The following is a 115,343-nucleotide window of genomic DNA, read 5'->3' on the forward strand; positions in this document are numbered from 1 at the left end:
AACCTGCCCCAGGCAGTCCCGGCGCACCCGATCCGGGACTCGATCCCTGTTGTGCTTTTCGCGTCCAGGGCGTCACTACGCCAGCTAGAGCGCCATCCCCCGCATCCCCTTCCACATCCCCGTCATCGACAGCCGGCTCCACACCGGCGTCCCACACCAATGGACTGGTCACGAATCCCCCTTCAACACCCGCTTGACCCGAACATCACCTCCGGTCGGCAGCACCTGTTCCACGACCTGCCCCGAATCCGGATCAACAGTGACGATCTGGGTGGCGTCGACGGCCACACCGACTCGGGTGGGGGCGTTGGATCGGTAGTCCCAGAAGACCAGATCCCCCGGCGAGACCGCAGCCGTATCGACGCGCTGACCGCAAACCCCCTGGGCGGCAACCGCACTCGGCAAAACGACGGCCGACCGAGCGGTGGTTGTCGAGCTCGACGGCCGCCCGCAGGCAACCTGAGTCGACTCCGCTCGCGGCATCGTGGCACCCGATGACGAGCCGACCGTGCCGTCCCCGGTGCCCGTGGCCGTCTGGAGACATTGACCCGTCATCGCCGCACCCGATGCCGCATCGATGACGACCTTGGTCAGTGTCGCGGCATCGACGGTGCCCGGCGAACCATTGCGGCCGGGCCCGAGCGTCGCCGGGTTGCGGGCCACAGCCAGCGCGAACTGTCGCGCACACTCCACAGCGAGCCCGGTATTGACCGTCTGCAGCGGCGGCAGCTGCCACGATGCCGATCGCATCACGGACGCGCAGGAACGCTGCCATTGCGAGGCATCGGTGTCATCGGGCGCGATGGTCCATTCGGCGTACGGGTTCGTGGTCGGCACCTCGGACTCGGGAATGGTGTCGGCTGCCCGGCGCGAGGTGGTAGCGCTCGATGTCGTTGTCGTGACGGCGGGATCCGGACCGACCGCACTATCGCATTGGTAGTGCAGATCCGCAGCCGCCGACGTCGAGGTGTTCCCCGCCAGCGTCATAAGCATCCCCCCGACCCCGCACACCCCAACCACAGAAAAGAGCAGAATCCAAGCCCACGCCGGGATCATCGCGAGGACCATCAGGCGACCGATCATCGAATACCCTCTCTGCCCAGAACCGGCAAATTCAACAGACGCAGACCTGATCAGTAATTAGGCCCCGGCTCCAGCAATCGGGCTACCTCCCGCATTCCCTGCTGCCAGTTCGGATTAGGCGGCGTACGCTGCCTCGTACCCGGTATATAACCGACCGGCGTCACATTGTTCGAAGGAACTCCAGTGCCACCGTTTGCGTAGTAATCAGTATTACCGGCCCGGTAGACCTCTTCCCTTAGATTACGAATCAACTCCGGATTGGTTACATCCGCCAAGAGCTCGTGGGTTCTTTCCTCTGCGCGCCTGGCGTGATCGTTCATAATCCATTGCTTCATACGCTCTGCAGTCTCCACGTCCAAGGGCGCGCCATGCGTGCTCATGTGCGCGTTTTGCAACGCTTGATATTCCGTGAGGGCCGCTGTACCTGCCGCTGGCGCCTCATTTGTTATTACCGCGTTCAGAGCTTGCATCTTCGCCTTCGCAGCCAAAGGGTTATCGTCCATGTATTGGTTGACAAATTCCAGCTGCGGGGCATTCAGCTGGAAGCCTTCATCCAGCGCAACACCGCCTCTCCGCACTCGGCGGAATTCCCGGGCCGCCTGCTCCAAGGTGGCGAAATCCGCAGCGGTCTCGAGGGAACTACCGCCTTCTCCGTTGACGAGCAGGCGTGCCGAATTCTGCGCTTGCCGTACCGCAGCAGCCAAGAAACCGAGGTCGTTATCCTTGAACGGTTCGTTGCGGCCGGCTTTGGCGATGACCTCACGCGAGCGAGCCGCGAGTTGCGCCCCTCTCTCGTTGCGCGCACCGGCACCGAGCAAAGCCCCGAACGAATCGGCCGCCATACCACCGGCATCGATTACGCCTTGCACGCCCGCTGCGTTGCCCCGGAACGTGTCCAAACCGCCGTAAGCCCCGGCTTCCCGTCTGGCTCTGTTGGAGTAGAGCTCGCGGTTCATATACGACTGGGAATACCAGCCATAACGCCCACCGAACCGCCCATCCTCGGCCCATACCCCGCCCTGCGCCTCGGTTATCGCCCTCTTCAGCCTGGACTGTGGATGGAACGATCCGGGCAATCCCAGCATCAACCATTCGGTCAGCGGCGAGTTGGCAATCGTGCTCGCGCCGCCCATCAGGGCCATCATTCCCATACCCGACATCTTGTGGCCCGCACCGAATTGGCCCATGCCGAGTGCGACTCCACCGCCTCCGGAACCCCCGCCCGCCCGCGAACCGCCATTCTGCACCGCCAGCGCGAAGCGGTTGGCAATCCATTCGTTGCCATGGTCGAGGTTGCGGGTAAAGCGTTTCGCCTGTAGGAAGGCGACGATCATCACCAGCGCGGTAATGAACAATACGGCGGTTTCGCGGCCTTTCGCCTGTTTCAGCATCTCGTTCTCGATCAATGCCACGACCGCGACGAAAATAATTTCGGCGGCCATCCGGAAGAACGAAAAGAAGCCATGCACAATACTGCGAATCGTGAATGTCTGCGTCGGGCCGTACACATAGCCACCCGCGGCAAACCCGAAGAGGCCCATGAATCCCCAATAAATCGCGTCGAGGCCGGACCATACGATCCTGATGCCCATATACCCGAAGAAGGGCATAATCCCCAACAACATCAAAAGCAGCAGCACCAGTCCGGCACCGATCTGCCCCATATCGGGATTGTCCGCAGCCGACGCCGCAGCAGAATCACCACAGGCCTTCAGGCCTTTCTTGACCTGATTAGAATTGCCAGCCGATGTACCGGACGACCACGCGGCAGCACACGCCGGCCGTTCATCGACAATATGACCGAAATTCCACACCTGCAGCGGATGGCGCACAAAATTGTCGACCATGTTCTGCTGCAAGGTGTCTGCAACCGCGGTGGGATTCGCGTTGCCGTCGCCGTTCAGTCCCGCCGCCACGGCAAGGCCGACGTCGCGGCCTTGGGCCATCATTCCGTGCTCGGACAACACCTCACCCAGCGGATCTCTGAGAAACAACGCACTCAGGCTCGCCAGTACGAGCAAAGTCGCGATTTGGAACGATGCCTTGGCGAAAAAACCGCGAGCCACGAAGTAGGCGACAAAGAACGCGCCGAGCGTGATAAATGTGAAGAACATCGCTGTCGTCGCGAGCTGCGCGGTGAGGCTTTGGGCAGCTCCGGACAAGGGTGCGCGGATCCAATCGAGCCAACTCAGGCTGATCGCAGCATTGAACCCCCAGATCGGCAGGATCACGACCAGGAGGAAGAACGCGGACATAATGCCGAGGACCGCCGCCATCACGGTCGTCAGCGGGTGGAACAGGCTTCCGTCACTTGTGATGTATGTATACCGCGACACCGGAACCCCGTAAGAATCCCGCATATTCGTAACGCCCAGCGCGCTGTTACCGCCTGACTGCGCGGTGTCGGTATCGGATTGCGCGCCTGCCACCGCGCCGAGCGCCACCGGCAGCACAACAAGCACGAAGAATGCGACCAGCGCCCAGAAAATCCAGCGTCGGCGCCGGGTCGCGTTGATCCACAGCCAACATCGGTGCGCGAGCACCCTCGGCTGCCAGTGGACCGGATCCCAAGACTCCAGTTCACGCGCTAGATCGGAGCCATGCCACGCGCGCGACCAAGTGGGCACGGTGGCCGGGAGTCTCATGCGATTTCCTGACGTTGCGGTAATGCGGAGCGCACGGCACCCTTCCCTGAGGGCGTGCTGCTGATCGCCTCGGCGCGATCCTCCCGCGCCGGACCGAGCACCTTGCCGCGGCCGATCCGGTTGAGCGCATCGCGCATGAACATCTCGCCGCGTCGCTCTTCCGGTACTTGCCGCCCCTGACCGACCGGGGGCGAGGTCTCTTCGCGCAGAATCTGCAACAGGAACGGCGCCTCCTCCAGGTCGACGCCGAGCCATTCCAGGCTGTTGCGGGCCAGCGTTTCATCCCGCTGCCGGAAGACGAACCGATTGGGAATCAGATTGTGCGCCGCACCCTGGAAGTCCGTCGCCGGATCGTGCGACGCCAATCCGATTGCGGCCAAATGCTTTCGACCGTCACGACTGAAGTCCGAAGTCACCGCCGAGCCGACCTGCGTCTGGGTGAAATGGTGCGCTTCGTCGCCGACCAGCAGACCGAATCTGCCGTTGTCGGTGAGGAACGCTTCCCTGGCGGCAACGCCGACCAGCTCATAGAGCGCGGTGCCGAGACGCTTCGTCAGCGGCAACCGGTTGTACAGGTGCGGGGTGGTGAGTTCCTCCGCCGTCGGCAAGGCCAGATTGTGGCTGCGGACCACCGTCGCCGCGGCATCGAGCCGCAGCGGCTTCAGCTTCGGATCGAACAGCACCGGAACCCGATCGACCACGGTCCCGAGCCGAGCGGCCAAATCGGTGTAGTCCTCACCCACCCCGGGTGTGTCCCGCATCCGCCGTACGACTTGCAGGAAGTCCAGCAGACTCCGTATGCCGTGCTCGGCAACCCCCCTCGCCGACAGCAGATTGCTGGCGGCCGCGCCGGGACCGGATGTCGGCGACAGGTCCAGCAGCGGCAGAATCGAATCCAATGCCCGCTCGCCCGCGATCCGTGGGTCGAACAGGCGCAGCGGATCCAAGGACACCGTCGGATTGGCCAGATCGATGACGACCGCATTGTCGATCGAGGACGCGAAATGCTCCCATTCACCGACCTGACTGCGATCGATGGCGAGGAATTGTCCGCCCATATCGTGGACGAGCACCGCCATGAGCTTCAAGAAATAGGACTTGCCGGATCCGAGCTCACCGGTGACCGCAAACGACGCGGACAGGTCGTGCAGCGCCGCTTCCATGATCCCGAAATGGATCGGCTCGAAATTTCCGGACAACAGATTGACCCCGATTACCGGCCCACTGTCATCGCCGACCTGGCTGGTGGTGAACGGTACGAAGCCCGCCCACATATCGGAGGGCACAATATGCGCGAAATCGTCGTATGCCCGCCGCGGGGGGCTGCCGGGGATGAGCATCGACCACAGATCCACCTGCGCGCCGACCGGCGCGGTCATCTCCACATTGAAGCGCCGGTACCGGCGTTTGAGCGTGTTCACCGCATCGGTCGTCGTATCGCGCGATGCTCCGCCGATCGCGATCACGGTTGTGAACGACACCTCGGATTCACCGCCGTTGACCTCGAAATGCTGGTTGTACTCGCCCAACATCTGCGCCTTCGACATCAGCGTGTTCTGCGCGAAGGAAACCTCCTGATCCCGCTGGTCCATCTGTTCACCCAGCCGCCGCAGACTCAGCTCATTATTCTTGAGCACCTGCTCCGCCGGTTTGGTCGATATCCGCATGCCCCAGTCGACCGTGACGTCCTGCATACCCTCGAGCACACTGAGGAATTCACTGCCACCCGGAAAGGACATGCCCGCATACGGGAATGAGCGCGGTGTCAGGACCGCCTGGTACGAGGGTTGGAAAACCAGATCCGGCTGTACCACCTTGATCACCGGCACGAAGGAGGGGCGGATGCGTCGATTGCTGTCGGCCTGTGCGCCCTCGTCCAGGGCAGCCGATCGGAAGACGGCCGATGTCGCATCGTCGAGCACTCCAGCCCGGGTCGGGGCGACCGGATCGCCCACCGCGCCGCGGCTCAGATAGTGCTCCCACAACCATTGGAACAGCGCGGCAGGTACGGGAACCGGGTCGAAATCGCCACCGATGCGCGAGAGGATCTCATTGGCCTTCTCGTCGTAGGCATCCAGGTCGGCACGCGACAGCGCGGCGGCATCGATTGTCGTCGTGGTGCCACGCCACATCCGCGACAATGCCGAAATACCCGAATTGCTGGCCCCGACCGGGATCGACAGCAAATATATCCGGGTCTGCGGCTGAATCGCGCGGACCCGCTCGAAGGAGGACACCACCTCGGTGGCGTAATCTTCGCACTCGTCCAGATCAACGCCCTCGACCATTTTACTCAGCACGTCGAGGGTATTGAGGCGAGCCTGGATACCGAGCAGCAGTGAGCCGTTCGGCAGACTATTGATCAGCGAATGATGGGCCGCTTTGACATCGAATTTGTCGCCTGCCTTGCGCAAGCCATAACCCAGCGGGTTGATGAAGTAGTTGGCAGTTACCAGACCGCCGTGCGTGAATTGCAGATGTCCGCGAATGGCGGCGGTCGGCTGCAGATCTCGTTCGAATGCCATCAGTTCCGCCCTCCGGGTAACGCGCCATTGCCCGTATCTGCAGCCTGCGGCAATGCCTTGCTCCATCTTTCGAGAATGTTGAGCGGACGCTCGCTCGCCAGTACTGCTACCGCTGCCCGGTCATCGATATCGGCGACCTTACGATCTGGCAACAGGATCACCACGCTCTCCTCGACGAAGAGGGTGTGCCGCCCGGACTCCTCACCAACCGGCATACCCGAGGCGGAGACCGGCCTGCGGATGACGATCAGCCGGCCGATCCACAGAATCCGCGATACCAATCGCACGCCCGTATACGGCACCAAGCCCAGTGCGACGACGGTGACTACGGTGAGCACCAGACCCACCACGAAGGTGATGGCCGGATTCGCGGGCAGTGTCATGGCCAGCACCGAGCTGATCACCATGAGCACCCCGGCACCGATCATCTGCGGCAAGGTGTACGGCCCGAACGGGAGCTTCTGCCCGTTCTGGGCCTTGCCGATCATGGTGGGAACCCGTTTGATCGGCGTGAACACCTTGACGACTTGGGTCACTAGCGGTACACCCCGCCGATCGGTTGATCCTGGACGATCCTGGTGTTGGTGTCGACACGTACGTAGTTGGCCAAGGTGGGCAACGTCCAGAACAGCACCACCGCCAGCAACGCCGAGAGAGTCACGCCGATGAGCCTGCCCGGCGACAGCTTCGACTTCACCCCCTCGGAGACGAGAATGATCAAGCCGGCACCGACGATGATGATCATCCCCGACCAACGGATGAAGATCAGCCCGTTGTACAGGATGATGCTCATTTGACTACCCATGGTGATGCCTTTCTGTTCAGTTCTGTGTCGCCGGTGGGATCGACACCGCGGAACTGGGTGCTGTGGTCGCTGTGCTGGTCGGGGCGCTGCCCGACCCTTGTTCGGCGGCGACTACCGTCATGGGTTCGCGCAGTTCGGGCATCGAATCCAGGTACTCCACCTGCCACTGCCCGCTGTTCTGAATCATCGTGAGGGGGTAAGCGAGAGTCGGCGCGGCACCGCTGGCGGTCTTCGGGTTGATCGTGACGAGTACGCGGGCGTTCGATCCGCCGACACCGCAGCCACCTTCGTCGGATGACACCGTGGTGGCCTCGATCGAAGTGAAAGGCGCGGGCCGTAGTGCCGCGATACCGGAGTTCGGCACGGTGTAGCGGGCGATATCGCCGGAGCCGGTGAGATATGCCGACAGAAATCCGGAGGACACCTGTGCCAGTGGCGATTCCGCGCCACAGGGATTCTGGTATCCCAGCACCAGATCGATGCCGCGTCCCGGCGGCTCGACCGCCGCGGGCACCGCCAACGCGCGACGTCTGCCGTCGGCTGCCACCGATACGGCTACGCGGTAATACTCGCGATTACCAGTCGCCGCCGCGCCAGCGCCCGCCTTGGCGGCCTTGACCGAAACCGTGACCGACCAGACGTCGAACGCGTCGGTGCTCACGTTGCGCGAGGTGAACACGACGATCGGATCGGATACCTGTCGCCCGGTCGCGGGCAGGGTGATCTGCTGTCCAGCACCGACGTACTCGCCGAGGCGTTCCTGCTGACCGGAGGCGGAGCTCAGGTAGGTGACCACGAACTCCTCGGCGAACGACTCCGCCAGCCGGGCATGGCCGATGATGGCGCTCGACATGGTATCCGGTGCCTTCGCGACCGGTTTATCGGCGAACCAACCGAGGATGGTACGTCCACCGCCGAGCACCGCGAGCACGGCAATGACCGCGACGATGGCATTGTCGCGGCGGCGACGTGCGGCCATCCGGCGAAGTAATTCTTCGCCCGAATCTGCCTGCCTGCCAGCCGTTGTCCGCACTCTCGAAATGGTAGAGAGCCGAACCGGTCCCAATTGCCCCGCTGTTCCCGTGCCTGGGAACAACGACAATCAGTTAGGCAGGGCTACGTTTCATGCGGTCGACCAGCCAATGACGCAGCTGATCGTCGTAACCGACCGGCGCGTGCGGCTCGACGGCCTGCTGGTGCGGCTCCAGCACGGGCACGTCATCGGCGACCCGCACCAACTGCGCGATCGCCAGCTGCCGAGTCGAATATCCGGGGTACGGATACAGCAGCAGCGACGTCGGCGTATAGCCGCCGCCATAGTTCAGAGCCCGCATCGTGACTCCGGCAGTTTCCCCCTGACGCAGCCGATCACTGATCTCGATCAACCGGACCCGATCGTCCGGATGAAATACGTCGATGGGTTGGAACAGATAATCCCAACGCACCCATGGCGCCGGATCGGTGAGCCAATGCGAAATGCTGGTGTGTTCGAGCTGGACAACCGCCAGGTGAGTTCCGGCCCGTCGATGCGCCTCACGCAACCCGACTCGCTCCAGCGTGGCCCACGAGGCGGGCTGATCATCGGAGGAGACGTCCTCGATCAGCCACCAGGCCCCTCGGGTCCGCTCGTCGTCACGGGCCCGGATCGTGATGCGCCAGCGCCCGGTTCGACCGGAGCTGTGCGCCACAGTGACATCGAACTGCAGCTTGTCCCCCGGCTTGGGGTCGTAGAGCAGATCGAGTACTTCCGCGTGACGATCGAACGCCGACATCCGATGGAACAGCTCCGCGATCGACATCCTCGGCACATATTCCTCCGGCGCACTGCCGGAGAGCCGGGTGACACCGATGGGCTGTTGAATGGTTTGCGAATTCAGATCCCAGATCGCGCCGACGGCGGCACACAACTCCGGGGTCTGCGCGGCCGTCGGTCCGAGCCAGAGTCGGATCGCGTGCACATCGCCCGCGGGCCCGAATATCGGCCGGATCTTCAGCTCGTGTATACCCGAACGGGTCGGGATCCGCAGATCCACATCCTCGGCCTGGTCGCGTGCCGCCTGCATGGCCGCGGCCAACCGCGCGGTTGTCAGACTGTCATAGACCGCAGGCATTTTCGCCAGTAGCCGTTGGAGAACCCGCGGCCAGCCCGCGAACTCACGCGGCGCTTCCCCCACCGAAGCCACGGACATCGCGTCCGGCGTCAACGTTTCGATGGTCACCCATGGGATTACTGCGTCGCTACGCATCTCGCTTGCCCGTACCAGCCGTTCCTCCGGAATCATGACTCCGCTGAGCCATGATCGTGACCTGTTCAATGTACCGTTGTTTAGCGGTCCAATCAACAGGTCAGGAACAGGTTCACCTGAACGAAGTCTTGTGATTCATACCGGACGGAGCAAACCGAATGCTGGTTTCTTAACCTAGTCCTAAGACAGAATGAACAGCGGCACAGGCATTCCCGGGCACACGCGCACCGCCGAGTGCCCCGAGAAACCCACCTGACCTGCTCCGACTCCGCCACGCAACGGCGTGCGAACGGCATGGAACGACGCGGCAGCCGAACCGGCGTGACGGCACGGATCGAACACCGCACCACCACGCCGGTTCGTAAGGCGAATCGCGCTGTTAGCCGCCAGTTTTCCAGGCGACCTTATCGACCCGGATTACTCGTCGCCGACCTCGTCGGCCGCCGCCTGGGCCATCATCGCGAGCAGACCCGCACCCGCCAGTACGCCGAATGGGTCCAACTCCGACGGAATCACGCGCAGTGCGGTCAGGAAGCCGAGTCGGGCGTGCGTCGCCACAGACGCGGCGAGCGGCTTCCACAGCGCCGGCCCAGATTTCGCAACGGTGCCGCCGATGACTACCAGATCGATGTCCAGCAGCGACGCCACCGAGGCGATCGCCCGGCCGAGGGCCGTGCCGGCCCGATGCAGCGCCGACACGGCGATCTCGTCGCCGGCCTCCGCTGCCTCGGCGAGGGCTTCCACGGAGTTTCCGATCCATCCCTGACTGTTGGCCCATCGCAATATCGAGCGTCCACTCGCGATGGCCTCCAGGCAACCGCGCCCCCCGCATTCGCAGAGGTCCTCGAAACCGGGGACCAGGACGTGGCCGAAATGCCCCGCATTACCGGTACGCCCCACCACGACGAACCCACCAACCATGACCCCGGCGGCGATCCGCTGCGAGATCACCACCGACAGGGAGTCCGCTGCCACATTGGTGGCGCCGAAATTCCGCTCGGCCAGGGCCAGACACACACCATCGAGTGCGAGTTGCACTGTCGCGACCGGAAAGATCTTCTGCACAGCGTCCACAAGAGCGAAACCGGCTCGCCACTCCGGGATCTCGGCCGGAGCCACCACCCCGGCCGCCATGTCGACCGGCCCCGTCGAACCGATCCCGACGGCCGTGACGTCGGTACCGTCGGCGCACTCGAGCAGCAGATCACGGCAGGCAGCCCACGCGGCACTGGAAGGTATCGGAAGCCTGCGAACCTCCTCGGGATCGACGTCTTCGCCGACGCGAGTCGCCGCGAACCCCTCGGGGCCGATCTCCAGAGCCAGAACTGTCATGAGCCACCCACCGCCACAAGAATTTCCACTTACTGCCCGGACGCCAATTCGGCACCACCGGTCCCGGCCGACCGTAGCCGATGCCCGAGCACGATACGCCGTCGCGGTGTCGCGGGCACAAGTTCAGCGCACACCGGCCGGGTGCTGTTGCGAATAATGCGAAGTGGCCGCTTGTGATCGATCGGGGCGGTGCGGTGCCGATCGAGATTTTCCACTACCCGGCCCGCGCTGTCGTAGGCCACTCCGGCCCAGATCATCGCTCGCGGGCCGTCGCCACGTTCGGAGAGCGTCTGCGCCAGCTGCTCACACTTGGCGAACAAGGGGCAGTGGTGGCAGGTCTGAATGGCAGCCCGCCAGGAATCCGGGGTGCCGACATCGAGGTCCCAATCGTCCGGACCATCCGCGCAGGGCGGTCGGTGCGCGGCCTTGGCCGCGGTGGGGATCGTCGAAATCTGTGTCGCCGTTTGCGATCCGATCGCTGGCCGACGTGCCTGCATGATGCTCATAGCCGTCTCCGAGACTGCCGAGGGGCACACGTCGCGCAAGACGTGTCCCAATATCGGGCGGGCATCAGGGCTGCTCAACAGTCCCCGGAATCCGGCAGTGAACTGCCGTATGACGCACGTTAACTTACGATCCGTTACCGGGCAACCGTTTCCGCCGCTATGTAACGGCACATTGACCAAGTAGTGATCCCGACGTATCGTTGAGTAACGGCACGTTCATCCACGGGCCGCGTCCTACGGGGTTAGTTGTGGTTTCCTGTGAGGTATGGCTGTGCAGTCGGAATACACGATCGATGAATTGGCCCGGGTAGCCGACACCACTGTGCGCAGCGTGCGCGTCTACCACGAGCGCGGACTCCTGCCCTCACCCGAGGTGCGGGGACGGATCGGTTACTACCGCTCCGACCATCTGGAGCGCCTGCAGACGATCAGCAGACTGCTCAGCCGCGGCATGAAGCTGAACGGGATCCGGGAACTGCTGGAGGCCTGGGATCGGGGCGATGGTCTGGCCGACGTGCTCGGTGTCGCGGCCGACCAGTCGACCTTCGATCCGCCCACCAACCCACAGCATGCGGGCGCCCGTGATGAGCAGTCGGCCGAACTGCCGGACTACGTGAAGCAGGCCCTCGCCTCGAGTGACGACCCGCTGGAGGCCTACCGCCTGACCAATCCGCGCTGCTGCGATCTGGCCACCCGGCTGGTAGATGTCGGCCTCCCGGCATCGGCCGCCTTCGAATTGGTCGAGCGGCTGCGCGCCGACAGCGATCGGATCGCCGATCGCTACGCCACCGAACTGTTCTACAGCCTGGCCGGGCGCGGTTACGAACAATCCGAGCGCACCCCGAAGGATCGCACCAAACTCGAGACCGATCTGGCCATAGCGCGACTGATAGTCACTCGCGCCACCTCGGAGTTGATCGATCAGGCCTTCGCCAGACACTCCGAACTGCCGCCGAGCCCTTAATATTTCATCCGTACGGAGCGGTATGAATATTTCGCTCCGCGAACGCGCATCGCTCTTCGGCGGGCGACCGCATTTCAACCATGTCGAACATGAAATGATGTGTCGCCGGTAACAGCTATTGAATTCTTTCCGGATTACTTACGAATCATCGTGAGTCCAAAGGGGTTTCAACACTCGACCGGCCATTATATTTGTACGAGTGTTCGGGCGATCAGATAATCTCGTTGACACGCGGCTCAGGTCGGGCAAGACAGACCGCCCAAATGCGTTGTCGGACTTGGAGTACTGGGATACGGCGCGGTGGCGGCCACGTGCGGTGTTCCGTCGATGCGGGCAATGGGTCGGCGCAACTCGACTGCGGCGGATAACGGCCCGGCTACTGCTCGGCGTATTCGTGCTATTTATTGTTCCGATGTCGATCGGCGCGGTAGCGACGGCGCAGACGGGAACCGCTACCACCGGGGCCTCGACCATCGATGCCGTCGGTTGGATGAATGTCCGGGATTCGCACGGAGTTCCGCTGGCCAATTATGTCTTCGCGACGAATCACGGCAGTATCCTGCATCCCGGGAACGCGGCGTTGTCGACCGCGCTCGATCTGGAATTCGCGGGGTTCATGGCCACCGAGGTCACCGGCATCTGGGCGATCGACTATGTGGTGAGCTTTCGCTGGCTCGACCTGGTCGCGGAGCCGCTGAGCGGGGTCGCCGACACCCTGGCCGGTCAAGTCGGCACGCCCCTCATCTTCGTGCTGGCGGTAACCATCGGTGGGGTACCGGTGGCCTGGTTCGTTGTGCGCGGATACTTCTCCAAGGCCACGCTGCAAGTACTGACGATGATCGGGGTCGCGATGTTCAGCGTGCCCTATCTGGCACATCCGCTGGCCGATGTGCTGTCCTCGGACGGCCTGCTCGCACAGGGCCGCGATGTCGGTGTCGCGGTAGCCGCCGGCCTCAACGGTGAATCGAATCCGAGCCCGAATGCGGTGGTGGACTCGATAGAGGGCACACTCGCCGACAACTTCGTGCGTTATCCACTGCAGGTATGGAACTTCGGCCATGTCGTCGACGATTCACCGGCCTGCCGCGCCGCCTGGTCGGACGGGGTGCTCGCCGGTAGCGATGACAAGGTCACCAGCGGCATGAAACGTTGCGGCGACGCCGCGGCGTACACCAAGATCCAGAATCCCAATGCGGGCCAGATCTGCACCGGCCTGCTGTTGCTGATCTTCGCCGCAGTCCTGCTGATGTTCGGCGTCTACTTGTCGGGCAAGATCGTCGTGGCCGCTGCGGAGGCGATTTATCACGCCTTTATGGCCATATTCGGCTTCGCCGCAGGCGGATACGTCTACGGACCGAGCCAGACCTTCCTGCTGCGCAATCTCGTCGATGCCTTCGTATCGTCTGGAAAAATGGTCGCGTTCACCGTCTATCTCGGCGTCTACGCCTTGGTGCTCGGCGATGTGTTCAAACAGGCGAAAGGCCACGGCATCGCGGTCATCTTCATCGGCGGATCGTTCATGATCGTCGGAATCGTATTGCTGCGTCGCATGAGCCACAGCCTTGCCGCCGGAACCGGGCGGGTAGCCAACCAGATCAGTGGCGTGCTCGCCAGCGGACATGCCAGCCAGTCCGGTGGCGGTGGCGGCGCCATGATGGGAGCGGGCGGCGGCATGTCCGGAACCCAGCAGCTCATAACCGGACTCGCGGCGCTCAACACACTGAACGCATCGCCGGTGACCGAATACCTCATGGGCCGTAAACGATCGCCGTTGAGTTCGCGCGCCGGGATGCGGCAGCAAGCGGAGCTGGCGAATATGCGGATGGCGGTCGAGGCGGACCGGTTCGGGTGGATCCGCAATTACTACCGTACGCGCGAGCAGATCATCGACTCCGCCAGGTCCGCCGCCGCGACGTATGGCCATACGCCGATGGGCGCCGCCGTCGCGATCGATCGCGTAGTCGACCGCGGCGCCAGCCTCGGCGATGCCGAAGCGGCTTTGTTCAGTGCCGGATTCACCGATAAGGAGATGCGAACCAACGCCATCAAGGCCTACAACTACCGCACGAGTTGGGGGCCGAATATGTGGGACGGGGACAAGCATGTCGGGCAGGCCATCGCCTCGCTCGGCGTACTCAAATTGGGCGAGACCCCGGCCAACGTCGCGCTGTTCAAGCGGACCGCGCATCGGCTGGCGGAACGTCGCTTCGCCGATCCCGATCTGCAGTTCAGCAGCTTCACCGCGCCGGAGCAGCAGTTCCTGCGCAACTACTTCAGCAGCCCCACCGAGCCGGTTATCCATGCCATTCGGGATGTTGTGTCGGGCACCGGGAATACGTTGCCCAACCTGACCGGCACCGTAACCCGAGACCGTGCCGCATTGATGAACAGATTCATCAATGTGCACCTCAGCCGGGAGTACCTGGCCGCCGCCGAAGCCGAGAACTTTGCCGGAGCCTCGGAAATCCTGCAGAAGATGGCACTGCCCGAGTACTGGACGGGGAGCAGCACCCTCACCCCGTCCAAGGCCATTCCAACGTTCTAGCCTCGGTCTTTCGCGCGCGAAGTGTGCTGGGGGTTGCGCCGTCGGTGGCTGTATTCGGCGGCGCGGGAGCCGGCATGTTCGTCGATCGCAGTCCACTCATCGGCCCGTGAAGGCGGGTGGTCTGCGATCCAGCATGGCCGCGACCGCCTCGCGGTGATCTTCGGTGTGATGTGCGGCCGCCTGCATCGCCGCGGACAGCTCGAGGTGGCTGTCCAGGCTCTGTTGTCGGCCCTCGCGCAGTAATCGCTTCGTCATCCGCAGGACATGCGGTGGGTTGGCGGATATCCGGGCGGCGAGGCGGTGGGCCGTGTCCAGGAGGGCGTCGGGTTCGACCACATCGGAGATCAGGCCCCACTCGAGCGCGATACGCGCATCGATCGGTTCACCGGTGAAGGCCATCTCGCACGCACGGGCCATGCCGATCGCCCTCGGCAGCAGCCACGAGCCACCGTCGCCGGGCACGAGTCCGACGCGGACGAAGCTCTCGGCGAATACCGCGGTGCGCGCGGCGATCCGCAGATCGCACAGCAGCGCCAGATCACAACCCGCACCGATGGCCGGACCATTGACGGCGGCGATGGTGGGGACCTCACAGTGGTACAACGCTTTTGCAATACGCTGGATGCCGTGCCGGTACCCCTGGCGCAGCTCCGCCGGTCCGCCACCGAACATTCCGGCACGATCGCGCATCTGCTTCAAGTCGCCGCCGGAGGAGAAGGCCGTCCCTGCCCCGGTGAGAATCGCCGCCCGCACGCTGTGGTCCCGATCGACCGCCGTCACCGCGTCCTCGAGGGCGGTAATCGTGTCGGCCGCGGATATCGGGTTGCGCGCCGCCGGGTGGTTCAGTGTCCAGACGACGACATGGCCGACACGGTCGATGCGGATCGGCTCAGTCATTGTCGTCTCCGGCCTTCTCGCGCAATACAATTCGAATATCGACCGGGACGATGCCGGAACCGGAAGCGATCACCGGATTGAGGTCGAGCTCGGATATCTCCGGGTGCGTGGCAACGAAATCGCCGACGCGGACCAGAAATCGGGCCAACGCGTGCCGGTCGACCGCCGGGAGATGGCGGTAGCCGTCGAGCATGCGGGCGGCGATCGTCTCGTCGACCATCTCGCGGGCCTCGAACTCGGTGAAGGGCGCGGCGCGAAATGTGACGTCTCGCAATGCCTCGACCATCACCCCACCGCTACCGAAGGCCACCACCGGCCCGAAAATCGAATCGTGAGTGGCGCCGACCAGCAGTTCGATTCCGGCATCGGCCATGGGGGCGACGATCATCCCGTCGATGCGGGCGTCGGGCACATGCGCATGGACAGAGTCGATGATCGACTGTGCGTGCTGGGCCGCCTCGGCGGTCAGCACACCGACCTTGACCCCGCCCACCTCGGATTTGTGGATGACCTGCGGGGAAACAACTTTCAGCGCGCACGGTCGCCGATAGTCGGCGACGGCCGCAGCCACATCCTCGACAGTGCGTGCAAAAGTCCATGCGCCGAGGTCGATTCCGGCGGCGGCGACCACCCGCCGTGCGGACGGTTCATCGAGGAGTCCCGATCCGGGGATGGCGGGGGCCGATGGCGGAAGTACGAGCGCGGAGCGTTGCGAGGCAGTCGCCAGCCGGCGACCACGCCCATCCAGCGCCGCCACGACCCGCACGGCGTGATCGATGGAGCTGAGCACCGGTATGCCGCCGGCCCGCAGCCGGTCGTGGTTGGCAATGTCGAGACCGGCGTAGCAGCTCTGGATCACCAGGGGGACACCGTGTTCGGCGGTGAGTGTGAGCAGCATTCCGGCGGCGGCATCCTCGATCGCGCGCAGCTTCGGGTCGAAGCGCAGGTGGTAGCCGCCATAGAGGCCGATGACCAACACGAGACCGACCTCGGGATCGGATATGAGGATCTCGGCAGCCTCGGCGAACACCAAGGGGTCGGTGTCGGTGGCACCGGCCACGTCGACCGGATCGGCCACGGCCGCGGTAGCGCCGAGTAGGTGCCGCAGCCGCTTCTGGGTCCGCTCGCCGAGCCGGGCCAGTTCGATGCCGCGGGCGGCGAGGGCGTCGGCGGCCAGCGTGGCGTGGCCACCACCGTCGCTGAGGATCGCGACCTTGCGCCCCGGGGCGATCGGGGCGCAGTCGGCAAGGGCGCCGGCGACGACCGCGAGCTCGTCGGAGCGCTCGACGAGCTCCACCCCGGCCTGCCGCAGCACAGCCGTCGCCACGGCGTCGGATCCGGCGATCGAGCCGGTGTGCGACCGCGCGGCGCGGCGCCCCACCTCAGAGCGCCCACCGCGCAGCACGGCAACCGGTTTATCCGGCACGGCACGAGCGGCGGCGACCAGGAACGACCGTCCGTCGACGAATCCCTCGAAATGAATGGCCACGACGCCTGTACCCGGATCACGGACGAATTCGGTGAGACATTCGTCGTACCGGATATCGGCCTGGTTACCCAGTCCCACGCAGACGTGGAAACCCGGACCTTTGGTCGCCTGATCATCGTTGACCAGCGACAGCAGCATATTCCCGCTCTGCGTGATCACACTGATCGGGCCGCACGGAACATCCTCGAGGCCAACGAGATTCGCGCCCGAGGCGACGTTGAGCAGGCCCGATGTGTTGGGCCCGATGACCCGAATGCCGGTCTCGGCGATCGCCGATGCGAGCGCGGCGGCGAATTCGGCGCCGGGTCCCCCGATCTCTCCGAAACCGTTGGCGAGGACGACAGCTCCGGCGAACCCCGCCGCGGCGCACTGGCGCAGCGTGTCGGGGACAGCAGCGGCGGGCAAGGCGATCAGCGCGACGTCGACGCCGCACGGGAGCCGATCGATCGAGGAGTACACATCGAGGCCGAGGATCCGCGGTGCCGTTGGGTGCACCGGGTAGATGAGATGGGCGTAGCCGGACTGCTGCAGGGCACGGATGGCCTGGAAGCCGCGCTTGGCCGGATTGGCGGACGCGCCGACGATGGCGATGGAATGTGGGTCGAACAGCCGCTCCAGCGCTGTGCGTGCGGGCGCGGCGAGGCTGGACGCGCGGTCGTCGATGGTGGTCATCGCTACTTTCCTTCGAAGACGGGGGTGCGGCGTTCGGCGAATGCGGCGACGCCCTCGGCCCAATCCCGGGTGGCCATCAGTGCCAGGAGGTCGCGCGGTTCAGCGGCGAGCGCGACGTCGAGAGGGTCATCGCGGTGCAGTGCCGCCTTCATCCGAGCCAGCGCGAGTGGCGCCTTCGCCGCGAGGGTTTCGGCTAACGCTCGAGCCGACCCGAGCAGCAGATCCCCGGGTACCGCGGAATGGGCCAGCCCCCAATCGAGTGCCTGCCGACCGGTAAATCGCTCTCCGAGGATCAGCATGTCCGTGGCCCTACGCAGGCCGACCAGACGCGGAAGCCGGTTGGTCACACCACCACCGACGAAGGTGCCGATGCTCACCTCGGGAAACCCCATCTGCGCGTCCTCGGCCATGACCAGGAAGTCCGCGCTGACGGCCAGCTCCGCACCCGCACCGAGGGCATATCCGTTGACTGCCGCCACCACCGGGGTGGACATCGTCTGGATCTGCTCGCAAGCGCGCTGGCCCAGCTCGACATAGCGCGCCTGCTCCGCGGGTGTCATGGTGCCGGACTTGTGCGCTTTCAGGTCGGCACCCACGCAGAACGCCCGTCCGGCACCGGCGAGGACGACACAGCGGATACCCGGATCGAAGTCGGCGACATTCAGTTCGTCGACCAGCGTCCGGTACAGCTCCGCGCTGACGGCGTTGAGCCGTTCGGGGCGGTTCAGAACGAGCGTCGCGATGGAACCGGATCTGCTCACCAGCACGGTGGACATGGGCCTCACTTCTTCCTCGGCGGGTTCAACACCCGCACTATGCCATATATTTTGCAGACAGTACATCTTCTGCAATTTCTATTGCGCAAGGCCGGTTGGGCATGTTTCATGTCACTACTTGCGATCGGGCAACGGCCCCACGGCTTATGGAAGAAGGCATCGTGCCTACCTCGGGAAATCTGAAGCACAGCATCAACACTCGGCAGCTGACGATGATCGGCATCGGTGGCGTGATCGGCGCCGGTTTGTTCGTCGGCAGCGGCAAAGCGATCTCCGCGGCAGGCCCGAGCATCGTCATCGTCTACCTACTCACCGGCCTGGTGATCATCCTGGTAATGCGCATGCTTGCGGAGCTGGCGACGGCCAGCCCCGAAACGGGATCGTTCTCGAGCTACGCCTCCCGCGAACTCGGTACCTGGGCCGGACTGTCGGTGGGCTGGGTCTACGCCTATCACTGGTGTGTCACAGTCGCTTTCGAGGCAATTGCCGGCGCGGCGGTCGCCGATCAGCTCCTACCGTCGGTGCCGACCTGGCTGTATTCCCTGATCTTCATGAGCGCCTTGACCGGCGTAAACCTCACGGCGGTAACATCTTTCGCGCGTTTCGAGTTCTGGTTCGCCATGATCAAGGTCGTCGCGATCGTCGCCTTCATCGGAATCGGCATCGCGGCCATCTGCGGCCTGCTTCCGCACTACCAGGCGCCGGGAACGACCAACTTGCTCGGGCACGGTGGCCTGTTTCCGAATGGCGCGACGCCCTTGCTCGTAGCGTCGTTGACGGTGTTCTTCTCCTACTTCGGCACCGAGCTGGTAACGATCGCCGCGGGCGAGGCGCAAGATCCGGTCAGCGCGGTGCGCGCGAGCATGCGCAGCGTCGCCGGACGCATCCTGATCTTCTACGTCGGCTCGATACTTGTCGTCGTCACGCTATTGCCCTGGAACGCAACAGAAGTTACGCAGAGCCCGTACACCGCGGTGCTGAGCCTGCTCGGCATTCCCGGTGCGCGGACCATCATGAATCTGGTCGTACTCACGGCGGTGTTGTCGTGCCTGAACTCGGGTCTCTATTCGTCATCGCGGATGCTGTTCTCGCTCTCGCACCGCGGTGAAGGCCCTCGCGTGCTGGGCAGGACCGCCCGCTCCGGGGTGCCTGTCGCCGGTGTTCTCGCCGCCTCCAGCGCCGGATTTCTGGCGGTCGTGGCGAACTACTTCCTGCCCACCGGAGCGGTTTTCACCTTCCTGCTCAGCTTCTCGGGTGCGGTCGCGGTCGTTGTCTACCTGTGCATCTGCGCCACCCAGATTGTCGGACGTCGCCGCAAGACCGCGGCGCAGATCACCGCACTGCCGGTGAAGATGTGGGGCGCTCCGTACCTGTCCTACGCGGTCGGAGTCGTCCTGCTGGCCATCGTCGGTGGAATGGCCATGAGCTCCGGTACCCGTACGCCGCTCGCGCTGACCCTCCTGGTCACCGCGACCGCGGTCACTGCCGGCCTGATTCATCAGCGCCGCGCCGGTGCGGCACAGCTGGCTACGGCGGAGTAGCCGACCGCCCCGGTGTCAATCGGGGGCGTAGACGCCGAACTCTTCCAGCAGCTTTTCCTCCTCGAGCAGTGTCGGGCGCACTTCGTGCCCCAGGGTTTGTGCGACGGCACCCGTCATTGCCTGGGCGAGGCAGGTGAAGGCGGTCATCGATCGCAGGATGCTGGCGCTGGACGCATCGACATAAAACGTGTCGTGCGCGGACGCCGCCAGCGGCGATACAGCGGTATCGGTCAATGCGATGACGTGGGTACCGCGCTGTCGAGCCCACTGCGCCGCACGCACGGTGTCGAGGCTGTATCGATGGATCGATATCGCCACGAAACAATCGCCGGCACGCACCCGACGCAGTTCATCGGTCAGCGTTCCCGCGGTGGCATCGATCGTCGACACATCCTCGCGCAGCATCCGCAGCAGGTAGGTGAGCAGATACGCCGGGGCGTGGCATTTGCGCAGACCCATCACATGCACCCGGGGAGCATGGGCCAGCCGATCTACTGCCGAATCCCACATCGCGTCGTCGATGCGCGCGAAGGTGCGGGCGATATTCGCTTGATCCAGCGCCACGGTCTGTTCGCGCACCCCGACACCTTCGGCCACGAGGTGCTCGAGATTGTCGAAGCGGCGTAACAGCTGCGCTTGCTCCTGCAACCGTTCGCGACACAATCGCGTCAGCCCCGGATACCCCTTCAGACCCAGACCATTGGCAAAGCGCACGACCGTGGCCTCATTGACATTGACCGCGGCGGCGAGCTCGGAGACAGTCATGAAGGCCACCGCTTCGGGATCCGACAGCACTCGCTGAGCCAGTTTCTTGTGCGCGGTGGACAGCGAATCCATCCGGCGGCGTATCTCGACTGCCAGCTCGTCGAAGCTCGCGGAACCGGTCGTCGTCTCCGCGTTCGTATCCACCGAACCTCCTCCGAAACCTCGCACCGCTTGCCCTGCACACGCGGTTGTCTGCCAAGTTAGCCGATTCCGCTGACCGTCCTCGAGGCCACGCTGCTACACCATCCGGAAAGTCCATGCCGCCAGCCGGTCGTCGGGACGCAAACCAGTGCCCAGTCCGCCGGTCTTGATCAAGACGGGCTGGTGCGGCCGGGGTCCAGACCTACCAGCGGTGGTCACGGCCGGGGCGGTTCACACAGGATGAGCTCGGTGCTGTTCTCGATGACAGGAGGAGGATTTCCGGTCGAGCACGACTTCAGGTCGCGCGCTACTCTCAGCCGACCTCGAACAACCGCGCCGCCATGCGACGACTTGGCTTTCCGCTCGGCAACTGGGGCAGCCGCTGCACGATGCGCAGCTGCCCCGGAATCTGGTGCTCGGCCAAATGCGCGTGGCAGTGGCGCATGATGTCGCGTTTGGTGGTCTGTGAACCCGCACGCAAATGGACGACGGCCGCGACGTCATCGCCGAGATGTGGATGCGGCACCCGCGTCGCGAGCGACGAGACGACGTCGGGATGTTCGTCCAGCGCGGCCTCTACGTCGACCGGCGCCACCGCATGGTCGCCGCGGTGCGCGATTTCACTGAGCCGCCCCAGGATTCGCAGGCGCCCGTCTTCTTCCTGGCGCGCCACGTCACGCGTCCGCAGCCAGCCGTCGGCGGTGAAGGCGGCAGCGGTGGCCGCAGGATTGCCCACATATCTGCTGAACAGTGCCGTGCCGCGGACTTCCAGTTCGCGCCCGCCCGCGATTTCGTCACCGGCCAAACGGAATTCGACACCGGTCGGTGTACCGACCGTCCCGGGCACCCGTTCCCACGACGGCGGATCGGCCGCCGCCTGATGGCTGGTTTCGGCGAGTTCCAGTGCCTCCACGACCGGGCAGTCGAGCAGACGTTCCGCGCGCTCGGCCGCGAGGCGGGACAGCGGGGCCGAGGCGGTGCGTAGAAAACGCATGCCGCGCGCCCGCTTTCGCGATGCCACCAGTCCCGCGGTGATGCCGGCCAGCTGCATCGGCATCACCGTGAGCCAGGTCGGTGCCGCCGCATCCAGCAGTCGGTGCGTTTGTCGCGCCTCACCCGCGGCGGGCAGCACCATGGTGCACCGGCTGCGCAGCGTTGCCATCAGATTCGCGAACAGGCCGTGGCTCTGCGCCCACGGCAGCAGCGCGATGGTCCGGTCGTCCGGTGTGAGTGCGAAATGGTCTGCGACAGCGGCGATTCCGGCCGCGATATTGGCTTCGGACAGTGCCACCGCCTTCGGCGCCCCGGTGGAGCCGGAGGTGAACAGGATCAGCCGGTCGTCCTCCTGCACCGTGGGTGCGGGCACCGTCGGCACCCAGCCGACGCGGCGCGCAGGCGGGGCCGGGATCCACTCCAGCTGCGCCGGGGGCTCGAACGGGTTGCGCCACAATAGCGTCGGCAACTCGATCGAAGCGAGGGTCGGCGCGACCACCACTCGGGGCCGAGCCAGTGTAAAAATCTGCTGTTTCTCCCGCGCGCTCAGCCGCGGATCCACCGGCGCGAATACCGCACCGATATTCCAGGCGGCCGACATTACGACGGCGAAGGCAGGCGAATTCGGTAGTTCGGCAACCACAACGTCACCCGCACCGACGCCATTCTTCTGCAAAGTCCATGCGACGGTCTCGGCCCATGCCTCCAGCTGACCGAATGATAAGAGCGGATCGGCATCGGCGGAAACAAGAAACAGCCGATCGCAGGCATCCATCAATTGTCCTTCCGATGGCACGGGGGTGTCCCACTCCCGTTGCGGAATTCGAGATTCCGCAATCGGGAGTGGGGTCACGAACGGCACCCATCGCAGGTCGCGGCGGCTTTCCCCGGCACCTCCCGGCAAGGGGGAACAAGAGGTGAGCAATGGAACCCGAAGGGCCGCGCGACCAACGCCTTTCCGCATCGTGACGCCTCCAGCACCACATCGAGGTCCAATTCTTAGCGGTGCCAGGGCAGAACAGTACCGCCGCAACACGGCCGCCCGCACAATCCCCGTTCCCATTTTTGGGAACGCGACTTACGCTGCACTGTCTGGGATCAACCGGAGGGTGCATGTCTGGTCAGTACGAGCCGATCGGCCGCAAAAGGGATGCGGCCGCAACGCGACTCGCCATTTTGGCGGCGGCACAACAACTGTTCGCCGAACGCGGCTACGAGCGCGCCACGGTACGCGAGATAGCCGCACGTGCCGGGGTGAATCAGGCGCTGTTGTTCCGGTACTTCGGCAATAAGGACGAACTGTTCCGTGCGTCGATAGCGGACCGGGGTCGGCGCGTGCTCGAGGAGGGACCTGCCGAAGCATTGCTCGGCCGCCTACTCGCACGCGCGCTCGAGCCGACCGGCTCTGCGGCACAGGCACATTGGCTACAGGCCGCGCTGCGCTCGAGCGGACATGACGAGGGTGCGGCCGCGGTGCGGCGGGAACTGGGCGACGAGTACGTGGGCGCGCTTTCCGCACTCACTGATGGAGCCGATGCCGAGTTGCGTGCCGATCTCCTGCTCGCCTGGCTGCTCGGCATCGGTTTGGTTCGCTCGGTACATCGCCGAGATCCGCTGGCCAGCGCCGATCCGGCGACGGTTGCCGAGCATGTGCTGCGTGCCGCGCGGGTGCTGCTGGAACGGGTGGATGTGAAATTTCCACCGTCATAACGGAATTCAACCGTTGACGGGCCACCACGCCCTCCCTAACATCAGTTGTAAGCATCCGCTTACATTGCTCGGGCGCCAACCGTCCGTGTCGCGGAGGGAGATCGCATGAGGGCAGCATCGCGCAGCGATTCGATGAGGGGTGGCAGCCGGGCGACGGGTGGGCCTGTCGACCACGAGGTGCGAAGCTTCCCCTTCGGCACTCCGGTCCGCCTGGATATGGATCCGCTCTACGCGCGGTTGCGCCGAGAGGAACCGATCAGCCGCGTGCGGCTCCCCTACGGCGGCGAGGGCTGGCTGGTCACCCGTTACGAGGACGTCAAACAGGTACTCGCCGACCCGAGATTCAGTCGTGCCGCGGCGGTCGAACGCGAGGATATTCCGCGCACCACGCCGGAGCCCGCGCGCCGCAATTCGCTGCTCAGCATGGATCCGCCGGAGCACACGCGACTTCGCAAACTCGTGGTCAAGGCGTTCACCGGCCGCCGGGTCCAGGCATTGCGCCCGCGCGCCCAGCAGATCGTGGACGAGCGGCTCGACGAAATCGAGCGATCCGGCCCACCGGCCGATCTGGTGCAACTGCTCGCATTGCCGCTGCCGGTCACCGTGATCTGCGAAATGCTCGGCGTCCCACCGCAAGACCAGCACCGCTTCCGGGATTTCTCCGATACGGTGCTGTCCACCACCGCATACAGTCGCGAACAGATCAGCACCGCACGCGCGGGCCTGGAGGCGTATCTCACCGAGCTCGTGGCACAGCGTCGCGAGCAGCCGACCGACGATCTGCTCGGCGCATTGGTCGCCGCGCGCGATGACGAGGACCGGCTCAGCGAGGCGGAGTTGGTCAACCTGGGTATCGGCTTGCTCATCGCGGGCCACGAGACCACCGCCAATCAGATCGCCAACTTCACCTATGTGCTGCTGACCGAGCCCGAACACTGGGAATTGCTCTGCGGCAGACCAGAACTCGTCCCGAGCGCGGTGGAGGAACTACTGCGCTACGTCCAATTGGGTGCGGGCGGTTCCTTTCCCAGAATCGCCACCGAGGACCTCGAGCTGGGTGGGGTCGGAATCCGGGCCGGTGAGTCGGTATTCGTCAATACCCAGGCCGCCAATCGCGACGAGGCGGTCTTCGACGATCCCGAAGACCTCGACCTGACCCGAGAACGCAACCCGCACATGGCCTTCGGACACGGCGCGCACCACTGCCTCGGCGCGCAACTGGCCAGGGTGGAACTGCAAGTCGCGCTCGGGTCACTGCTGCGACGGTTCCCGACCCTGCAGCTCACCGTCCCGGTCGACGAGGTGCCGTGGAAGAGCGGTCTGCTGGTGCGCGGACCGAAGGCCCTGCCGGTGGCCTGGTAGGAACGGGCAGCCGGTCGTTACTGCGACTCTGCGAGGGCGGCCGCGACGTCGTGGCACGACTCCCGGAGGATGTCGCAGTAGTCGTCGAGATCCGGGACGATCTCGGGATCACACGCCACCGATACGGTGAAGGTGTCGCCCGCGCCGACGAACGAATGCGCCAAACCGATTTCCGGATACACCGGCGGCAGCATGCCAGCGAAGCGAAACGGCTTGCCCGCCAGTGACCATTCGACGGTCGGCTCACAGCGAATGCTGGTCAGGATGGTGTGTGCATAGGCCGGGGCATCCGGGTCGGCGGGCGCGAGCGTACCGAATCGCGTCCGGTAGGTGCGACTGGGCAGCAGGTCGATGAGTCCGAGTCGATTGAGTTCCCGGCGACCCGACGGCGAATCGCGGCGCGCGCGAAGTGTGGCGTCGACCGCCCGTGCACGAGCGGCGAGGTCGGGTTCCGCAGCGGCCAGCTCGACCGCGGCGGCACCGACGCAATTGACACCCATCACCGGCGCGTCGGGCACCGCGACGGTCACCAATACCGCGAGATCGTCAGGACACGAGCCATCCCGCTTTTCGAGATAGCGCTGCATGGCGCGGGAAATCGCCGTCAGTCCGAGGGCCGTCACCGTGATCCCCGGCGCACGAACGACCCGCAGTTCCAACGGAATCGACCGCATGGCGCGTCCCGGACCGATCCGGCGATTGAGCACAGTAGCGGTGACCGGTGGCGTGTTCGGGCCGCTGTCGTCGTTTTCACGGGCGATCCGACGCATCTCACGCCGGACGCGGACATTGAACCGCAAGGCCTGCCACGGCCAGCGCAGCGCACCGACCATGGCGGCGAGCGCCGGGAGCGGGCGCCGTGTGGCCGGACCCTGCCCCTCGATCCGCAACGGCACCGAGGCGAACAACGCCTCCGACAACGATGCCATGGCCGGACCAGCCATCAGCGCATGACTGATATGCATCAGCACAACGGCACCCACGCCGCTCGGCGTCGCGATACCGGTCACGTTCGGAATTACGTGCAGCTGCCAGGCGCTGACCCGGGCATCCAGCGGCTGCGCCAGAATACGCCCGATCTCGTCCTGACACTGCGCCCAATCCAGTTGCGCCGCAGCATGCGTGACGATGTGGGCGTCGATCGGACTGTCGTCGACCACCCAGAACGGGTGCCCGAGCCCGCCGGGCACCTCCTGGATCCGACGGCGTAGCGGTTCGAGCAGATCGACCCGTTCCTCGAAGTGGTCGGCGATATCGGCAGCGGTCAGCGGTGCGTCGCCGTTATCGAATACCCACCACATCGGCCAGTCGGTGACCCGCCCCGAGCGGGCCAAGTAGTAGTAGGCGGCGTCATTGGCCACCAGCTGTGCTTCGTACATCATGCTGCTCTCGTCGATCCGATTGCTGCACTATGCCATCGGGTCAGGGGCTATCAGGTCAGGACCATCACGTCTGCCGGAATCGAAACCGGGTACCGATCCAACTCCCGGGTCCCCGGCGGCATCGCCAGGGGACCCGGCGCTTCCTCAGCTACGCGACACTTTCGGCAGCAGGGAACGCCAACCTCGTGCGCCCCCCGCGGACGGGGTGCTCACCGCGGACAGGGCGGCGAATTCGTCGTCGCTGAGGGTGATAGTGGCGGCGGCGGTGTTCTCCTCGAGATGCGCCACGCTGGAGGTGCCGGGAATGGGCAGGATGACCGGCGAGCGGCGCAGCAGCCAGGCGAGCGCGAGTTGGGACGGGCCGGCACCTTCGCGCACGAGGCTGTCCAGCGGACCACCCGGACGCGCGAGATCGCCGGTGGCCATGGGGAACCAGGGGATGAAGGCGATGTTGTTCGCCTCGGCGTATTCGAGTACGTCCTCCGCGCTGCGGTTGACGAGGTTGTACTGGTTCTGTACCGAGACGATATCGGCGACCTTGCGGGCCTTGTCGAGCTGAGCGACGGTCACCTCGGAAAGGCCGATATGGCGGATCTTGCCCTCTTGCTGCAGCGACGCCAGCTCGCCGAGCTGGTCGGCAAGCGGCACCTGCGGGTCGATCCGGTGCAGCTGGAAGAGATCGATGCGGTCGACGCCGAGATGACGCAGGCTCAATTCCAGCTGCTGGCGCAGATATTCGGGACGGCCGATCGGCACCCACTCACCGGGACGAGGCCGGGCCAGCCCGGCTTTGGTCGCGATAACCAGGTCATCCGGATACGGGTGCAGGGCCCGGCGGATGAGAGTTTCGCTGACGAACGGACCGTAGGAATCCGCGGTATCGATGAGGGTGATACCGAGCTCCACGGCACGACGCAGTACGCGCACGGCCTCATCCGGGTCCTTCGGGTCGCCCCACACACCGTCACCGGTCAGCTGCATTGCGCCATAGCCCAGGCGCGTGACCGGTAGATCACCACCGAGGGTGAAGGTGCCCGAGGAGGCGGCGGGACGGGACTGGGCTTCGGCGGTCATGCTTTCCTCTCTACAGCTGAACGTCGCTCGGGGCGGGAAAGAAACCCGCATCGATGAAGGACCTGACATAGGCGTCCAAGGCCGCGGCATCGATGGGCGGGCAGTGGATACCGTACTGCGCCAACTCGATTCGGGTGTCGGTGTCGTCGACGGCAGCCGCGGCCCCGCCGTAGTTGCCGCTGACCAAGGCGGCGCGCACCAGCGAATCGTCGCCGGTCGCATCGCGCGCCGCCGCCTCCTCGGCCAGTTTGGTCGCGATCTCCTCGATCGATGCGATCTCGATCGGAATCCCGTGCCTGCGCAGGGATTCGAAGATATCGCCGATCGCCACCGGAAGAGTGTTCACCAGGTGATAGGCCGCACCGACCGGCGGCTGATCCGCCAGCGCGACGATCGCGCCCACCACATAGTTCACCGGCACCAGCGACATGGTGGCGTCGCCGACATCCGGCGCGAGTCCGAGAATGGCGGCCGCCCGGATCATGTTCCAGAACGAGTCGTCGACGCTGTTCACCCCGAGCCGCGGATCGCCGGACACGGTTCCCGGACGATAGATGCTCACCGGCACACCGCGTGCACCGGCCTGGCGGATCAGTTGTTCGGCGACCCATTTACTTGCCACATAACCGTTTCCGGATACCTCGTCGACGTGCAATTGCACATCCTCACGGGCGATGAAATCCGGTGCGGGCGCATTCGGAATCACGGCATTGACCGTGGAGACGAAGTGCACCGGTTTGATCCGACCCGTGGTCGCCAACCGCAGCACCTCACGAGTGCCCGACACGTTGGCGGCGCGCAACCGCGCGTACGGCTCGATGTGATTGACGCGAGCTCCGTTGTGGTAGATCGTGTCGATCTGCTCAGCGAGCCGGGCCCAGTCGGACTGGTCGAGCCCGAGTCCGGGTGCGGCCAGATCACCTGCGACAGCGACGATTCGACCCTGATAGGCATCGTCCCAGATCCGGTACAGCTGCATGGCGTCACGAATCCGCTTGTAGGCCCGCTCGCTATCTTCGCCGCGCACCAGGCACCAGACCGTTGCCCCCGTGCTGGACAGCAGTTCCCGCAGCAGATGCACACCGACGAATCCGGTTGCGCCGGTGAGCAGTACGTCACGCGGGGCCTCGGCACGAGCCGGTGTACGACCCGCACCATCGATCTCCGGTTCGAGCACGGCGTCGGTGGTGATCGTCGCGGTGTCGGTGCCGGGGACCACGGCCGCGGGCTCGTCCGGATTGTCGAGACGAGTGGCCAGGCCACGTACGGTAGGCGCGATGAACAGCGCCGCCATCGGCACATCGATACCGAGCCGGGTGGCCAACGCGCGCTGCAGTGTGAAGGCGAGCAGCGAGGTGCCGCCGAGATCGAAGAAATCGTCCTCGGCTCCGGCCCGCGCGATCCCGAGCACCTCGGCGAATACCTCGGCGACGGCGCGCTCGGTATCGGTCGCCGGTGCGACGAACTCACGGGCGCGCAGGACCGGCCGCGGCAGCGCGGCCCGATCCAGTTTGCCGCTGCTGTTCACCGGGAAGGATTCCAGGACCATGATGGCCGAGGGCACCATATAGCCCGGAAGCACGTGTGACAGCGATTCGCGCAGGGTGTCTGCCTCTAGAGCGGACCCGGTGAGGTCGGTTACGGGCACCACATAGGCGACCAACTGATCGCCGGTCTCCGATTTCGCCACCACGACGACGGCCTGGGCGACGGACGGATCCGCGAGCAGCGCCGCCTCGATCTCGCCCAGCTCGACCCGGTGACCACGGATCTTTGCCTGGAAGTCCGTGCGCCCCAGATATTCCAGCACCCCGTCGGCGCGGCGACGCACCAGATCACCGGTCCGGTACATCCGGGCACCCGCGGGACCGTGCGGGTCGGCGACGAACCGATCCGAGGTCAGGTCGGCACGACTGAGGTAGCCGCGCGCCAATTGGCTTCCTGCCAAATACAGTTCGCCGACAACACCGGCGGGTACGAGATGCAGCCGGGAATCCAGCACATAGGTGCGGGTATTCCACAGCGCCACCCCGATCGGCACCGTCAACCGGTCGTCGATGGAGGCGGGCCGATACGTCACCGATACCGCCGCCTCGGTCGGACCGTACAGGTTGTGCAGTCCGGCATCCGACAGCGCGGCGAAATCGCCGACGGTGTTGGGCGGCAAGGCCTCACCGATAACGAAAACCGCACGCAGCGACGCCAATTGCTCCACCCGGGCGGCGGCCAGGAAGACCTGCAGTACCGACGGAACGAAATCGGTGACCGTGACCTGGTGGGTCGCGATCAGCTCGGCGATATAGCCGGGATCGCGCTGTCCGTGCGGTGCCGCGAGCACCAGCTGCGCGCCGACCCACAGCGGGGCGAAATAACCCCACAGCGATACGTCGAAGGTTGTCGCCGTCTTCTGCAGATAGACATCCTCGGCACCGAACTCGTACTCCGCCACCATCCATTCGATCTGGTTGGCGATCGCGCCGTGCGAGACCATGACGCCCTTGGGCCGACCGGTCGAGCCGGAGGTGAACAGCACATACGCCGGATGATCGGCGTGCAGCGGCGCACGCAGCTCGCCGAACTCGACCGGCGCGCCGGAGTATTCCGACAGGTCGAGGGAGTCGATATCGATGACGGGAACTCCCGTGACGGGTACCGAATTGCCGTCGGTCGTCAGCACACAGACAGGCTCGGCCGTCGCCACCATGTACCCGATCCGGTCGGCCGGATGGTCGAGGTCCAGCGGCAGATAGGCGCCGCCCGCGGTCAGCACCGCATACATCGCGGCGACCAGTTGCGGCGATCGCGGTATCCCCAGCGCCACAACGGATTCGGGACCCACGCCCTGCGCGATCAGGTGCCTGGCGAGGCGGTTGACGCGCTCGTCGAATTCCCGATAGGTCCAGGCGGTCTCGTCGTGCACGACGGCCACCGCATCCGGTGTCGTCGCCACGGCACGGCGGTAGCCGGTCAGCAGGAAATCCGCCGAAACCGGGTGCGCGGTATCGGCCGCATCCGACAGCAGTGCGGCGCGTTCGGTCGCATCGGTCAGCTCGATCTCGCCGAGCACCACATCGGGATCGGCGGCGATGGCGGTGAGCAGGCGCGCGAACCGGTCCACGAAACCCTGCACGGTGGCGGGCTCGAACATATCGGCGGCGTAGGTGACCATACCGCCGATACCCAGCGGCGTGCCCGCCTCGTCATAGGCATCGCCGATATACCAGTGCAGATCGAACTGCGATACCTCGACGCCGATATCCAGGCTCGCGACGGTCAGCCCCGGCAGTTCCAGTGCGACGCGCTCCAGGTTCTGGAACGACAGCCCCACCTGGTACAGCGGATGCCGCGATGGCGAGCGCACCGGGTTCAGCACATTGACCAGTCGCTCGAACGGCACATCCGAGTTCGCGAAGGCCTGCAGATCGGTCTCCCGCTGCCGTGCGAGCAATTCGGTGAAACGCGCGCCGCCGTCGTATCGGGTTCGGAATACCAGGGTATTGATGAACATGCCGATGAGGTCGTCGAGCGCGGCGTCGCCGCGTCCGGCGCTCGGCGTACCGATGGCGATGTCGTTGGTCCCGGACAAACGGGCCAGCAGCACGGCGAGTGCGGTGTGCACGACCATGAACACCGTCGCCCCTCGGGCGCGCGCCAATTCGGCCAGCGCGCTGTGGGTTTCGGCGTCTATCCGCACCGACACCTGGCCGCCCGCGAAGGACCGCACCAGCGGCCGGGGTCGATCCGAGGGCAGGTCGAGCTGCTCCGGCAATCCGGCCAATTCTTGCTGCCAGTACCCGATCTGTTTGGCCGCCAACGATTCCGGATCGTCCTCGGCGCCGAGCAGTTCGCGCTGCCAGATGCTGTAGTCGGCGTACTGCACCGGCAGCGGAGCCCAATTCGGGGCCTGTCCGGTGCTGCGTGCCACATACGCGATCATCAGATCGCGGGCCAGCGGGCCGATCGACGAACCGTCGCCCGCGATGTGGTGCACGACCATCGCCAGCACGTATTCGCGCCCGTTCGCGCCCTCGCCGAGGTCGAACAGGCTGACCCGGACCGGCACCTCGACGGTGAGGTCGAAGGCGGTCCTGGCCAACGTGGCCACCGCGTCCACGATTTCGGCCGGGTCGACGGCCTGCACCAGCATCGGCGGAATCGCCTGCGCCGCAGGCAGGATCACCTGCACCGGGCCGGCATCGATGGGCGGGTAGACCGTGCGCAGGATCTCGTGGCGGGTCACCAGATCCCCGATCGCCGCCCGCAGCGCCTGCGTATCGACGGCACCGGTCAAGCGCACCGCCATCGGCACGTTGTAGGCCAAAGAGTTCGTATCCAAGCGGTTGAGGAACCACATGCCCTGCTGCGCCGCCGACAACGGGATCCGCTCCGGCCGCGGACCGGCGATCAGCTCCGGACGGTCGCTCCCGGCCTCGTTCTCACTCAGCCTGGCCGCGAGCGCGGACACCGACGATGCCTCGAACAGCAGGCGCACCGGAACCCGGGTATCGGATGCGGCGCCCAGCCGCGCCGCCAGCCGGGTGGCGATCAGCGAGTTGCCGCCCAATTCGAAGAAGTCGTCATCGGCGCCGACCGGGGTCGCGGGCGCGAGCAATTCGATGAATACGCTCGCGACCAGCTCTTCCCATCGCCCGGACGGCGCACGGTATGCCCTGGTATGCAGCACCGGCGCGGGCAAGGCGGCACGGTCGAGTTTGCCGACCGGGGTCAGCGGAATCTCGTCGAGCACCATCACGGTGGTCGGCACCATATGCGCGGGCAGGCTGTTCGCCGCGAATGCGGTGAGTTCGTCGGCATCGGCCACCGCACCCGCGGCGGCATGCACATAGGAGACGAGAATGGTTGCACCGCTGGCGATTTCGTGTCCAATAGTGACCGCGAAGTCGACGGTTTCATGCGCCGCGAGGACGGCGTCGATCTCGCCGAGTTCGATGCGGAAGCCGCGGACCTTGACCTGGAAGTCGTTGCGGCCCAGATATTCCAGCGCACCGTCGACCGTCCTGCGGACCAGATCGCCGGTCCGATACAGCCTGGCGCCATCGCGATCGAACGGATTCGCCACGAACCGGGCGGCGGTCAGCGCGGGGCGCTCATGGTAGCCGCGGGCCACCTGCGCGCCGGTGATGTAGAGCTCGCCGACGGCGCGGTCCGGCACCGGCGACAGCCGATCGTCCAGTACATACTCGGTGATGGCGCGGATCGGCCCGCCGATGGTGACGGTCTCCCCCGGCACCAGCGGCGCGCTGATATTGGTCATGATCGTGGTCTCGGTCGGCCCGTACCCGTTGTAGAACTCGCGGGTACGCCGTCCAGCGATCGGAATCGTCCAGCGCCGCACCAGCTCCGGTGGGCAGGCCTCGCCACCGGCGATGACGACACGGAGCTTGTCCAGGCCCGCCGGGTCGACGGAAGCCAGCGCCGCGGGCGTGATGAACGCATGCGTGACCCGCTCCCGGCGCAGCAGCGCGGCCAGTTCCTCGCCGCCGTAGACCGACGGCGCGGCCACCACCATCGTCGCGGCGCCACCGATGGCCAGTAGCAGTTCCAGCACCGACGCGTCGAATGACGGCGATGCGAAATGCAGTGTGCGCGAACTGCTCGTCACCCGGTAGCGCTCGCGCTGTTCCGCGCAGAAACTCGACAAACCGGCCTGCGTGACGACCACGCCCTTGGGCTTACCGGTCGATCCGGAGGTGTAGATGACATAGGCCGGATGCGCGGCGCGCAACGGACGCAACCGATCCGCATCCGTCACCGGATCGGCGCTGTAGTCGTCGAGCCGCCGATCGATATCGTCGGCATCGATGGTCAGCCACTGCACCTCGTCGGGCAGGTCGGCACCGACCTCGGTGACCGTGAGTCCCAGTACCGCATGCGAATCGGCGATCATGTGCCGGACCCGCTCGGCGGGATAGTTGGGATCCACCGGGACGAATCCGGCGCCGGTTTTGGCGATCGCCCACACCGCGAGCACGGACTCCGCCGAGCGCGGAATGCCGATCGCGACCAGATCCTCCGGGCCGATGCCACGGTCGATCAGCAGTCGAGCCAGCCTGCTCGAGCGCTCATCGAGGTCGACGTACTCCCATTCGGCCAGCTGCCCGGTGGCATCGGCGAAGATCACCGCGACACCGTCCGGATTGGCGTCCACGGCATCGGCCAACAGCTGCGGCAGCAGCGTGACCTCTTCGGCCGGGACCAGTTCGGCGGTCCGGACGGGCGCGGCGAGCGCCCGGTCCCGTTCGGCGTCGTCGAGGATGTCGATGGCACCGACGATCACCTGCGCGTCGGCGGCGACCGCGGCGAGGATCCGCTCGAATCGGCGGCCGAGGCCCTGGATGGTCGCTTCCTCGAAAAGGTCTGTCGCATAGGCGAAGCCGATGACCAGCTCGTCCGGCGTACCATCGTCGCCGACTCGCGCCTCCACGATCACCTGCAGGTCGAATTTCGCGACGATCTCACCGGTATCGACGGCCGAAACCGTCAGACCGGGCAGCTCCAGCGTCGGCTGCTCGATGTTCTGGAACGACAGCATCACCTGGAACAACGGATTAGCCGAGACGGCCCGGGCGGGCAGCACCTCCTCGACCACCCGCTCGAACGGAATCTCCGCATTGGCGAAGGCGGACAGGTCGGTTTCGCGGACCTGCTGGACGAATGCCGCGAACGGGGCGTCGCGATCGACATCGGTGCGCAGGGTCAGCGTATTGACGAACATGCCGACCAGATCGTCCAGTTCGGCCGAACCGCGACCCGCGATCGGCGTGCCGATCGCGATATCCGAGCCACCCGACAGCCGCGCGAGCAGCGCGGCCAGCGCGGCGTGCACGACCATGAACAACGACGAATTGTGCTGGCGCGCAAGGTCGGCCAGCCCGGCATGCACCTGCGCGGGCACGGCGATTTCGGTCGCCGCACCGCGCATCGATGCCTGCGCCGGACGCGGACGGTCCAGCGGCAGCCGCGCGGTTTCGCTCACACCGGCCAGCTGTCGCCGCCAGTAAGCCAACTGCTGTGCGGCAATCGAGTTCTCGTCGTCTTCGGTGCCGATGACTTCGCGCTGCCAGAGCGCGAAATCGGCATACTGCACCGGCAGCGGAGCCCAACCCGGGGCGATCCCCGCGGTACGCGCGAGATAGGCGGTCGCCAGATCCCGCGCCAGCGGTGCCAGCGAGACGCCGTCCGCCGAAATGTGATGCGTGACGAGGACGAGCAGGTGCTCGTCGCGCGCCGGGTCGGAGAACAATCGGATGCGCACAGGCGGATGTTCGGTGACATCGAATCCGGCGGACAACAGCGCCGCGACCCGTTCCGGATCGGCGGTCGTTTCGACCTCCAGCCCGTTCGGCAGCGTCGCGGCTACGGACAGGATGTCCTGGCGCGGCGTCGCGTCCGGACCGTCGACCGGGAACCGCGTGCGCAGCGCCTCGTGCCGCTCCAAGACATCGGCGACGGCCGCGCGCAGTGCGGGTACGTCCAGAGTGCCCGTGAGCCGGATGGCGAACGGCAGGTTGTAGGACGGGGATTCGGTATCGACCTGGTTGAGCACCCACATCCGATGCTGTGCCAGCGAGAGCGGAATGCGCTCCGGGCGCACGGCCGGTGTCAACGGCGGCCGATCCGCATGCTCGGAATCCGGCACGATGCGCCCCGCCAGGTCGGCGACCACCGGTGCGTCGAACAGCGTGCGCACCGGCACCCGCGCACCCAACGCCGCACTCAGCCGGGCCACCACCTGGGTGGCGACCAGGGAGTTGCCGCCCAGGGTGAAGAAGTCGTCGTCGGCACCCACCCGATCGACACCGAGCACCTCGGCGAACACGCCGGCCACGATCTCCTCGAGCGGGGTGGACGGCGCGCGGAATTCCCGGCCCGCCAGTGTCGGTCGCGGCAGCGCCTTGCGGTCCAGCTTGCCCGCGGTACTGAGCGGGAACTCGGCCAGCTCCACGATCGTGGCCGGAACCATGTACGGGGGTAGCGTGCCCGCCAGCGCGGCACGCAGCGGCTCCACCTCGAGATGCGCGCCGGGCACCGGGACCGCGTAGGCCACCAGCTGGTCGCCGAGCTCGGTGGGCACCACCAGAACGGCCGCCTGATTCACCGACGGCTGCGCCAGCAGTGCCGCCTCGATATCGCCGAGTTCGATGCGCTGTCCGCGCAGTTTCACCTGGAAGTCGGTGCGGCCCAGGTATTTCAGGACACTCGGCCCGCTCCAGGCCACCAGGTCGCCGGTCCGGTACATCCGCTCGCCGGTTCCGAACGGGTTGGCCACGAACCGTTCCGCGGTCAGATCCGCGCGCCCGAGATAGCTACGGGCCAGCTGATCACCGGCGATGTAGAGCTCACCGGTGACCCCGGCGGGCACCGGCCGCAGACGCGAATCCAGCACGTACAGGCGGCTGTTCCAGACCGGCGATCCGATCGGCAGGCCGCCCTGATCGTCGACGGTCGCGAGCCAGGTGGTGACGGCGACCGCGGTCTCGGTCGGCCCGTACACGTTGAGCACCGACGCGTCGCAGACCGCGCGCACCGCGGCCACGGTCTCCGCGGGCAGCAGCTCGCCGCCCACGATGATGTGCCGCAGCGTCGGAAGCGTCCCGGCGGGCGTATGGGCGGCGAACACCGCGAGCATCGAAGGCACGAAGTCGGTGACAGTAACCTGCTGCGCCGCAATGGTTTCCGCGATGTACGTGGCGTCGCGATGGCCGTCGGGCGTGGCCATCAGCAGCTTGGCGCCGAGCCGCAGTGGAATGAAGTAGCCCCACATCGAGGCGTCGAAGGTGAAGGCGGCCTTCTGCAGGTACACATCGTCGGCATGCAGCGGATACCGGGACTGCATCCAGGCAAGATGGTTGCCGATCGCACGGTGCGAGACCGCGACGCCCTTGGGCCGTCCGGTGGAGCCGGAGGTGAACAGCACATACGCCAGGCTCTCCGGGCGCACCGGCCGCAGCAGCTCCCCGGCCGCCAGCGGGGTACCGGCGAATCCGTCCAGATCGGCGGTGTCGATATGCAGCAACGGAATTCCGTCCGGCACCGGCACGGCGTCCGCGGTCGTGGTGAGCACGCACACCGGCCGCGCCGCGGTCAGCACGTGCTCGACGCGCTCGGCCGGATGATCCGGGTCCACGGGCACGTACGCACCGCCCGCGGTGAGCACCGCGTACATGCCGACGACCAGATCCAGCGAGCGCCGGACCGCGAGGCCGACCAGCGATTCCGCACCGACACCCTGCGAGATCAGCAGGCGGGCAAGGCGATTCACCCGGTCGTCGAGTTCCCGATATGTCAGCGTCGCGGAGCGACTCATTGAGGGGTGGTGGTCGGGCGACGGGTGGGCCAGTTCGGCGCCCTCGTAGGCCACCGCGACCCGATCCGGATGCGCCAGCACCGCGCGCCGGTAGCCGTCCAGCAGCAGCTCGGGTTCGACCGCATGACCGGTATCGTTCCACTCCAGCAGGATTCGATCCCGCTCGACGTCGGACAGCATGATGTCGATATCGCCGACCTGGGCCGTGGGATCGCCGACCAGCGCGTCGAGCACCCGGCTCAGCCGCTCGGCAAGGGTTCCCACTTCATCGGCGGTGAACCCGCCACCGGCATACCGCCACGTCAGTTCTATCGTCGACGTCGCGATCGCCACCAGCGTCAGCGGGTAGTGCGCGCCGTCCTCCATACCAACGGCGGTCACCGACATGCCGTCGATGGAATCGGCGGCGGCGATCGCCTCCCGGTCGATCGGGTAGGACTCGAAGACCAGCAGCGTGTCGAATTGTGCTCCGGCACCAGCGATCCGCTGGATATCGGTGAGCCCCACATAGTGGTGGTCGAGCAGACCGGCCTGCTCGCGCTGCAGTGTCTGCAGGAACTCGCCGACCGCCAGCCGGCCGTCGACCCGCACGCGCACCGGCAGCGTATTGATGAACAAACCGACCATCGACTCCACGCCGGACAACTCGGCCGGACGGCCCGACACCGTGGTGCCGAACACCACGTCGTCGCGACCGGTGAACCGCCCGAGCAGGATGCCCAACGCCGCCTGCAGCACGGTGTTCACGGTGACGCCGAGTTCGGCCGCCAGCTCGGAGATCCGGCGGGTGCGCTCGGTGTCGATCTCGGTGACCACCTTGCCGCCGCCGTGGCCGTCGACTGTCCGCGATTGCGGGGCGAGCAGCGTCGGCTCCGCCACACCGGACAGCGCCTGTTCCCACACCCGCAGTGACGCCTCCCGATCCCGGCCGGCCAGCCAGCTGAGGAAGGTGCGGTAGGAGGGCACTCGCGGCAGCGCGGACCGATCGCCCCGGGTCGCGTAGAGCACCAGCACATCTCGCATCAACAGCGGCATCGACCAGCCGTCGAGCAGGATGTGGTGGGTGGTGATCACCAGATGCCACTGATCCGTGCGATACAGGGTGAACCGCATCAGCGGCGCGGCCGACATATCGAAGCCGGTCTCGCGCTCCGCGGCCACCTGCCGCCGCAGTTCCGCCAGTCGCTGCGATTCGGGCAGATGCGTCAGATCCACTGTCCGCCACGGCACTTCGACCCGATCCAGGACCACCTGTACGGCGTGGCCGTCGGCGCCGGCGACGAATGCGGTGCGCAGATTCGGATAGCGGTCCAAGATGGCCTGGGCCGCCGCCCGCAGTCGCTCGGCATCCACGGTGCCGCCCAGGTCGACCGTCGCCTGGGAGGTGTAGACGTCGATACTCGACTCGGCCAGTAGTGCATGGAACAGCAGACCGGACTGCAGCGGAGACAGCGGCCACACATCCGACAGCGCCGGGTAATTCCGTTCCCACACTTCGATATCCGACTGACCGACCGTGACCAACGGCAGGTCCGACGGCGTCAGCCCACCGGCATCCGGATGCCGCGCGTGGTCGGCCAGTGCGTGCAGCGCCGCGACCCACAGATCGGCGAACTCCTGCACCCGCTCCCGCGACAACAACCCGCGCGGGAAGGCGAGCGACGCACCCAGCTGTGGTCCGTCCGCACCGTCGGTGACGATCGCATTGATGTCGATCACGCCGTTCGCGGGCATATCCGGATCCATCTCGGCATCCAGCTGCCCCAGATCCGCGACCGGCACCCAACCCAATGCACCGAGCTGCGCCGGAATCTCTCCCGTCGACATCCGACCCAAGTAGTTGAAGCTGATCTGTGCGGCACCGCCCAGTTCGGCGGTGGTGCTCAGTTGTCCGGCCGTCTCGGGGTTCAGGTAGCGCAGCAGGCCGTAGCCGAGTCCCTTGTCGGGGACCGCGAGCAGCTGCTCCTTCACCGATTTCACGATGTCGCCCAAGGCTTTTCCGCCCGCGAACGCCTCGGCGAGGTCCGCGCCCCCGAGATCGAGCCGGACCGGGTACGCACTGGTGAACCAGCCGACGGTCCTGGACAGATCCGCGCCGGAGACGATCTCCTCTTCGCGGCCATGGCCTTCCAGCTTGACCAGCGCGGTGCCGCCCGCGCTTTCGCCACGCCACTTGCTCACCGCCAGCGCCAGCGCCGAGAGCAGGCCGTCGTTGACACCACCGCGATACCGGCCCGGGATCGCGGTCAGCAGCGCATCGGTCACCTCGACGGGCAGCGTCACCTCGACGCGATCGACGGTGCCGAAGGTGTCCACTGCCGGATCGAACGCACGCGCACCGAGCAGCGGGTCTGCTGTGCTCGAAACCTGTTGCCAGAAAGGCAGTTCCGCAAGCCGCGCCGGATCCTGTGCCGCGTCGCGCAGGGCGTGCGCCCAGCGCCGCATCGAGGTTCCGTTGGCGGGCAACGCCACCTGCTGCCCCGCCGCGAGCTGCGACCAGGCCATCGCCAGGTCCGGAATCAGAATCCGCCAGGACACCCCGTCGACCACAATGTGGTGCGCGACGACCAGCAAGACATCACGACGGCGACTGCCCTGCGGGAAAGCGAACCAGACGAACTGCACCATCAACGCGTTCGCCGGATCGAGGCGGCCCAGCGCCGCGTCGTATTCGACACTCGCCCGCCGCGACAACTCGGCATCGTCGATATCGGCGGGCACCTCTACCCGATGCACCAGCGCGTCGACGTCCACCGCGCCGCGTTCCAAGGCCTCGAAGGTCCGGGCGGTATCGGAGGTGGCTTCACGCAACCGAGCGCGCAGCATGTCGTGGTGATCGAAGACCGCGCCGATGGTCGCGACCAGGGTCTCCCGATCGATGCCGTCGGGCAGCCGCAGCGCCATCGTCTGCGAGAACCGCCGATACGACGAGTCGCTCGGCAGCATCGCCGCCATGATCGGCAGCAACGGCAGCTCACCCACTCCGCCGCCGGGCAGTTCAGCCAGCCGCTGCTGCTCCACCGCATCGGCCGATCTGGCGATCTCGGCCAATGCCTCGACCGTGCGATGTTCGAACACCTCCGCGGCGGTGAATACGACACCGCGCGCCTTCGCCCGCGAGACCAGCTGGATCGACAGGATCGAATCGCCACCCAGTGCGAAGAACGAGTCGTCCCGGCCGACGCGCTCGACACCGAGCAACCCGGCGAATACCTCGGCGATGATTTCCTCGACCGGCGTCTCGGCGGCACGGAACGCGCGCGGGGCGAAGACCGGCTCGGGTAGTGCCGCGCGGTCGAGCTTGCCGACCGGGGTCAACGGAATCTCATCCAGCACCACGAAGGCGGCTGGAATCATGTACGCGGGCAGCGACTCCCCGAGGAATTCGGCGAGCGCCTCGGTGTCCACAACGGCCCCGGCCCTCGGCAGCACATAGGCCACCAGCGCGGTCGCACCCGACGGCAGCGTCTTGCCGAGGGTCGCCGCGAAGTCGATATCGGGGTGGCCGGTGAGCGCGTTGTCGATCTCGCCGAGCTCGATCCGGAAGCCGCGAATCTTCACCTGGAAATCGGAGCGACCCAGGTACTCGATGACGCCGCCCTCTTCGCTGCGCCGCACCAGATCTCCGGTCCGGTACAGCCGCGCGCCCGGATTGCCGATATCGGCGCCGAACGGGCTGGCCACGAACCGTTCCGAGGTCAGCCCCGGACGCCCGAGATACCCCTGTGCCAGCGCGGGACCCGACAGGTACAGTTCGCCGATCACACCGGCGGGCACCGGGCGCAATCGCGTATCCAGGACGAACGCACCGACACCGGCAATGGCCGTGCCGATCGTGATGGGCTCGCCCGGCACCAGCGGCGGGGTGCCGGTGGCGAGAATCGTCGCCTCGGTGGGGCCGTAGCCGTTGTGGAACGCGCGCGCGGCAGCCCAGCGGCCGACCAGCTCGGGGCCGAACTTGTCACCGGCCACCACGACGACCCGCAGCTCGTCCAGCCCGTCCGGATCCACCGATTCCAGGGCGGCCGGGGTGATGAGCATGTGGCTGACTCGCTCGCGCCGCAGCAGATCCGCGAGTTCGGCCCCGCCGAACACCGACGGCGGCGCGATCACCAAGGTCGCACCCGCGGAGAAGGCCAGCAGGAGCTCGAGCACCGAAACGTCGAAGTTGGGCGAGCAGACATGCAGGACCCGTGAGTCCCCGGTCACCGCGTACTGCTCGCGCTGTGCGGCGACCAATCCGGCCAGGCCGCTGTGCGAGACCACGACGCCCTTGGGCCGTCCGGTCGATCCCGATGTGTAGATGACGTAGGCGGGGTGCCGCTCGTCCAGCCGACGGACCCGGTCTGCGTAGGAGATCGGATGGGCCGGGCGTTCGGCGATGCGCCCGGCGTGCGCCGGGTCGTCGAGTTCGATCCAGTCCACACTCGTGCCGAGCACCGAGCGGTGCGCCGTGGTGGTCAACCCGAGGACGGCGCCGGAATCGGTGAGGATGTGCGCGATCCGGTCGGACGGATATCCGGGGTCCACGGGCACGTACGCGGCGCCGGTTTTCGCGATCGCCCACACCGCAAGCACGGATTCGATGCTGCGCGCGATACCGATCGCCACCACATCACCCGCGCCCACACCGTGTTCGATGAGTTCGCGCGCCAACCGCGACGACGACTCGTCGAGTTCGCGATAGGTCAGCTGCCTGTCATCGGACGGATCGCCCGAAGGGTTGAACCGGATGGCGGCGGCGTCGGCGGCGGACTCCACAGCGGCCGCGAGCAAATTTCCGAAGAGTAGACCGACTCGGCGACGACTACCACGTGCGGAACGACGATCCCTTGCCATTTCCGGTACTACACCCTCTCACCTATTGCGCGCCTAAAGACCGCACCCGCATAATGGAACGCACGTACTTCACTAACTGACTGCCATACCGCCGCAAGCCAAGCGTTCGAGTTTACAAGAGCGAACTTGTCACTTATCCCCAAGAGCGGGAATCTGTTACGACATTCGCTCCCAGGAACGCGATCGGCCTCATAACGCGGCCTGTAACAGCCTAGGTGAAGGTCCGCCACGGCGTTCCCACGCTCGCGCGCAACCCTCGAATCAGTACGCTCTCGCTATCACAGCAATGACTCACAACCCGTCGGGTCCCCGCGTCCGAATCGGAGTCTCCGCAGTTGATCAGTACCCGCTGACAACTGCATTCGCACCACCAGTGCAGATAACCAGCCGATCACCGGCTATGCAATTCGTCGGGTAGCTCGACCTACGATCGGGCTGGTCGCCATCAGCAAACGTGATTTCCGCAACATTCTCGCGGAAGTGGCTGCGACGCCGGAAGTCGACGTGATTGCTGTCACAGCGCTCAGCCGAAATAGTAGAGCTCGAAGCCGACGGCGCGCGCGGCGGGGAATCCCGGCTTCGGGGCGGTCGCCATGTCGATCACCGCACGCACCTGATCCGCCACCGGTTCGGGGCTGAGCACCTCGAGATAGCGGCGGTGCTCGGCCAGCGAGGCGGCGGCTTGCTCGATGGTGTCGGTGACGTCGACGGCGTGGGTTGCGCTCGGGCCGACCACCGCGGCCAGCCGAGGCGACCACGGCGGTTCGGTGAGATCCGGAAAAATCCACTCGTTGCCCGCATCGGATATGGCATCGAGGGTGGCGCGGCCGACCGCGCGATGGTCGGCGCTGTTGGCATAGCCGGGAGCCCAGGTGTCGCCGAAATTGAACAGCACCACGAATTCCGGACGATGACGACGAATCACGGCGGCCAGATCGCGGCGCAGCGCAAGGGTTTCTTCGACGCGACCGTCCGGATAGCCGAGGAATTCCACCTCGTGCACCCCGACCACCTTGGCGGCGGCGATCTCCTCGGCCTCACGCAGCGGCCCGGCCTCCGCCGGCGGCATGCCCGCGATCCCGGCCTCGCCGGAGGTCACCAGCACGTAGCGAATGTCCTTGCCCTGCCCCGTCCAACGCGCCACCGCGGCGGCCGCACCGTATTCGATATCGTCCGGATGCGCCACGACGACGAGGCCGCGCTGCCAATCCTCGGGAACCTGCTCCACATGGGTCATTCAAGCAGACACCCGAACGCGGGTGGGCCGTGCGCTGCCCGCGGCGGACAGCGCACGGCCCACCTCTCGAAACCGCGGCGCCCGAAGTCCCGGCGGGCCCGCGGGCGGACGCTACAGCTTGCTGACGGAGTTGTCCGAGCCCGCGACCGCCTTGTACAGCAGGTACAGCCCGAAGACGACCGCGCTGATCACCAGAATCGGGAACAGCCCCTTGATCAACGCACCGATGATGGCGAGCGCGATCCAGACGACCGCTACGACACCGATGATTTTCCACAACATGCCAGCCTCCAGAAGGTCTCGGGCGAACCGCCATCCGACGATCCGACTCCTCCATGCTGGCAGCCGGATAGTGATAAATCACCAGCTCAGCACCGATATCCGGGTGAAGATCAGGGTTAACCCTGACACCGCTTCACCACCCGACCCGCCGCGCCGCAGCGCGCTCAATTCCCCGAATTCGAAAGTGCGACAACGGAAACCGTCGAAGTTGTGCGTTCTGGCGCACCTGCGACACTAAGGTCTGTCCGCTTGCATATATTCCAAACCTTAAGGGGCCACCCATGACCAGGTATGCACACTATGTCGGCAGTCTTCCGGCGGACCTGATGACAGGCGATCGCGCTGTCCTGCAATGGTTTGCCGACCGCACCACGGGCTCGCCGGTCACCGCTTTACCCTGCGATCTGGATCCCGATTGGATCATCGACTACCTGCGGACACGCAAGCAGCATTCCGATGTCTTCGAGATCGTCGAGGGAGGCGAGTACGCCGACTACAGCGACTTCCCCAGCTACGGCCTCCGGTCTGGCCGCAAGCTGGAAACACAGCATGTTTCGATGGACCGGGTCGAGCGCATCGATGCAGTAGTGGCGGCCTTCGAGTCATTGCAGCGCGAACGACCGGAATTGGCCGAGACGAGAGTGCAGATAAGCCTGCCGAATCCACTCGATCTCGCAATGTTCGTATTCGCGGGCGCGGCCGTATCCGGTGGGTTACCGGTTGGAAAGGCATTGCGGCACTCCGATCTCACAGTCGCCGCGTTGCGGCAACTGCCGGTGTTCACCGAAGCGATGGTGCAGGAGGTATCGGAAGTAGTCGCTCGTCACGGCGACCGGATCAGCTGGCAGCTGGAGTCCCCACTCGCACTGTTGAGCATGGTCAAAGCGACACAACTGGGTTCGCGGTGGGCGCTGGCCCCGCTGGTTGCGCGTCAGCTCGCCGGCGTCCTCGGACGGCTCCACGAGATCGGTGCGGAAACCACCGTGCACCTGTGCTACGGCGACTATCAGCACAAGAGCCTGCTGGCCCCACGCAGTCTGGCGCCCGCGGTAGCACTGCTCAATCGCACTGCGCGACTGCTGGATCGTCAAGGGGTACAACTACCCCCGGTGCATGTTCCGTGCGCCCACGGTGCCGAGCCCGCACCACTGGAACCTCGCTTCTACGCTCCCTTGCGCGGACTCGCCACCGACTGGCGCGTGATCGCGGGTGTGGTTTCCACCGATTCCGTCGAGACCAGCGACCGCGCGCGTGCGCTCTTCGAGGAGGCGTTGGGTCGCAATGCCTTCGGTGTCGCCACCGCGTGCGGACTCGGACGGTGCACCCCCGAGGTCGCCCGGCACGCCGCCGAAGCCACAGTCACGGTGGCGGGGGCCGTCGACCAGACACCCGAATAGGCGTCGTGATCAGGTAACGCGGGTGCACTTGACAGTTCGCGCCCGCGTTGCTGGCCGCCTGGCTGGGCAAATCACTTCCGCCGCAGCGGAATCCGCGCATTGATTGCGCCGCATCGGTCGCCAACCGCAGAAGTCAACTTTGCGAACGCCTCGCGCGGACCTGGTTTGGGCTTTACTCTGAATTTGCCGGAAGAGCGGGGTGATGCCAAACGACACCGAACGACCTCGCCTGTCACGCCCAGGCGATTCCCTCCGATCGCGGCGCACGGTCTCGACGAAAAGTGCTGCTCCGAACCGCATCCGCGGACTCGCGCCGCCGCATCCGACACCTGCCCAGGCGTGCTTTGTAAGGGCGGTTCGGCGAGCAGGTCCGATTCGGGGGTATCGGCTACCCTTCAGACACCGGTTACCACCAATTGACTGCCATCACCAAATCGACTCCGGCGGTTGATGATTCGATTGTTGCCGCTACAATCTGACGTGGGCGTCGCCATGGATGGCAAACTGACGGCGACGCTTGGTCCGGGTTGATCCACCACCGTGGGGCCGGAGTTGGTTCGGTTGCCGATGTGGACGCACAGTCCGGGTCGGTGCCCGCTGTTCCAAGGAGTGTGCAATGGCGAATGATCCGCATGTCCTCGTTGTCGGTGGCGGCCCCGCGGGGTCGACAACCGCGGCTCTGCTGGCTCGATCAGGGATACGGGTGACACTTCTGGAACGAGATACGTTCCCGCGGTATCACATCGGTGAATCGATGCTCGCATCGTGCCTGTCGACGCTGCGTCTTTCTGGCGCGTTCGAGAAGGTCGCGGCACACGGCTTCCAGATCAAGCGCGGCGGCTATTTCCAGTGGCAGAACGATAACTGGCTGTTGGACTGGTCCCAGCTCGTCGATGCCGAAGCCTGGTCATACCAGGTCGAGCGAGACGCGTTCGACGACATTCTGCTGCGCAACGCGGCCGAACAAGGCGCGCAGGTGATCGAGAACGCCAATGTCGAGAACGTGATTTTCGATGGTGACCGCCCGGTAGCCGTCGAATGGACCGGCCCCGGTGACAACGGCACTCAGACCACCGAATTCGATTTCCTCGTCGACGCCTCGGGACGATACGGCCTGCTGGCCAAGCGGCGCTTCAACATGCGGCGGCAGCATCCCGCGTTCCGCAATGTCGCGGTGTGGTCGTATTGGGAGGGCGCGCACCTGCACCCGGACAGCCCGGAAGGCGCGATCAATGTCGTGTCCACCCCCGAGGGCGGCTGGTTCTGGCATATCCCCCTGTCCAACGGCCGATTCAGCGTCGGCTACGTGGTTTCCGCGCGCAAGGCGGGCGAGCGACTACGTGAGCAAGGCCGAGATGCCTACTACCTCAACACGATTCGCGACAGCAAGGCCATGAGCGCATTGCTCGAAGGCGCGAAGCAGGTCGCCGAGGTCAAGGCCGAGCAGGACTATTCCTATGTGTCGGATCGGTTCAGCGGTCCGGGCTACGCCCTCGTCGGCGACTCCGCGGCCTTCCTCGATCCGCTGCTGTCCACCGGCGTGCATCTGGCGACGTATGGCGGGCTCGTCGCCGCGGCCGCGATCGCGACCACCCTGCGCGGCGAGATGAGCGAGGCCGATGCACTGGCCTTCTACGAGCACACTGCCCGACGGGCCTACTCACGCTTCCTCGTGTTGGTCTCGCGTATGTACGAGCAGTACATCGGTTCCGACGAATACTTCTCGCACGCAGACAAACTCACCGAGGCGCACGAAGGCGACACCCCAGAGGTGTCGTTCACCCGGATCATGGCCGGACTCACCGATGTGGACGAAACCTCGGGAGAGCAGGGGCGCACCCCGACCGACACCATCGCCTCCGCGCTCACCGAGACCGAAAAACTGCACGCGGACTCGGCCAACCTCGAGTACATGGGCCATCTGGATATGTCGGTCGTCTGGGACCACTGGCGTGACCCGCTGGCGGACACGGTGCTGAACGATGTGCGGATTACCACCGAACCGGTACTCGGCCTGACCACCCGGCCACGCGACGCCGCCGAGATCGAGGCCATAGCGCGGCCGGTGCTCCCCCCGAAGGCGGCCGACGTCCCCGTACTCTAGTTCCGGCCTTCGTGAAAACCACAGCGCGAAGCCGGTCACTATGACGATCACGCGCTCCGACCCCGAACCACCGGGCGATTCCTCGGTCGGTGGTTCGGGCACCCGGACAGCCATACAACAAATCGCGCGCTTCGGCCATCCGATCACCCGGCGGCTGCTGGCCAGCGACGACTTCACCCAGCCGAGACTCGAGGCCATACTCGGCACGGATCTGCAGGTGCGGGTGCTGCGCCAGGACGAACTCGCGGCCGAGCAGCTACCCGCCACCGTCTCCGACGCATTGCGGTTGGCCGGCCCCGACCGGGTCATCGTCCGTCGGTCATGTCTGATCAATGCCGATATGGTGACCGCATCGATGAACTATGTCGTCGCCGTGAGCGGGCCTGCGGCAGCGGCAGGCACCGACGATCTGCATGTGCCGATCGGACGCGGCTTGATTTCCCGTGGTGTATCCCAGCGGCGACATGTGCTGCGGGCGGGCGTCACGAGATGGCCCGATGGTCGCCTCTGCGCGGCAAAGGCGTACGTCATCATGCTCGGCGATCATCGGCCGCTGTGCTATATCCGCGAGATATTCAATCCCAGTGTCGTGCCACCTGAGCATGCCCCCATCTCGGATGAGGATCTGAGCTGGGCCGATGAGCCCGATTACACCCATTCGCAACCGCCCGCACACCGAGGTGGCTGCGATATCGAATCGGCGCGCACCAGTAAACCGTGTTCGCGAGCGCTGCCCGCACTGGTCCATCCGCGCGAATCCGACTCGCTCACCACCGATTTGGCGGCGGCAGCGCGCGGACAGGCATTCGTTGTCCATCTCGGTGCGCGCACCTCCGCTGCCCTCGATGTCGCGACACTGCCCGCCCGCCGTGCGCTGGCTATCGGTGCCGCCGCCGTGCTGAAGCACGGACTGGACACACCGATCGTGACCATCGGCCAACTGCGATATGACGGCAAATCATGCTGGGAACCAGCCGATTCCAGCGCTGCCGTGCGAGATCGGCTGCCGAAGGGATACCGCAGAGCGGCGGCGTTGCTCGAAAGCTGGCGCGTCTCGAACCCCCCTATCGCGCTCTGCGCGGACATGCTCCGCAGCGCTGCGGACCACTACCCGGCGTCGGTGGCACGCGATCTGCTGGTCGAGGTCGCCGCGATGCTCCCCATCGCGGCCAGCGCACCGGCGGCCTCCCGTGAGCTGTACAGTTCCATTGCGCCCCTGCATATCTCGCGCGCGGCCAAGCCCTGCGATTCGAATGCGACCAGACGTCGGCTGGAGCGGCCGGAGTGGGACCGTTCGACCCAACTGCTATGGATCGGCGACCGAAACCACGAATTCACCCACAGGCACCTGTCTTTCGCCGCCCGCGTCCGCAACCCACTGGCCGTAACCCTCGGCCCCACCGCAACGCCGGACGACGTCGAGTTCCTGTGCCGATATCTGAATCCCGAGCGTCGGCCCGGTCGGCTCACGCTCGTTCCCGCACTGTCGGGCACCCGTACCGCCGACGCACTTCCCGCGTTGTTCGAGGCAGCCGCCCGGTTTGCGACCCCGGTGGGCTGGGTGTGCGATCCGATGCACGCCGACGATCCCGCCGCCGCGATCCACACCTTCGTCAGCGCCTGCCGGACCACGGGCACCGCACCGGGCGGCCTGCACCTCGACTGCGACCCCGGAAGTCGCCTGGACACCAGACTCGATACCGGACGGGCGCTGCACTGTGTCATCACCACACTGAGCGCGATGTGGGCAAGCTGATCGGGCCGCAGCCCGTCGAATCGCGAGGGAGAAGTAAGTGCAAAGTAGTCAAATCGTCGTTGTCCTAATGGATCTCGCTCTCATCATGGCAGCAGCTCGGATCTTGGGGTGGCTGGCCGAGCGCGTCGGCCAGCCCGCGGTGATCGGGGAGATCACCGCGGGGATACTCGCGGGCCCGACCGTGTTGGGGCCGCATCTGTCGGACATGTTGTTTCCGCACGAGATCCGCTCGTATCTGACCCTGCTCGCCAATGTGGGCGTCGCTGTATTCATGTTCGTCGCCGGGCTGGAACTCGACCGCGGCGTATTCGCGGGCAGCCGACGGTCGATCCCGGCGGTATCGGTCGCCGCCTACGCCGTGCCGTTCCTCCTGGGCTGTGGCATCGCCGCGACCGCGCTGGCGCGCCACCGAACCGGTGACCTACCGAGCTTCACGCTGTTCATCGGCTGCGCCCTGGCGGTGACCGCATTTCCGGTGTTGGCCCGGATCCTGCACGATCGTGGGCTGACACGCACCGGAATCGGTCAGCTCAGCCTCGCCTGTGCGGCGCTGGTCGACATTTTGGCCTGGACGGCGCTGGCCGTCGTGCTGGCCGTCGCGCACCCTGGAACGGGCAGCCAGTGGCGACTGGCGCTGCTGGTACCGGTGGTGGCGGTGACGTGGTGGATCGTGCGTCCGGCATTGGTGCGGATCGCGGAGGCCGGGACCGAGCAGACGATGATCGTGGTCGGTGTCGGCGGCGCGCTGCTGCTCGGCGCGATTACCGAATGGATCGGACTGCATTTGATATTCGGTGCGTTCGCCTTCGGCGTGGTGTTCCCGCGAGCGCGACGCGAGGCGGTCGAATCCGGTGCCCGGATTCTGAGTCTGGTGCTGCTACCCGGGTTCTTCGTCGTGGCGGGGCTCGCGGTCGACCTCGGAGCGATCGACCGGGCCGCCGTCGGCGAGTTGGTGGTGATCATGGTGGTGGCCGTCGTGGGGAAGCTCGGAAGCGTCTATGCGGCCGGGCGACTGACCGGCCTGACATCGCGATCGGCGGCGGCGTTGGCGGCATTGCTGAACACTCGCGGATTGACCGAACTCGTCATACTCAACGTCGGGCTCAGCACGGGACTCATCGGCCCGCAACTATATTCGGTGCTGGTGGTGATGGCCTTGGTGACAACGGCCATGACGGCGCCGCTGCTGCGGCTGATCGGCGTCCACGGGACACCACCGGTCGATACAGCCACCCCGGTCAACCGGTTGTCCATCGGCGGTCCGGTGGATTAGTCGTCGACGACACGCTCGAATCAACCGGGTAGCAACCAGGTTCCCCGGGCATCGTCGTCTGCCCGTTGCTATGTTGCTAGCGTGGGCGAGTCGCCAGGTTCTGGAAAGGTCCTAGGAAGGGTGTGTCGTTTCGAATGCTCGACGACGCACCGATGACCTTGTTCGAGGAATCTGCCCGCGCTCATTGATTCAGTCTTTGTCGAATTCTGTTCCACCGTTTGGAGTAACGTCTTTGACCACACCGCATCCCCCCACGTCCGATCCGCACACCGGCACGACCGGAGTCTGCCCCGTTCCGCACGGAACATCGAGCACTACCGCTGAGCGGATTCCGCTGTACACACCGGAGTTCGTCGCCGATCCGCACCACGCCTATGACGAGATGCGGCGCAAGTACGGCACACTGGTTCCGATCGAGTTGGCGCCCGGCGTGCCGGCCACACTCGTGATCGGCTACGCGACCGCAGTGCGAATCCTCAACGACCCCACCCACTTTCCCGCCGACCCCCGCACCTGGCAGAAGTCCGTCCCCGAGGACTGCCCGGTGCGACCGATGATGGCCTGGCTCCCGGCCGCACGTAACAACGACGGACCTACCCACGCCCGCTATCGGGATGCCTCCGTCGTGAGCATCGACGGAATCGATGTGCACGGACTGCCTTCGACCATCGAGCAGATCGCCATCCCGCTGATCAACACCTTCTGCAAGGCCGGAAACGCCAATCTGGTTACCCAGTACGCGTTTCCGCTCGTCCTCGGTGTCCTGAACCAAATGGTCGGCTGCCCACCCGACATCGGGCAGCGCGTCGCCAGCGGTATGGCGGCACGCTTCGACACGGTCCGTAGCGCCCAGGGCATGGCAATGCTCAAAGAGGCACTACTGGAGCTGATCCAGCTCAAACGCGACCATCCCGGCGACGACGTCACCTCACGGCTGGCACACCACCCGGCCGCCATGGACGACATAGAAATCTTCGCCCAGTTGATGAGCTTCTACGGCGCCGGATTCGAAGCACAGCGCAACCTGATCACCAACGCGCTGCTGCTGATGATCACCGACGACCGGTTCAAGTGCGCGGATGTCCTCGGACGGAACCTGTCGACGATCACGGCGATCGACGAAGTTCTGTTCAACGACCCACCCATGGCGAACTTCTGCACCACCTACCCGCGCCAGCCGATCATGGTCGACGATATCTGGCTGCCCGCGGACCAACCGGTCGTCATCAGCCTCACCGGCTGCAATAACGACCCGGAGATCCGCGGCGACGACGACGCCGACGGTCGACGTCTCGGCAATCGCTCACACCTGGCGTGGAGCGCCGGACCACACACCTGCCCGGCCAAAGGCGTTGCGTACCTGACTGTTCAGTACGCCATCGATCAGCTCTTCGACGCACTGCCCGACATCCAACTCGGGGTGCACCCGGATCAGCTGATCTGGCGGCCCGGTCCCTTCCACCGTGCGATGGCGGCATTCCCGGTCATTTTCACACCGTCCGCACCGATGAAACTCATGTAGGTGTCGGCCACCGTAGCGGGGGCCGAGATCGTCGATGGTACGGCGATCTCGGCCCTCGGCTCGGCAGGGTTCTCAGGGAGGCGGGAACTCCGGGAACGGATCGGACTTCGGGAAGACGACCGGCAGCGCGGTCAACGCGCGATGGAACGGCCCGGTACGCCAACCGAGTTCGGCGGCCGGACCGGCCAACTCGATCTCGGGCAGGGCATCGAGCAGTTGGTCGATCGCGTCCTGAGCGATCAGATAGGCGGCGTCCTGTGCCGGGCACATGTGTGGTCCGGCGCTGAAGGCCAGGTGTGAACGGTTGCCATCGCGCTCGACGCCGTCGACAGCATTGACGGTGGGATCGCTGTTGCACGCCGCCATGCTGATGACGACGGGCTGGTGGGCGGGCAACCACACACCATTGAGCAGGACCGGTTGCCGGGGATAGGAAATGCAGTAGTTCGCCAACGGCGGGTCGGTGAACAGCACTTCGTCCAACGCATCCCGGGTCGACAGACTACCGCTGTGCATGCCCGCGGCGAATCGATCGTCGGTCAGCATCAGCCGCAACGCGTTGCCGATGAGGTGGACCAGCGGCTCGACCCCGATCGCGTAGTGCGTCACCAACTGCTGGATCACTTCCTCATCGGTCAGACCGCTCGGGTGACGCATCAATCGAGTCGTGATGTCGTCACCGGGCTCCTCCCGCTTACGTTCGGTGTGCAGCCGCAGCGCCTCGTGCAGCATGCGGTCGCCCGCACCGACCTCGGCGCCGGCATCGAACATGGCGTCCATCGCCGCCGCGACCCGCGCGCCGATATCGGCGTCGACTCCCAGCATGGTGTTCACCGCGGTGAACACCAGCGGAAAAACGTAGCATTGCAACACATCAGCGTGTCCGTCGGCACAAAACGTATTGATCAGCGGGATCGCGATCTGCTCGATTACCGCGTGCATGCCGAGCAGATCGACGTCATTGATCGCCGCGCTGGTGGACTCGCGATAGCGCTTATGTTCCTGCCCGTCGGTGCGCAGGGCATTCTCCCGTCGCTTCATCATGGCGAGTACCGGGCACTCGGCCGGAATGTTTCGCTCCCACGTCCGGGGATCCGCCGGGAAGTGGTCCGGATCGGTCAGGATGCGAATCGCGGTGTAGTAGCCGATCACCAAAGTGGCCGGTACGCCCGGGGCGAGATCCACCGGCACCAGCGATCCGAACTTCTTGCGCATCTGCCCGTAGGCCCGGTGCGGGTCGGCGGCGAATTCCGGGGTGTACATCACGATGCGCGGCCCGGCCCCGAAGCCCGGTGAGCCGCCGACCGAGGACCGTGATTCCGGTGGGTGATGCGTATGCGTTGTCACAGATGAACTCCGAACTTTTGAAGACTAAAGAACCTTGACAATCGAGCGGACCCAGCACTGACCTCAGTTACGTCACAGCGGCGAGCTTCGGCAGGTTGATGACAACGAACTACGAACAAACTGCTCGCACGACTTCAGTCGCGCCGATCTGCCCCATGTGGGCAGCACGTGTGGTGCGGGTCATGAGCTTCCTGCCGGTGCCCATGATCCAAATCCGTTGCCCCAGACCAGTTCTTGAGTGTCCGCCGTCATGATAGCCACCGCTCATGAGACGCGCAGCTCCAACCGCCGTACGAGCAAGCATTCGCCCGGGCTCAGCAGATCAGAGCTCTCCCGGCGGGCGTCATTCGGCTCGCCTGTTGCGACCGACAGCAATCTTGCGGACCACCGTCAGGACGGTGACCACCATGACCGTCACCAGCTCCAGCAGGTTCCAGGCGATCGGATCCTCCGGGTCGGATTCGGCAGCCAGGGCCGGTGGTCGGTGCGGGGTGGTGCGAATCGGTGTTTCCGGAACGATCGCGAGTGCCGGTGCGGCTGGGGGGAATTCCGGTGGGGCGATCAGCGCTGCCGGTGCGGGTATCGCCGGCACGGGCGGCGGGGCGAGTTGCAGGGGGATGCCAGGCGGTTCGGGTGTCGGGAGTAGGAGCAGACAGGTCAGCAGTGCACTGCCGGTCGTCGCGCTGCCGACGACGACGCTGCCGAGGCCGGATCCGCTCGATCCGACCGAACCGGTGCCGATCAAACCGGAGCCGGTTATGCCGCTGCCGGTTATGCCGCTGCCGGTCGCAAGTCCGAGCAGTATTGTCGCGCTACCGATTACGGCGCTGCCGGTGCAGGCGGTTTGGACGCTGCCCGGGTCGAGGCCAAGGGATTCGCCAGCTCCGGCCGTCGCATCCGCGTGCCCGCCGGCGGGCGGGTCATCGGTGCCGTTGTCGATGGAGCCTGTACCGGTCCCCGCGCCGCCCCGCTTCGCATTGCCCGACATCGCCGTCCCCGGGGCCGCGCTTCCGGTGGTGACACCCCTCGGTTCGAGATCCAAGGCGCCGCCGTAGAAGCTGCTCCCGGAATCCGCAGCCGCACTTCCGGTCCCAGTTGCGTCGACAGCAGCACTCCCGGTGGCGATATCACCGATGACCGGCCATTCGGGGCCCGTCGAATCCGCGGCCGCAGGCCCACCCGCGAACAACGGCACCACCGTCGCCGCCGCCAATCCGAGTGCGGCCCTTCGTCTTTGTACAAGAAACGCCATGTTGCCGATGTCCCATCCGTCGCAGCTCCGCAGGTCTCGGGTGGTCCGTCAGGTGATGTGCGCGTAGCGGGACATGGCGTATTCGAAGGCGTCCTTCGGGACACTGTTTCCGCCGGAGAACGGCCGGTCGAGGTTGTAGATCGCCAGCACCGTCGAGCCGACGACGATACCGAGCAGCGCGGTCATCAGCACACTGCGCTTGGTGACCTCCACACCCGAGAGCACGGCGGTGCACAGCAGCAGGATGGTGCCGAACCACAGCGCCGCATAAAGGAATACCGGCATTTCGTAACTCGCGTCCATGGCTCGGTCCTGGCGCGCCTCGGCAGCGGCGTCGAGGCTGGCCATGGCACTCGTGCGCAGGTCCGCGACGTCCGGATCCGTCGTATTCACCGACGCGACGGCATCGCGGAGGCTGTCGAACGTGTCCTGGGTGGGCTGACTCAACCGCCGGTCCGCCTGCATGACCGGCCACTCCCGCGTGAGCACCTGATCGGTGTAATCCCGCACCAGGTCCTGGATCTGGCGATGCTCGGGATCCGGCATGGAATGCGCGGTCGAATAGGTATCCACCAGCGCCTTCGCTTCGGCAATGGTGTGATTGTGCGCGTTGTCGTACTCCTGCCAGCAGATCACCACCACGAAGGCGACCACCGCCAGGAAGAGAGTGTTGATCAGTTCGAGTACGAGGGAACCGGCCGCTTCCTCGTCGGTCGACACCCAAGACTTCGGTCGCAGCCGATCTCCGATCATGAAGATGGCCACAGCGATAATCGCCGCAAGGACGGGCACGATGAATATCAGCAGCATGTAGCGACGCACCTCCTGGAACCCACCAACCAGATCTCCGCCGCATGATGCGGCCCGCCGAGGTCGAGCTCGGCGAACGTCAGCAACGTCGATCAACTGTTATTCGGAGCCGAGGCCCGGATGGATGGCGTCCCAACACATTCCGCGTGTCGCGGGACGGGAGGTCCATGGAAAGTGGTGCCACTCAGGGCATATCGATGATCTCGACCCAATTGGGATCACGGCCGAGATCGAGATGGTCGCCCGGGGTCAGCGTGCCGGAGTCCGGGTCGAGCGTGTAGCGGGTGATCGCATTGGACTTCTCGCCCGCGACGATCAGATAGTGGCCGCGCCGATCGATGGCGAACCCGCGGGGCTGCGCCTCGGTCGGCGTGGATCCGATCGGCGTCAATGCGGAGCACCGAAATTTCGGCGCTGTCGGCATTCGATACCTAGACGATCGTCGTGGCCGCGGCCGGATGGTCCGCGGTGCAACCCGCCAGGGCTGCCGCCAGCAGGATTCCGGTACTGCAGAACGCTCGGCGATATCTGATGGTCATGGGGCACTTCCGATTTCGGCTCAGGCGTCGAATTCGATACGTCGGATGGTGCCCATACCGATGAGGGCGACCACGGCCAGCAGCCCGTGTGCCGATACGAACCACAGTGCGGTATCGAACGAGCCGGTCGAGGAAACCAGATAGCCGATGACGATCGGGGTGACAATGCCCGCGATATTGCCGAAAGCATTCATGGTGGAACTCACGAAGCTGACCGCTTGCGCCGGTGCGATATCCGTGGTTATCGCCCAGCCGAGGGAACCGATGCCCTTGCCGAAGAAGGCCACGGTCAAGATCGCCACGATCACTGTGGTGCTGTCGCTGAAGTTGGACAGCGCGATGAGGGTGGCGAGCAACATGCCCACGGCCGCCGGGATTTTGCGCGCCGCCGTCAGTGATCGGCCGCGACGCAGTAGGGCATCGGACAGGATGCCGCCCACCAGGCCACCGATGAAGGCCGCGAGCGCGGGTAGTGCGGCGACGAATCCCACATGCACCAGCGACAGGCCGCGGCCCTTGTTCAAATAGATCGGGAACCAGGTGATGAAGAAGTAGGTCAGTGCGTTGACCGCGTACTGGAAGACGTAGACGCCCCACAGCGGCCGGGTGGAGAAGACGCGCACAAGCATGCGCCGATCGAGTCGCGTGCGTCGAGTCGCGTTCTCGCCCTTGGTCGTATCGAGATCGACCAGCGCACCACCGGAAACGATCGTGTCGAGTTCGGCCGGGGTGACGCGGCGGTGCGCACGCGGCGGATACAGCCAGCGCCACCAGAACACGGCCAAACTGAAGCCGAGCACACCGAGCAGCACGAATACCCAGCGCCAGCCGAATTGATTGGTGATCCAGGCCATTACCGGGGCGAACATTACGGTCGCGAAATACTGTGCCGAATTGAAAACCGCTGTCGCCCGGCCACGTTCGGCGGTCGGGAACCACATGGTCGACACCCGCGCATTGCCGGGAAAGGCCGGTGATTCGAATACGCCGAGCAGCAATCGCAGCCCGAATACGATCGACAATGCGACCAGCACCGGCGTGGTGATCAGGCCGACCAGGCTGGTCGCCGCGGTGACCAGCGTCCACAATGCCAGACTCGCCGCATAGACCCGCCGTGCGCCGAATCTGTCGAGCAGCATCCCACCGGGCAATTGCGCGACGACATAGGCCCAGCTGAATGCCGAGAAGATGTAGCCGAGCTGGACGGTGGAGAACCCGAGATCCGCCCGGACCGCACTGCCCGTGATAGACAGGCTGCTGCGGTCGGCGTAATTCACGGCGGTGATGATGAACAAGAGCCCGAGCACCAGATAGCGCGTGGGAATAGGACGACCGCGCCGCTGTTCGGGGGGTGCCACCACGGCGCGGGCGCCGCCGACGGCGGGCATATTCTCACGTTTCAACATCACTGTCCTCCTGTGACCGGCCGGTGTGCGCCGGATCACCCTGCAATGGGTGTGAAAGGAGGCTAAGGGTCGGAAGCGATACCCGTCGAACACCAATTCGGTATTGAGCGATACCCAAACGAGAGGGTGCCGGTCGGAGAGAGCATAGTCGGGTCCGATGCCATTCGAGTATCGGTTGATTTCAAAACAGTGTTGGACCGGCATCAGGTGCCGGACCTAATCTCCAGAGAAATCAGCAATTTCCGTCGCCAGGAGGATATTCGTGTCGCAGCTATCCGCCGAGGAATTGGGACCCGCGCTAGGGCGCGGATTGCTCTCGTTCCCGGTCACCCATTTCGACGCCGAACTGAACTTCGACGAGCGGGCCTATCGGGATCACATCGGTTGGCTGTCCCGATACGAGGTCGCGGGCCTGTTCGCGGCCGGTGGCACGGGCGAGGGCTTCGCCCTGACCAGTGCGGAGATCGATCGCGTGGTGCGCGCCGCGGTGGCCGAAACCGCCGGACGGGTTCCGGTGATCGCTCCCGCGACGGCGAGCACCAGGGTGGCGGTGGAGCAGGCGCGCGCGGCCGAGGCGGCGGGTGCGGACGGCATCCTGCTGCTGCCGCCGTATCTCGTGGAAGCGTCGCCGGACGGGCTGGTCGAACATGTGGCCCAGGTGTGCGCGGCGACCTCGCTCGGGGTGATCTTCTACAGCCGAGCCAATGCCGCCTGCGATGACGTGACGGTGGCCGAGATGGCCGAGCGCAGCCCGAACCTCATCGGGTTCAAGGACGGCGTCGGCAATATCGAGTCGATGACGCGGATCTACGCCCGGATGGGCGACCGACTGACCTACATCGGCGGCCTGCCCACCGCGGAAACATTCGCACTCCCCTACACCGAAATGGGTGTGACCACCTACTCCTCGGCGATCTTCAATTTCGCACCCGAATTCGCGCTCGATTTCTATCGCGCGGTCCGCGACCGCGATCGCGCGACCGTCTATACGCATCTGCGCGATTTCGTCATCCCCTACCTCGACATCCGCGACCGCCGCCCCGGCTACGCGGTATCGATCATCAAGGCCGGACTCACCGCGGTCGGCAGACCATCCAGCCGGGTGCGCCCGCCGCTCACCGACCTCACCGAGGACGAACTCGCCGAGCTCACCACCCTCGTGAAGACGATCGCCTGACCCAGAAGGACCCCCGCCATGGATTCACCCATCCTCGACCGGATCACCAACGTCAAGCTCTCCTCGGTCACCGTGCCCCTGCCCACCGGGATCAGCGACGCCAAGGTGCTGACCGGTCGACAGAAACCCATGACCGAAGTCGCGGTGCTCTTCGCGGAGATCACCACCGAGGCCGGGCTCGAAGGCATCGGCATCAGCTACTCGAAGCGCGCGGGCGGGCCGGGCCAGTTCGCACATGCCCGCGAGATAGCGCCCGTACTGCTCGGTGAGGATCCCAGCGATATCGCCAAGATCTGGGACAAGCTCATGTGGGCGGGCGCCTCGGTCGGTCGCAGCGGGCTGTCGGTGCAGGCGATCGCCGCTTTCGATGTCGCTCTGTGGGATCTCAAGGCCAAACGTGCCGGGTTGCCGCTGGCGAAACTGCTGGGCGCACACCGTGATTCGGTGCGCTGCTACAACACCTCCGGTGGATTCCTGCACGCACCCATCGAAGAAGTCCTCGACCGCGCCACGGCGTCGTTGGAACACGGCATCGGCGGCATCAAGATCAAGGTCGGACACCCCGACCACGCGGTGGATCTCGCGAGGCTCACCGCGGTGCGCGAGAAGCTCGGGGACCGAGTGCCGTTGATGGTCGATGCCAACCAGCAGTGGGACCGTCCCACCGCTCGCCGCATGTGCCGCGCTTTCGAGCCGTTCGGTTTGGTGTGGATCGAAGAACCCCTCGACGCCTACGACTTCGATGGCCATGCCCAACTCAGTGCCACCTTCGACACCGCCATCGCCACCGGTGAAATGCTCACCAGCGTCGCCGAACACACCCAACTCATCGCTGCCAACGGCGCGGACATCGTGCAACCAGACGCACCGCGTGTCGGCGGCATCACCCAATTCCTGAAGGTGATGGCCCTCGCCGACAGCCGAAATCTACAACTGGCACCGCATTTCGCGATGGAAATCCACATCCACCTCGCCGCCGCCTACCCCCGAGAGCCCTGGGTCGAACACTTCGAATGGTTCGACCCCCTCTTCAACGAACGCCTCGACATCGCCGACGGTCGCATGCACCTGTCATCCCGCCCCGGCCTCGGCGTAACCATCAGCGACCAAGCCCGCGCCTGGACCGTCGCCGAACACACCATCCACTCCTGACCCACTGGCTGGTCGGATGATCACCATGCGTTGTGGGCGGCAGCGGTCGAGAGACCCGACCCGTCAGCGCATGGTGATTGCCTGTCCGATTCGCAGGAAGGCCTACCGCGTCAGTTCCAGTTGTCGATCTTGACGTCGTGCGGATCCGGCGCGCCTTTTCCGGTCTCCACCAACGACTTCAGGCTCAGCAGGAATACCGCCCACTTGGTGCTGCAGTGGTGCATGAATTCCACCGGCTCCTTCCAGCCTTCATGCTTGAAGAGCACGACGGCGTAGTCGTCGACCTGGTCGAGGTTCCAGTCCACGTGGGTGCCGACCCATTCTTCGGGTCCCTCGACGACCTCCCAGCGCACGCGCTTGCCCGGGTCGAGCTCGAGGACCTTCATATCGAACCCACCGGCAACGAAACGGAATTGGAGCACGCCGCCGACGTCATTGCCTTTGCCCTGGGTGTCGGTCGCCCACCAGGCGGCCAGCCCCTCGGTGGTGGTCAAGGCGGTGTAGACCTCGGCCGCCGACGACTTGATTGCGACTCGGTGCAGGATATCTACCATTTTCGAATCCTCTTTCCAGTGTTGGTTTTTCACTGCTGCTGATCTTTCGTGCGCTGAATCGCCTCGGCGATCCGCTTGATGCGCCGGAGCCTGGCATCCCACGCCGCGCCGACCGAGGACAACTGCGCGACCGCGCGGGCAAGTTGTGCCTCATCCACCCGATACCTCCGTTCCCGCCCCGCGGGCGTGGCGTGCACCAGGCCGACGCGGTCGAGCACGCCCAGATGTTTCGCGATGGCCTGCCGTGTCACCGGCAACTGCTCACTGAGACTGGTGGCCGTGCCATCGCCGGTCGCCAGGAGCAGGTCGAGCATCCGCCGACGGGTCGGATCCCCGACCGCGGACCACAGGTCGTCGTCGACGGTAGCGGTCACGGGGTCGACACCAGCCGCGCGATGTACTCGCCGAGTTGCGGAACGAACCTGTCCCAGCCGCTGGCGTGGTCTTGGTATGTCTCCTCCAACTTCGCAGCCTCCCAACCCATCTCACGAAAGCCGGTCTCGGTGAGGCGAATCCTGGTGCCCGCGCCCGCCGGGGTGAGCTCGAAGGTGACCAGCAGCGAATCGGCGAGGTCGGCCGGGCCCTCCGGATAGCACCAGCGGAACGAGAACAGCCGTGGCCGTTCGACGGTCACCACGGTGATCGGCGCGACATGTTCCCGGTCGCCGAAGACCAGTTCGCCGACCGCGCCCGGTGTCGTCTCGAAATCGGCCGCGTCGGACCACCATTCCGAGATGTGTTCCGGGCTGCTGACCACCTCGAAGACAACTTCGGGTGAGGCGTCGACGTGGATCTCGCGTTCGATGCTGCCGTACTCCATACTCTTCCTCCATCTGCAACGTTTGGTTGCATGTCACGCTAGCCGACCATCCACCATCGCGCAACCATTGGTTGCGCATTGAATCCGGCCGCGACTTGAACGCACAAACCCCGGCGAGACCACCATGCGTGGTCAGCCGGGGTTTCGGCGGCGACTCAGACCTTCAGCCCGTGTTTGGTGACGTATGCGTAATGGAAGGCGAAGAGCCCACCGAGGACGACGAGCCACTGCAGCGCGCTCACCAGCGACACCGAATCGACGATCAGTTCGCCCACGCTATATCACCGCGGTCGCGAGCATCTGATCACTCGGTCTCTCGCCACGAACACATAGCGATCAGCCGCACTGCCGGTGAGGCCTATCGGCCGCATCGCCTCGCCCGGCAAAATCCGGGACGGGCTCGAAGGTTAATTGCCCTGCGGAGGAAGCGAAGTGGATGCGTGCCGGTCCGCGATCTCGGTGAGGGCCTGCGCCCACCCGTCCAGGCGGTCGGCCGCGTCACGCAGATCGGCGACGATGGTGTCGAAGTTGTGGCGCAGCAGCGCGCTTTCGGGGACCGCGAGAATCCGCCCCGCCGCGGCGACCACCTGTTCGTACTCGGCGACCCCGCTGTCCAGGCGGCCGAGTGCGAATTGCATATTCTCGGTGAGGCCAACGGCGGCAACGGATTTCGAGCGGCCCATGGCGCCGAGTGCCTGTTCCATCGCGGCGATGTCGGCGGCCAGTGCGTGCAGCGCGGCCGCGCCCGAACCCGCGGTTTCGATCATGTCGGCGAGCTCGTCCTCGGGTAGCCGATTCGAGCGGGCGATCTGCGTGCCGAGGCCGTGTAGCGCCTTCTCCGCCCGAACCAGGCGGGAAATCGGCCCGCGCGCGGATGACCACGGTGGTGGCTGTTTGCGCGGTACGAAGGCGGCCTGCGGCAGCGGCGCGCCGCGCAATTGGAGGTAGCGGCGGGCGCTCAGCGCGGTACCGGTGACCAGCGCCACCGCTCCCCCGCCGACCACGACCACGGCCCAGACCGGTGCCGAAAGCACCATCAGCCCAACGGTTCCCGCAGTGGTGAGACCACCGACCGTGCCCAGTTGGAAGCTGCGGCGGCGGGCCCGGCGGCGCTTGCGCAACTCCCGCTCGCGCGGATCCGCCCAGCGCCGCACCGCGACCAGCGCATGTTCGCCCACCTCGCGCAGACTGTCGGGCAGGCTCCCCGGCTGCGGTGCGAGTGCCGCCTGCGCGCGCACGAGCGCGGCACCGCGACGACGACCACCCTTACCTTGTTCGCGAGGTCCCTGCGGGCTCATCGGTCTCCTCCAGGGCACGCGTTCGGCGCGACCCGCGGTGGCCGGACAGGCAGGGCCCGAGCATGACCGACGGCCGATCCGCCAGGTACCCGTGCCTTGTCTTCCACCGAACCAGTCCTCGCCGAACTGTACTTATTTCGAACGCTGTGTCTACTTCGAACGACGGGCTATTGCTGCGCGGCCTGGCCCTTGTTCATCTGTGGCTGCGGCTGTGCCGGATTCGCCTGCGCGGCACCCGGATTGATCGCCGGTGCGGTCGCACCGCCGGCGGGCAGCGCATCACCACGCATCGAGGCGCGAATCTGCTCCAGCTTGCTGTGCCCGGCCATCTGAATGCTGGCCTGCTGCACCTCGAGCATCCGGCCCTGCACCGAATTGCCCGCGAGTTCGGCGGCACCCAGCGCATTCGCGTAGCGGCGCTCGATCTTCTCGCGCACGGCATCCAGGCTCGGCGTGGTACCGGGCGCGGACAGCGTCGAATCCATCCGCTGCAGCGATGCCGAGACCTGCTCCTGCATCTTGGCCTGCTCCAGCTGGCTGAGCAGCTTGGTGCGCTCGGCGACCTTCTGCTGCAACAGCATCGCGTTCTGCTCGACGGCCTTCTTGGCCTGCGCGGCCGCCTGCAGCGACTGGTCGTGCAGCACCTTGAGGTCCTCGACGGCTTGCTCGGCGGTGACCAACTGCGCGGCGAATGCCTCGGCGGCGTTGGTGTACTGGATCGCCTTCTCGGTATCGCCGGCCGCGGCGGCCTGATCGGCCAGCATGACGGCCTGGCGCGTATTGGCATTGAGCTTCTCGACATCGTCGAGCTGACGGTTCAGCTTCATCTCCAGCTGACGCTGGTTGCCGATGACCGATGCGGCCTGCTGCGAGAGGGCCTGATGCTGGCGCTGAGCTTCCTCGATAGCCTGCTGAATCTGGACCTTCGGATCCGCATGCTCCTCGATCTTCGAATCGAAGAGGGCCATCATGTACTTCCAGGCCTTGACGAACGGATTAGCCATCGATTGATCCCGCCTCCATAAGATGCGCCGCGCTTTTACCGCGACTCTAGTGCGCGACCGTCACGCACCCGATATGTGCCTATCCTCCACCATGTGGCACCCGGGCCGGGCGAACCCGGCCCAACTGACGCCTAGTACAGAATCTATCCGCTTTCGGCACCGGTTCGCAGCGTCGGCCGCGGACGCCACCTCTCGTCCAATGATCAGTTGCTTTTCACCAGGACCAGCATGTCGGCCCTCGGGGCCGGAATAACGATCCGGGTGTCCTCGGCGATCTGCGGCCGGGCACCGGCCACCGACATCGTGGCGGTCGCGGGCTCTGCCTCGGCCTCGGCGGGTTCGGCCGCAGCGGTCCGCTCCGTCTCGGGTGCATCGGCGGCCTGAGCGGGCGCGTCGGCAGGCAGGCCGTCAGCGCCTGCCATGATCGTGCTCACATCCCAGAGCACCCGCGACAGCGGCACATCCAGGGCCGCGCAGATGGCGGCGAGCAGTTCGCTGGAGGCCTCTTTTCGGCCCCGCTCGACCTCCGACAGATATCCCAGGCTCACGCGCGCCGAGGTGGAGACCTCACGCAGGGTCCGGCTCTGGGCGAGACGAGCACGCCGCAGACTGTCCCCGATCGCCTCTCGCAGCAGCGTCATGTCGTTCTCCTTAGCTCCCAGTAACCGGGTCCGCGGGCGCCTACCAGCGCTGCGCACGCCGTCCTTTCTGGCACAACGTCGAACAGGGTCCGGTTGGTTCCCACGGTGGCAAACCAGGTGCGGCAGCACCTAGTGGCCGCCTCCCACGATACGACGCAACTCCCGTACCGCGCTGTGCGTAGCGCCGATTCGGATCGCCCACCGGTCGCCGTCCAGTTTCAGCCGCATGACCTCGGTATGCCCGGGCCCGGCCAGTCCGAGGAAGACAGTGCCGACGGCATGCCCGCCCTGAGATTCGGGTCCGGCTACCCCGGTCAATCCGATACCCCAGTCGGCACCGCAGCGCAGCCGAGCACCGACGGCCAACTCTTCGGCGGTGCTCGCGGCGACCGGTCCTTCGGTCGCGAGCACTTCGTCACTGACACCTGCGAGGCTGTGCTTGAGTTCCGTCGCGTAGACGACCAGTCCGCCGCGCAGCACCGCGCTGGCACCGGGCACCCCGGCGATGGTCGCCGCGAGCAGGCCCGCGGTCAGCGATTCGGCGGTCGCCACGGTCTGCCGGGCGGCACCCAGCTCGCGCACCAATTCGACGACGGGCGCTCCGGTTGTCAGCGGATCGGTCATGCGCCGCGTGTCCGGCCCGGACCTCCCGCGAGCCACACCCGCGCCGCCTGCCCCACATAGTCGAGGCCGGTGATGACCGTCAGTGCGACGGCCACATACATCAATGTCATGCCGGCGGTGGCGAATCCGCCGTGCAGCGGCAACAGCAGTACCGCGATCGCGACGGACTGCACCAGCGTCTTCAACTTGCCGCCGCGTCCGGCCGGAATCACCCCGCGCCGCACCACCACCAGCCGCAGCAGCGTGATCCCGATCTCACGACCGCAGATGACCAGGGTGATCCACCACGCCAGATCGCCGAGCATCGACAGTCCGATCACCGCCGAACCGATCAGCGCCTTATCCGCGATCGGATCGGCGAGTTTGCCGAAATCGGTGACCAGACCGTATTTGCGCGCCAATTGCCCGTCGAAGCGATCGGTGATCGCGGCGATGCCGAACAGCGCGGCGGCCGCGATCCGCCAGCCGGTCTGGTGGCCGTCGCCCGCGAACAGCGCGAGCACGAACAGCGGCACCAGCGCGATGCGCAGCATGGTGAGCACATTCGCGATATTCATCAGCGGGACGACGGGATCGGCCTGGGCGGGCGCGAATCCGGCGCGAACCGGGGGTTCGACCCAGCGTCGATCGATCTCTTCGGGCTGCACGCTCACGCCTCCGCCTCGCTGGCGCTCGGCTCCGGCGCGTGCGTGCACGGCTGTGACACGGTTCGCTCGCTACGCTCCCTCACAGCCTCCGCCCCGCAGGCGCTCGGCTCCGGCGCGTGCGTGCACGGCTGTAACACGGTTCGCTCGCTACGCTCCCTCACAGCCTCCGCCCCGCAGGCGCTCGGCTCCGGCGCGTGCGTGCACGGCTGTAACACGGTTCGCTCGCTACGCTCCCTCACAGCCTCCGCCCCGCAGGCGCTCGGCTCCGGCGCGTGCGTGCACGGCTGTAACACGGTTCGCTCGCTACGCTCCCTCACGGCCTCCGCCCCGCAGGCGCTGAGCTCCCGCGCACAGGCCACAACACCCACCGCCACGAGGCTCGGACGCATGCCGACGCGATGCGGTGAGCGGAGCGGGTGGATGTGCGGCACACGTTCAGAGTATCGGTAACCGGGCCGACTACTGTGCACCCCATGACCTCTCGGGGACCATTAGGTGGTTCGACTAGCGACGCGTATCCGGGCGCGGCACCTGCCGCGAACAAATCTGTCCCTGCCGTGCGACGCGCCCGAACCTCCGATGTGCCCCAGATCAAGAGCCTCGTCGATGAATACGCCGGTCGGATCCTGCTGGAAAAGAACCTGGTCACGCTGTACGAGGCGGTACAGGAATTCTGGGTGGCCGAACTCGACGGCCGGGTGGTCGGCTGCGGTGCGCTGCATGTGCTGTGGGCCGACCTCGGCGAGGTGCGCACGGTCGCGGTGCATCCCGATGTCAAGGGGCATGGTGTCGGTCGGCTCATTGTGGAGCGGCTGGTCGCGGTGGCCAGGGAACTCGAGCTCGGACGGTTGTTCGTACTCACCTTCGAGGTGGACTTCTTCGGCAGGCACGGATTCGTGGAAATCGACGGCACACCGGTGACCGCCGAGGTGTACGCGGAGATGTGCCGGACCTTCGATCCCGGCGTCGCCGAATTCCTCGACCTCAGCTATGTGAAACCGAACACCCTCGGCAATACTCGAATGCTGCTGAACCTCTGACCAGAACGGATCGATTGTGCCCATCTTCGCCGTGCACTACACCTATTCCGATGCCACCATCGAGGCGCGCGACACCTTCCGCCCGGAACATCGGGCCTGGCTCAACGGCCTGATCGATGCGGGCTCACTGCTGACCAGCGGCCCCTACCCGGACGGTTCCGGCGCACTACTGCTGTTCCAGGTAGCGGACGAGGCAGCGATCAAGGAACTGCTGCCGCAGGATCCGTTCGCCCGCGAGAACCTCATCGACGATGTGCGGGCGGTCGAGTGGCTGCCGGTGATGGGCACATTCGCTTCCTGACCGTCCGGCTGACCGCCGCGTGTCGCCGCCCGACACTCGGCGGTCAGCAAACTTACGGCGACACGCCGCGCCAGGTGCGGAAAAAATCGCGCATGCCGACGCAGACTCCCCCGTATGCGCATATCCGTCGCGATTTTCGCGTCGATGTCGGTCGCAGGCCTCGCACTCACCATCTGCTCGACGGCCGCCGATTTCGACACCACGGCAAACTTGACGGTCGGGGATCGTCCATTGCTACGACCGGGTTCGGTCGACGAGTCGACATACCGCGCCGCCGACGGCTACTACTTCCGGACAGCGGACGGCGGCCTCGCGTGCGGCTTCCTCGATGAGCCGTTCGGACAGCCGAAACGACCGGTCGGCTGCCAGGGCACGACCCAGCCCGTCCCGTCGGCGATGCAGGCCTGCTGGGGTATCGACCCGAGTGCGGCCGCACTAGCCGTTGGCGAGAGCGCCGCATATCTCTGCGTGAACCGGGGCTACTTCGTCGGAACCACATCCGGAGCGGACGCCGACGCGCCGGTGCTGCCGGTCGGGTCGAGCCTGAGCGTGTCCGGCTTCACCTGCCTGGCCCAGCCCGTCGGGGTGACCTGCCGCAACGACACGACCGGGCGCGGCTTCGAGATCGCGCCCGAATACAACCGGGTCTTCTAATCGGCGACCCGGCTCTCGGCGGACCGGGCCGCGCCGCGGGTTTTGATCAAGCTCGCGACGGTGGCGATGAGCAGAATTCCGATGATCACGCTCAGCGAGACCGGCGTGGAAATCTCCGGTACTTTGACGTGCTGACCACCGTTGACGAAAGGCAGGGTGTTCTCGTGCAATGCGTGCAGCACCAGTTTGACGCCGATGAACGCGAGAATCGCCGAAAGGCCGTAGGACAGGTAGACCAGGCGATCCAGCAGGCCGCCGATGAGGAAATACAGCTGCCGTAAACCCATGAGCGCGAAGGCATTCGCGGTGAACACGATGTAGGGCTGCTCGGTCAGACCGTAGATGGCAGGGATGGAGTCCAACGCGAACAGCAGATCCGCGAAGCCGATTGCCAACAGCGCCAACAACAATGGGGTGACCACGCGCCGGCCATCGATCCGGGTGAGCAGTTTGTCGCCGTCGTATTCGTCGGTGGTCGGGAGCACCCGTTTGGCCAGCGCCACGATCCGGCTGTCGCGCTTCTCCTCCTGCTCGACCTCGTGTCCGCTCTCGCGCAACAGTTTCACGGCCGTATAGACCAGGAACAGGCCGAACAGATAGAACACCCAACTGAACGCGCTGATCGCCGCCGCACCGACGGCGATGAACACACCCCGCATGACCAGCGCCAGCACAATGCCGATCAGCAGCACCTTCTGCTGGTAGATCCGTGGCACCGCGAAGCTCGACATGATGATGACGAAGATGAACAGGTTGTCCACCGAGAGGGCCTTCTCGGTGACGAAGCCCGCGTAGTACTCGCCCGCGAAGGTCGAGCCCCACTTCCAGGCAACGAATCCACCGAAAACCAGGGCCAGGCCGATGTAGATCGCCGACCAGCTGCCGGATTCCTTGAAGGTCGGATCGTGTGGTGTGCGGACATGGGCGAAGAAGTCGAAGACGAACAGACCCAGGATCACCACGATCGTCAGGGTCCATTCGAGTGCGGTTACGTGCATGCGGGCTCCGGGGCGGAAACGCGTTTCATGACAGCAATCATGCCCGATTTGTCCGTTCTGTCGAGCTAGCGGAACAGTTGCTGACCATAATTTCACATGCGGATCCGGCGGCCGACGTGTCACCCTCGCGAGCATGACCGACGACTACCCCATCCTGAACAGGGCGAAGGTGGATCGCTGGGCACGAACCGTCGCGGGTTTGCTCCGGCCGGGCGGGCGGCTGTTCCTGAGCGAAGGACATCCGATGCCGACCCTTTCGAGCGACCTGCGAGCAGTCGCTAGCGAGGGCCATGGACGAAAACCACACAGACCGACCGACCGTCGGCTATCCCTACTTCGAAATGCCTGAGCCCACGGTGTTTTCGTCTGAAAACACTTATGTCGAGACCGAGACGAAATTCACACAGACCGTGACGCACGAGTGGAATCACGGACTCGGCGATGTGGTGACCGCACTTCTGGAGCACGGCATGACGATCACCGGACTGGTGGAGCACCGCAGCGTTCCCCGGGAGGCATTGCCCGGACAGATGACTCGCGAGGCGAATGGTGAGTGGCGACTCGACGAGCACCCGGAACGCCTTCCACTGACTTACACACTGCAGGCACGCCGACAACTCGCCGGTAGGGAATAAATGGGTTCCTCATCGCGTCTCCTGGTGTTAGCGTTATCCGGAACGTAATCGATCGGTAATCGGAACCACGAAAGGCAAAGGCAATGACCAGCACCCAGGACCAGGGACTACGCTCCCTCGCCGGTGCCTGGCAATTGCGTTCCGGCACCCGGCGGCCGATGTCGCAGCTGCGCCTGACCTGGCTGTTGATGTCGCAGCTGCGACAGGCGAGTATCCGGAGCCGCCCCTGAGGTCTCGATTCGAGAAGGCCTGAACAGGGGCCGCTCCAGGCGAAATACTCGCCACGGAGCGGCCCTTTTTCTGTCCAGCGGATGTAGCTCAACTGGAAGAGCAACGATCTCCAAAGTCGTCGGCCTGGGGGTTCGAGTCCCTCCATCCGCGCATAACTTCACAGTGAATATAGGGCGGTAGGCATTTCGTATTACAGGATATGAATAACCCTGCCGCATACCGGTTTTGAACCCGAGTAGCTCAGTGGACAGAGTTGACCTTTCGAGCGACCTACAAGCAGTCGCCAGCGGCGTCCTCCGACGGCGCGCAGGTCGGAGGTTCGATCGCACCCACGGGTACCAAAACCATTCCCTCGTAGCCCAATTGGCAGAGGCACCGGACTTAGAATCCGGTTGATGCGAGTTCGAATCTCGCCGAGGGAACCAGTCCGCGCGGTTTGCGCGGATCAGCGCTCGTAGCTCAACGGACGGAGCACCTGTTTACGAAGCAGGCGGATGAAGGTTCGAATCCTTCCGAGCGCACCGATGGAGTGTGGTGTAACGGCAGCATGGCGGACTTTTGACTCCGTGGGTTCAGGTTCGAATCCTGGCACTCCAGTACACACCGACCCAGGCTCATGCAGGTTCGCCCCGGGGCTCTCATAAGGCCCTGCCGTGTGGTTCGACTCCACGATGAGCTACCACGTCACACTCGTATGGCCCCAGTCTCGCGGGGCCGACCCGCGTTCGCGGGTGGTTTGCCGTGTCCGTGCCTGATCCGTGTACAGATACCCTTCGGACCAGATGTAGCGTGTGCCACCCCAGCGGGCCGCGGCGGCCACATCCGGAAAGAACCCGCACCCTTCGGAATTCGCACTCGTATTGCACAACACCGGTATGCCGCTGATGGCCTCGTATGCCGCCAGAATCCGCGCCGTCGGGCTCTTTGCCGATGCCTCGATGGTCTGCACCCGCGCGATACCGTCCACCTGCACGGCTGGAATACGGTTGGTCCACTCCGACCGGATGCGGTGCTCGAAGGTCAGGTACGGATCGCTGCCACCGCGCCCGAGCACCTCCGTCGCCCGTTCCGCCAGGCACACTGCCGCCACCGACCGGAGGACGGCCCGGTGCTTGATGCCGTTGAGCCGGTCCCGCATAGCCGAATCCGTTGCGGGAGCGAGGATGCTGCGGTTGCCGAGGGCACGCGGCCCGATCTCCGCGCGACCCGAAAGCACCACTACCGGCTCGCCTTTCCGGTGCAGCAACTCCGCCACCCCCCGCTCGTCACAGGGCTGTCTGCGCCAGTTGCCCGGCACCCCACATACCCTGACTCGTGGACCCGAGTACACATCCCATCGCAGCGCCGGATTGCGCCCCTTCCGGAACATCTCGCAGCACGCTGCACCGATGGCGGCGCCGGAGTCGTCGGGAAAGGGCGGAATCCAGATCTCCTCGACAATCCCCCGCAGCTGCGAGTTCCACTTGATATCGAGGGCGCTTTCCCCGGTTACCACGAGTTTCGACGGCAACGAAGCATCGTGGCGTACAAGCGAACTCAACGCCGACTGCTCGTTCGAATCGGCCCGGAACGTGGCGACCGAACGGATCTTTCGTCCCGCCGCCACGACATGGTAGAGCCGTCTGGCATCTCCACCGTCCCCCACCAGGACAAGCGCATCCTCCGCGCGCGCCGCGAACGGACTCGAACAGTACCCGCCCACGATGTGCTGGTCCACATGGTGGTAGCTGACGTATTCATCGGCGGCGGAACCGAATCCGTGACCACGAAAACGGTGCCGTGCCAGCGGTATGGTGCGTCCGGGCCGATCCTGATACGGCGCGATCGTGAGTTCGACCGGACGGCCGCCGGCTAGCGTCGCAATGCGCGCGGGCTCGGTCGAATCCGTCTCCGGCACAGAACCATCCACCACGAACCGGTCGATATCACCGGGCGTCAATCCCTCCGACCGCAATATCGCGGCGACCTGCTCTAGATCGCCCAGCGGGTGGTGGCGCCTGCCGTTGTCCAGCTTCTCCAGCTCGATGCCGAAAACCAGACGGCCGTCATCGATAACCGCGACCCCACCATCGTGCGTCACTCTGATTCCGCAGATCACCACGCCGAACCACTGTACCGACGCCGCGGCCGCCCACCGGCGGTGAGAATATCTGCCGCCGAAGCGTTTTCACTCCTCCGGGCTGTCGGGCTCCGCGTCCCCGCCGCCGCGGATCGTCCACAGCAGCCCCTCGAGCTCATCGGGCTTGATGAGCACATCGCGTGCCTTCGACCCCTCGCTGGGGCCGACGACACCGCGGGTTTCCATCAAATCCATCAGGCGACCGGCCTTGGCGAAGCCGACGCGCAGCTTGCGCTGCAGCATGGAGGTCGAGCCGAATTGTGAAGTGACGACCAGTTCCACGGCCTGGATGAAGACATCCAGATCGTCGCCGATGTCGGGATCGACATCCTTCTTCTCACCCGCCTTGGCGGCGGTGACGCCCTCCTGATACTCCGGTTCGGCCTGGTTCTTGGTGAAGTCGACGACCCCGTGGATCTCCTCATCGGAGATGAACGCGCCCTGCAGCCGGGTCGGCTTGTTCGCGCCCATCGGCAGGAACAGTCCGTCACCCATGCCGATCAGCTTCTCCGCGCCGGGCTGATCCAGGATGACTCGCGAATCCGTCAGTGACGAAGTGGCGAAGGCCAGGCGGGACGGCACATTGGTCTTGATCAGACCGGTGACCACGTCCACCGACGGACGCTGCGTCGCGAGCACCAGGTGAATGCCTGCGGCGCGGGCCTTTTGGGTGATGCGCACGATCGCGTCCTCGACATCGCGCGGCGCGGTCATCATGAGATCGGCGAGCTCGTCGACGATGGCGAGAATGTACGGATAGGGCCGATAGACCCGCTCGCTCCCCAGCGGCGCGGTAATGGCACCCGACTTGACCTTCTTGTTGAAGTCGTCGATGTGGCGCACCTTATTGGCCTGCATGTCCTGGTAGCGCTGTTCCATCTCCTCCACCAGCCAGGCCAGCGCGGCGGCGGCCTTCTTCGGCTGGGTGATGATGGGGGTGATGAGGTGCGGAATGCCCTCGTACGGTGTGAGTTCCACCATCTTGGGGTCGATGAGGATCATCCGGACCTCGTCCGGAGTCGAGCGCGCCAGCAGCGATACCAGCATCGAGTTCACGAAGCTCGACTTACCGGAACCGGTCGAACCGGCGACCAGCAGATGCGGCATTTTCGCGAGATTCGCCGAGACGAAATCGCCCTCGATATTCTTGCCGAGCCCGATCACCAATGGGTGGTGGTCATTTCGGGTCGAGGGCGCCTTGAGCACATCGGCCAGGCGCACCAGTTCACGATCAGCGTTGGGGACCTCGATACCAACGGCGGACTTACCCGGGATCGGGGCCAGCAGCCGAACATTCTCGGTGGCGACCGCGTAGGCGATATTGCGGGCCAGCGCGGTGATCTTCTCGACCTTCACCCCCGGACCGAGTTCCACCTCGTAGCGGGTGACCGTCGGGCCGCGCACGAAACCGGTGACCGCCGCGTCGATCTTGAACTGCACCAGCACCTCGGTGATCGCCTCGATCATCGATTCATTGGCGGCACTGCGCTTCTTGGGCGGATCGCCGTCGGTGAGCAGTGTCAGTGGTGGGAGGGTGTAGTCACCCTCGACCTCGCGGTCGGGGATGAATTCCAGCTGCTTCGGCGGCGGCGGGGTCTGGTCCTCGGCCTTGATCGGGGCGCGCTTCTTCGGCTTGGGCTTTTCTTCGGGCGCCGCCTCTACCGCAATCGGTTTCGCATCGCGCAGTGGCGGTTCGCCGATGATCTCGGTGACCGCATCGGAGCCGCCGAATTCATCGGGCGGGTAGTTCTCCTCTGGGGTGCGACCGCGCCGCTTCGACTTGGTATTGCGATGCAGCGGAAATCCGTCGGCATCGTAGTTGGCCGGATCGAAATCGGATTCGCCATCGTAATCACCGTATTCGTCGCCGCCACTGCCGGTGCCGAAGTACTCGCGCAACCGCTGTGGTACCTCGCGCACAGTGGTTCCGGTTACCAGTAGCACGCCGAAGACGATGGCCAGCAACAGAATCGGCACCGAAAGCCAGGCGGTGAGACCGTTGGTGAGCGGTCCGCCGACCACGAATCCGACGAAACCCGCTGCGCGCGAACGCCCATGCGCATCGGTCGGCGATCCGGCCGCGATATGCCACAGGCCCAGGACCGGCAATCCGATCAGCAATCCGCCGAGTACCAGCCGCGGCCTGATCTCCGGACGTGCCTCGGTCCGCATCAGGACAACGGCGATTCCGGTAGCCACGAACGGCAATCCGGCCGATGCCGACCCGGAGATCGCGCGTATCGCCTCCTCGACCCAGTGCCCGATCGGCCCGCCCGCCGAGAGCCATACCGCCGCCGCGATCACCGCGCTGAGGCCGATGAGGGCCAGCGCGATGCCGTCGCGACGATGCCCGTGTTCGATTTCGCCCGCCCGACTCACGGCCCTGGTGGTGGCGCCGAGTCCGCGCGCGAGCATATTCCAGCCGCTGCTTATACCGCGGCTGAGGACCGCGAGCGGTGCGGTATCGGACTTGCGGCGGACCGGGCGGCGCGCCGGTGTAGTGCGGGCGCGCGGTGCGGACGAGCGGCGTTGAGCGGTGGCGCGAGTCCGACCCGAACGAGATGCCGCCGTGGTCCTCCCCCGGGCCGATCCCGCCCGCGCACGAGTGGTCGTGGAGCTGCGGGACTTACCTGCCATGGACTCAGGCTAGCCGCAAACGCCCCATCCAGACCATCAACCACACACGTAACTGTCCCGCCTCCCCGGACCTTTTGCCGGTCGTGAGTGCCTCGGCAGGCTCGTACGGGGCCGCATGTGAAGTGCTAGGCGGCTTTTGGGCGTGCCCGACGTGTTACCCATGTGCGCACGAAATCAGTCGTCGCGAAATCAGCCATCCGTTTGGCGTGTCGACCGAGCAACCGCACCCCCGGACATGATTACACTGACCGATCCAGCTCCAGAACAGTCCGCACAGCGGCGGGATCACCCGCGGTTTCGATCCGGACCTCATCGCGGCCGAAGGCATGCAGCAGCAGTTCCGAGGGCTTGCCGGTCAGCGTCACCTGCGCCGTTCCGGACTTCGTATGCACCACGGCGCGCCTGCCGTCGAGGGTGGCCAGTTCGACGGTGACCGGCGCTTTGCGGTAGGCCATGCGGCCCATACGACGCAGCGTCGACCACAGCTTGTCCTCATCGGCAGCGGGCAGGTCACGCGGCTCCCAGCCGGGTTCGCCGCGACGCACATCCTCGTGATGGACGAACATTTCGGTCAGATTGACGACGGCATCCACCGGTTTGAGCGGCGACCACCACGGCGGGCCGGAGCGCACATCCGCCAGCAGTTCCGGGAATGGCCGCCGCGCCGCCTTGGCTTGTACCGACTCCAGATGGCCGGCGAGCGGCTTCAGCATGATGCCGGGGGACGCGTCCGGGCGGCGTTCCCGAACTACCAAGTGCGCGGCCAGATCTCGCACCGTCCAACTGCCGCACAGCGTAGGCGCGTCCGGCCCCGCCGCGGACATGATGTCCGCCAGTGCCCGACGTTCCCGTTGCGCCATGGTCATCTGCCGAACATATCGGATGCGGTGCCGGCGCGGCAGTCCGACTCGGATAGGCGCACCGGGTGTCCCCCGGAAGTCGGGGCGGTACAGCCTGCCGGCAGTAGCGCCGAACAACGCGAAAACCGCCGGATAGCAACGGCTTCCGGCGGTTTTCGGGTCGGCATCAGACGCCGATGACCGTCGGCACGATCATCGGGCGGCGGCGGTAGGTCTCGGCCACCCAGCGGCCGACCACCCGCCGCACACTCTGTGCGATGCGGTGGGTTTCGGTGACGCCCTCACCGGCCAGTCGCAGCAGTTCGGCCTCGACGAGCTCCGCGGCATCGACGAGTGCGGTCGGATCGTCGGAGAACCCGCGTCCGCTGACCTCGGGCGTGCTGACCGCCTTACCGGTGGTCGAGTCGACCGCGAGGGTGATCGAGATGAACCCGCCCTCACCGAGGACCAGCCGATCCGAGAGCGTCGATTCACCGACATCACCGACCGAGAGTCCGTCGACATACACATGTCCGACCGGCACGCGTCCGACGATCGAGGCGATCCCGTCGACCAGGTCCACCACCACGCCGTCCTCGGCGAGCACCACCCGATCCTCCGCCACACCGGTCGCCACGGCCAGCGCGGCATTGGCGCGCAGATGCCGCCATTCGCCGTGCACGGGCATGGCATTGGTGGGCCGCACCGCGTTGTACAGGTACAGCAATTCGCCCGCGGACGCGTGTCCGGAGACGTGCACCTTCGCATTCTGCTGGGTGATCACCGTGGCGCCGAGCCGCGACAGACCGTTCACCACCGCGAATACCGAATTCTCATTGCCCGGAATCAGCGAGGAGGCCAGCACCACGAGATCGTCGGCGCGGATATTGATCTGGCGGTGTTCACCGCGCGCCATCCGCGACAGCGCCGACAGCGGTTCGCCCTGCGAGCCGGTCGAGATGAGCACCAGCCGATCGCCCGGCAGGGTCGCGGCGACATCGAGATCGACTACCACCCCATCGGGCACCGTCAGGTAGCCCAATTCCTGCGCGATCTCCATATTGCGCACCATCGAGCGACCGACGAAGCACACTCGCCGCCCGTACTTCTGAGCGACATCGACCACCTGCTGGATGCGATGCACATGGCTGGCGAACGAGGCGACGATCACCCGGTGCCTGGCCTTGCCGATCACCGTATCCAGAACGCCGCCGATTTCGCGTTCCGGCGTGACGAAGCCCGGCACCTCGGCATTGGTGGAGTCCACCAGGAACAGGTCGACGCCCTCGTCACCGAGGCGGGAGAAACCGGCCAGATCGGTGAGGCGACCGTCCAGGGGCAGCTGATCGAGTTTGATATCGCCGGTGTGCAGCACGACACCGGCGGGCGTGCGGATGGCGACGGCAAGGGCATCGGGAATCGAGTGGTTGACCGCGAAGTACTCGCAGCCGAACGGGCCGTGCGTGGTGTGCTGGCCCTCGATCACCTCGACGAGCTTGGGACGCTGCCGGTGCTCGCGGCATTTCGCGGCCACCAGCGCGAGGGTGAATTTCGAACCGACGACCGGGATATCGGCCCGCAGGCGCAGCAGGAACGGCACCGCGCCGATGTGGTCCTCGTGGCCGTGGGTGAGCACGATGGCTTCGACATCGTCCATCCGGTCCTCGATGGGCCGGAAGTCGGGGAGGATCAGGTCGACGCCGGGCTGCTGATCCTCCGGGAACAGCACACCGCAGTCGACGATGAGCAGTTTGCCGCCGTATTCGAAAACGGTCATATTGCGGCCGATTTCGCCGATGCCGCCGAGGGCGAAGACGCGCAGACCGTTCTTGGGCAGCTTCGGCGGGGTACCGAGTCGGTCGGCCGCCGCGCGCTCGACGGGAGCCGCCACGGGTTGCTCACCGCGTCCGCGACCGCGCTGCTGACGGCCGCGCGCCGCTTTGCGGGGAGGCTCGGCCGGGGCCTTCAGCGCGGCCTTTTTCGCGGCGGGGGCCTGCTCCGGCGCGGTCTGTCTGGACGCGGTATCGGACTGCGCTAGCTCACCGACGTCGGATTGCGCTGTCCGATCGGACTTTTCGGTGCCGGCCGGTGGACGCTTCGCGGCGGGTTCCGGTGCGCCCGCGGGCCGGGCCGCGGTCCGGCGGGGGCGACGACCTGCTGGTTCAGTCATGACTGCACCTCACTACTGGTCGGTTCGATCATGTCTGACAATGCGGTGATTCTGATTCGCTCACTCCTTATGAAAGCACCCCTGCCAGCCGAAGGTCGGCGGCGAGGGCATCGAGTTGTTCGGTCGTCGGCATCAATTGCGGCAGGCGCGGTTCGCCGGCATCCACGCCGAGCAGCCGCAGCCCGCCCTTGCTCATCGCGACGCCACCAAGTCGCGACATCGCGGCGTTCAACGGCAGCATGCCCACATTGATCTCGCGGGCGCGCACCACGTCACCCGCGGTGTAGGCCTCGAGGAGGGCACGCAGCCGCTCGGGCACGAGATGTCCGATCACACTGATGAATCCGGTCGCGCCGACCGACAGCCACGGCAGGTTCAGCGCGTCGTCACCGGAGTAGAAGGCCAGATCGGTATTCGCGATGAGATCCGCGCCCGCGTTCAGATCCCCCTTGGCATCCTTGACCGCGACGATGCGCGGATGTTCGGCGAGTTTGCGAATGGTGTCGCTGGCAATGGGAACCACCGAGCGCGGCGGAATGTCGTACAGGGTGACCGGCAGGTCGGTGGCATCTGCGACGGCGGTGAAATGCGCGATCAGGCCGTCCTGGGTGGGCCGGGAGTAGTACGGGGTCACCACGAGCAGGCCGTGCGCGCCCGCACGCTGGGCATTGCGGGCGAGTTCGATCGAATGCGCGGTGTCATAGGTGCCCGCGCCCGCGATCACGGTGGCGCGAGCGCCGACGGCATCGACGACGGCGCGCAGCAGATCCGCCTTCTCCGACTCGGTGGTGGTCGGCGATTCCCCGGTGGTACCGGAAATCGCCAGCAAATCGACGCCGCGGTCGACCAGGCGGGCCGCGAGTGCGACCCCGGCATCGACATTGAGCTTGCCGTCGGCACCGAAAGGGGTCACCATCGCGACACCTACCGTGCCGGACGCGCGCAGCTCCGTAGGCGTCGATTCACCGTTCGTCATGGTCAGAAAGGCTACCCGCTCCCGGGAACAGCCTCGACACCCTCATCGCCGAACGGCCTGCCACGGCGAGTGATTCACCTCCCAGTTCCCGATCATGATGTCAAATCCACCCTTGTGTGACGCCACGAATGGCGTCACACTGATGTCATGGATTTGAGCAAATACGCCGCGCAGCTACGCGAGGACCTCATCGCGGCCGCCGCGCTCGGCGACGAAAAGACCCAGGCCACCGCCGCTGCCCTGGCCGCCGCGACCGAGAGTTCGGCACGATTGGCGCTGCTCGCGGCGCTATCGGACCTCGCAGCGGAGGTCAGCGCAGAGCTCGGCGACCGCACAGTTCACGTCTCGGTGGATGGCACCAATGCGACCGTCGACGTCCGAAAGAATCCGGCGGCGGAAAACGAGCATCCGACGATCGAGGAAATGACCGGCGATATCAGCCGAGTCACCCTGCGGATGGTCGAGCAATTGAAGGCCAAGGCCGAGGAAGCCGCTGCGGCCAGCGGGGTTTCGCTGAACTCGTGGCTGTCGAATGCCGTCAGCGGTGCGGTGCGCGACCAGATGCGCGGATACGGACCCAAGCGCGACATCTGACTTGAAGTTACTTCGAGTACCGCTAACTATTGCAAGCAGAGTCGGTGGCTGATTCAATCGGACCATGGTCAACGTCGATCACGCCCGCCGTCCGTCGCTCGCCGGGCGCGGGCTGAGCCTGGCAGCCAAGGTTGTCGTCCGCGGTCCGCAACTGCTTTCGCCGCTGCTACCGGTTCGAGCCGGTGCGCTGCTCGCTCGCGCCGTGCTGCTGTTGGCCTGCACCGCTGGATTCGCACGAACGTTGCCGCACAAGGCGATCGATGTGACCGGACCCCGGGGCAGGTTGCGGGGCGAGTGGGTCGGCGTGGCGCCCGAACCGGGCCGTCCCGTGCTCTACTTCCTGCACGGCAGCGGTTATGTCGGCTGCACTCCGGGAACTCATCGTGGCCTGGTCAGCGAGCTGTCGCGGCGGTTGGACCGCCCGGCCTTCAGCCTGGACTATCGCCGCGCGCCGGAGTACAGGTTTCCCGCCGCCCACGATGACACGCTCAACGGTTATCTCTGGTTGCTCGCTCGCGGACATGCGGCCGAGGACATCGTCGTCATGGGTGATTCGGCGGGCGGCCATCTCGCGCTCGGGTTGTGTGTGCAGCTGCGTGAGTTGGGGCTCACGCAGCCGAAGGCTGTGGTCGGGTTCTCGGCGCTGGTCGACTCGACCTGGACGTTGTCGCGGGAGCGCGAACCGCACGTCGATGACGCCTTTATGCGAGTGCGGGCGGCACGGAAGCTGACCGAGCTCTATACCGGCTCGGACCATTTCGACGACCCGCGGCTGAACGTGCTCGGTGCGGTCGGGCCGGATCTACCGCCGATCCTGTTGCAGGCGGGCGCCGCCGAAGTGCTGTCGGCGGACGCCGAAGCATACGGCGCGGCGCTGCGCGCGGCGGGCGGTGACTGCGAGGTCCAGACGTGGCCGGGCATGTTCCATGTATTCCAGCTGCCGTATCGGCTGCTGCCGGAGGCCGACGACGCACTCGATAACGTCGAGCAGTTCGTGGCGCGAGTGCAATCGCAGTCCGCGCGGAAACCGAAATCGGCCTGAGCAGTTCACAACAGCGGTGCGAGATCGCCGCGATCGCCGATCACCACCTCGTCGAGTTCGAGCCAGTCGGCCATTTCACGCAGCGCGTCGGTGAGTGCCCGCGCCGTCTCGGGAGTGCTGTGGCCCGGTTCGGCGAACGCACCCGGCACCAGCAGCCTGCCGGACGCACGCTCGGCACGCAGATCGACGCGTCCCACGAGTTGTCCGTTCAGGAGAAACGGGAACACGTAATACCCGTGCACCCGTTTGGGTTCCGGTGTGTAGATCTCGATCCGGTAGTGGAAGTCGAAGATCCGCTCGGTGCGGGTCCGGAAGAAGATGAGCGGATCGAAGGGGCACAGCAAGGCCGCACCCTCGATTCGGCGCGGTGTCGAGGCACCGGCGCGCAGATAGGCGGGTTTACCCCAGTCGGTTACCTCGACCGGTTCCAGCTCTCCCGCATCGACCAACTCCGCGATGGCCGGTTCGGTTTGTGAGCGGTGCAGGCGGTAGTAGTCGCGCAGGTCGGTCTCGGTCGCGACGCCGAGTGCGGCGCCCGCGCGCAGCACCAATTCCCGCACCGCCTCGGCCTCGGATACATTGCGCGCCAATATCTCCGGCGGGATCACTCGCTCGGCCAGGTCGTAGTGGCGGGTGAACCCGACCCGCTTGTCGACCGAGAGTGCGCCCGCCGCGAACAGCGCCTCGCAGATCATCTTGGTGTCGCTGAGATTCCACCACGAGCCCTTGGGCCGCGGCTTGTCCAGCTCGAGGTGACGCTCCACTTCGCCGGCGGTGGCGGCACCGACCTCGGTGATGACGTCGAGAATGTCCTTGCCGAGAGTGGGATTGCGTTCGGTCACCCGGCGCATGCCGCTCCAGCGCCCGTGTTCGTATTTCCGCATCCGCCAGCGCATGAGCGGCCAGTCCTCGACCGGGATCAGTGCGGCCTCGTGCGCCCAGTATTCGACCAGCCGCCGCGGGCGGCGCACACCATTGCTCCAGGCGGCATCGTCCAGCACCGTTCGGTCGTAACCGCCGATCCGGCTGAAGACCGGCGCGTAGTGCGCGCGCACCACCGCCGATACCGAATCCAGTTGCAGCAGTTGGGTTCTACCGAGCACGTCAAGGACCGTCCGCCGGGTCGGCGCGACCGGTTTGCGCCGCCCGAAACCCTGCGCGGCCAGCGCCGTCCGACGCGCGGCCAGCGCACTCATCTTCCGCATGGACCGAACAATGCCATGCCGCACCGACAGGTTGAGCCGTCGTACCGGCGAACGCAGGCATCCGGTGACCGGGCGCTGTGCCGATCAGCCGGGTGGCAACTCGTGACGGCTACGTCGAAACGCTGACCGCGCCCGCGGTATCGATCTCGGTGCGCCGATCCCGATCCGGTGCGTTCGCGAGAACTGTCGCCAATACCCGTCGACCCATCGGCAATACCCGCACGGTCACCGAACCGGCATTGGCGGCATCCAATTCCCGGGTCGCCGATTCGATCACCTGCTGGCGCACCCATTTCGGCACCCCGGCGAATCCACCGTCGTCGAGCAGCACCACCTCGACCCCGCGCGAACGCGCTCCGCGGGCGGCGCTGCTCAGTTCGTCGGTCATCAATTGCGGTGCGCGCAGACCGTCCCGGAGTTCGGCCTCCAGCAGTCTGCACTCTTCGCGTTCGCCCGCGGTGAGTTCGGCGCCGTCGGCGATGCGTTCCAGGATCGGCCTGGCCACCTTGTCGAGCCGAGCCAGCTGCCGATCCCGTTCGCCGTTCTGCGCGGCCATGGTCGCCTCGGCGGCCGCGCGCATAGTCGCCTCCTCGCGCAGCAGCCGCAGCGAGCGCTGCATCGGCCGCATGACCGCCGCACCGATCGAGACTCCGGCCACCGTGGCGATTGGCACGATGGATCCGACCACCACCCGCAGGCCGTTCGTCGCACCGACCACCGCGATCACCGCCGCGATGCCCGCGACACCGCACCACGCCACACCCAGCCGGCCGCGGACCACCAGCACCGCGAGCACATAGGACGAAGCGAATGCGGTCCAGACCTGCGTGGACATGCCGTGGTCGATACCCACGGTGGTCAGCGCCGCCGCGATCGGACCGGCCGCAGCCACCGCGATGGCGGCGGGCAGCGGCAGCGGATCGACCGGGATCACCAGGACCAGCACTCCGGCACCGGCCACCAACACCAGCGCGGTCGCGGCCAGCAGCAGCGGTGATTCGGCGAAATTGCGCACCATGTACAGCAGGATCGTGGCCTCGAAGATGACCAGGAAGAGCCAGGCCGACCGGTCCCGCAGCCCGAGCAGATCGCGCAGGCCGAATTCGTTATCGGTATCAGCCATCGCCACCCCAGACCAAGGTCACCGTGGTCCCCTCCCCGGGTTGGGATTCCACGAATCCGGCGCCACCGGCCAGTTGACGCATCCGGCCGAGGATGCTGACCGAGACGCCGAGCCGATCGGCGGGCACTCGGTCCAGATCGAAACCCGCTCCGTCATCACGGAATACGACACGGATTCCGCCCGCACTGATCGTCACCGTGACGGTGCGCTGCACGGTGCGGCCCGCAACGGTGGCGTGGCGCAGACTATTTCGCGCCGCCTCGGCCAGGGCGGCGGCGATGGTGCCCGCCGCGTGTACCGGCAGGCGCAGGTCATCGAGTCCGGCCCAGCGGCGCGCGGTGAATCGGATACCCGGATTCACCTCGTAGATAGCCGAGCGCAGGAAGCCGATCGCCGATTGCGCGTCCAGTCGGTCGGGTTCGGTATTGGTGCCACGACATTCGTCGAGTTGTTCCAGCGTGCGTTCGGCCTGACTACGCAGCACCGGCGATTCGGCACCCGCCCGCGAGGCGTCGAGCAGGGTCGACAGCACCGCGTCGTGGATCAATGCGGCGAAGCGGGCACGCTCGCGATCCCGTGCCGCAGCCCCGGCCACGGCGGCCGCGCGGCGGCTCGCGATCACCGATTCCCGGTCCACCCGCGCGGCCGCCGCGAGTGCGTAGACGCAGCACCACAGGAACAGTGCGCACAGGCCGGCGGCCCTGGCGAAATCGCCGATCAGCGACCAGGCCGTCGCATCGGGCAACACATACCGGTTCGCCAGCGCCGCGGTTGCAGCGCCGACCAGGAGATAGCCGGTGGCCAGCGCGGGACGCCAGGCCAATACGGCAGCCAGCACGCCGAGCGCGATCACCCGATACATCCACACCGATGTGGTGTCGGTCAACGGCACGGCATAGATGAACGGCATGGTCGTAAGCGCCGCAAGATAACTCAGCGCGGCCGCACCGGCCACCACGCGAATCGCCCTGCGGCCCATGGTGAACGAGACGACCGCGAGCACCGGGAACCAGCCGAGCGCCACGCCGACCACCAGGCTCGCCCACGGGCCGGAGACGAATTTGGCCTGGTCGGCGATGTCGGGTAATTCGACGATCGCGACGATCACACCGGCGATTCCGACGGCCAGGCCCATTCGGCGCAGAATGCGATCCGAGGCCGCTTCGATAATCTTCTCCCTGGACACCGCGGTCCGCCCACGGCGCCACCGACTCGCCCGGAACGGGTCGGCGGAGCTCGCAGTGGTTATTGAGGTGTCCAGCGCGCTGGACGCGGTCATCCGCGGGGATGCCGCTCGGGAACCGGTAGCCATCCGTCCTCTACCGCCCGCTTGTAGAGGTCGGTCTTGGTGGGAGCCGGACGACCCGCATCGGCGTACTTCTGCCGGATGCGCCCCAGATAATCGTTGACGGTCTGTTCGGACAGACCCGTCAGCCGCGCGACGCGGGAAGCTTTCTCACCGGAGGCATAGAGGGTGAGTACCTCTTCCTGGCGCGGGCTCAGACCAACGTCGGACAGTTGCGGATCGCCGTCGATGGCGGCCGCCCAGTCGGTGGTCACCACCTGCTCACCCGAGGCGGCGCGGCGCACCGCCGCGACCACCGTCGGCACATCCTCGGATTTGCGCACCACGCCGAGCACACCGGCCTTCGCCGCGGCACGCACCAGGAACGCGTTATCGGCGCCGGTGAATACGAGGACCTCGACGCCGCGGTTGCGCAGCGCGCGCACATTGTCTTCGGGCGAGGATCCGTCGGCCAGTCGCAGATCGAGAACGACCAAGTCCAGCGGGGCACTATTCGCCGCCGCCGCAAGCAGTTCCGGCACGGTCCCCGCCGTCAGCACCAGATCGAGATCGGGTTCCGGCGCCAGCATCGCGGCAAGCCCGATCGCCACCGATTCGTGGTCTTCGACCAGCCCGATCCGGCGCGGTGCTGTTTCGCCCCCTTCGGCCCACATCACCTCGATACTCCGTTCCCGAGCAAACTCGTCACATCCCCGCCGCTTCAACGTCGCCTCGTAGTATGCCCGGATCCGCCGGATACCGGTCAGACACCAAAATTCGGGGGACGCGCATTACCCCATGAGCTGCGCCGCGACGGTCGCGCCGAGTTCCCAGCACTGCTGGATCTCCGCCTTACCGGGCGCGCCCATCACGATGACCGGCGCGGCGACCTGCTCCCAGCCGAGTCCGGTGGTCACGCTTCGCACACCTCGTTCGGCCCCCTCGGTGCCTTCATTGCCGTGCAGATAGAAGCCGAACGGCCGACCGCGCGTCGAATCGAGACACGGGTAGTAGAACGTGTCGAACGCATGCTTGAGCGCGCCGGACATATAGCCCAGATTCGCCGGGCTACCGAGCAGATAACCATCGGCGGCCAACACATCGCTCGCGGTGACCGCGAGAGCAGCCCTGCGCTCGACCTCCACCCCCTCGATCTCCGGATCCGTCGCTCCCGAGACAACCGCCTCGAACATCGCCTGCATATGCGGTGACGGAGTGTGATGAATGATCAGCAGCCGTGGCACATCCAGCAGCGTACTGCCGCCCTTGAACTCGAGTCGGATCCAAGGGTGCCCGGCTATTGACTGGCGACAAAAGCAGGAGGAAAATAAAGGTTTACACCAGAAAACCGGAAGTGCCGAACTGTCGGCGGAGACGTCCAAAAACATGGGAGACACTTTCGAGGATCTGGCCAGGCCCCCGGCAAGCCAGTCGAATATCGGAGCTGTCAGCGACGACTGAAACTCATGGATTCGATGGAGACTACCGGGGACTGCTCTGTGTGGGGGTCTTTGCTCGAGGGCCGGTTCCTGAGGGGCTTGATGCGAACTGCCTTCGATTCCAGCTATTCGGGCGTCATCCGGACGTATCCCGATGACGCACACATCAGTCCATGAGAATGCACTGATGGCGCAGCCTTCTCGCGTTTACCTCCACCACTACATGACCACCGGCAGGCCAGGTGCAGGGGCCGGTTGGTGGCGGGGGCTTCTCGGCGTATGGGTGCACCATTGCATGGTGATCGCCTGACCGGATTCGGGGTGCCCCAATGAGGGGCGATGGATCAGGAGGTGTGGTCCAGTTTTTCCAGGGCTACTGCGCGGCGCATGGTTTCGCGGGCTCGGGTGCGGTCGCCGGCATAGTCGTAGGCGCGGGCCAGGCGGTAGGAGACGCGCCAGTTGTCGGGGTCGGCCTCCCATTCCTGTTTGACCTTGTTGAAGAGTTCGTCCGCGGCGGCGCGCTCGATGCGGCCGGAGGGGCGGCGCGGGAGCTTCGAGGTGTCGAGTTCGAGGCCCTCGTCGTGGATGCGGCGGGCCAGGTGCTGGTGCGCCAGGGCCGCACGGACGGTGGCGACGACGATCCAGACGCCGAGCAGCGGCAGGATCAGGACGCCGATGCCGATGACGACGGCGGCGAGGTCACCGGAGCCGATGAGGCTGAGCGCGATACGGCCGAGCAGCACGAAGTAGAAGCCGAGCACGATGACCAGGGCCGCGACGAATGCGACGACCTTGCGGACGTCGGAACCGCGCGCATCGGTGTCCGAGCCCTGGTCTTCCGGCTGGACCGGTTCCTGTGTCACAGATCCAGGAACGGGTCGAGCCCGACGGTCAGGCCTGGGCGATTGGCGATCTCACGGACGCCGAGCAATACGCCGGGGGCGAAGGAGGAGCGGTCGATGGAATCGTGGCGGATGGTGAGGGTTTCGCCCTGGGTGCCGAAGAGCACCTCCTGGTGTGCGACGAGTCCGGCCAGGCGCACCGAATGCACCCGCACGCCGTCGACATCGGCGCCGCGAGCGCCCTCGAGTTCCTGGGTGGTGGCGTCGGGGCTGCGGCCGACTCCGGCCTTGTCCCGCGCGGCGGCGATCAGGCCCGCGGTGCGATATGCGGTGCCCGAGGGCGCGTCGACCTTGTTCGGGTGATGCAGTTCGATGACCTCGACCGAATCGAAGAACCGCGCCGCCTGCTCGGCGAACCGCATGGACAGCACGGCGCCGATGGCGAAGTTCGGGGCGATGAGCACACCGGTCTCCGGCCGCCCGGCCAACCAGCCGCGCACCTCGTCGAGGCGCCCCTCATCGAATCCGGTGGTCCCGACGACCGCGTGAATTCCGCGTTCCACCAGGAACTTCAGATTCCCCATCACCACATCGGGATTGGTGAAGTCGACGACCACCTGCGTATCCGACTCGGTGAACGACTCGAGTGCATCGTCCTTGTCGACGGTCGCGACCAACTCCAGATCGTCGGCCGCCTGCACCGCCGCACAGATCGCCTGACCGACTTTCCCTCGCGCACCGAGCACTCCGACCCGAATGGTCACCGCCACCGCACCTCCTGGTTCCACTTCCGTACCGCAACCCTATCGAGCCGACGCGCGCCGCGGTCGCCGACCTCCCGCGGCGTGCGGCCGACCGCGCACGACTGCGCCTCGCTGACGCTCGGCTCCGTCGTGCGCGATGGCGCACTGTGCTGATGGTTCACTCGCCGACGCGCGCTCACGCGACCTGCGCGCCCGACATGTTCGCGACCATCTGCTCGAGCGTTCGGATCGTCTCGGCGTACCGCTCGTCGGCGATGCCCTCGACCATGGCGCGGCGGCGCTTGCCGATGCGGACGAAGGCTTGGTCGTGAACGCTGCGACCCGCATCGGTCAGCTCCAGCGTGCCCGCGTTGTCGACAATAAGGCCGCGATTCACGAGTCCGGTGAGCTCCGCCTCCCATTCGCCGTCGTGTTCCCAGAAGGGCGCGAGACCATCGCGCACCTCGGCGGCCGGACGCGCGCCGTCGGCCAGCGAATGGACCATCTGCCAATGCCTGCGACTCAGCCCGCCGGCAGCGAGGTCCTCCTCGAATCGCTCATTGATCAGTCGATCCAGCTCCTTCAGCAAGTACCCGATCATGCGTTTCTCGGCCATGGCTCCTCCACTTACATGTAGAATTACAACTACATGTAATATGACATGGAAGTGATTCGATTGGAAGAGCACGATGCGGTGACCGTGGCCGTCGAAGCGGCGATGGTGCGGATCCGGCGGCGGCAGACCCGCGGGACACTGGGCAAGGGTTCACCGGTCCCGATCGCGGTGTTCCGCGTGCTGGACGCGGTGGCAGGGGCGAACGCGGACACCGTCGGAGCCCTGGCCCCCGCGCTGGGCGTCGATCAGCCGCGCGCGAGTCGCCTTGTCGCCCAGGCGGTTTCATCCGGCCACCTCGAGCGGGTGGCGGATCAGCAGGACGGCAGGCGAGCCGTCCTGCAACTGACCCCCGCCGGATACGCCGCCGTATCAGCGGCGCGCGCGGGCCGCCGCGCTGCCATGGCTGCCGCTATGGCGGACTGGACCGACCGTGAGCGCACCGAATTCGCCCGCCTGCTCGGACGATTCGTCGACGCCCTCGACGAAAGCCCCGGAGCGGGCACCTGAAAGCGGCCGCGCCGGAGCAGCTTCATGCCGAGCACCCCGCGACAACCGCGCAGGCCGGAGAGAAGACGAAACACCGCCGCGCTAATCGAACACAATGACCTGCCGCAGCGCGTGCCCGGCAGCCAGTTCATCCATGGCGCGGTTGATTTCGTCCAATCCGACGTGCGAGGAAACCAGCTTCTCGACGGGCAACCGACCCTCGCGCCACATCCGGACGTACTCCGGAATATCCCGAGATGGCACCGCCGAGCCGAGATAGCTACCGATGATGGTGCGTCCCTGCGCGACCAATGCGAGGGGCGAAATGCTCGCACGCGCGTCGGGGGCGGGCAGTCCGACGGTAACAGTCGCACCGCCGGGTCCTGTTGCGGCAACAGCGGTTTCGAAGGCGCGGACATTGCCCGCTGCCTCGACCACGATATCCGCCTGGATGCCCTGTTCCGCGAGTTCGGTCGGTGTATATGCGGCGCTCGCGCCGAGTTCCTTCGCGAGAGCGAGCTTTTCCGGCACGGTATCGACGGCGATCACCTCATGCTCACCGAGCGACACCGCGACGAGCACGGCCGCCATGCCGACGCCGCCGAGCCCAACCACCATGATCCGATCTGCCACACCGGGTTTCGCGGAGTTGAGCAGCGCACCACCACCGGTGAGCACCGCGCAGCCCAGTACCGCGGCAACCTCCGGCGGCACATCGGCATCGACCGGAACCACCGATCGGCGATCGACGACGGCGTGCGTCGCAAAGGCGGACACGCCGAGGTGATGGTGCACCTCCGCGCCCTCGCGGTGCAGCCGCCGCCCACCGTTCAATAGCTCACCCGCATTATTGGCAACACTGCCCGGCCCACACGGCGTGCGGCCGTCACTGGCACAGCCCGCACACTCCCCACAGCGCGGCAGAAAGGTCATCACCACGCGCTGTCCCACCGCGAGATCACTGTCACCGGGACCGATCGCTTCGACGATGCCCGCGGCCTCGTGGCCGAGCAGCATCGGTACCGGTCGCACCCGGTTTCCGTCCACCACCGACAGGTCGGAATGACACAGCCCCGCGGCCTCGATTCGCACCAGTAGCTCACCCGGACCCGGGTCCCCCAGATCCAGCTCACAGACGGTGATCGGTGCCGACTCGGCGAACGGCGTGGGCGCTGCGATCCGCTCCAGGACCGCCCCTCGAATCTTCATTCCACGACGCTACCGCGCAGCGTCACAGACAGAGCAGCGGATCACAGCCGGACACGCGGTCGAGGAAACATGGTCCCGATCACTCAGGGTGGCACGGTGGGTAGTGATTCGCTAGCCTCGACGCCCGTGACGGTGCTCCCGTAGGCCGCCTTGTACCGAGCCCGGGGTCGGGACCGTCACGACACAAGGAGAAATCCCCTGGCCCACCCGTCGCCCGACCACCACCCCTCGAGGAATCGCTCCGCGATGCCCTCTGTCCAGTTCAATCACACCATTGTCGGATGTCGCGACAATCGGGTATCCGCCGAATTCTGGTCGGACATCCTGGGTTTGGAACTAGGAAAAGAGTGGGGCCCGTTCATCCCACTTCCCACGGGTAATGGAGTCACCTTCGACTTCGCGAACGTGCCGGAACACATCACCGAAATCCAGCCTCAGCATTACGCATTCCTGATCTCCGAGGCCGAGTTCGACGCGGCCTACGCCAAGATCCAGCGCTACAAACTGGATCACTGGGCCGACCCGCGCCAACAGGGCGTCAACGAGATCAACCACAACGATGGCGGTCGCGGCGTCTATTTCCTCGACCCCAGCGGCCACTTCTTGGAGCTGATCACCGTCCCGTACGGCGGTTGGCCAACGTAGTGCAACCGTCGGGGCAGCCGCCAACCGCAGCTGCCCCGACCGGCTGGTTCGAGAAGCCCCTCCGGCCTGTTCGCACGGGTCGGCCGAGCGTCACACCGCAGCGGCCGGCGGCCAGGGATTGGGTTTGACACTGGCCGGTTTGCGGGTCGGCGCGTCATCCCAATCGAAATGGGTGCCCACCCAGGCTTTCGGGCGATCGAAGTGGATTTCCTGGGCGGCGAAACGGGTGCCGACGAAGGAAATGTCGCCGAAGAAGTCGCCTTCGGTGAAATCGATTACGCGCCCGCCGAGCACGGTCCGCGGGAACCTGACGCCACCGTGGAACTCGGCTCGCGCGAAGTCCGTTTCGCGGGTGCCTCTGTTCCGCAGTCGATTGGACGCACCTACTTTGGCCTCGTCGAAGGCCGTGAGCGTGGCGTAGAACTGCGCGTCTCTGAATGCGATACGGGCACTCGCGAATTCGGCGCGATCGAAGGCGATGTGGTCACCATCGAAGGCGGCACGCTCGAACGAGGTCAGGTCCGCCTGGAACTTCGCGTCCTGGAACGAGGTTCGCGTGCCGAGGAAGCGAGCGCCGCCGAAGTTGGTGCTCGGACCTTGGAAGCGAGCGCTCTCGAACGACACCGAACCTTCGAACGTGACATCGGCGAAGGTGGTGCCGTTGCCTGCCGGTTCGCGCTTTTCGATACGGTTGGTATCGAACTTCGCGTGCTCGAAGAGCGCCGGGCCGTCCCGGAAGGTCGCGCCGCGGAAGGTGACATGGTGGCCGTCGAACCGCACGCGCTCGAACGTCGAGGGCCCGATGAATGTTGCCCCGGCGAACGACGTATGCCGCCCCGAGAACACCGCGTCCCGGAAATCGACCTTCTCCAGCACCGCACCGTTGAACGTCAGGTTGCACGCCGACCACAGGATGTCCGCAGATGGTCTCAGGTGTTGGGCGATCACGCGGACGATGGCGCGACGCACCTCCCGATCGTTCTGCCGGAAGTGGTAGACCCGCTCGACTTTGATCCCGGCTTCGTCCGCCGATTCGGCCCGCGAGACAAGATGATTCGCGCCATCGGCCGGTTCGTACGGCAGCTGCAGATATCCACACAGCACATCGATGCACTGCTGTCTTCGACTTTGCGCGGAAAACTCATCGGCCACCCCCGCCATCGCATAAACCCCGGCGATCCGCACCGCCACATCCGCATCCCCCAACTGCCGCGCCGCCGCTCCGAACAACTCCGCGAACCGCCCCCGCTCCAGATCCCGCTGCCGCCGGTATGCCACCACCAATGCGACCGCGCCACCGACACCAGCCGCCACCGATAGCGCGATCTTGGTGAGGTCCAACTGATTCGGGGTCTCGGACTTCGCACCCAGCAGCCACCACAACAACCACCAGGTCAGCCCCGCAATCACCAATCCACCGACAACCGCACCCAACACCGCGAGCAACAGTGCCGCGCGGTGTAGTCGGTCGCCCAACCGCCCCCATCGCATGACCGCATGGTAGCCGGGTTGTCGCTCGTCGACTACCGACAAGATCGGCTAGCCCTGCGCACCTTACCTTTTCGATGTCCGCGTGCTTCATGATGCGCGGCTGGGTGACCGATCCGGCGGTCACGACAAATCGGTCACGCGCGACCCGGAATCGGCTGCCGGTCGAACCGGCCGCGCAATTGTTCGGTCACCTCCCATAGGCGCCGCGCGGTAGCCGCGTCGTAAGACTGGGGTGACGACTTGACGGGCTTGAATCTGTTGTAGTACGAACCGCTTTCGATGTCATTGCTGGTGGCCAGTTCGATGATCGGCGCCGCCCCCTTGGCCGTCGGAAGCGAAATGGCGTGCATGGGTGCCACACGCAGGCGGGAGAACCGCCGACCGAGATCGGAGCGGACCATTCCAGGATGCAGTGCGACGATGGTCAATTCGGGATGCCGACGCTGTAATTCATAACTGAACAACAGGTTTGCCAGTTTGCTGCGGCTATAGGCGAGGAAGGGATCGTAATGGCGTTCGCTGCCCAGGTCGGCGAAGTCGAGATCTATTGCACCCGAGTGGAACAGCGCCGCACGATGACCCTCGGAATTGACATTCACCACTCGCCCAGCTCCGCGTTGCAATAGCGAAAGGAGAACGCCGGTCATCGAGAATGGCGCCAGGTGGTGCACGGCGATGTTCAGCTCGATGCCCTCGGAGGTGACCTCACGCTCGGGCACCATGACTCCGGCGTTGTTCACCAGCGTGTCCACCGTGTCGGTCACCTGAGCGATCTGTGCTGCGGCGCGGTCGATTCCGGCCGCCGTGGCGACATCGGCCGTGATCACGGCGGCATCCGGCAACTCGGCGCGCAACTCGGCGGCGCGGCGCGGGTCGCGCCCGATGAGGATCAACCGATGTCCGTCGTGCGTCAGTCGCCGCACGGCGTGCCTGCCCATTCCAGATGTTGCCCCGACAAAGACAATGGTTCGCGATACCGATGCGTTCATGCCGCACCCACCACCGGAGATACCGAGCGCAGCCCATAGGCGCCGGAGATCACGCGTTCGCGCAACGATGCGGGGAGGTGGGCCAGCAGCGCGAAAGTACGGACTCCGGTTCCCGCAGCGTACTGCCGCTTGGGCTTGCGCGTTGTCACCGCCTTCACTACCGCTCGGGCGACCGGTTCGACCGGACCTAGTTGTATGCGTTCACCGGCCGCTGCGACGGCGTCGAGCTGGCTGCGGTAGAGCGCGACACGCTCTGGACTGGAGTCGGAGATCGCTTGCTGTGCACTCAGTTCCGCTTTGGAGAAGATCTCCGTACGGGTGCCGCCTGGCTCAACGAGGACGACCGGAATACCCCAGGCGGACAGTTCCAGCCGCAGCGCATTCGACCACGACGCCAGGGCCGCCTTGCTGGCCGAAATCGGCGCCATGAACGGTATCGGGATGCGGGCGGTCGGCGCACTGATATTGACGATGCGGCCTCGGCCCGCGCGCACCAGCGGCAGAAACTCTCGGCAGACATAGGCCGGCCCGAATGTGTTCACGTCGAACTGGTGGCGCAACTGATCGGGCGTTACCAGCTCGAGCGGCCCCTGCACGATAATTCCGGCGTTGTTGATCACCGCGTGCAGCCCCTCGCCTCCGACCTGCGCGGCGACTGCGGCAGCTGCGCGTGCCACGCTGTCGGGATCGGTGACATCCATTGTTACCGAACGAATTTCGGCGGAATCGTGACTGGGAACCGTAGTGTGCACACCCGCGTATACGGTATAGCCCCGCCGGACCAGCAGATCGGTGACCACGGCGCCGATGCCGCCGGTGGACCCGGTAATGAAGACATTGCCCTGACCGTGTTTCGGCACGGCTCCTCCAGATGTTCGAATCAACATGTTACTTTGAACAGGTGAATGCGAAGGAAGCCTCTCAGATGTCTATCGACATGTCAACAGGAACATGTCCACACGAACACAACGCGGGTGATCAACCGTGTCACTGAGGCATGCCCTGCTGGGACTACTCGCCGAAAACCCGGCAAGCGGGTGGGATCTGAGCCAGCGATTCGATGAGGTACTGGGTTCGGTTTGGCCCGCCGGGCATCCACAGATCTACAGCGAGCTGCGCAAACTACAGGAGAACGGATACATCGCCGTCGACGCCGAGGGCCCGCGCGGACGCAAGGACTACCGGATCACCGAGGCGGGCCTGACCGAGGTCCGGCGCTGGCTGACCGAAACCGAGGTCGATCACACCATCCGACTGGAACCGCTGCTGCGTTCGGTGTTCTTCTGGCTGATGACACCCGAACAGGTGGCCGAGCACCTCGACCGCGAGGCTGCCTATTACCACGGCCTCGCGGAGAACTACCGCAAGATCGCCGCCGCCAAGGACCGCGGCGAATACGGTCGAAGCCCGCAGACGGATTCGCTGCGCATCGCCGCCGAGGCCGGAATCCGGCTGTCCTCAGCCCTCGGCGAGTGGGCGGACTGGACCAAAACGCGCCTGTCGCGGGAGTCGCCAGACGAGTAGCGCCGAATCGGCTACCCCTGCGCCCCTTGCACTTTCGCTTCCTGATTCCGACGCAGTCCGAGCCCCGCCGCCACCAGGCAAGCCAAGGCGACCGCACCGACGAACCATGGGAACACCTCGCTCAGCCCCCATTCGGTGGCCGCCCAGCCGGCGAGGATGGTCGGCAGCGCCATGGCGGTGTAGGCGAGCAGGTAGTACGCCGACATGGTCTCGCCGCGCTTGTGTTGCGGCACAACCTCGGACAGATGGCGCAGCGAACCACCGAAGCCGAGTCCGAAGGTCGCGCCGAGCAATACTCCGGCCAGTAGCACCACTACCCAGTTGCCGGTGTGCAATGCGGGCACGGTGAGCACCAGTGCCACCGCCATGCCGGTATCGCCGCCGATTGCCGCGCGCCGCGCCGGAATTCCGGTCGCGAACAGCTGAGCCGTGGCGCCGGCCACCGCGGTCGACGCGACGACCGCGCCACCGAAGACCAGATTGTGGATGCCGGTCTCCGCCGAGGCGAGCGACGGATACAGCGACAGCAGCACGCCCAGCACCGACCAGGCCGCCATCACACCCAGCGCGGAAAACCAGAAGTCACCGCGAATCTCCTGCGGCACCGCTGGTTTCGCGATCGTGATGCGTCCGGCGATCCGAGCGGTATGTGGTTCCCGCAATGCGATGACACCGACGCCGATGAGCAGGCACACCACCGTGATGACGACATATGGCATGCGCAGCGGATGCGGCGCGTACTGCGCCAGCAATGCCGAACCCAGAATCGCCACGGCCATACCCACATTGAAGGCAACGCCACTGAGCTGACCGGACCGCGCACCATGCTTCGGCCGCAGATCCAGCAGTGCCGCGGCACCGGCGACCACCGTCGAGCCGACCGCCAGCCCGTGCAGCGCCCGCGCAACCAACAGCATCGCGACATTATCGGCCAGCAAGAACACCACCAGCCCGATGATCAGGGTGGCGAATGCGCCGAGCAGCACCGGCTTGCGACCGACCACATCGGAGATACGACCGGAGACCAGCACCGCGGCCAGCGCCGCGAATGCGTATACCGCGAAGACGAAGGTCGTCGTGAGTGGCGTGAAATGCCATTCCTTCTGATACATGCCGTACAGCGGCGCGGGCACCCCGGACACGCCGAGCGCTACCCCACTCGCCGCCAGAATCAGCGCGTAGGCCCAGCGCTGAGAGGTCTGCTGGTCGGCCGCCACCGTCATTGTCGCTGCCATCGGAACCCCGATCAGGTAAGTTTGATGATGATCGAACTTCAGTAGACGATACAGCCGGTACGATAACCATCAAACCACTGTGAGGTAGATCATGACCGAAACTAAGGAATCGGCCACCGAGGCGCCGCCGGTCGCCTCGTTACCCGCCGTGCTCGGCGCACTACAGGATCCGGTGCGGCTGGAGATGGTGCGACGGCTGAGCAATGCGGGCACCGCGGTGCGTTGCGGTGCGCTCTATGAGGTGATCAACAAGTCGACCGCCACCCATCACTTCAAGATTCTGCGCGAAGCCGGTGTCATCGAGCGACTGATTATCGACGGGCAGACCTGCCAGCGCCTGCGCTCCGAGGACCTCGACAATGCCCTGCCCGGCCTGCTGCCCTCGATCATCGAGGCGGCGAACCGCGCCCAGAGCGACTGAGTCAACCCGCGGGTGCCGGCAGCACCGGCGGCGTGAAATGGAACGTCGGAATCGGCGGCGGTGTGACGTGGTAGGCCGGAACGGTCGGCGGTGATTTCGGGGCCGTCGGCACCGGAGTGTGCTCATCGCTGTGGAAGGTCTGTGTCGCGGTCTGCTGCAAACCCCACCAGATCGCGAGCGCCATCAACGCCGCGACCAACAGCACGCCCCCGACGTACGCGTCGAACATCCGCCACCGGTACTCCAGCGCCTGCACCAGCAGAATCTCGAGCAGCAATGTCACAACGACAATGCCTACGACCGTGACGAACACCCCGAACGCCGCGGGCTGACGGGCCCAATGCCGCAGCGCGGCAAGCATTCCGACGAGCAGCAGCCCGCCACCGATCACGATGATCGCGCTCAACAGCGCGAACTCCTCCCCCGCACTGCGATCCGACTCGCCGTCGCGCCGCACGACCCACGCCCCGAACAGCAGCAGATGCGCCAACGCGGCACCCACCACCCCGACCAGCACCACGACGTACCCGCCGCGCACATCCCCGGCCGACCAATCCGATCGCAATACCAGCGCACCGATATCGGCGACGAAACTCGAGAGCAGCCCGATCGCCAACGCCGACAACGCTTCCGGCCGCCGCAGCAGCCGCTTGCGCATATATCCCTGCGGCAGCTGACTACTCAGCTTCCGGAACACGCCGAACCACGCACCGAGGACACCCACGAACAGCGCCGGTGTCAGCACCCGCATGCCACCCGTGGGAATCCACATCGATAGGGAGACCACGGCGGCCGCGAAGAACCACACCCAAGCCGCCAGCCTGATCAGCGCCCGCCACATGATTTCGGCGAGCAGCCGACGTGCACCCGCATCGCCCGGATTCGAGCCGAGCAGTCCACGCAGCGTCGCGACCGCCTTATCCCTGGTCGCGATGTTCTCGAGGTCCAGCCGCGCGCGGGTCTGCAGCAGATCGGCATGCGCCGGGTCCTCGGCGAGACCGGCCTCGACGTGGCGTCGGGCCGCGTCCGAATCATGTAGTCGCCGATAGGTTTCCGCCGCGTGGGCGTGTGTACCCGCATGTGCGGGGGCGAGTTGCGTCGCCCGTTCGAGAGCATCGCGGGCTTCGGCTCGCGGTTTATCGGAGGTCGCCGCATCGGCGATCACCCGAGCCAGCACCAGCAGGGCGGCGACATTGTCGGGCGCCAACCGGGTCGCCATGCGGGCGTGCCGTTGCGCTTCATCGCGCATGGTGTAGGCGTCGTAGGCCAGGGCCGCGGTCAGGTACGCATCGATGCGCGCCGGATCGGCGGCGATCGCCGCGGTCGCATAGCGCAGCGCCTCGTCGGTCTGATCGAGTCGATAAGCGATGTCGGCCATGCGTTCCAGCAACACCGGATCGTCCGGTTGCTCGACCAAGGCCGCGCCGATGATCCGGCGCGCCTCGTCGAGCCGTCCGAGTTCGACCGCCACCTCGGCACGCCCCAGCGCCGATCCCGTCATATCCACCCCCGATCGGATCGGTGGCCGGCGCGAATCGCACCGGCCACCATATTGATCTACCTCAGTCCTCGACCAATCGCCGCACTGCGGCTGGCAAGTCCCGAGTGCGCCGGTACGGTCCGGCCACCGAGGCCGCGAACGGCCGCGCCAGCAGGGTCCGGGCGATCGCGGAAACCTCATCGGTGGTCACCGCATCGATGCGTGTCAACGTCTCCGAGACGCTGCGGTGGTTGCCGTAACTCAGTTCGCTGCGACCGATCCGGTTCATCCGCGATGCCGAATCCTCCAGGCCGAGCACGAGTCCGCCACGCAACGAGCCCTTGGCGCGCGCGCATTCCGCGTCGGTGATGCCATTGGCCGCAATCTCTTCCAACACCCCGCGCGCCAGTGTCGCCACCTTCCCGAGGTTTTCCGGCTGACAGCCGATGTACACCGAGAACGCGCCGGTATCGGCGAAGGTGTCGACGCTGGAGTACACCGAGTACGCCAGTCCGCGTTCCTCTCGAATACGTTGGAACAGCCGCGAACTCAGGCCACCGCCGACCACGGTATTGAGCACCGACAGCGGCCAGCGCCGCTCCCCCTCGTGCCGTCCGAAGGCGCGCACGCCGAAGGCCAGATGTGCCTGTTCGCTGTCGCGATGGTTCCAGTGCAGTTCCGGTGCGCTGTGCGGCCGGAAGCGGCCCTCGCGACGGCGGGCCGGTTCGGCGGTCGGGTCGAGCCGGGGCGCGAACGCGCGATGCACCAATTCCACGGTGTGGTCGTGCTCCACATTGCCCGCGACCGCGACGACCATCCGGTCCGGCCGGTAGCGCCGCAGATGGAAGCCGCGCAACTGCGCTGCATTCATCGCCTCGATGGTTTCGATGGAGCCGATCACCGGCCGCCCGATCGGATGATCACCGAAGAGCGCGGATAGGAATGCGTCGCCGACCAGATCCTCCGGATCGTCGTCGCGCATGGCGATCTCCTCGAGCACCACCTGCCGCTCGACATCCACATCCTCGGCCCGGCACAGGCCGTTGAGTACGACATCGGAGACCATATCGACGGCCAGCGGCAGATCCTCGTCGAGGACGTGGGCGTAGTAGCAGGTCTGCTCTTTCGCGGTGAACGCGTTCAGCTCGCCGCCGACCGCGTCCATCGCCTGCGCGATGTCCAGCGCCGAACGCGTCGGAGTCGCCTTGAACAGCAGGTGTTCCAGGAAATGCGCGGCACCCGCGACGGTCGGTCCCTCGTCGCGCGAGCCGACCCCCACCCAGACCCCGATCGAAGCCGAACGCACGCCGGGCACATGTTCGGTGACCACGCGCAGCCCGCCGGGCAGTACGGTGCGCCGTACCCCCGCGTCGGTGCCGCGCACCTGATCCATCCGCAGCTCCAGAGACGAACCCCCCTGCTCGCCGCGGAGCAGAGGGGTTGCCGTCTTCTTCTTCGTCACAGAGACAAGTACTACTCGGTCTCCGCCTGGCCCGCATCAACGGATTCGGCGGCCTCGGGCTCGTCGGCGTTCTCGTCGACCGGCACCAGCGAAATCTTGCCGCGGTTGTCGATATCGGCGATTTCCACGCGCAGCTTGTCGCCGACGTTCACCACGTCCTCGACCTTGGCAACGCGCTTGCCGTTGCCCAGCTTGGAGATGTGCACCAAGCCGTCGCGACCGGGCAGCAGTGAGACGAACGCGCCGAAGGCGGTGGTCTTGACGACCGTGCCGAGGAAGCGCTCGCCGACCTTCGGCAGCTGCGGGTTGGCGATGGCGTTGATCTGGTCGATCGCCGCCTGCGCCGCCGGGCCGTTGGTCGCACCGACGTAGACCGTGCCGTCGTCCTCGATGGAGATATTGGCGCCGGTCTCCTCGGTGATCTGGTTGATCACCTTGCCCTTCGGGCCGATGACCTCACCGATCTTGTCGACCGGGATCTTGATCGCGGTGACGCGCGGTGCGTACGGGCTCATCTCGTCCGGGGTGGCGATGGCCTCGGCCATGACCTCCAGGATGGTGGTGCGGGCATCGTGCGCCTGGCTCAGCGCACCGGCCAGCACCTGCGAGGGGATGCCGTCCAGCTTGGTGTCCAGCTGCAGCGCGGTGACGAAGTCCGGGGTGCCCGCGACCTTGAAGTCCATATCGCCGAAGGCATCCTCGGCGCCGAGGATATCGGTCAGCGCGACGTAGCGGACCTCATCCTCGCCCTTGTCGTTCTTGATGGTGTCCGACACCAGGCCCATGGCGATACCGGCGACCGGCGCCTTCAGCGGCACACCGGCGTTCAGCAGCGAAAGGGTCGAGGCGCAGACCGAACCCATCGAGGTGGAACCGTTGGAGCCCAACGCTTCCGAGACCTGACGGATGGCGTAGGGGAACTCCTCCTGGCTCGGGAGAACCGGGATGAGCGCCCGCTCGGCCAGCGCGCCGTGGCCGATCTCGCGACGCTTCGGCGAACCGACGCGACCGGTCTCACCGGTGGAGAACGGCGGGAAGTTGTAGTGGTGCATGTAGCGCTTGGAGGTCTCCGGGCCGAGCGAGTCGACCTGCTGCGCCATCTTCACCATGTCCAGGGTGGTGACGCCCATGATCTGGGTCTCGCCACGCTCGAACAGCGCCGAGCCGTGGGCGCGCGGGATCACGGCGACCTCGGCGGACAGGGCACGGATATCGGCCAGCCCGCGACCGTCGATGCGGAAGCCGTCGGACAGGATGCGCTGGCGTACCAGCTTCTTGGTGACCGAGCGGAATGCCGCGCCAAGTTCCTTCTCGCGACCGGTGAAGTCGTCGACCAGGCGGTCCAGCACGGCGAGCTTGATCTCGTCGATCTTCGCCTCGCGCTCCTGCTTGTCGGCGATGCTCAGCGCCTCGCCCAGCTCACGCTTGGCGGTGCCCTCGACGGCCTCGTAGACATCGGCCTCGTACGGCGGGAAGAGCGGGAACTCCTCGGTCGGCTTGGCGGCCAGCGAGGCCAGATCCTGCTGCGCCTTGCACAGGCGGGCGATGAACGGCTTGGCGGCCTCGAGGCCCTGCGCCACCACGGCCTCGGTCGGCGCCTGCGCGCCGCCCTCGACCAACGCGATGACCTTATCGGTGGCCTCCGCCTCGACCATCATGATCGCGACATCACCGGACTCGACAACACGGCCCGCGACCACCATGTCGAAGACCGCGCCTTCGAGCTGCTCCACGGTCGGGAACGCGACCCACTGGCCGTCGATCAGCGCGACGCGCACGCCGCCGACCGGACCGGAGAACGGCAGGCCCGAGATCTGGGTGGACGCGGATGCGGCGTTGATGGCCACGACGTCGTACAGATCGTTCGGGTCCAGGCTCAGCACGGTGACCACGACCTGGATCTCATTGCGCAGGCCGTCGACGAAGGACGGACGCAACGGACGGTCGATCAGGCGACAGGTCAGGATCGCGTCGGTGGAGGGGCGGCCCTCACGACGGAAGAACGAGCCCGGGATACGACCCGCGGCGTACATGCGCTCTTCGACGTCGACCGTCAGCGGGAAGAAGTCGAACTGATCCTTGGGGTGCTTGCCCGCGGTGGTCGCGGACAGCAGCATGGTCTCGTCGTCCAGGTAGGCGACGACCGAACCGGCGGCCTGGCGGGCCAGACGGCCGGTCTCGAAGCGTACAGTGCGGGTTCCGTAGGTGCCGTTATCGATCAGCGCAACGGATTCGAACACACCGGGTTCGACCTCGATGGCCGAAGATGTAGTTGTTTCAGACATTTTTCTGCTCTCAACCTCTCGTCTTCGCTGGATCAAGCGCCGGGTGGGCGCGATCCAGCTCTCGTCAGCCGTACCGGATACGGACGCGCGGCAACCCTCCTGGCTGCGACGCGCACACCCGGCCGAATCCCCTTGGAAACGGCGACGCGGAGGCGGTCATCGATCGAAGCCCGCCGGCGACTGTTCGCCTGCCGGGAGGCCACTACCGAAGACCGACGCCACGCAGGCGGGTGCATACGGCTGTGCAATGTTGTCGTGCAAACGGGGAGTAAATACCCCTCATACACATATAGCCAACGGGGAGATTGTACTTCTCCCCGTTGGCTACCTGATCGACCGCCTCGGATCAGCAGCGTGTCGAGTGCTTCCGCACCCAACCCCGCCATCACGGAGCGAGTCTTACGAGCGACGTTCGCGGCCCGTCTCGTGTCCGAGTCGTCGAAGCGCATGCGACGCAGTCGCGAGTCTCGACGGCGCCGCTAGCGACTGCTTGCAGGTCGCTCGAAAGGGTCGGACGCGAGACACCAGGGGGCCGCGAACACGCAGCGCCGCAGGCGCTGCAAAATGTTACCGACGCAGACCCAGGCGCTCGATCAGCGAACGGTAGCGCTGGATGTCCTTGTCGGCGAGGTACTTCGACAGGCGCTTGCGACGACCGATCAGCGCCATCAGGCCGTGGCGGGTGTGGTGGTCGTGCTTGTGCTTCTTCAGATGCTCGGTGATGTCGGCGATCCGCTTGGACAGCAGCGCGATCTGCGCCTCCGGGGAACCGGTGTCCTTCTCGTGCAGGCCGTAATCGGCGAGAATGGCCGACTTCTGCTCGGTGGTCAGCGCCATGGGGCATCCACTCCTATTTCTCAGTGCCGCGCTCGAGGATTCCGGTTACCCGGTCGGGTGCCGCCGCGGACCGCAGCAAACCCGAGGATCCACCTTACCGGATCGAATGTTTGATATCGAATTCGATATGACGAATCGAATTCGCGTGAGCGAATCCGTTGTCGACAGGGTCAGTCGGCGGCGGCGGTGAGGACCTTGCGGGCGTTCTCGACGTCACGGGCCATGGCCTCGAGGAGTTCGTCGATGGAATCGAATTTGCGCATGCCGCGCAGATGCTCGACGAAATCCACCGCGACGTGCTGGCCGTACAGGTCGGCCTCACCGTCGAGCACGTAGGCCTCGACGGTGCGCGCGCGCCCGGAGAAGGTGGGGTTGGTGCCGATCGAGATCGCGGCCATCGCGCGCTCCCCCGGCGTCACGGTGCCTATGGTCGGGCCGGGACCAAGCACGGTGAACCAGCCCGCGTAGACACCGTCGGCCGGAATCGCGGCGTACATGGGCGGTGCGATATTCGCGGTCGGGAAGCCGAGCTCACGGCCGCGGCCGTCGCCGTGCACGACCACGCCCTCGACCCGATGCGGACGGCCCAGCGCCTCGGCGGCCGCGGCCATATCGCCCGCGTCGACGCAGGCGCGGATGTAGGTGGAGGAGAAGGTGACCGCGTGCTCGCCGAGCAGTTTCACACCGTCGACTTCGAAGCCGAAGCGCTCACCCAGCTCACGCATGGTCTCGATGGTGCCCGCAGCTTTCTTACCGAATGTGAAGTTGTCACCGACCACCACCTCGGTCACATGTAGCCGCTCGACCAGCAGATCGTGTACGTAGCGCCCCGGCGTCAGCTTCATGAATTCTTGGGTGAAGGGCATGACGCAGAACACGTCGACGCCGAGTTCCTCGGCCAATTCCGCGCGCCGGGTGAGCGTGGTCAGCTGCGCCGGATGCGAGCCGGGGCGCACCACTTCCATCGGGTGCGGGTCGAAGGTCATCAACACCGCCGGAACACCCCGCGCGGCAGCGGACTTCACGGCCCTGCTGATCAGCTGCGCGTGGCCGCGATGCACACCGTCGAATACGCCGATCGTGAGCACGCACCGCCCCCAGTCCGCGGGTACGTCATCGAGGCTCCGCCATCTCTGCACAGTCCGCAGCCTACGCAAAACGAGGGGCGAACAGTATTCGGAGGTGTCAATCCACACTCCGGCCCGAGGCCCGTGTGTACATGGGGTGAATTGCGGGTTCAGCTGGGTGACGACGGTTGCGAGGCAGCGGCGGCCCTGATTGTTCGCGCAGCAGGATCCACCGTCGCCCGCATCGGCTCCTGGCGGCGGGGCCGACCGAGCACCGGCGGACCCGAGCTCGCTCCGACCAGGCGAAACCGATGGCTCGACGGGTAGTCCCGATGCTGTCGGACGACGGCACCGAGTGTTCAGGCGTCTGAATGTGTGAATCGGGAGTCCAATGCATAAGCTCGAAGATGTGCCCGGTAAACGAGACATCGCAACCCGACGCGAGCTGGCCGACACCGCAGCGCAGCCGACCGAGACCACAGGCCCCCACGGCAGCACCGCGACGATTGCGCCGGAGCTCACCTCGGTCGCCCAGGACTATTTGAAAGTCATCTGGACCGCTCAAGAGTGGTCGCAGGAAAAGGTATCGACGAAACTGCTCGCCGAACGGATCGGCGTCTCGGCCTCCACCGTCTCCGAGGCGGTACGCAAGCTCGCCGATCAAGGCCTCGTCGAACACGCCCGGTACGGATCCATCACCCTCACCGAACACGGGCGTCGCGCGGCGGTCGCCATGGTGCGCCGACATCGGCTGATCGAGACATTCCTCGTCAACGAACTCGGCTACGGCTGGGATGAGGTGCACGATGAGGCCGAGGTGCTCGAGCACGCGGTCTCGGAGCTGCTGATGGCCCGTATCGACGCGAAACTCGGCTATCCGGACCGGGATCCGCACGGCGATCCCATTCCCTCGGTCGACGGTGCGGTGCCGACGCCGCCCGCTCGCCAGCTCAGCGATTTCCGCGCGGACGAATCCGGCCATGTCGCACGAATTTCCGATGCCGATCCGGATATGCTGCGCTACTTCGATTCGGTCGGTATCGCGCTCGATACGCCGATCGTCGTGGTGGAACGCCGGGACTTCGCGGGCACCATCGCGATTCGCATCGGGGACCGCACCATCGATCTCGGCCGCCCTGCGGCCGAAGCCATCTGGCTCAGCGACTGACGATCGCGTGCCAGTGGTGACGAGTCATTGTCACCACCGCACGCCGCCGCGGCCACCGCGTCCGCGGCAAGAACCAACTCCGATACCCACCTATCGCATCGTTGGGCCTCGGAGTTAGCACAGGTCAAGCCCCATAGAAATTTCGCGCGCCGAATCGGTCAGCGCGACAGGAAATTCAGCAGCGCACGGAATTCGGATGGCGACAGGTAGCCGTCCCCGTCGGTATCCGCCGCCGCAAGCAGCGATTCGGCGGGCTCATCGATCAGCCCGGCGCCGACATGGCGGATCAGGGATTCGAGTTCTTCGACCGCGATCTTGCCGTCGCCATTGATATCGAAGACCGTGAAGGCCGCATCTGCGTCGGTGACCTCGATATGGCCGCCGACCAGCGCGGCGTCGAATTCGGCTCGGGAGACCAGGAAGTCGCCATTGGTATCGGCGGCGGCGACCATCCGCTCGACCGCCTCGTCATCGACTTCCAGTCCGAGCGAACGGATTCCGGTGACTATGTCCTCGACCGACACCAGACCGTCGCCGTCCCGGTCCCAGAGCTCGAACGTATCGACCGGTTGTCCACTCATTGCCCCACTGCCTTCGTCGCACTGTCTACCGCGCCCACTGTACGGATCGCCGTGCCAGTTGACGCATGGCTACCGACTACTTCGCATAGGGCACACCCTGTGCGAGGTAGTCATCCGATACGCGACACCGGTCAGCCAGCGGCGGGCACGCGGTCGGTGGTGAAGGCGGTGCGCTTTTCGTGGGCGGATGCTAGCCGGAAGAAGACCGGAGGGAGAGCGAATTCTATTGCGGTGAGCACGATTTGGAACCAGTGCGGCCAGCCGTAGACGGCGACCGAGATCAAGCGGGCGACGCCGCTCAGTAGGAAGATTCCGGCGAGCCAGCGCACCGCGAGTGCGGAGATCGGCGTTCGGCGGGCCGCCCGGATCCAGGCGAGGCCGTAGCCGACGAAGATACCGCCGAAGAAGCGAGTCTGACTGTCGGCGGTGACGCCGGAGGAGCCCATATCGGGTATGCCGTCGATTCCTGCAGCCATGTGGAATATGCCGATGCCAACGATGACAACGCCCATCGCCATGGACAGCCATTTGAGTGCCGAGGTCACGAATTCCTCCCTTCACTAGTAGACGTTTGTCTACTAAGCCCGACCCTACGACGCTTAGTAGACATACGTCAACTAAGCTTGCTGGGGTGACCCGCCGCCGCCTCGCCCCGGACGAACGCCGCCGCCTGCTGCTGGACGCAGGCGCGACACTGTTCGCCGAACGCGCCTACGACGCGGTGCTGATGGAGGACGTCGCGGCCGCGGCCGGTGTTTCGCGCGCCCTGCTCTACCGCCACTTCCCGACCAAACGCGACCTCTTCGCGGGCGTCTACCAACTAGCCGCCGACAGCCTGCTGGTCGCCACGAAACTCGATACCGAAACCCCGCTGCCCGATCAGCTCGCGGCCGGACTCGACGAGCACTTCGACTATTTCGAGGCCAATGCCAATACGGTGGTGGCCGCCAACCGCCTACTCGCGGGCGATCCGACCATCCAAGCGATCATCTCGGGCGAACTCGGCGAACTCCGGGTGCGTCTGCTCGATGCAATGGGCGTCGAAGGCCATATCCGCGAGCTCACCTCATCGGTGCTGATGGGCTGGCTGACCTTCGTCCGGGTGCTATCGGTCGACTGGCTGGAAAACCGCACCTGCACCCGCACCGAACTCCGCGATATCTGCGTCGGCGCGCTGCTCGGCGCACTGGAACCGCTCGGCGCGGTTAAAGATTCGACGGACGCACGACCATGACCGAGGCCGCGCGCCTACCGCTCTCCTGCAGTAGCGCGATCGCGCGCCCGGACGGGTCGATGGCGGCGTAGACACCGGATATGCCGACCGGCTCGAGCCAGCGACCGTTGCGCAGATCGTCGGCCTGCTTGTCATCGATATCGCGGTGCGGGAATGCGGTTCGGATGGCATCGTCGATATCCAGACTCAACTGCGCGTCTTCGGATTCGGCCAATTCCTCGAGGGTTCTGGCGTGTTCGAGGGTGAACGGGCCGACCCTGGTGCGGCGCAAGGCGGTCAAATGGCCGCCGACGCCGAGTGCGGCGCCCAGATCGCGCGCCAAGGCGCGAATATAGGTGCCGGACGAACATTCGACGACCACATCCAGATCGACGAACTCCGAAGTATCTCGGCGGGCAAGGATATCGAAGCGCGAGACAGTGACCGGGCGAGCGGCGAGCTGCACATCTTCACCGGCCCGGTGCCGGGCATAGGCACGTTCGCCGTTCACCTTGATGGCACTGACCGTGGCAGGCACCTGCTCGATATCGCCGGTCAATTTCGCAGTGTGCGTGGCGATTTCGGCATCGGTGAGATGGGTCGCCGACGCGGTCGAGAGCACTGCGCCCTCGGCGTCGTCGGTGGTGGTGGCCTGGCCGAGTCGAATGGTCGCGGTGTAGGCCTTGGTGGTCAGCGTGAGCAGGCCGAGCAGTTTGGTGGCGCGTTCGACGCCGAGCACCAATACGCCGGTGGCGATCGGATCGAGTGTCCCGGCGTGGCCGATCTTCTTGGTGCGCAGTAGCTTTCGACATTTCGCGACGACGTCGTGGCTGGTCCAGCCGCCGTCCTTGTCGACGATCAGCAGACCGCCGAGTGCGTCGATCCGTGCGTCGGCCATCAGTCGTGCACGATCGCGGTCAGGATGAGTCCGTCGCCGATCATCCAGCGGCCGTCGAAGGAAATCAGCGGCGCGCCACCGTCGGTGACCTGTCCCGGCACCAGGATCTGGCTGTGGAAGGCACCCGAACCCGCGCCGTCGGAGCTCTCATCGATGGTGAAGGTGATGTGGGCGTCCTCGAAGCCGAGCCAGCGTGCGGTCAATGGCCACCACGCCTTGTAGGTGGCTTCCTTCGCGCAGAACAGCAAGCGGTCCAGATGCAGACCGGAACCGCCGACCCGCGCCAACCAGTCCCGCTCGGGGGGCAGGCTCACCGAATCCAGCACGCCCTCGGGGAGTGTGCCGTGCGGTTCGGCGTCGATGCCGATCGAGCGGAAGCGCAGTTTGTGGCCCAAGGCCGCCGCCCGGTAGCCGTCACAGTGTGTCAGGCTGCCGACGATGCCGCGCGGCCACACCGGTGCGCCCCGCTCGCCTTTGCCGATCGCGACCGGAGCCTCACCGAGTTCCACCAGCGCCAGCCGGGCGCAGTGCCGAGCACCGATGAAGTCCCGGCGACGCTTCTCCACCGACTTCTCGATGAGATGCGCCTCGGCCGGATACGGCTGCAGATCTTCCGGGTAGGCCAACAACTCGGCCGAGGCCACACCGCCAGGAAGAATTTTCTCGATCATCACTGACGAGCCTAGTCGAGCCGCCCCTGCCCCAAACGCCGCGGGAGGGTGGACTGAGTGCCCATTCTGTCAGAGACCGCACCCATGACGGTCGTCGCTGCGGTGCAGTACTTCATCACGGTCAATTCCCTCTCCGAAGAGATTAAGACGAGGGTTCGACGCGTCCGGTGGCCGCGTACCCGGCCGCCTGATGTGGCCTGAATCACGTCGGGGAACGGTCACATGGCAGGGAGTTGTCCCGTCCTGTAGCTGCACATCGGGCCAACAGGCTCGAGCTCCCGCAACTCGAGGTGAACACCATGCGTTTTCTGAGTTATTCGGCCATGGCGCTGGCTGCCGCAGGCGCGGTACTGACCGGCCCTGTCGCACCCGCCCAGGCCGACCCCGGCCCCTGCGACCAGGCCTGCCGAGCCGCGTGGGCACACCAGCACCAAAATGGGTTGCCGCGCACCGGTTTCTACGATGCACCCAACCCACTCGGGTGGGCTTCGGCCGGCACATTGATCCGTCAGGAGGCAACCACGGATTATGTGGTGGACGGCAAGCAGACCCCGGCCACTCGGATCCTCTACCACTCCCGCACCTCCGGCGGACGCGACATCGCGGTGTCCGGGGTGGTGCTGGTGCCGCAGGGCGCCCCGCCCGAGGGCGGCTGGCCGGTGGTGGCCGACACCCACGGCGCCAGCGGTGGCGGTGTGGACTGTGCGCCGTCGCTGATGCGAGATCTCTACCACGGCAACCAGATGGCACAGTTCGTCGCGCAGGGCTACGCGGTGGTTGCGCCGGACTACGCCGGGTTGGGCACGACCGGCGAGTCCGAGTTGGGCAACAAGACCGCCGAGGCCGACGACCTGATCGGCGCGGTGCGCTCGGCGAGGCAGGCTCTGCCGAACCTGTCGGACCAGTGGGTGCTATGGGGACACTCCCAGGGCGGCGGAGCCGCGCTCGGTGTCGCCGAACGCCAAGCTGTCCATCCGGAACCGGGTTATCTCGGTGCGGTAGTCACCTCACCGGCCGCCGACCTGACCGCGCTGATCACCCACACGGCCGAAACGCCTTCTCTGGGTGGGTTTTTGCCGCTGATTGCCCAGGGCGCCAAGGCCAGCGACCGGCGCGTCCAACTGGACCGAATCCTGACACCGCAGGCACTGGATCGTCTCGACAGCACCCACAGCGGATGCCTGGACGTGGTCTCCGCCGTCTACAGCGGCCTATCTGGTGCAGACCTGGTTCGACCGGACTACCTGTCCGAGCCGAACTTCGCCCGCTTCCTCCACGAGAACAGCACCGGCAACCGCCCGATCGCAGGCCCGGTGCTGCTTCTGCAGGGCGGTGTCGATGCGTTGACCACGCAGCCGGTCACCGACAAGGTCGCCACCGCACTATGTGACACCGGCTCGCAGATCGACTACCGCACCTACCCGACCCTGGCGCACGACACCTGGGGCGGGCAGACCGGCATCGACGACGGCGCAATGCCCGACATCCTGTCCTGGACCGCGGATCGCTTCGCCGGCAAGCCTGCCGAGTCGACCTGCCCCTGAACCGCGGCGGGCGGGTACCCGGTACCCGCCCGCCCGGACCTCATCCCACATCACGACCAACAGCCTGTGCTCGCCAGGCGGGTGCGGCCTCGGCGACATGACCCAGATCACATCAAGAATTGTCACGCGGGTGATCGCTGGCCCGTCCTACCTTCGCCAATCATCAATACCCGGTTCCCACCAGGCAAATTCATAGGAGTCATCATGCGAGTCCTCGTCGCTGGAGCCACAGGCGTCATCGGCCGCCAGATTCTCCCGCTGCTGTCAGCGGTCGGCCACGACGTCATCGCGCTGTCGCGTCCGGGCGACCGCGCCCTGTCGCTACAGCGATCAGGGGTGCAGGTCGCCGCGGCCGACGCGCTCGACCCCACCGCGCTGAGCAAGGCGATGCGAGACACCGCGCCCGACGCCGTCGTCAACATGCTGACGGCCATCCCAGGCACGATCAACCCAAGAAAGATGGCACGCGACTTCGCCGCGACCAACCGGCTGCGCACCGAGGGAACCCGCAATCTCGTCCACGCTGCCCAGGAGGTCGGAGTCGGGCGGATCATCAGCCAGGGCCTCGCCTACGCCTACCAGCCGGGCGCGGGCCCGGCGGCCGAGGACACCCCACTGTGGCAGCACCCGCCCAAGCAGTTCGCACCTGTGCTGGACGCTCTGATCGAACTGGAGCGGCTGACCACCGAAGCGGACGGCCTGGTCCTGAGGTTCGGCCACCTGTACGGACCCGGCTCGATCTTCGCCGCCGACGGATCCTTGGTGCGACAAGTCAAGGCCGGCAAAATGCCCATCGTGGGGGAAGGGGCGGCGGTGTTCTCCTTCACCCACGCCCACGACGCCGCCACCGCGGTCGCCGCCGCACTGGACAAGAAGACCGACGGGTTTCTCAATGTGGTCGACGACACCCCGGCACCGCTACACGAGTGGCTGCCCGCCCTGGCGAAGACCCTCGGCGCCCCCGCCCCGAAACAGGTGCCCGCGGCGCTGGCGCGGCTGGCTGTCGGTAGCTGGGGCGTGGCGTACATGAACGAGCTGCGCGGCGCGGACAACACCCGGGCCCGGCTGCAGTTGGACTGGCGGCCCCGATACGTCTCCTATGTTGACGGTTTCGCCGAATTGGACACGGCCGGTCGCCGGGCCGCATGATCGCGGCCACCGACTCGTGGTGTGTCACTGGCTCCGCCGAAATCAGCGACACGCCACGATCCGAGGAAAGGGAGGGTGCCATGGAGGATCCGACCGAGGTGTTCGAGGAGTACCGCCCGTTACTGCTGGGGCTGGGCTACCGGCTGCTCGGCAGCATGTGGAATGCCGAGGACATCGTGCAGGACGCCTATCTCAGGTGGCTGGGCACCGACCGCACCGAGATCAAGGAGCCGAGGGCCTTCCTGGTGACGGTGGTGACCCGGCTGGCCCTCGACCAGCTCCGCTCGGCCCGGGTCACCCGTGAGGCATACGTCGGCCCATGGCTGCCAGAACCGGTGTCCGGCACCGAGTTCGGGCCGCAGGAGACGGCCGAGCTTCGCGATACCCTGTCGTATGCGACCCTGCACCTGATGGAGCGGCTGTCCCCGCCGGAGCGGGCAGCGTTCGTGCTGCGCGAGGCGTTCGAGCTGCCCTACGACGACATTGCCGAGATTGTCGGCTCCCCCGCCGCGACCTGCCGTCAGCTGCACCACCGTGCGGCCAAGCGGCTAGCTGACGGACGCGACCGGTTCGAGCCGTCGACCGCCGACCACACCGCGCTGCTGACCCGCTTCCTCGACGCCGCCGAGGGCGGTGACCTGGCCACCCTCACCGAACTGCTCAGCGAGGACGTCGTCGCTTGGAACGACGGCGGCGGCAAGGTCCGCGCGGCGCGGGTTCCGATCATCGGGCGCGTCCACGTGTTGGCGTTCGTCACCGGTCTGACCTCGCACTACCCAATGGGCGACGTTCGGGTGGTCGAGTCCAACGGTGCGCCCGCCATCTGGATGACCATGGGTGGGCAGCAGCAACTCGTCGCCTTCGACATCCGCGACGGCCGCATTCACAACATCTTCGGCATCCTCAACCCCGACAAGCTCTCCCACATCCGCCCCTGAACCGACTCGTGATGGCTGTCCGAAAACATTTGCTCGCCTGCCGGCGGTCGAGTCCGCCTCGTACCCGGCACCGGGGATGAGAGCGCTCCCCGCCGGCACTGGCTCACCGCGAACGCGCACCCGACGAGCTCACACTGAACCTGACGCGGATCCGAGTCCCGCGCGCGAACCTGCGCGCCGCGAATTCGACCGGCGCACAACTCATCCAGGCCGAACTGACCGTCGCCGACCTACGCGGCTGCACCAGTGTCCTCCTGATGACGCAGCGGCCGGTCAGGGTTCAGGTGTGAGAAGTGCTCGGTAGGAACCGAATTCGATATCGTCGGTGACGCTGGGACGGTCGGGCAGCCAGCCGAGCAGTTCATGGGTTCGGCGGGCGTCGATTTGCTGATGCGCGGTCAACCAGTCCGGGAAAGGCACGACTCCTTCGGCCTGATTGCGTGGCAAACCCTCAGTGGCACTGGGCTTTTCGATGAGTCTGCCGATCGCCGCCGCCACTGCCTGCGGTGTCGATTCACCGGAGACGGCATGCAGGATCGTGCTCGGCGGTGCTTTCTCCAGGGCAAGTGCGAAGGCGTCACCGAGATCGTCGACGTGCACATTGGGCCAGGCGTTATCGCCAGGCGTCACGTAGCGGGACGCTCCGGCCGCGATCGCCGCTGCAATGAGGCCGGTCAGCACCAGACCGCCTGCCCTGCCGTAGACCAGCGGAGGGCGCACCACGATGCCGTGCCCGGCGGCCAGCGTGTCGAGTTCCAATTGCCGCCGCCACGCCATACCCGGTGCCGGGTCGACCGGATCGTCCTCGGCGACCGTACGGCCCTTGGTCTCGCCGACCACACCGATCCCGCTGGTGTAGATGACCGGCCGTCCCGCTGCCGCCGCCAATATGGTGTGCACCGCGGCGGTTTCGACTGTCCCGGCTTCGGTCATGTCGTCGATGCCGTAACGGGCGAATGCCGCGTGCGCGACCGCGTCCACCTCCTGAGTGATTCGCCGCAGAACGTCCAGGGTGGCCAACGAGCCCAACACCGGCTCCACCGCTGCGACACGCAAATACTCGGCGGACTCCGGGGTACGAGCGAGTCCGACGACGTCGTGCCCGCGCGATCGCAGCGCGCGTGCGACGGCCGAACCGATATAGCCGGTCGCGCCGGTGACCAACACCCTCATGCGCGCGACCCCGGCAACGCGTTCCGTCCATTCCACATCAGATGCTCCCGTCGAAGAATGCGACGGCACGGTCTACAGCCTGCCGTACATAGGTGTCGTCGTCGTAGAGGTCGATGTGGTTGGTGGTGTCCAAGACCACAAACTCCTTTGGTTCAGGTGCGGCCGCGAACGCCGCTTCGGCGTCGGCGAGCGGAATTGCCTGGTCTCCGCGACCGTGCACGATCAACAGCGGAGCGGTGACCAGCGGCAGATATGCGTTCACATCCAGGGTCAGCTCCTGCAGCACCGATAACGCGGTGCAGCGATTCTCCCAGCCGGGACGCGCGCCCCGATCGGTTCCGTAGTACTCGAACGGCTCCGGACCAGGGTTTCCCGCGGGCATGCCAGCAGGGTTGACCGCTGGCCAGTACTCGATCTCGCCGGTGTCGAACTGCTGTTGCGCAATCTGCGCGAACTGGCCGACCAGCGCCGCGAAGTTGTCCTCGCCGAACCGGTTTCGGATCAACGTCGGATTGTTGTAGGCGGCCGCGATGAGCGCGACGGACTTGACCCGCGGGTCGTACGCGGCCAACTGCACCGCGTAGATACCGCCCAGACACACCCCGCACGCGGCGATCTTGTCGGCGTCCACCTCGGGGCGGGCGGCCAGAAAGCTGACCGCGTGCCGCAGGTCCGACACCTTGGCCGTCGCGTCCTCGTGCTGGCGTGGTGTTCCCTCGCTGTCGCCCCAGTGGCGGTGGTCGAACGACAAAGCGACATACCCGCGCTCAGCGAACCGCTGCGCGTAGAAACCCGTCACCTGTTCACGCACACCGGAAAACGGCCCGGTGAACACCACCGCGCCGCGCTCGGTGCCGGGCTCGGGCAGGTGGAGGTCGCCAACCAGACGATGGCCGTCGCTGGAGAACTCGATCTTCTCGATCCGCATCTATCTACCGTTCCTTGGTTTCTCTACTGGAGTTTCTCTACTGGTCACAGCGTCGACTGATAGTCGTCGTCCAGCAATCCCGCCACGCGCACCCGATCCGACTTCAGCAGCGGGGATCGTTCGGACGCGGTGTCGGCATCCCACGCCCTCATGAGCCGAGGACCAGTGCGGTGAGTGAGTGAGTGCGGCGCGACGGTGACGGGCGTCTGCACGCCTGCCGCGTGCAGCAATCCAGGAACCTCCGGCTTCACGGTGTTCTCGTTCCAGAATTGAGCATCCACGCCGACCGCGCCGGACCCTAGGACCGCCGCGGCAGGGCCGGGTTCGACACGAACGGTGGCATCGGCCCGGCCGGATCCATCCGCGTGCCCCGGAACCGATCGGGCGAGCGCGAGAAGGAGCGCGACAACCACGACTGCGGACAGCTTGCCATTCCCGTGCATCAATCACACCCCGACTACCGGCCCGGCTGATGCAAACCTCGACACCAACCAATGTATCTACATCGTAGACTTAATCTACACCGTAGACAAATGGATGATCAATATCGCCGGCAATGCGAAATCCTTGCTACCTTCCCCGCGGTAACCGCCCGAGTGAGTACGGAGACTCGGAACGCGACCATATGCTATCGATTCATTCCGACCGCACATACCGGCACTGTTGTAATCTGTTGTGCCACATGATATTTGATGAAAGTTCACATCCGCTAGCGGACCCGGAACCTAGCCGACACTGCGACCGAATCCGTCGAACATGGCAGTGAGCCCGATGTCGAAGTAATCGCCGGACGCAGCGTCGGCGGCGGCGGCGAGTCCGTTGTAATCGGGCGAATCGGGCGCCGGTTTTCGGCTACGCTCTTCGGCGGCCGCGCCGGTCGTCCGGCTCAGGATATGGCCTATCGCGAATTCGCGCAGGCAGCGGGACAACTGCAGCGCAGTCGCGGGCGCGAAGCCGGAGGCGGTCAACTGCGTGATCATCCGATTGCCGATGTCGATGGCCGTGATGCTGCGTACGGGGCGGGTAGCGAAGATGGATACCGCGTGCGGGTGCCGGGTCAAGATGGAGCGCAATCGGTGTGCGTAGGTCCGCATCATCTCGCGCCAATCCGCTTGCCACGGTAGGTTTTCCAGCTCCAACTCATCGAACATCACTTCGGCTATGCCGTCGAAAAGGTCCTGTTGGTCGGTGAAGTGCCGGTATGCCGCCATGGGGTCCGCACCCAGCGCGGCGCCCAGTTTGCGCATCGAGAACCCGTTCAGTCCGGTCTCATCGATCACCGCCAGTGCGATCGCCGCGATGTATTCACGGTTCAGCACCACCCGGGTCGGCGCGGCCGGCCGCTCGCGCGAACTGCCCGCACTCACGACGTCATCTCATCGAACAGTTGAAACAACCGCACAGCGAACTCCCCGGGCTGCACAACATATGCCACATGTCCGCTCGGGAACTCCGCGCACACACTATCCCCAATTTCTGCGCGAGAGTTTCGGTGCAGACGTGGTACGGCCCGTTGACCGATCGCCAGGTGCCACGGCACCTCTGCCTTGCACAGTGCACCGACATCAGACCGGTAATCGAAGCCGAACAACGGCAGTTCCCGATTCAGCAGCAGCTCCGCGTTACCCAGTTGGCGAGTCATCGTCGACGGCCGGTTACCGCTGAACCGCCGAACGGCGGATCCCGCCGCCAGCGCAACCCGGCTCGCGCCGGCCAGCCCGATCTGGCCAGCAGTCGATCGAAACAGCTTGGGCACGTTCGGCGCCGTCATCACACCGAACGCGATATAGGGCCGCATCGGGCTCTTCTCCACGGCGAGCCGACCGATGTTCACGATCTCCTGCCGTCCGGGACTGTCCTCGGACGGCAGCCGCATCACCGGTGGGTCGTGCACGATTGCGGCCACCAGTCGATCACTGTGCCCGGCCATCACTTCCAGCGCGATGATGCCCGCTCCTTCCCCCATGTTCGCTACGTCGTAGACCAAATCTACAGCGTAGCCAACATGGAAAACGGCTCACATGCCGCGGCGGCGCTGCGCTTTTTCGCGCATCTCCGCAGCCGCGGCCTCCATCTCCGGGGTCACCTGGAAGTGGCCGCCCCATTTGTTCAGCGAACCCGGCGGGTAGTCGGGGGTCGGGAGGATTTGGCGCAGCAACTGGTCGGGCAGTCCGCGACGCTGCCATTCGCGCGGGTAGCCCAGCGAAACCTCTTCGAAGCGCACGCCGTCGTAGTAGGAGGTGCGCGGGATGTGCAGGTGGCCGTAGACCGAGCAGACCACGTTGTAGCTGGTATGCCAGTCGGCGGTCAGATCGGTGCCGCACCAGAGGGCGAATTCCGGGTACCACAGCACTTCGGTGGGCTGGCGGACCAGCGGGAAGTGGTTGATCATCACGATCGGCGTCTCGGGTGGCAGCGCGTCCAGTTTCCGCTTGGTGACCTGCACTCGGGCGTGACACCAGGCATCACGGGTCAGGTACGGATCCGGGGACAGCAGGAATTCGTCGGTGGCCACCACATTGCGTTCCCTGGCCAGGGCGAGGCCCTCGGCCTTCGTCTTGGTGCCCTTCGGCAGGAACGAGTAGTCGTACAGCAGGAACATCGGAACCAGCGTCACCTGACCGCCGTACTGTTCGGACCCCGCGCCGGTCCACACCGGGAACGGATCCTCCGGGGTGACGACATCGAGATCCCGGCAGATCGACACCAGGTAGTCGTAGCGCGCGACACCGTGCATCTGCACCGGATCCTTCGCCGTGGTCCACAATTCGTGGTTGCCCGGCACCCAGATCACCTTGGCGAAGCGGCCGCGCAGCAGCTCCAGCGCCCAGCGGATATCGTCGGACTTCTCCCCAACGTCCCCGGCCACGATGAGCCAGTCCTCGGGCGAATCCGCCCGAATCTGCTCGACGACCGGACGATTCCCCTGGTGCCCGACGTGAATGTCGCTCACCGCCATCAACTTGGGTATCACCACACCTACATTGGCATATCCGCGGGAGTTGCCGCCGTTCGGCTCGATGATCATGGGCGATACCGATTCGAGTCCGCCCCTAACGGCCGCGTTCGTACGGCCGGTCCGGGGCCTCGATCCGCTGGTAGTCGGTGACGACGAGGGTGGGCGTGTGATCCGGATCCCGCTGAGCGCTACCGGTTTCGACGACGCCCCTGACCTCTAGCCAGGCATCGTCCTCGATCACCTCCGGCATCCCCGACAGGTGCACCAGTACATACCGCGCATCAGCGACACAGCAGGTGATGACTACTCGCGCGAGATCCGCATCGGGCGTATCCGGATGCTGCTGCTCGAGATCCTTGGGCCGAATAATGAACCCACTGATAGTGACCTCACGACCGTCCAGCGAGTGACTGGAGTCCTGAAGCGCCCGATCCACCAGATCCACAATCGGCAACCGCGGCGCCGGCTCGGCAGGCAGCGGCGGAAAGGCCCAGAGCTTCGGCTGCTCCGCGGCGATGTCGCGCGGGACGACCTGGACGGGAGAACTGGTTACCGCCGCGCCCGCGCCCAGCGCGGGTGGTGCGATGAGCAGGAGCGCGGCGACCGGGGCGAGCAACAACCATTGCGCGCGGCCCGAGCCGTGCTCGTGGTCGCCCTGCGCAGCGCCGTGCCCGAACACACCGTCATGGCTCCGTGCGTTGGCGTGGCTCAGCGCATCGTCGCGGCCGGATGCTCCCTCGAGCATGTGACCGCGCCCGTACGAATTCGCCTGGCCGAGTAGGTCACTGCGGCCGTGCACGCTGGCATTACCCAACCCATCTCCGTCGCCGAGCACGTTGCCGCCGACCGTGCGCTCGACGCCGGCGACATCACTGTGACCGTCCATGCTTGCGTGGCCAAGTGCGTTGCCCCGGCCGTGCATGCTGGCGTGGCCCGGCGCATCGCTGCTGCCGTGGCCGAATGTGCCCTCACGGCCCCGCGCATCAGTTCGGCCGCGCAGGCCTGCGTGACCCAGCACATCGTCGCCGCCGTGGATACC

At 65.8% G+C, this 115,343-nt stretch carries 95 protein-coding genes and 4 tRNA genes (1 of these 99 running past the window's edge); 32 read left to right on the plus strand and 67 right to left on the minus strand.

Going from position 1 to position 115,343, the window contains the following annotated elements; all coding sequences use genetic code 11:
- Positions 1-168 precede the first annotated feature (168 nt).
- From ON44_RS21480 to ON44_RS46955, 9 genes are all read right to left on the minus strand, one after another.
- Positions 169-987, minus strand: coding sequence for a hypothetical protein (locus ON44_RS21480; protein WP_157187242.1), 819 nt, complete (start codon positions 985-987; stop codon positions 169-171).
- 146 nt (positions 988-1,133) lie between these two features.
- Complete coding sequence (locus ON44_RS21485) at positions 1,134-3,728, minus strand: hypothetical protein (RefSeq protein ID WP_157187243.1); 2,595 nt, start codon at positions 3,726-3,728, stop codon at positions 1,134-1,136.
- Complete coding sequence (locus ON44_RS21490; RefSeq protein WP_040692869.1) at positions 3,725-6,253, minus strand: ATP-binding protein; 2,529 nt, start codon at positions 6,251-6,253, stop codon at positions 3,725-3,727. Before ON44_RS21490 ends, ON44_RS21485 begins: the two co-directional genes overlap by 4 nt.
- Positions 6,253-6,789 carry a hypothetical protein gene (locus ON44_RS21495; RefSeq protein ID WP_063721602.1) on the minus strand — a complete coding sequence of 179 codons (537 nt, stop codon included), beginning with the start codon at positions 6,787-6,789 and terminating at the stop codon, positions 6,253-6,255. The genes ON44_RS21490 and ON44_RS21495 overlap by 1 nt, the downstream gene beginning before the upstream one ends.
- Positions 6,789-7,046, minus strand: coding sequence for a hypothetical protein (locus ON44_RS21500; RefSeq protein WP_245567270.1), 258 nt, complete (start codon positions 7,044-7,046; stop codon positions 6,789-6,791). The genes ON44_RS21495 and ON44_RS21500 overlap by 1 nt, the downstream gene beginning before the upstream one ends.
- A gap of 28 nt (positions 7,047-7,074) precedes the next feature.
- Positions 7,075-8,091, minus strand: a complete 1,017-nt coding sequence (locus tag ON44_RS21505) for a conjugal transfer protein (RefSeq protein WP_245567271.1) — start codon at positions 8,089-8,091, stop codon at positions 7,075-7,077.
- 73 nt (positions 8,092-8,164) lie between these two features.
- Positions 8,165-9,277 carry a GAF domain-containing protein gene (locus tag ON44_RS21510; RefSeq protein WP_040693001.1) on the minus strand — a complete coding sequence of 371 codons (1,113 nt, stop codon included), beginning with the start codon at positions 9,275-9,277 and terminating at the stop codon, positions 8,165-8,167.
- 444 nt (positions 9,278-9,721) lie between these two features.
- Positions 9,722-10,636 carry an ROK family protein gene (locus tag ON44_RS21515; protein WP_040692875.1) on the minus strand — a complete coding sequence of 305 codons (915 nt, stop codon included), beginning with the start codon at positions 10,634-10,636 and terminating at the stop codon, positions 9,722-9,724.
- A 29-nt stretch (positions 10,637-10,665) separates the two neighbouring features.
- The gene (locus tag ON44_RS46955) at positions 10,666-11,142 is read right to left on the minus strand and encodes a hypothetical protein (protein ID WP_051182293.1); all 477 of its coding nucleotides are present in this window, start codon (positions 11,140-11,142) and stop codon (positions 10,666-10,668) included.
- Between the two features lie 265 nt (positions 11,143-11,407).
- Between ON44_RS46955 and ON44_RS21525 the strand changes: the two genes are divergently transcribed.
- Positions 11,408-12,106, plus strand: a complete 699-nt coding sequence (locus tag ON44_RS21525; RefSeq protein ID WP_040692877.1) for a MerR family transcriptional regulator — start codon at positions 11,408-11,410, stop codon at positions 12,104-12,106.
- A 412-nt stretch (positions 12,107-12,518) separates the two neighbouring features.
- Entirely contained in the window at positions 12,519-14,651 is a 2,133-nt protein-coding gene (locus ON44_RS21530) for a hypothetical protein (RefSeq protein ID WP_040692879.1), read from the plus strand.
- Positions 14,652-14,747: 96 nt separating this feature from the next.
- On the opposite strand, the gene ON44_RS21535 is transcribed toward ON44_RS21530, so the two are convergent.
- From ON44_RS21535 to ON44_RS21545, 3 genes are read right to left on the minus strand one after another with little or no spacing between them, the layout of a single operon-like run.
- Entirely contained in the window at positions 14,748-15,548 is an 801-nt protein-coding gene (locus ON44_RS21535) for a crotonase/enoyl-CoA hydratase family protein (protein ID WP_040692881.1), read from the minus strand.
- Positions 15,541-17,709 carry an acetate--CoA ligase family protein gene (locus tag ON44_RS21540; RefSeq protein WP_040692883.1) on the minus strand — a complete coding sequence of 723 codons (2,169 nt, stop codon included), beginning with the start codon at positions 17,707-17,709 and terminating at the stop codon, positions 15,541-15,543. Before ON44_RS21540 ends, ON44_RS21535 begins: the two co-directional genes overlap by 8 nt.
- A 2-nt stretch (positions 17,710-17,711) precedes the next feature.
- Positions 17,712-18,485, minus strand: a complete 774-nt coding sequence (locus ON44_RS21545) for an enoyl-CoA hydratase/isomerase family protein (protein WP_040692884.1) — start codon at positions 18,483-18,485, stop codon at positions 17,712-17,714.
- A 161-nt stretch (positions 18,486-18,646) separates the two neighbouring features.
- Here ON44_RS21545 and ON44_RS21550 point away from each other — a divergent pair, with 161 nt between their 5' ends.
- Positions 18,647-20,026, plus strand: a complete 1,380-nt coding sequence (locus ON44_RS21550) for an amino acid permease (RefSeq protein ID WP_218007615.1) — start codon at positions 18,647-18,649, stop codon at positions 20,024-20,026.
- A gap of 15 nt (positions 20,027-20,041) precedes the next feature.
- Here ON44_RS21550 and ON44_RS21555 read toward each other — a convergent pair whose 3' ends face one another.
- Positions 20,042-20,935, minus strand: coding sequence for a MurR/RpiR family transcriptional regulator (locus tag ON44_RS21555; protein WP_218007616.1), 894 nt, complete (start codon positions 20,933-20,935; stop codon positions 20,042-20,044).
- 310 nt (positions 20,936-21,245) lie between these two features.
- A complete protein-coding gene (locus ON44_RS21560; protein ID WP_040692886.1) occupies positions 21,246-22,700 on the minus strand; it encodes a class I adenylate-forming enzyme family protein in 1,455 nt (484 codons plus the stop codon).
- A gap of 338 nt (positions 22,701-23,038) precedes the next feature.
- Here ON44_RS21560 and ON44_RS21565 point away from each other — a divergent pair, with 338 nt between their 5' ends.
- Both ON44_RS21565 and ON44_RS21570 read left to right on the plus strand, forming a co-directional pair.
- Entirely contained in the window at positions 23,039-23,635 is a 597-nt protein-coding gene (locus ON44_RS21565) for a TetR/AcrR family transcriptional regulator (RefSeq protein ID WP_040692887.1), read from the plus strand.
- Positions 23,636-23,740: 105 nt separating this feature from the next.
- Entirely contained in the window at positions 23,741-24,997 is a 1,257-nt protein-coding gene (locus tag ON44_RS21570; RefSeq protein WP_245567272.1) for a cytochrome P450, read from the plus strand.
- 17 nt (positions 24,998-25,014) lie between these two features.
- Here the strand turns inward: ON44_RS21570 and ON44_RS21575 are convergent, their stop codons facing one another.
- The 5 genes from ON44_RS21575 to ON44_RS51335 form a co-directional block, all read right to left on the minus strand.
- Entirely contained in the window at positions 25,015-26,379 is a 1,365-nt protein-coding gene (locus ON44_RS21575; protein WP_083898043.1) for a wax ester/triacylglycerol synthase domain-containing protein, read from the minus strand.
- A 144-nt stretch (positions 26,380-26,523) separates the two neighbouring features.
- The gene (locus ON44_RS21580; protein ID WP_040692894.1) at positions 26,524-27,453 is read right to left on the minus strand and encodes an aldo/keto reductase; all 930 of its coding nucleotides are present in this window, start codon (positions 27,451-27,453) and stop codon (positions 26,524-26,526) included.
- Positions 27,454-27,463: 10 nt separating this feature from the next.
- The gene (locus ON44_RS21585) at positions 27,464-41,557 is read right to left on the minus strand and encodes a non-ribosomal peptide synthetase (protein WP_051182296.1); all 14,094 of its coding nucleotides are present in this window, start codon (positions 41,555-41,557) and stop codon (positions 27,464-27,466) included.
- A gap of 586 nt (positions 41,558-42,143) precedes the next feature.
- Positions 42,144-42,848 carry a PIG-L deacetylase family protein gene (locus ON44_RS21590; protein ID WP_040693009.1) on the minus strand — a complete coding sequence of 235 codons (705 nt, stop codon included), beginning with the start codon at positions 42,846-42,848 and terminating at the stop codon, positions 42,144-42,146.
- Between the two features lie 120 nt (positions 42,849-42,968).
- Positions 42,969-43,139 carry a hypothetical protein gene (locus tag ON44_RS51335; RefSeq protein WP_040692895.1) on the minus strand — a complete coding sequence of 57 codons (171 nt, stop codon included), beginning with the start codon at positions 43,137-43,139 and terminating at the stop codon, positions 42,969-42,971.
- Positions 43,140-43,420: 281 nt separating this feature from the next.
- Here ON44_RS51335 and ON44_RS21600 point away from each other — a divergent pair, with 281 nt between their 5' ends.
- The 5 genes from ON44_RS21600 (at position 43,421) to ON44_RS21620 (ending at position 51,191) form a co-directional block, all read left to right on the plus strand.
- On the plus strand, positions 43,421-44,536 hold the full coding sequence (locus ON44_RS21600) for a hypothetical protein (RefSeq protein WP_040692896.1): 1,116 nt from the start codon (positions 43,421-43,423) through the stop codon (positions 44,534-44,536).
- A 616-nt stretch (positions 44,537-45,152) separates the two neighbouring features.
- Complete coding sequence (locus ON44_RS21605) at positions 45,153-46,640, plus strand: NAD(P)/FAD-dependent oxidoreductase (protein WP_040692897.1); 1,488 nt, start codon at positions 45,153-45,155, stop codon at positions 46,638-46,640.
- Positions 46,641-46,680: 40 nt separating this feature from the next.
- Complete coding sequence (locus ON44_RS21610; protein WP_040692899.1) at positions 46,681-48,396, plus strand: 3-deoxy-7-phosphoheptulonate synthase; 1,716 nt, start codon at positions 46,681-46,683, stop codon at positions 48,394-48,396.
- A gap of 85 nt (positions 48,397-48,481) precedes the next feature.
- Entirely contained in the window at positions 48,482-49,669 is a 1,188-nt protein-coding gene (locus ON44_RS21615; RefSeq protein ID WP_157187244.1) for a cation:proton antiporter, read from the plus strand.
- Between the two features lie 232 nt (positions 49,670-49,901).
- Positions 49,902-51,191 (plus strand): cytochrome P450 family protein, encoded by a 1,290-nt coding sequence (locus ON44_RS21620; RefSeq protein WP_040692902.1) that lies wholly within the window; start codon positions 49,902-49,904, stop codon positions 51,189-51,191.
- A gap of 72 nt (positions 51,192-51,263) precedes the next feature.
- On the opposite strand, the gene ON44_RS21625 is transcribed toward ON44_RS21620, so the two are convergent.
- The 5 genes from ON44_RS21625 to ON44_RS21645 all read right to left on the minus strand — a co-directional run bounded on the left by ON44_RS21625 (position 51,264) and on the right by ON44_RS21645 (position 56,545).
- Positions 51,264-52,538, minus strand: coding sequence for a cytochrome P450 family protein (locus tag ON44_RS21625; RefSeq protein WP_040692905.1), 1,275 nt, complete (start codon positions 52,536-52,538; stop codon positions 51,264-51,266).
- Positions 52,539-52,881: 343 nt separating this feature from the next.
- Entirely contained in the window at positions 52,882-53,790 is a 909-nt protein-coding gene (locus ON44_RS46960; protein ID WP_157187245.1) for a hypothetical protein, read from the minus strand.
- A gap of 48 nt (positions 53,791-53,838) precedes the next feature.
- The gene (locus tag ON44_RS21635; protein WP_040692907.1) at positions 53,839-54,600 is read right to left on the minus strand and encodes a bestrophin-like domain; all 762 of its coding nucleotides are present in this window, start codon (positions 54,598-54,600) and stop codon (positions 53,839-53,841) included.
- A gap of 184 nt (positions 54,601-54,784) precedes the next feature.
- Positions 54,785-54,991, minus strand: a complete 207-nt coding sequence (locus ON44_RS21640) for a beta-propeller fold lactonase family protein (protein WP_040692908.1) — start codon at positions 54,989-54,991, stop codon at positions 54,785-54,787.
- A 168-nt stretch (positions 54,992-55,159) separates the two neighbouring features.
- Complete coding sequence (locus ON44_RS21645) at positions 55,160-56,545, minus strand: MFS transporter (protein WP_083898046.1); 1,386 nt, start codon at positions 56,543-56,545, stop codon at positions 55,160-55,162.
- Positions 56,546-56,807: 262 nt separating this feature from the next.
- Between ON44_RS21645 and kdgD the strand changes: the two genes are divergently transcribed.
- Both kdgD and ON44_RS21655 read left to right on the plus strand, forming a co-directional pair.
- Positions 56,808-57,722 carry a 5-dehydro-4-deoxyglucarate dehydratase gene (gene kdgD / locus ON44_RS21650; RefSeq protein ID WP_040692910.1) on the plus strand — a complete coding sequence of 305 codons (915 nt, stop codon included), beginning with the start codon at positions 56,808-56,810 and terminating at the stop codon, positions 57,720-57,722.
- Positions 57,723-57,740: 18 nt separating this feature from the next.
- Entirely contained in the window at positions 57,741-58,874 is a 1,134-nt protein-coding gene (locus tag ON44_RS21655) for an L-talarate/galactarate dehydratase (protein WP_040692912.1), read from the plus strand.
- A 110-nt stretch (positions 58,875-58,984) separates the two neighbouring features.
- Here ON44_RS21655 and ON44_RS21660 read toward each other — a convergent pair whose 3' ends face one another.
- From ON44_RS21660 to pgsA, 8 genes are all read right to left on the minus strand, one after another.
- Positions 58,985-59,428: an SRPBCC family protein gene (locus tag ON44_RS21660; RefSeq protein WP_040692914.1), complete on the minus strand. Its 444-nt coding sequence runs from the start codon at positions 59,426-59,428 to the stop codon at positions 58,985-58,987.
- Positions 59,429-59,457: 29 nt separating this feature from the next.
- Positions 59,458-59,802, minus strand: a complete 345-nt coding sequence (locus ON44_RS21665; RefSeq protein WP_040692916.1) for an ArsR/SmtB family transcription factor — start codon at positions 59,800-59,802, stop codon at positions 59,458-59,460.
- The gene (locus ON44_RS21670; RefSeq protein WP_040692918.1) at positions 59,799-60,248 is read right to left on the minus strand and encodes an SRPBCC family protein; all 450 of its coding nucleotides are present in this window, start codon (positions 60,246-60,248) and stop codon (positions 59,799-59,801) included. The genes ON44_RS21665 and ON44_RS21670 overlap by 4 nt, the downstream gene beginning before the upstream one ends.
- 407 nt (positions 60,249-60,655) lie before the next feature.
- On the minus strand, positions 60,656-61,546 hold the full coding sequence (gene pspM / locus ON44_RS21675) for a phage shock envelope stress response protein PspM (protein WP_051182299.1): 891 nt from the start codon (positions 61,544-61,546) through the stop codon (positions 60,656-60,658).
- Between the two features lie 167 nt (positions 61,547-61,713).
- Entirely contained in the window at positions 61,714-62,550 is an 837-nt protein-coding gene (gene pspA, locus ON44_RS21680) for a phage shock protein PspA (protein ID WP_040692919.1), read from the minus strand.
- A gap of 203 nt (positions 62,551-62,753) precedes the next feature.
- The gene (locus ON44_RS21685) at positions 62,754-63,191 is read right to left on the minus strand and encodes a helix-turn-helix domain-containing protein (protein WP_040692920.1); all 438 of its coding nucleotides are present in this window, start codon (positions 63,189-63,191) and stop codon (positions 62,754-62,756) included.
- 129 nt (positions 63,192-63,320) lie between these two features.
- The gene (locus tag ON44_RS21690) at positions 63,321-63,815 is read right to left on the minus strand and encodes a CinA family protein (RefSeq protein ID WP_040692922.1); all 495 of its coding nucleotides are present in this window, start codon (positions 63,813-63,815) and stop codon (positions 63,321-63,323) included.
- Positions 63,812-64,462 carry a CDP-diacylglycerol--glycerol-3-phosphate 3-phosphatidyltransferase gene (pgsA, locus tag ON44_RS21695; protein ID WP_373283193.1) on the minus strand — a complete coding sequence of 217 codons (651 nt, stop codon included), beginning with the start codon at positions 64,460-64,462 and terminating at the stop codon, positions 63,812-63,814. The genes ON44_RS21690 and pgsA overlap by 4 nt, the downstream gene beginning before the upstream one ends.
- Before the next feature lie 473 nt (positions 64,463-64,935).
- On the opposite strand from pgsA, the gene ON44_RS21705 reads away from it, so the two are divergent.
- The 3 genes from ON44_RS21705 (at position 64,936) to ON44_RS46965 (ending at position 66,457) form a co-directional block, all read left to right on the plus strand.
- Entirely contained in the window at positions 64,936-65,502 is a 567-nt protein-coding gene (locus tag ON44_RS21705; RefSeq protein ID WP_083898047.1) for an amino-acid N-acetyltransferase, read from the plus strand.
- 16 nt (positions 65,503-65,518) lie between these two features.
- Positions 65,519-65,803 carry a YciI family protein gene (locus ON44_RS21710; protein WP_040692932.1) on the plus strand — a complete coding sequence of 95 codons (285 nt, stop codon included), beginning with the start codon at positions 65,519-65,521 and terminating at the stop codon, positions 65,801-65,803.
- A 114-nt stretch (positions 65,804-65,917) separates the two neighbouring features.
- The gene (locus ON44_RS46965) at positions 65,918-66,457 is read left to right on the plus strand and encodes a hypothetical protein (RefSeq protein ID WP_051182300.1); all 540 of its coding nucleotides are present in this window, start codon (positions 65,918-65,920) and stop codon (positions 66,455-66,457) included.
- Here the strand turns inward: ON44_RS46965 and ON44_RS21720 are convergent.
- A complete protein-coding gene (locus ON44_RS21720; RefSeq protein ID WP_040692935.1) occupies positions 66,454-67,455 on the minus strand; it encodes a TerC family protein in 1,002 nt (333 codons plus the stop codon). The genes ON44_RS46965 and ON44_RS21720 overlap by 4 nt on opposite strands.
- A gap of 356 nt (positions 67,456-67,811) precedes the next feature.
- Here ON44_RS21720 and ON44_RS21725 point away from each other — a divergent pair, with 356 nt between their 5' ends.
- The 6 genes from ON44_RS21725 (at position 67,812) to ON44_RS21745 (ending at position 68,918) form a co-directional block, all read left to right on the plus strand.
- Positions 67,812-68,090, plus strand: a complete 279-nt coding sequence (locus ON44_RS21725; protein ID WP_157187246.1) for a hypothetical protein — start codon at positions 67,812-67,814, stop codon at positions 68,088-68,090.
- A gap of 83 nt (positions 68,091-68,173) precedes the next feature.
- Positions 68,174-68,320, plus strand: coding sequence for a hypothetical protein (locus ON44_RS50355; protein WP_157187247.1), 147 nt, complete (start codon positions 68,174-68,176; stop codon positions 68,318-68,320).
- 77 nt (positions 68,321-68,397) lie between these two features.
- A tRNA-Trp gene (locus tag ON44_RS21730) sits at positions 68,398-68,471 on the plus strand.
- Positions 68,472-68,669: 198 nt separating this feature from the next.
- Positions 68,670-68,746, plus strand: a tRNA-Leu gene (locus ON44_RS21735).
- Positions 68,747-68,769: 23 nt separating this feature from the next.
- Positions 68,770-68,842, plus strand: a tRNA-Arg gene (locus ON44_RS21740).
- A gap of 4 nt (positions 68,843-68,846) precedes the next feature.
- Positions 68,847-68,918: transfer RNA gene (locus ON44_RS21745), tRNA-Lys, on the plus strand.
- 79 nt (positions 68,919-68,997) lie between these two features.
- Here the strand turns inward: ON44_RS21745 and ON44_RS21750 are convergent.
- The 5 genes from ON44_RS21750 to dapA form a co-directional block, all read right to left on the minus strand.
- Complete coding sequence (locus ON44_RS21750; RefSeq protein ID WP_051182302.1) at positions 68,998-70,422, minus strand: carbamoyltransferase N-terminal domain-containing protein; 1,425 nt, start codon at positions 70,420-70,422, stop codon at positions 68,998-69,000.
- Positions 70,423-70,488: 66 nt separating this feature from the next.
- A complete protein-coding gene (locus ON44_RS21755; protein WP_040692937.1) occupies positions 70,489-73,077 on the minus strand; it encodes a DNA translocase FtsK in 2,589 nt (862 codons plus the stop codon).
- Between the two features lie 239 nt (positions 73,078-73,316).
- The gene (locus tag ON44_RS21760) at positions 73,317-73,943 is read right to left on the minus strand and encodes a TIGR03085 family metal-binding protein (protein WP_040692940.1); all 627 of its coding nucleotides are present in this window, start codon (positions 73,941-73,943) and stop codon (positions 73,317-73,319) included.
- A 160-nt stretch (positions 73,944-74,103) separates the two neighbouring features.
- Positions 74,104-76,086, minus strand: a complete 1,983-nt coding sequence (locus ON44_RS21765; protein ID WP_040692942.1) for a ribonuclease J — start codon at positions 76,084-76,086, stop codon at positions 74,104-74,106.
- Between the two features lie 67 nt (positions 76,087-76,153).
- Positions 76,154-77,062 (minus strand): 4-hydroxy-tetrahydrodipicolinate synthase, encoded by a 909-nt coding sequence (gene dapA, locus ON44_RS21770; RefSeq protein WP_040692945.1) that lies wholly within the window; start codon positions 77,060-77,062, stop codon positions 76,154-76,156.
- Positions 77,063-77,209: 147 nt separating this feature from the next.
- Here dapA and ON44_RS21775 point away from each other — a divergent pair, with 147 nt between their 5' ends.
- Both ON44_RS21775 and ON44_RS21780 read left to right on the plus strand, forming a co-directional pair.
- Positions 77,210-77,656 (plus strand): toxin-antitoxin system HicB family antitoxin, encoded by a 447-nt coding sequence (locus ON44_RS21775; RefSeq protein ID WP_040692948.1) that lies wholly within the window; start codon positions 77,210-77,212, stop codon positions 77,654-77,656.
- A gap of 64 nt (positions 77,657-77,720) precedes the next feature.
- On the plus strand, positions 77,721-78,698 hold the full coding sequence (locus tag ON44_RS21780; RefSeq protein ID WP_040692951.1) for an alpha/beta hydrolase: 978 nt from the start codon (positions 77,721-77,723) through the stop codon (positions 78,696-78,698).
- Positions 78,699-78,703: 5 nt separating this feature from the next.
- Here ON44_RS21780 and ON44_RS21785 read toward each other — a convergent pair whose 3' ends face one another.
- The 8 genes from ON44_RS21785 to ON44_RS21820 form a co-directional block, all read right to left on the minus strand.
- Positions 78,704-79,903 (minus strand): winged helix-turn-helix domain-containing protein, encoded by a 1,200-nt coding sequence (locus ON44_RS21785; RefSeq protein ID WP_040692953.1) that lies wholly within the window; start codon positions 79,901-79,903, stop codon positions 78,704-78,706.
- Positions 79,904-80,012: 109 nt separating this feature from the next.
- Positions 80,013-81,026 carry a DUF8320 family protein gene (locus tag ON44_RS21790; protein WP_040693025.1) on the minus strand — a complete coding sequence of 338 codons (1,014 nt, stop codon included), beginning with the start codon at positions 81,024-81,026 and terminating at the stop codon, positions 80,013-80,015.
- Positions 81,019-82,212: an ATP-binding protein gene (locus tag ON44_RS21795; RefSeq protein WP_245567273.1), complete on the minus strand. Its 1,194-nt coding sequence runs from the start codon at positions 82,210-82,212 to the stop codon at positions 81,019-81,021. The genes ON44_RS21790 and ON44_RS21795 overlap by 8 nt, the downstream gene beginning before the upstream one ends.
- Before the next feature lie 89 nt (positions 82,213-82,301).
- Complete coding sequence (locus tag ON44_RS21800; protein WP_040692955.1) at positions 82,302-82,985, minus strand: response regulator transcription factor; 684 nt, start codon at positions 82,983-82,985, stop codon at positions 82,302-82,304.
- A gap of 117 nt (positions 82,986-83,102) precedes the next feature.
- Positions 83,103-83,555 carry a flavodoxin family protein gene (locus ON44_RS21805; protein ID WP_040692956.1) on the minus strand — a complete coding sequence of 151 codons (453 nt, stop codon included), beginning with the start codon at positions 83,553-83,555 and terminating at the stop codon, positions 83,103-83,105.
- Between the two features lie 539 nt (positions 83,556-84,094).
- Positions 84,095-84,613, minus strand: coding sequence for a hypothetical protein (locus tag ON44_RS21810; RefSeq protein ID WP_040692957.1), 519 nt, complete (start codon positions 84,611-84,613; stop codon positions 84,095-84,097).
- Positions 84,610-85,356, minus strand: coding sequence for a 4-hydroxy-tetrahydrodipicolinate reductase (gene dapB / locus ON44_RS21815; RefSeq protein ID WP_040693027.1), 747 nt, complete (start codon positions 85,354-85,356; stop codon positions 84,610-84,612). The genes ON44_RS21810 and dapB overlap by 4 nt, the downstream gene beginning before the upstream one ends.
- 175 nt (positions 85,357-85,531) lie before the next feature.
- A complete protein-coding gene (locus ON44_RS21820; RefSeq protein ID WP_040692960.1) occupies positions 85,532-85,951 on the minus strand; it encodes a winged helix DNA-binding protein in 420 nt (139 codons plus the stop codon).
- Positions 85,952-86,002: 51 nt separating this feature from the next.
- Here ON44_RS21820 and ON44_RS21825 point away from each other — a divergent pair, with 51 nt between their 5' ends.
- Positions 86,003-86,458, plus strand: coding sequence for a MarR family winged helix-turn-helix transcriptional regulator (locus ON44_RS21825; RefSeq protein ID WP_245567274.1), 456 nt, complete (start codon positions 86,003-86,005; stop codon positions 86,456-86,458).
- 81 nt (positions 86,459-86,539) lie between these two features.
- On the opposite strand, the gene ON44_RS21830 is transcribed toward ON44_RS21825, so the two are convergent.
- Positions 86,540-87,646, minus strand: a complete 1,107-nt coding sequence (locus tag ON44_RS21830) for an alcohol dehydrogenase catalytic domain-containing protein (RefSeq protein ID WP_040692962.1) — start codon at positions 87,644-87,646, stop codon at positions 86,540-86,542.
- Positions 87,647-87,892: 246 nt separating this feature from the next.
- Between ON44_RS21830 and ON44_RS21835 the strand changes: the two genes are divergently transcribed.
- The gene (locus tag ON44_RS21835; RefSeq protein WP_040692965.1) at positions 87,893-88,291 is read left to right on the plus strand and encodes a VOC family protein; all 399 of its coding nucleotides are present in this window, start codon (positions 87,893-87,895) and stop codon (positions 88,289-88,291) included.
- A gap of 90 nt (positions 88,292-88,381) precedes the next feature.
- Here ON44_RS21835 and ON44_RS21840 read toward each other — a convergent pair whose 3' ends face one another.
- The 3 genes from ON44_RS21840 to ON44_RS21850 form a co-directional block, all read right to left on the minus strand.
- The gene (locus ON44_RS21840; protein ID WP_245567275.1) at positions 88,382-89,782 is read right to left on the minus strand and encodes a pentapeptide repeat-containing protein; all 1,401 of its coding nucleotides are present in this window, start codon (positions 89,780-89,782) and stop codon (positions 88,382-88,384) included.
- A gap of 134 nt (positions 89,783-89,916) precedes the next feature.
- Positions 89,917-90,771: an SDR family NAD(P)-dependent oxidoreductase gene (locus ON44_RS21845; protein ID WP_063721603.1), complete on the minus strand. Its 855-nt coding sequence runs from the start codon at positions 90,769-90,771 to the stop codon at positions 89,917-89,919.
- Positions 90,768-91,631 carry an SDR family NAD(P)-dependent oxidoreductase gene (locus ON44_RS21850; protein WP_040692966.1) on the minus strand — a complete coding sequence of 288 codons (864 nt, stop codon included), beginning with the start codon at positions 91,629-91,631 and terminating at the stop codon, positions 90,768-90,770. The genes ON44_RS21845 and ON44_RS21850 overlap by 4 nt, the downstream gene beginning before the upstream one ends.
- A gap of 124 nt (positions 91,632-91,755) precedes the next feature.
- Between ON44_RS21850 and ON44_RS21855 the strand changes: the two genes are divergently transcribed.
- Positions 91,756-92,295 carry a helix-turn-helix transcriptional regulator gene (locus ON44_RS21855; RefSeq protein WP_040692968.1) on the plus strand — a complete coding sequence of 180 codons (540 nt, stop codon included), beginning with the start codon at positions 91,756-91,758 and terminating at the stop codon, positions 92,293-92,295.
- A gap of 11 nt (positions 92,296-92,306) precedes the next feature.
- On the opposite strand, the gene ON44_RS21860 is transcribed toward ON44_RS21855, so the two are convergent.
- Positions 92,307-93,542: an MFS transporter gene (locus ON44_RS21860; protein WP_281005284.1), complete on the minus strand. Its 1,236-nt coding sequence runs from the start codon at positions 93,540-93,542 to the stop codon at positions 92,307-92,309.
- A gap of 79 nt (positions 93,543-93,621) precedes the next feature.
- Between ON44_RS21860 and ON44_RS21865 the strand changes: the two genes are divergently transcribed.
- Positions 93,622-93,951, plus strand: coding sequence for an ArsR/SmtB family transcription factor (locus tag ON44_RS21865; RefSeq protein WP_040692970.1), 330 nt, complete (start codon positions 93,622-93,624; stop codon positions 93,949-93,951).
- A 1-nt stretch (position 93,952) separates the two neighbouring features.
- Here ON44_RS21865 and ON44_RS21870 read toward each other — a convergent pair whose 3' ends face one another.
- The 5 genes from ON44_RS21870 to ON44_RS21895 all read right to left on the minus strand — a co-directional run bounded on the left by ON44_RS21870 (position 93,953) and on the right by ON44_RS21895 (position 101,154).
- Positions 93,953-95,452, minus strand: a complete 1,500-nt coding sequence (locus tag ON44_RS21870) for a tetratricopeptide repeat protein (RefSeq protein ID WP_040692972.1) — start codon at positions 95,450-95,452, stop codon at positions 93,953-93,955.
- A gap of 61 nt (positions 95,453-95,513) precedes the next feature.
- A complete protein-coding gene (locus tag ON44_RS21875) occupies positions 95,514-96,824 on the minus strand; it encodes a M16 family metallopeptidase (protein WP_051182306.1) in 1,311 nt (436 codons plus the stop codon).
- A gap of 80 nt (positions 96,825-96,904) precedes the next feature.
- On the minus strand, positions 96,905-99,178 hold the full coding sequence (locus ON44_RS21880) for a polyribonucleotide nucleotidyltransferase (RefSeq protein WP_040692974.1): 2,274 nt from the start codon (positions 99,176-99,178) through the stop codon (positions 96,905-96,907).
- A 567-nt stretch (positions 99,179-99,745) separates the two neighbouring features.
- Positions 99,746-100,015: a 30S ribosomal protein S15 gene (gene rpsO / locus ON44_RS21885; protein WP_040692977.1), complete on the minus strand. Its 270-nt coding sequence runs from the start codon at positions 100,013-100,015 to the stop codon at positions 99,746-99,748.
- Between the two features lie 170 nt (positions 100,016-100,185).
- Positions 100,186-101,154, minus strand: coding sequence for a bifunctional riboflavin kinase/FAD synthetase (locus ON44_RS21895; RefSeq protein WP_083898052.1), 969 nt, complete (start codon positions 101,152-101,154; stop codon positions 100,186-100,188).
- 319 nt (positions 101,155-101,473) lie between these two features.
- Here ON44_RS21895 and ON44_RS21900 point away from each other — a divergent pair, with 319 nt between their 5' ends.
- Positions 101,474-102,250 carry a metal-dependent transcriptional regulator gene (locus ON44_RS21900; RefSeq protein ID WP_040692983.1) on the plus strand — a complete coding sequence of 259 codons (777 nt, stop codon included), beginning with the start codon at positions 101,474-101,476 and terminating at the stop codon, positions 102,248-102,250.
- 158 nt (positions 102,251-102,408) lie between these two features.
- Here the strand turns inward: ON44_RS21900 and ON44_RS48480 are convergent, their stop codons facing one another.
- The gene (locus ON44_RS48480) at positions 102,409-102,831 is read right to left on the minus strand and encodes an EF-hand domain-containing protein (RefSeq protein ID WP_051182307.1); all 423 of its coding nucleotides are present in this window, start codon (positions 102,829-102,831) and stop codon (positions 102,409-102,411) included.
- Between the two features lie 131 nt (positions 102,832-102,962).
- Complete coding sequence (locus ON44_RS21910; RefSeq protein WP_085998590.1) at positions 102,963-103,376, minus strand: DUF4345 domain-containing protein; 414 nt, start codon at positions 103,374-103,376, stop codon at positions 102,963-102,965.
- A gap of 86 nt (positions 103,377-103,462) precedes the next feature.
- Here ON44_RS21910 and ON44_RS21915 point away from each other — a divergent pair, with 86 nt between their 5' ends.
- Positions 103,463-104,065: a TetR/AcrR family transcriptional regulator gene (locus ON44_RS21915; RefSeq protein WP_040692985.1), complete on the plus strand. Its 603-nt coding sequence runs from the start codon at positions 103,463-103,465 to the stop codon at positions 104,063-104,065.
- On the opposite strand, the gene truB is transcribed toward ON44_RS21915, so the two are convergent.
- Both truB and npt read right to left on the minus strand, forming a co-directional pair.
- The gene (truB, locus tag ON44_RS21920) at positions 104,037-104,942 is read right to left on the minus strand and encodes a tRNA pseudouridine(55) synthase TruB (RefSeq protein WP_040692987.1); all 906 of its coding nucleotides are present in this window, start codon (positions 104,940-104,942) and stop codon (positions 104,037-104,039) included. The genes ON44_RS21915 and truB overlap by 29 nt on opposite strands.
- A complete protein-coding gene (gene npt, locus ON44_RS21925) occupies positions 104,942-105,613 on the minus strand; it encodes a 4'-phosphopantetheinyl transferase Npt (protein WP_040692989.1) in 672 nt (223 codons plus the stop codon). The genes truB and npt overlap by 1 nt, the downstream gene beginning before the upstream one ends.
- 299 nt (positions 105,614-105,912) lie before the next feature.
- Here npt and ON44_RS21930 point away from each other — a divergent pair, with 299 nt between their 5' ends.
- The 3 genes from ON44_RS21930 (at position 105,913) to ON44_RS21940 (ending at position 109,244) form a co-directional block, all read left to right on the plus strand.
- Positions 105,913-107,157, plus strand: coding sequence for a lipase family protein (locus ON44_RS21930; protein WP_157187248.1), 1,245 nt, complete (start codon positions 105,913-105,915; stop codon positions 107,155-107,157).
- A gap of 204 nt (positions 107,158-107,361) precedes the next feature.
- Positions 107,362-108,306 (plus strand): NAD-dependent epimerase/dehydratase family protein, encoded by a 945-nt coding sequence (locus ON44_RS21935; protein WP_040692991.1) that lies wholly within the window; start codon positions 107,362-107,364, stop codon positions 108,304-108,306.
- Between the two features lie 80 nt (positions 108,307-108,386).
- Positions 108,387-109,244, plus strand: coding sequence for an RNA polymerase sigma-70 factor (locus ON44_RS21940; protein WP_040693044.1), 858 nt, complete (start codon positions 108,387-108,389; stop codon positions 109,242-109,244).
- A gap of 273 nt (positions 109,245-109,517) precedes the next feature.
- On the opposite strand, the gene ON44_RS21945 is transcribed toward ON44_RS21940, so the two are convergent.
- The 7 genes from ON44_RS21945 to ON44_RS46975 form a co-directional block, all read right to left on the minus strand.
- The gene (locus tag ON44_RS21945; RefSeq protein ID WP_040693046.1) at positions 109,518-110,417 is read right to left on the minus strand and encodes an NAD-dependent epimerase/dehydratase family protein; all 900 of its coding nucleotides are present in this window, start codon (positions 110,415-110,417) and stop codon (positions 109,518-109,520) included.
- 37 nt (positions 110,418-110,454) lie between these two features.
- Positions 110,455-111,345 carry an alpha/beta hydrolase gene (locus ON44_RS21950; RefSeq protein WP_040692993.1) on the minus strand — a complete coding sequence of 297 codons (891 nt, stop codon included), beginning with the start codon at positions 111,343-111,345 and terminating at the stop codon, positions 110,455-110,457.
- Between the two features lie 44 nt (positions 111,346-111,389).
- Positions 111,390-111,788: a hypothetical protein gene (locus ON44_RS21955; RefSeq protein WP_040692994.1), complete on the minus strand. Its 399-nt coding sequence runs from the start codon at positions 111,786-111,788 to the stop codon at positions 111,390-111,392.
- 282 nt (positions 111,789-112,070) lie between these two features.
- Positions 112,071-112,712, minus strand: coding sequence for a TetR/AcrR family transcriptional regulator C-terminal domain-containing protein (locus tag ON44_RS21960; protein ID WP_051182310.1), 642 nt, complete (start codon positions 112,710-112,712; stop codon positions 112,071-112,073).
- A complete protein-coding gene (locus tag ON44_RS21965; RefSeq protein ID WP_157187249.1) occupies positions 112,709-113,332 on the minus strand; it encodes a hypothetical protein in 624 nt (207 codons plus the stop codon). Before ON44_RS21965 ends, ON44_RS21960 begins: the two co-directional genes overlap by 4 nt.
- Before the next feature lie 30 nt (positions 113,333-113,362).
- Positions 113,363-114,319: a metallophosphoesterase family protein gene (locus ON44_RS21970; RefSeq protein WP_085998591.1), complete on the minus strand. Its 957-nt coding sequence runs from the start codon at positions 114,317-114,319 to the stop codon at positions 113,363-113,365.
- Positions 114,320-114,398: 79 nt separating this feature from the next.
- A protein-coding gene (locus ON44_RS46975; protein WP_051182311.1) for a TIGR03943 family putative permease subunit crosses the window boundary here: on the minus strand, positions 114,399-115,343 show its 3' portion. Its footprint extends 252 nt past the window's final position; 945 of the gene's 1,197 nt are visible here — the last part of the coding sequence; the start codon falls outside the window, past its right edge — the gene reads right to left on this strand; its stop codon occupies positions 114,399-114,401.

The sequence above is a fragment of the Nocardia vinacea NBRC 16497 genome, assembly GCF_000308835.1.
Lineage (GTDB): Bacteria > Actinomycetota > Actinomycetes > Mycobacteriales > Mycobacteriaceae > Nocardia > Nocardia vinacea.

What these genes read in the sequence shown, in the direction of transcription:
- ON44_RS21655 (WP_040692912.1), top strand. Translation starts at nt 57,741, where the DNA reads ATGGATTCACCCATCCTCGACCGGATCACCAACGTCAAGCTCTCCTCG.
- ON44_RS46960 (WP_157187245.1), bottom strand. Translation starts at nt 53,790, where the DNA reads ATGGCGTTTCTTGTACAAAGACGAAGGGCCGCACTCGGATTGGCGGCG.
- ON44_RS48480 (WP_051182307.1), bottom strand. Translation starts at nt 102,831, where the DNA reads ATGAGTGGACAACCGGTCGATACGTTCGAGCTCTGGGACCGGGACGGC.
- ON44_RS50355 (WP_157187247.1), top strand. Translation starts at nt 68,174, where the DNA reads ATGACCAGCACCCAGGACCAGGGACTACGCTCCCTCGCCGGTGCCTGG.
- ON44_RS21830 (WP_040692962.1), bottom strand. Translation starts at nt 87,646, where the DNA reads ATGAAGATTCGAGGGGCGGTCCTGGAGCGGATCGCAGCGCCCACGCCG.
- ON44_RS21670 (WP_040692918.1), bottom strand. Translation starts at nt 60,248, where the DNA reads ATGGAGTACGGCAGCATCGAACGCGAGATCCACGTCGACGCCTCACCC.
- ON44_RS21705 (WP_083898047.1), top strand. Translation starts at nt 64,936, where the DNA reads ATGACCTCTCGGGGACCATTAGGTGGTTCGACTAGCGACGCGTATCCG.
- ON44_RS21940 (WP_040693044.1), top strand. Translation starts at nt 108,387, where the DNA reads ATGGAGGATCCGACCGAGGTGTTCGAGGAGTACCGCCCGTTACTGCTG.
- ON44_RS21785 (WP_040692953.1), bottom strand. Translation starts at nt 79,903, where the DNA reads ATGCGGAAGATGAGTGCGCTGGCCGCGCGTCGGACGGCGCTGGCCGCG.
- truB (WP_040692987.1), bottom strand. Translation starts at nt 104,942, where the DNA reads ATGGCCGACGCACGGATCGACGCACTCGGCGGTCTGCTGATCGTCGAC.
- ON44_RS21775 (WP_040692948.1), top strand. Translation starts at nt 77,210, where the DNA reads ATGGATTTGAGCAAATACGCCGCGCAGCTACGCGAGGACCTCATCGCG.
- ON44_RS21600 (WP_040692896.1), top strand. Translation starts at nt 43,421, where the DNA reads ATGACCAGGTATGCACACTATGTCGGCAGTCTTCCGGCGGACCTGATG.
- ON44_RS21820 (WP_040692960.1), bottom strand. Translation starts at nt 85,951, where the DNA reads ATGGCCGAGAAACGCATGATCGGGTACTTGCTGAAGGAGCTGGATCGA.
- ON44_RS21865 (WP_040692970.1), top strand. Translation starts at nt 93,622, where the DNA reads ATGACCGAAACTAAGGAATCGGCCACCGAGGCGCCGCCGGTCGCCTCG.
- ON44_RS21500 (WP_245567270.1), bottom strand. Translation starts at nt 7,046, where the DNA reads ATGAGCATCATCCTGTACAACGGGCTGATCTTCATCCGTTGGTCGGGG.
- ON44_RS46965 (WP_051182300.1), top strand. Translation starts at nt 65,918, where the DNA reads ATGCGCATATCCGTCGCGATTTTCGCGTCGATGTCGGTCGCAGGCCTC.
- ON44_RS21720 (WP_040692935.1), bottom strand. Translation starts at nt 67,455, where the DNA reads ATGCACGTAACCGCACTCGAATGGACCCTGACGATCGTGGTGATCCTG.
- ON44_RS21605 (WP_040692897.1), top strand. Translation starts at nt 45,153, where the DNA reads ATGGCGAATGATCCGCATGTCCTCGTTGTCGGTGGCGGCCCCGCGGGG.
- ON44_RS21560 (WP_040692886.1), bottom strand. Translation starts at nt 22,700, where the DNA reads ATGGATGCCTGCGATCGGCTGTTTCTTGTTTCCGCCGATGCCGATCCG.
- ON44_RS21955 (WP_040692994.1), bottom strand. Translation starts at nt 111,788, where the DNA reads ATGCACGGGAATGGCAAGCTGTCCGCAGTCGTGGTTGTCGCGCTCCTT.
- ON44_RS21570 (WP_245567272.1), top strand. Translation starts at nt 23,741, where the DNA reads ATGAGGGCAGCATCGCGCAGCGATTCGATGAGGGGTGGCAGCCGGGCG.
- ON44_RS21880 (WP_040692974.1), bottom strand. Translation starts at nt 99,178, where the DNA reads ATGTCTGAAACAACTACATCTTCGGCCATCGAGGTCGAACCCGGTGTG.
- ON44_RS21755 (WP_040692937.1), bottom strand. Translation starts at nt 73,077, where the DNA reads ATGGCAGGTAAGTCCCGCAGCTCCACGACCACTCGTGCGCGGGCGGGA.
- pspM (WP_051182299.1), bottom strand. Translation starts at nt 61,546, where the DNA reads ATGAGCCCGCAGGGACCTCGCGAACAAGGTAAGGGTGGTCGTCGTCGC.
- ON44_RS21615 (WP_157187244.1), top strand. Translation starts at nt 48,482, where the DNA reads ATGGCAGCAGCTCGGATCTTGGGGTGGCTGGCCGAGCGCGTCGGCCAG.
- ON44_RS21490 (WP_040692869.1), bottom strand. Translation starts at nt 6,253, where the DNA reads ATGGCATTCGAACGAGATCTGCAGCCGACCGCCGCCATTCGCGGACAT.
- ON44_RS21635 (WP_040692907.1), bottom strand. Translation starts at nt 54,600, where the DNA reads ATGCTGCTGATATTCATCGTGCCCGTCCTTGCGGCGATTATCGCTGTG.
- ON44_RS21840 (WP_245567275.1), bottom strand. Translation starts at nt 89,782, where the DNA reads ATGCGATGGGGGCGGTTGGGCGACCGACTACACCGCGCGGCACTGTTG.
- ON44_RS21800 (WP_040692955.1), bottom strand. Translation starts at nt 82,985, where the DNA reads ATGTGGGCCGAAGGGGGCGAAACAGCACCGCGCCGGATCGGGCTGGTC.
- ON44_RS21545 (WP_040692884.1), bottom strand. Translation starts at nt 18,485, where the DNA reads ATGTCCACCGTGCTGGTGAGCAGATCCGGTTCCATCGCGACGCTCGTT.
- ON44_RS21610 (WP_040692899.1), top strand. Translation starts at nt 46,681, where the DNA reads ATGACGATCACGCGCTCCGACCCCGAACCACCGGGCGATTCCTCGGTC.
- ON44_RS21790 (WP_040693025.1), bottom strand. Translation starts at nt 81,026, where the DNA reads ATGGCTGATACCGATAACGAATTCGGCCTGCGCGATCTGCTCGGGCTG.
- ON44_RS51335 (WP_040692895.1), bottom strand. Translation starts at nt 43,139, where the DNA reads ATGTTGTGGAAAATCATCGGTGTCGTAGCGGTCGTCTGGATCGCGCTC.
- ON44_RS21945 (WP_040693046.1), bottom strand. Translation starts at nt 110,417, where the DNA reads ATGAGGGTGTTGGTCACCGGCGCGACCGGCTATATCGGTTCGGCCGTC.
- ON44_RS21565 (WP_040692887.1), top strand. Translation starts at nt 23,039, where the DNA reads ATGTCTGGTCAGTACGAGCCGATCGGCCGCAAAAGGGATGCGGCCGCA.
- ON44_RS21530 (WP_040692879.1), top strand. Translation starts at nt 12,519, where the DNA reads ATGTCGATCGGCGCGGTAGCGACGGCGCAGACGGGAACCGCTACCACC.
- ON44_RS21660 (WP_040692914.1), bottom strand. Translation starts at nt 59,428, where the DNA reads ATGGTAGATATCCTGCACCGAGTCGCAATCAAGTCGTCGGCGGCCGAG.
- ON44_RS21950 (WP_040692993.1), bottom strand. Translation starts at nt 111,345, where the DNA reads ATGCGGATCGAGAAGATCGAGTTCTCCAGCGACGGCCATCGTCTGGTT.
- ON44_RS21580 (WP_040692894.1), bottom strand. Translation starts at nt 27,453, where the DNA reads ATGACCGCCGAAGCCCAGTCCCGTCCCGCCGCCTCCTCGGGCACCTTC.
- ON44_RS21870 (WP_040692972.1), bottom strand. Translation starts at nt 95,452, where the DNA reads ATGACGGGATCGGCGCTGGGGCGTGCCGAGGTGGCGGTCGAACTCGGA.
- ON44_RS21875 (WP_051182306.1), bottom strand. Translation starts at nt 96,824, where the DNA reads ATGGATCAGGTGCGCGGCACCGACGCGGGGGTACGGCGCACCGTACTG.
- ON44_RS21540 (WP_040692883.1), bottom strand. Translation starts at nt 17,709, where the DNA reads ATGACCACCATCGACGACCGCGCGTCCAGCCTCGCCGCGCCCGCACGC.
- ON44_RS46955 (WP_051182293.1), bottom strand. Translation starts at nt 11,142, where the DNA reads ATGAGCATCATGCAGGCACGTCGGCCAGCGATCGGATCGCAAACGGCG.
- ON44_RS21780 (WP_040692951.1), top strand. Translation starts at nt 77,721, where the DNA reads ATGGTCAACGTCGATCACGCCCGCCGTCCGTCGCTCGCCGGGCGCGGG.
- ON44_RS21685 (WP_040692920.1), bottom strand. Translation starts at nt 63,191, where the DNA reads ATGACGCTGCTGCGAGAGGCGATCGGGGACAGTCTGCGGCGTGCTCGT.
- ON44_RS21535 (WP_040692881.1), bottom strand. Translation starts at nt 15,548, where the DNA reads ATGACTGAGCCGATCCGCATCGACCGTGTCGGCCATGTCGTCGTCTGG.
- ON44_RS21525 (WP_040692877.1), top strand. Translation starts at nt 11,408, where the DNA reads ATGGCTGTGCAGTCGGAATACACGATCGATGAATTGGCCCGGGTAGCC.
- pspA (WP_040692919.1), bottom strand. Translation starts at nt 62,550, where the DNA reads ATGGCTAATCCGTTCGTCAAGGCCTGGAAGTACATGATGGCCCTCTTC.
- ON44_RS21480 (WP_157187242.1), bottom strand. Translation starts at nt 987, where the DNA reads ATGACGCTGGCGGGGAACACCTCGACGTCGGCGGCTGCGGATCTGCAC.
- npt (WP_040692989.1), bottom strand. Translation starts at nt 105,613, where the DNA reads ATGATCGAGAAAATTCTTCCTGGCGGTGTGGCCTCGGCCGAGTTGTTG.
- ON44_RS21485 (WP_157187243.1), bottom strand. Translation starts at nt 3,728, where the DNA reads ATGAGACTCCCGGCCACCGTGCCCACTTGGTCGCGCGCGTGGCATGGC.
- ON44_RS21515 (WP_040692875.1), bottom strand. Translation starts at nt 10,636, where the DNA reads ATGACAGTTCTGGCTCTGGAGATCGGCCCCGAGGGGTTCGCGGCGACT.
- ON44_RS21690 (WP_040692922.1), bottom strand. Translation starts at nt 63,815, where the DNA reads ATGACCGATCCGCTGACAACCGGAGCGCCCGTCGTCGAATTGGTGCGC.
- ON44_RS21935 (WP_040692991.1), top strand. Translation starts at nt 107,362, where the DNA reads ATGCGAGTCCTCGTCGCTGGAGCCACAGGCGTCATCGGCCGCCAGATT.
- rpsO (WP_040692977.1), bottom strand. Translation starts at nt 100,015, where the DNA reads ATGGCGCTGACCACCGAGCAGAAGTCGGCCATTCTCGCCGATTACGGC.
- ON44_RS21645 (WP_083898046.1), bottom strand. Translation starts at nt 56,545, where the DNA reads ATGTTGAAACGTGAGAATATGCCCGCCGTCGGCGGCGCCCGCGCCGTG.
- ON44_RS21900 (WP_040692983.1), top strand. Translation starts at nt 101,474, where the DNA reads ATGCATAAGCTCGAAGATGTGCCCGGTAAACGAGACATCGCAACCCGA.
- ON44_RS21835 (WP_040692965.1), top strand. Translation starts at nt 87,893, where the DNA reads ATGCCCTCTGTCCAGTTCAATCACACCATTGTCGGATGTCGCGACAAT.
- ON44_RS21760 (WP_040692940.1), bottom strand. Translation starts at nt 73,943, where the DNA reads ATGACCATGGCGCAACGGGAACGTCGGGCACTGGCGGACATCATGTCC.
- ON44_RS21765 (WP_040692942.1), bottom strand. Translation starts at nt 76,086, where the DNA reads ATGACTGAACCAGCAGGTCGTCGCCCCCGCCGGACCGCGGCCCGGCCC.
- dapA (WP_040692945.1), bottom strand. Translation starts at nt 77,062, where the DNA reads ATGACGAACGGTGAATCGACGCCTACGGAGCTGCGCGCGTCCGGCACG.
- ON44_RS21845 (WP_063721603.1), bottom strand. Translation starts at nt 90,771, where the DNA reads ATGAACGCATCGGTATCGCGAACCATTGTCTTTGTCGGGGCAACATCT.
- ON44_RS21575 (WP_083898043.1), bottom strand. Translation starts at nt 26,379, where the DNA reads ATGATGTACGAAGCACAGCTGGTGGCCAATGACGCCGCCTACTACTAC.
- ON44_RS21930 (WP_157187248.1), top strand. Translation starts at nt 105,913, where the DNA reads ATGCGTTTTCTGAGTTATTCGGCCATGGCGCTGGCTGCCGCAGGCGCG.